Origin of the sequence: Marivita sp. (assembly GCF_022763305.1) — a bacterium.
Taxonomy (GTDB): Bacteria; Pseudomonadota; Alphaproteobacteria; order Rhodobacterales; family Rhodobacteraceae; genus Marivita.
Genome location: NZ_JALEGT010000079.1, coordinates 1 through 112,011, shown reverse-complemented (window position 1 = coordinate 112,011; position 112,011 = coordinate 1). Strand labels below are relative to the sequence as shown.

The window sequence follows — 112,011 nt, the reverse complement described above, 5'->3', positions numbered from 1 at the left end:
CGCGTATCGCCGCACCGGCGCGCCGAAATGCCCGCCCGTCTTGGACACATCCCGCGCGAGGCTGATATAGCGCACCCCGTCCGGTGTTTCCGCCAATTGGCGCAGGAACCGCCCCGGTGTCTCGAAGGCGCGATGTACGTTCCACAAGGGACAAGCCCCGCCGAAGCGGGCGAATTGCAGCCGCGTGGCGGAATGACGCTTGGTGATCGTGCCCGCCTGATCGACGCGGACAAAAAAGAACGGGATGCCCTTGGCTCCGGGCCGTTGCAGCGTCGAGAGGCGATGCGCGACCTGTTCGATGGACGCCCCGAAGCGCCGCGCCATCAGTTCAAGATCGTGCCGCGTGTCATGGGCCGCCTGCAGGAATTGGCCATAGGGCATCACGGCAGCCCCGGCAAAGTAGTTCGCCAGCCCCAGCCTTGCGATGTCCCGTGCCGCGTCAGATTGAAACCGCCCCAGATCGAGCGTCGCATCCAGCAGCTTGCCATGCCGCGTCAGCGCGAGTTGCAGCATCATCTGGAAAGTCTGTGTCTCGGGGGCCGCCAATGACGAGAGCGTGAGTTCCTGCCGAAGCTCATCAAAGCGGCGCAGGTCGGGCACGTTGGCAAAGCGCACCTGCAGGCCTTCGTTTTCCAACCCGCGAATGGCGGCGCGCACGCGGTCGGTGCCTGTCAGCTTGGTGGCCACGTGTTCGGCGGCCTTGTCCACTGCGTCGATGTAGTTGTCGCAGTAATGGAAGAAGTCGCGCACCTCTTCCCAGGGCGAGGGTTGCAGCTGCGCGCCTTCGCGGCCCAAAGCCTCGTCCAGCGAGGCAAGACGCTCATGGGTCTGCCGATAGGCGCGGTGCAGTTCCAGAAAGGCCCGCGCCAAGCCTGGCGCGTTCGATGCCGTCAGGCGCAGATCGGCAATCGGCGGTGCGGCGTCCGCAAAGATCGGATCGGCGAGCGCTTCGCGCATGTCCGAGATCATGCGTTCCGCATCGCCCTGGCCCAGCTCGGTGACATCGACGCCGAATTCCTGCGCCAGTGCCAGCACGACTGTCGTCGATAGCGGGCGCTTGTTGTTCTCCATCTGGTTCAGATAGGGCAGGGAAAGACCCAGCTTGGCAGCGAAATCGCGCTGGGTGATGCCGAGGCGCGTGCGGATCTCGCGCAGTTTGGCCCCGGCATAGAGTTTCTGGGTGGGCATGCCGTCCTCGGGTTTGCAGCTTTGCAGCCTGTCAGGGCCGAGTTTGCAAATTCACCCTGCGCTGTCCAGCCCTGCAAGGCGCTGCGCCCGCCAGATCACCATGCGGATCGCCACGACGGCGCAGAGGGCTGTGACCAGCATGATCCAGAGCAGGGGCCAGGGACCCGCGCCTGGGACAAGCAGCGCCCCCGCCAGCGCCGACAGCCCCGCGCCACCGCCCAGCATGATCGCGCCGCCCAGACCGGACGCGGTGCCGGCCAGATGCGGGCGTACCGACAGCATGCCCGCCGTGGCGTTGGGAATGGTCATGCCATTGCCAAGGCCCACGAAGGTCATGAAGCCGAAGAACGTCCACTCGGATCCAAGGCCGAGCCAGAAGACCAGCATCGACAGGGTGATCCCGAGGCAGTTGATCAGCGTGCCGAGGAACACCATCCGGTTCACCCCGATCCGCGCCGAGAAGCGGCCAGACACGAAATTGCCGAGGAAATAGCCGATGGCCGGTGCGCCGAAGAAGAATCCGAGGATGGCGGGGGACATGCCGAACACCTCGGTGCCGACATACGGCGCGCCGCCGAGATAGGCAAAGAAGGCACCCGACGACATCCCCGAGGCGATTGCATAGCCCCAGAAGCGCGGGCTTGCGAGCAATTCGGGATATTGGGCGAATTGCTGGCCCAGGCTGAGCCCGCTGACGGTGGCGGTCTCGCCCAGATCGCTCCAGGTGAGCCAGAACAGGCCGACGCCAAGGATGAAGAGCAGCCAGAAATTGGCCTGCCAGCCGAAATACTGATCGAGCACGCCCCCGAAGGCGGGGCCGATCATCGGCACCACGGCCATGCCCATCGTCACGTATCCGATCATCGACGCCGCCTGGTCCTGCGGGACGCAATCGCGCACCACGGCGCGGCTGAGCACCATCGCGGTCACGATGACGGCCTGTGCCATGCGGAAGCCAAGGAAGGTGTAGATGTCGGGCGCGAAGATGCAGCCCAGAGTGGCGATGCAGAACCCGCCGATTCCCCACAGGATCACCGGGCGCCTGCCCAGCTTGTCCGAGATCGGGCCGATCAGGATTTGCAGGATCGCGTTCACGCCAAGGTAGACCGCGACCGACAGTTGCATCAGCCAGTATTCGGTCTGGAAATAGGCCGTCATGTTGGGCAACGACGGCAGGAAGATGTTCATCACCAATGCCGACAGACCTGCGAGCAGGATCAGTGTGACAATATGCGGCGGTGTGGAGCGGTCGAGAAATCGAACCTTTGAGGCGTAACTCATGCTGTATCGCTACGCCTGAGAGTGCAGATTGTCCATATTGCACGGCGTAACGATACAATTTGCAAGTTTGCAGTTTGCATCTTGCCGTCTTTTCATAGTTTGCAAATTTGCTCATTTACGCTTGAGGCCTTGCCGCGCCGCAGTATGTTCGCCGCAAAGCGACAAAGGGACGGTCCATGAAAGATATTCTGCAGGAACTGGAAACGCGCCGCGCCGATGCCCGTCTGGGTGGGGGACAGGCGCGCATCGACGCGCAGCACGCGCGGGGCAAGCTCACGGCGCGCGAGCGGGTCGAGCTGCTGCTCGACGAGGGCAGCTTTGAAGAATATGACATGTTCGTCACGCATCGTTGCACCGACTTCGGCATGCAGAAGAACAAGCCGGCTGGCGATGGCGTGGTCACCGGCTGGGGCACGATCAATGGCCGCATGGTCTATGTGTTCTCTCAGGACTTCACCGTTCTGGGCGGCTCGGTCTCGGCCACCCACGCGATGAAGATCTGCAAGATCATGGATATGGCAATGCAGAACGGCGCGCCGGTGATCGGGATCAACGACTCGGGTGGGGCGCGCATCCAGGAAGGTGTGGACAGCCTTGCGGGCTATGGCGAGGTGTTCCAGCGCAACATCATGGCATCGGGCGTGGTGCCGCAGATCAGCGTGATCATGGGGCCCTGCGCGGGTGGCGCGGTCTACAGCCCCGCGATGACCGACTTCATCTTCATGGTGAAGGACAGCTCGTACATGTTCGTCACCGGTCCCGACGTGGTCAAGACCGTGACCAACGAGCATGTGACCGCCGAGGAGCTGGGCGGAGCCACAACGCATACGCGCAAGTCGTCCGTTGCCGATGGCGCGTTCGAGAACGATGTAGAGGCGCTGGCCGAAGTGCGGCGTCTGGTGGATTTCCTGCCGCTCAACAACCGCCAGCCCAGCCCGACGCGGCCGTTCTTCGATGATGTCGACCGGGTGGAGGAATCGCTCGACACGCTGGTGCCGGAAAACGCCAACACGCCCTATGACATGAAAGAGCTGATCCTCAAGATCGCGGACGAGGGCGATTTCTACGAGATTCAGGAAGACTTCGCCAAGAACATCATCACCGGGTTCATCCGGCTCGAAGGGCAGACCGTGGGTGTGGTGGCCAACCAGCCGATGGTGCTGGCCGGAGTTCTGGACATCGACTCGGCCCGCAAGGCCGCGCGGTTCGTGCGGTTCTGTGACTGCTTCGGGATTCCGATCCTGACGCTGGTGGACGTGCCGGGCTTCCTGCCGGGGACGTCGCAGGAGTATAACGGCGTGATCAAGCACGGCGCGAAGCTGCTCTTTGCCTATGGCGAGGCGACAGTGCCGAAGGTGACGGTCATCACCCGCAAGAGCTATGGTGGTGCCTATGTGGTCATGGCCTCCAAGCATCTGCGCGCGGATGTGAACTATGCCTGGCCGACTTCGGAGATCGCCGTGATGGGCGCCAAAGGCGCGACAGAGATCATCCACCGTGCCGATGCGGGCAATGCCGAGAAGATCGCAGCACACACCAAGGAATACGAGGACCGCTTTGCCAATCCGTTCGTGGCGGCAGAGCGCGGCTTCATCGACGAGGTGATCCAGCCGCGCAGCACGCGCAAGCGGGTCGCCCGGGCGTTCGCCGCGCTGCGGTCGAAGCAGCAGTCGATGCCGTGGAAGAAGCACGACAACATTCCGCTGTAAGAGGGATGCCGGGCGGAAGCCCGGCCGACGAGTTAGGCAGTCATGGCACGTAACGGCTGGCACATTCTGCGCGACGAGACCGGGCTGACCTTGGCCCGGCACCTTCCTGCGCGTTTTGACGTGTCGGTCTCGGCGGAGCTGCCCTTGTGTGATGCCGGGCGTCTGGCGCGGCAGGTTCGGCAGGATGTCTGGCGCGCCTTGCAGCGGGTGCGGGGCTTTTCGCCCGTGGTGCGTGTGGAGCGACTGGAGCATGTGATGCGCGTCACGGCCGGTGGTCGCTTGGCGGAGCGCCGGTCAGCAGCTTCGGTGTCCGATCGTTTGGACGACGTCCTGACGGATCCGAAATTGCGGTCGCGCTGGCTGTCATGGGCGCGGAGGGGGCGGCAGGCATGAGGGCGCTGGTATGTCTGACTGCAGGTTGTCTGCTTGCACACAGCGCGTGCGCCGAAGACCTGTCGGTGCCCTCGGGCCAGCCGGTGACGTTCCACGAGATGCTCTGGGACCGGCCGGGCGGCGGGCTGATCTACCGCTTTCGCTTCGTTGCGCCCGAGATCGGGCAGGACGGCCGGGAATACGAGGATGTGGAGGTCGACATGCAGTACCTGTGCGAAACCTTTGCCCTGCCGCGTCTTGCGGAAACCGGGCCGCAGCCCAGTCAGATCGTGATTTCCTTCAGTCAGGAAGAGACCGAATTCGGCATCGCGAATGAAGACGTCATCCAGTTTTTCGAGGCGTATCGCGTCGAGAACGAGACCTGCATCTTGGAGTTTTTCTGATGCGTCCACAATATGTTGCGACACGTCGTTCAGACGATACGGGGTTTGAGTCTTTTGCGTCACAGCACCGCGATGTTGGCGGCTGTGGATATCTTTCATCCGGGGTTTCAGGGTATTCTGAGGCGGACTGCACCCAAGCAGTCGCTACCTCGAACCGAGGACAGGCAGGACCAGCAGGTCCTGTTGGGTCCTTTGAACCTGACAGGAGAACTAGATGTCAAAGAGCATCAAGCTTCTTGCCGCAGTCGGTCTTTTTGCTGTTCTGTCCGCGTGCGGACACAAGCAGGCCGAAGAAGAGTTTGTGGTTATCGACCCTGAGCCGATCAGCCACGAACCTGTGTACACAGGCAAGTACAAGTAACCTAGAAACGGGGCGGGCAGAGGCGTCCGCCCCCTTTTCCCGGATGCTGAGCGGGGGTGTCCCATGCTGAAGCATCGCGGCTTCCCGGGCCGTCTTCCGGGCACTGATTTCCAGTTCACCATCCGCCGCCCGAATCCCAAGGGGGTGACGCCGCTGATCAAGCGCGAGCGCTATCGCGACCGCAAGGCGGTGGATCGCAAGGCCGACACGGCCTTCATGGCAGCACTCTGGGCGCATTTTGGCGATGAGCCGTTCGAGCGGGGCAATCTTGATGCGGGACGGCTGAGCTGGCTCTTCGGGCGCGAGGTGCTGCCCTATGACGACCCGTTCGATCCCGAAAGCTACGAGGCGCTTCTGATTATCAACGAGTCGGTGGCGAGGGCTTCGTTCCCGGAAGCCTTTGACGAGCCCGAGGAGTGGGCGTGATGTTGCTTACCGAAGGTCAATTTGCGCGGGAAAAGGCCGATACCTTGGGTTGTATCGCATTTCCGATTGACGCGTTTAAGGGTTGTGGCACTCTGGGCGTGTTCCTAGTGACATGGCGTTGGCAGATTGCGCCATTTGTTCACCGTTACCCTTCCCCTGTCGGGCTCCTTGGTCATACCCCATGCCAAGGGCCCGACTTTTTGCTTTTCGGATCAGCGTGTTACAGTGACGGGCAAGGATCTGCCCAAAATCGGCATCCGCGCAGGAAGCGCTGGAACCCTGTCGCGATCCGGGGTGTTACTCCTCCAAGGGCAAAGACCTGCAAAGGAGCAGACACATGGATTTCCACTCGATCACACCCGCAAAGATTTTCGGCGTTGTCGCGCTGCTGGGCCTGTCGGCCTGCGGTGACACGCTTGGGGAACAGGCGCTTCTGGGCGGTGCCGCAGGTGGCGGAACGGCCGTTGCAACCGGGGGCGACCCGGTCACCGGTGCGGCCGTCGGCGCTGCGGCCAACGTCGCCTATTGCCAGACCTATCCGGAACGCTGCTGAACGATCGGCACGTCCCGATCACTCACGGAATGCGACCGTCGTGGCCTTGCGCTGCGGCGGTCTTTTTCATGCCATCGCTGCGGGATGCGTCCCCGGCCAAGAAACGACTGACGGAAAGGGACAGACATGTTCGACAAGATCCTGATTGCCAACCGGGGCGAGATCGCCTGCCGGGTGATCAAGACCGCCCGCAAGATGGGCATCAAGACGGTGGCGATCTATTCGGACGCCGACAAGAATGCGCTGCATGTCGAGATGGCGGACGAGGCGGTTCATATCGGTCCGCCGCCCGCGAACCAGTCCTACATCGTCATCGACAAGGTGATGGACGCGATCCGGCAGACCGGCGCGCAGGCGGTGCATCCGGGCTACGGCTTCCTGTCGGAAAACCCCAAATTCGCCGAGGCTCTGGAAGCGGCGGGCGTCGCGTTCATCGGACCGCCGAAAGGGGCGATCGAGGCGATGGGGGACAAGATCACCTCCAAGAAGATCGCGCAGGAAGCCGGGGTCTCCACGGTGCCGGGCTATATGGGCCTGATCGCGGACGCGGACGAGGCGGTGAAGATCTCGAACGAGATCGGCTATCCGGTGATGATCAAGGCCTCCGCCGGCGGCGGCGGCAAGGGCATGCGCATCGCGTGGAACGACACCGAGGCGCGCGAGGGCTTCCAGTCGTCCAAGAACGAGGCCGCCAACAGCTTTGGGGATGACCGGATCTTCATCGAGAAATTCGTCACTCAGCCGCGCCACATCGAGATCCAGGTGCTCTGCGACGCGCATGGCAACGGGATCTACCTGAACGAGCGCGAATGTTCGATCCAGCGCCGCAACCAGAAGGTCGTGGAAGAGGCGCCGTCGCCCTTCCTTGATGAGGCCACCCGCAAGGCGATGGGCGACCAGTCGGTCGCTTTGGCCAAGGCGGTGGGCTATACCAGCGCGGGCACGGTGGAATTCATCGTCGATGGCGACAAGAATTTCTACTTCCTCGAAATGAACACCCGCCTTCAGGTGGAACACCCGGTCACCGAACTGATTACGGGCGTCGATCTGGTGGAGCAGATGATCCGCGTCGCCAATGGCGAGCCGCTGACGATCACGCAGGACGACGTCAAGATCAATGGCTGGGCCATCGAGAACCGGCTCTATGCCGAAGACCCCTATCGCGGCTTCCTGCCGTCGATTGGCCGTCTGACCCGCTACCGCCCGCCAGTGGAAGGCGCATTGGGCAATGGCGTCGTGCGCAACGACACCGGTGTGTTCGAAGGCGGCGAGATCAGCATGTATTACGACCCGATGATCGCCAAGCTCTGTACCTGGGCGCCGACGCGCGGCGAAGCCATCGAGGTGATGCGCCACGCATTGGACAGTTTCGAAGTCGAAGGGATCGGACACAACCTGCCGTTCCTGAGCGCGGTGATGGATCATCCGAAATTCATCTCGGGTGACATGACGACGGCGTTCATCGCCGAGGAATATCCCGACGGGTTCGAAGGTGTGACCCTGGGGGAAGACGCGCTGCGCAACATCGCGGCGGCCTGCGCGGCGATGAACCGGGTCGCGGAGATCCGGCGCGCGCGCATCTCCGGGACGCTCGACAACCATGAACGCCATGTCGGCGAACTGTGGAACGTGTCGTTGCAGGGGGTCGATTTCGACATGACCATCGCGGCGGATCACGGTGGATCGACCGTTCGCTTTGCCGATGGGGCCGAGGTTCGGGTGAGCGGCGACTGGACGCCGGGCGACCAGCTGGCCCGCATGACGGTCAATGACCAGCCGCTGGTGATGAAGGTCGGCAAGGTGTCGGGCGGGTTCCGCATCCGCTCGCGCGGGGCCGAGCTCAAGGTCCATGTCCGCACCCCGCGTCAGGCAGAACTCGCCCGGCTCATGCCCGAGAAGGTCGCGCCCGACACATCGAAGATGCTGCTCTGCCCGATGCCCGGTCTGATCGTGAAGATCGACGTGGCCGAAGGCGACGAGGTGCAGGAAGGTCAGGCGCTCTGCACCGTCGAGGCGATGAAGATGGAAAACATCCTGCGCGCCGAGCGCAAGGGCGTGGTGTCCAAGATCAACGCGGCGGCGGGCGACAGCCTCGCCGTGGACGATGTCATCATGGAGTTCGAATAAGGCCGTGACTGCAGCTGCGCGCATATCCGGCCTTGACCCGGTGTGGACTGACCGCACCGGGTGGGAAAGGGCCTATCCGCGCGGCAAACCTTCGGTGCGTTCCTGGATCTCCTGCTGGCGTGTGGGCATCTTGTCGATGGCGCGGCTGATTTCACGGACGTCCCAGGGCAGGGGCTTGCGGTGTTTGACGCCGCCATCCTTGTCGATGATGGCCAGCATGAACCCGCGCGGCCGGAGGGCGGTGCGGGCCGGGGTTCGTTCCGCTGGGTTGGTGTCGGTGATGATCACCACATCCCGCAGATCGAGCGCGTGCAGATCGCTGGTCAGGTACTGCATCTGCTGCACGTATCGCGGATCGGCGGGGCTGTCGGCAAAGACCACGACGGGGCGCTTGATCCAGAGAAATTCCTCAAGCGTCACGGTTTCGGCGGACCGGATCATGTCGACGGACAGGTCGTCGACGGTTGCACCGGACTCCTGCGCCTGTCCCGCAATCGGGGCGGACAGCATGAGAGATGCAAGCACTGCGGATAAGACTTTGTTCATACCCGAAAACATAGGGCGCGCTCTGCACAATGCGAAGGCACGAAGCGCGTCCACACGCAAAAAAGTGACCGCGCTCCTGCGGCACGGCTCTCGACCCATTCCACAATCGCACCCGTGCACATGCGGCAGGGTGCGAATGACGACAAGAGGAACAGACAGAAGATGACGTCCAAGACAGACACATGGCGCGCGCTGGCCGAAAAGGAACTGCGCGGGAAATCGGTCGACTCGCTGACCTGGAAGACGCTCGAAGGGATCGAGGTTCAGCCGCTTTATACCGAGGACGACATCAAGGACCTGCCGCATCTGGGCACGCTGCCGGGTGAAGCGCCGTTCACGCGCGGGGTGAAGGCCACGATGTATGCGGGCCGTCCCTGGACGATCCGACAGTATGCGGGGTTCTCGACCGCCGAGGAATCGAACGCGTTTTATCGCAAGAACCTGGCGGCCGGTCAGCAGGGTGTGTCGGTGGCGTTCGATCTGGCCACGCACCGAGGCTATGACAGCGATCACGAGCGGGTTGTCGGCGATGTCGGCAAGGCCGGTGTGGCCATCGACTCTGTCGAGGACATGAAGATCCTCTTCGATGGTATCCCCCTGGATCAGGTGTCGGTGTCGATGACAATGAACGGCGCGGTCATTCCGATCCTCGCCAATTTCATCGTGGCGGGCGAGGAGCAGGGCGTGGACCGCGCGCTGCTTTCGGGGACCATCCAGAACGACATCCTCAAGGAGTTCATGGTCCGCAACACCTATGTCTACCCGCCCGAGCCGTCGATGCGGATCATCGCGGACATTATCGAATACACCTCGAACGAGATGCCCAAGTTCAACTCGATCTCGATTTCCGGTTACCACATGCAGGAGGCGGGCGCGAACCTTGTGCAGGAGCTGGCCTATACGCTGGCGGACGGCAAGGAATACGTGCAGACCGCGATGGCGCGGGGCATGGATGTGGACAAGTTCGCAGGCCGGCTGTCGTTCTTCTTTGCCATTGGCAAGAACTTCTTTATGGAGGCGGCTAAGCTGCGCGCGGCGCGCCTGCTCTGGCACCGGATCATGACCGATCTGGGCGCAAAGAACGACCGCTCCAAGATGCTGCGAACCCATTGCCAGACCTCGGGTGTGTCACTGGCGGAACAGGATCCCTATAACAACGTGATCCGCACCGCCTATGAGGCGATGAGCGCGGTTCTGGGCGGCACCCAATCGCTGCACACCAATGCGTTGGACGAGGCGATTGCTCTGCCGACCGAGTTTTCGGCGCGGATCGCGCGGAACACGCAGTTGATCCTGCAGGAAGAAACCGGCGTGACCAAGGTGGTCGACCCGCTGGCGGGATCTTACTACGTCGAAAAGCTGACCCATGATCTGGCCGAAGCCGCGTGGACCCTGATCGAAGAGGTCGACGAAATGGGCGGCATGACCAAGGCCGTGGCATCGGGCATGCCCAAGCTGCGGATCGAGGAAACGGCGGCGCAGCGGCAGGCGGACATCGACCGGGGCACCGATGTGATCGTGGGTGTGAACAAGTACCGGCTCGCCAAGGAAGATGCGCTCGACATTCTGGATGTGGACAACGTCAAGGTGCGGCAGAGCCAGATCGCCCGGCTGGAGAGCATCCGCAGCACCCGCGATCAGGCGGCCTGCGACGCGGCGCTGGCCGAGCTTGAGAAACGTGCGGCCGAAGGCGGCAATCTGTTGGAAGCGGCGGTCGAGGCTTCCCGCGCCCGCGCCACGGTAGGAGAGATCAGCATGGCGATGGAAAAGGTGTTCGGCCGTCACCGGGCCGAGGCGAAGACATTGGCGGGCGTCTATGGCGCGGCCTATGAGGGCGACGAAGGCTTTGCCGCCATCCAGCGCTCGGTCGAGGCCTTTGCCGAGGACGAAGGCCGTCGTCCACGGATGCTCGTGGTCAAGATGGGGCAGGACGGGCATGACCGGGGCGCAAAGGTGATCGCGACCGCGTTCGCAGACATCGGTTTCGACGTCGATGTGGGGCCATTGTTCCAGACCCCGGCCGAGGCGGCGCAGGACGCCATCGACAACGATGTGCATGTGATCGGTATTTCCTCGCAAGCCGCCGGACACAAGACTTTGGCGCCGCAGTTGGTGCAAGAGCTGAAGGCGCAGGGTGCGGGGGACATTCTGGTCATCTGTGGTGGGGTCATCCCGCAGCAGGATTACCAGTTCCTCTATGACGCCGGGGTCAAGGCGATCTTCGGTCCGGGCACCAACATTCCGGAGGCGGCGCAGGACATCCTGCGGCTGATCCGCGAGGCGCGCGGCTGACATCCGGGCAGGCGGACGCGGGACCGCGTCCGCTGTTTTCCGTTGACGGAAAACCCGCCGCATGTGTCAATGTCGGCATGAAATTCGAACTGGATCATATCGCGGTTGCGGGTGAAACGCTGGAGGAGGCGGTGCGCCACAGCGAAGAGGCGCTGGGGGTGACGCTCTCGCCCGGCGGTCAGCACGCGCATTATGCCACGCACAACCGGGTGTTGGGGCTGGAGAACGACCTCTATTTCGAGGCCATCGCCCCTGATCCGTCCCAGCCCAAACCGGACTATCCCCGGTGGTTCGGGCTCGACGACTTCGACGGACCGGCGCAGCTCGACAAATGGATCCTGCGCTGTGACGACATCGAGGCGGCGCAGCGGATGTTTCCCGAGGCCGGAGAGCCGGTGCATCTGTCTCGCGGAGACCTGAGCTGGACCATGCTCGTGCCGCCGGATGGCCGGCTGCCCTTTGGAGGCCAGTTCCCGGCGATCATCCAGTGGCATACGGAAACGCCACCGGGCGTGTCCCTGCCCAGTGCCGGATTGCGGCTCGAGGCGCTGACGATCTGCGGGCCGGATGTCAAAGAGCTGCAGAACCGGCTTGCCCCGGTGTTCGACAATGACCGGGTGCTCTACCAGACCATGTCGGATCGCATGATGCAGGCGGTGTTCCTGACCGCAGGTGGGCGGCGCATCCTGACATGATCATCCGGCCTGCGCGCGCCGCGGATGCCGAGGCGCTGGTGATGATCCTCAACGATGTGATCGACACAACGACCATCACCTTCACGTCGCAGCGCAAGACGGTCGAGGACGTGCGCGACGATATTCTCGCCAAGGGCGACGCCTTTCTGGTGGTCGAGATTGATGGCATCGCTGCCGGATATGCGAGCTATTTTCCGTTCCGCTCCGGTCCCGGCTATGCGCGCACCAAGGAACACTCCATTGCGCTTGCCGGACCTGCGCGTGGCCGGGGCGCCGGTCGGGCGCTGATGCAGGCGCTGGAGGAGGTGGCGCGGGCAGAGGGCGTGCATTCGCTCTTTGCGGGTGTCAGCGGGGAGAACCCGGCGGGTCTGGCCTTTCATGCACGGCTTGGCTTTGTCGAGGTTGCCCGCCTGCCGGAGGTCGGATTCAAGTTCGGGCGCTGGCTTGACCTTGTGCTGATGCAGAAAATGCTGTGATGCCGCACTGACAGTTTCGCGCTTTTCGCGTAGACTGCGAACATGTCGATCTGGTCGCGCATAGCCGATGCCCTGTCGGCCCTTGCCTCGGGCGAGGGTCTGACGGAGGTGTTCGACCGGTTGCGCACGCCACCGGAAAAGACCGTCGCCTTCACCATCGCCGTGATCGCGCTTTCGGCCAAGATGGCCAAGGCGGATGGGCTTGTCACACGCGACGAGGTGATGGCCTTTCGCGAGGTGTTCCACATCCCGCGCGAGGACGAAGCCGGGGCGGCCCGCGTGTTCAATCTGGCCCGTCAGGACGTGGCCGGATTCGAGGAGTACGCCAAGCGTATTCGTGCGATGTTCGGTCAGGATCAGGGTACGCTCTGCGACCTGATGGAGGGGCTGTTTCACATCGCCATGGCGGACGGATCCTATCATCCGGGCGAAGAGGCGTTCCTGCTGCGCGTTGCCGAAATCTTCGAATTGCCCGAAACGTCATTCCGTCGCCTGAAGTCGCGGTTCGTGCCGGATGCCGCGCCCGATCCCTATGACGTTCTGGGCGTCGATCCGGACATGCCGCTTGACGAAATCCGCGCCGCCTGGCGGCAGTTGGTGCGGGACAGCCATCCTGACCGCATGATCGCACGGGGCGTGCCGGAAGAGGCGGTGAAGCTGTCGGAACGGCGGCTCATCGACATCAACCGGGCCTGGGAAGAGATCGCGGCGCGCGAACACGCATGATGCGTGGCGTTTGACAGCGGCATGCGGCTGGCCACCTACAACGTGGAATGGTTCGACGCGCTCTTCGATGATGCGGGGCAGTTGGTTGCGGACGGGTCCTGGTCGGCGCGTCATGATGTGACCAAGGCCATGCAGACCGAGGCTCTGGGCATTGTCTTTACCGCGCTTGATGCGGATCTGGTCATGGTGATCGAAGCCCCGGACACAAGCCGTCACCGCGATACCGTGCGGGCTTTGGAAAGCTTTGCCGCCGCATTTGATCTGCGGGCGCGCAAGGCGGTGATGGGGTTTGCCAATGACACCCAGCAGGAAATCGCGGTGATGTACGATCCTGACGTGGTGACGGCCCGGCATGACCCAAGAGGTCATGCCCCGGTGCCGGGCGCGCCGCCTTCGGAGGGGGCTCCTCGGTTCGATGGCACCTTCCGCATCGACCTCGACATCGACGCGACCGAGGACAAGGTGGCGTTCTCGAAGCCGCCGCTCGAGATTGCGCTGACCCTGCGTGCCAATGGGCAGGAGATCCGTCTGATCGGCGCGCATCTGAAATCCAAGGCACCGCACGGGGCCAGAAGCCGGGACGAGGTGATGCGCCTGTCCATCGCCAACCGGCGCAAGCAACTGGCGCAGGCGATCTGGCTGCGCGCGCGGGTGATGGAACACCTGGCCGCCGGAGAACCCCTGATTGTCATGGGGGATCTGAACGATGGTCCCGGTCTGGATGAGTACGAACATCTGTTCGGTCGCAGTTCGGTCGAGATCATCCTCGGGGAGGGCGATCATGCGCTCTACGATCCGCACGCGTCAAAGGCGCTGTTGCGGCGGATCGGTCCTCAACCGACGACCGCGCGCTTCTACATTCCGCAGGAGGACCGCTATTTGCAGGCGCTGCTGGATTACGTGATGGTCTCGGGCGATCTGCGTCCCAAGGCCCGGCGCTGGCGCATCTGGCATCCGTTCGATGATCCGGTGTGCTGGACCACGCCCGAGCTGCGCGAGGCGTTGCTCGTGGCGTCTGATCATTTCCCGGTTACGGTGGATTTCGATCTCTGAGGTGCAATCGCTTACGAGAGCGCCTATATTCCCTGTCATGATACGCAGGACCACATGTGCACTGGCTGTTTCTCTCATGCCGTTCGGCGCGATGGCGCAGGACGACGAAGGCACGAGCCTGATGGAGGAAGGCGCCAAGCTTTTCTTCCGAGGGCTCATGCAGGAGATGGAGCCTGCGCTGCGGGAGCTTGAAGGGCTGGCCGACGAGATCGAACCGGCCCTGCGCAGTTTTGCCGAAGAGATGGGTCCAGCGCTTCGCGACCTGATGGAGCAGGTGGAGGACTGGTCGGCTTATGAGCCGCCTGTCGTATTGCCGAACGGGGATATCCTGCTCCGGCGCAAGCCGGATATGCCGCCGCTCGACACGCTCCCGCCGCCTGAAGACGGCGAGATCGATCTGTAGGTCTTATTCGGCTGGTTGGGCGTAGGCGGACTGGCGCGACGGTTTGAGCGCCGCGTTGGTCAGCACCGCACCCGCCGCGATCGACAGGATCGCCAGAAGCGCCGCGATGGACAGGGTGGGCACACCGGCGAGACCCGCACCCACGGTGCAGCCCCCGGCCAGAACGCCGCCCACACCCATCAGAACGGCACCAGACGCGTAGCGACCGGTTTCGGCGGGGGTAGAAAAGCTTTGCCACTGGAAGCTGCCGAAGAGGAGCGAGGCCACGAGTGCGCCCAGAACCGTGCCGCCGATCAGCCCGACCCCGAAATTCGCCGGGATCGAGGTGGAGGCCACGGTCCAGAAGAGCGTGTCGGCATAGGGCGCGGTGAAGGACAGGCTTTCCAGCGCGACCGGGTCGAAATCATCGTAGAGCACGAAGCCGGTGCCGACCCAGCCCAGCGGGACAAGGGCGCCCAGAGCGGCGGCAAGGATCAATGTGCCCGCGCGGTTCCCCGAGCGCAGCGCGACGGCCAGCGCAGCCAGTGCCAGCAGGGCCGACCAGACCAGACCACCGCCCGGCAATTGGGACAGCGACACCGTTTCGCCCAGCGACAGGGTGACGGAACCGAGCGTTGTCCGGACGGGCGCCAGCACGCCCTTGAGCGTGGCATGGGCGGTGATAGCGAAGACCAGCAGAACGAACACGGCGCGCAGGTTGCCGGTCGCCGACAGTACCGTCAGGCGCGAGGCGCAGCCCCGGGTCAGAACCATGCCCGCGCCGAACGCCAGACCACCGAGAACGATGGCGAGGATTGGAAGGTCGGCGGCCATGAACCTGTGGTCGTCAAAGCTGATCAGTCCGGAGAATACAGCTGCCTGGGTGCCGAGGATCGCAACCGCCAGAGCAGTCAGCCAGACGCCCATCGCCTGCTTGCGGTCATCGCCGACAAGGCTCCGACGGAAGCAGAATTTCGTGCGTTCCGCCAGCAGGCCGAATGCGGCTCCGAGGATCAGAGCAAAGCCGACCGCCACTTGCGGCGCGGTCATGTTTTCAAAACCAAGGGATTCGAACATCGGGGCCTCCTTCGGAACTCCAAATGGCCAGATGGAGGGAAACTTTCCCTCTGACAAGGGGGCGATCAGGACAAATTGGCGATGAGAAGGGGAAGGGGTTGCGCTTTTGTCAGTACAACCGGAACGCCGTCCCGATTTTTCGGGAAAAACCGGGGCCGACGTTCAGATCGGGCGATGCGCTGTGCGCCGTTCGGTCTTATTTCCTGTCAGCGCCCACGGATGCGCGGATCCAACGCGTCGCGCAGACCATCGCCCAGATAGTTCACGCTCAGAACGGTGAGCGAGATCGCAATGCCGGGCAGGTAGACGCGTTCCGGGAACTGCTGCATCCGCTGCACGGCATCCGCCAGCATCTTGCCCCATGTGGGGAAGTCGGACGGGAAGCCGACGCCAAGGAAGCTGAGCGCGCTTTCGGTGATGATGGCCGTGGCCAGACCCAGCGTGGCCGAGACCATGATGGGGGACAGCACGTTGGGCAGCAGATGGCGTTGCACGATGCGGAACGGTGTCGTTCCGATGGAGCGTGCGGCCAGAATGAACTCGCGTTCCTTGAGAGCAAGGATGTCGCCACGCACGATCCGCGCGGTGGGCATCCAGCTTGTGATCGCGATGATGCCCACGATCAGAACGAACATGCCGCCTTCCGGCCCGAAGGCCTCGCGCAGGGGCTGGCGGAAGAGCGTCACGGCCACCAGCAGCAGCGGCAGGATCGGCAGCGACAGGAACAGGTCGGTGAGGCGCATGAGCAGCCCGTCTGCCTTGCGCACGAAGCCGGCCAGAACGCCCACGGCAGTGCCGATCAACAGGCTGAGCACCATCGCGGCCCAGCCGACGGCCATCGAGGTGCGGCCGCCCTGAATGATTTGGGCAAGCTGGTCGCGGCCCAGTTGGTCGGTCCCGAAGGGGCGGTTCCAGGCCACCTTGGCCGTCCCGTCCCAGAGCGCGGTCCAGATCGGCCGGAGGTCCTTGTTGCGGATGTCGAGCTTTTGCGCATCGACCTGCCAGATATAGGGGCCCAGCAGCACGGCGAGCGTGATGAAGAGCAGGAAGCCCCCGCCGAACATGGCGCCCTTGTGTTTGCGGAACTGGTCCCAGACGTCCTTCCACTGGCTGCGCGGCGGCTCGAGCGGGCCTTTGTCGGCCAGCGCTTCGATTGGGGTCGGTGTGGCTTGCACGGGCTCAGTCATAGCGGATCCTCGGGTCGAGAAGGCCGTAGAGGATATCGGCAATCAGGTTGAAGAGTACGATCAGCACGGCAAAGATGAAGGTCAGCGTCATCACCATCGGCAGGTCATTGGCGAAAAGCGCGGTGATCAGAAGCTGGCCGATGCCGTTCACCTTGAACACGTTTTCGGTGATGATCGCGCCCCCGAAGATCGACGGCACGTTGAGTGCGATCACGGTGATGACCGGGATCATCGAGTTGCGCAGCACGTGCACGGTGACGACGACCGCCTCGCTCAGCCCCTTGGCGCGGGCCGTGCGCACGTAGTCCTGATTGAGGTTGTCGAGCATCGAGGCGCGCATGTAGCGGCTGATCTGCGCGGTGGTCTGCAGCGCCAGCACCATCACCGGCAGGATCATCTGCTGCAGCTGGAATTTGAAGCTGGCCCAGTCGTTGACCACATGGGTCGTGTCATAGATCGACGGGAACCATCCGAGCTGGACCGAGAAGATCACGATCAGCAGCGGACCGGTGAAGAAGGGCGGGATCGAGAAGCCGATCATCGTGATGAACGTGCCGGACTGGTCGAAGACGGAATACTGCCGGTAGGCGGAATAGATGCCGATCGGCAGGGCGATCAGGATGCCCACCACATAGGCCATGCCCACCACCCAGAGGGTCTGCGGGATACGCTGGATCACGATGTCCATGACCGGGCTGCGGGTCTGCCAGGAGATCACGCGCAGTTCACCCTGATAGAGCTGGGTGTCCGGCAGCCAGCCCAGCAGGGCGCTGGAATTGGTCATGTAGTCGATGAAGACCTTGGGTTCGATCCAGAACACCTGGACCAGCCATTTCCAGTATTGCACCAGAGGCGGTTCCCCGACCCCCAGAGCCTGGCGCATCTTTTCCTTCACCTCGGCGGGGACGGTGAGGGGGACCTGCGCCATCGGGTCGCCGGGGGCGAGCTGGAGCAGCATGAAAATGACAAAACTGATGAACAGAAGCGTCGGAACGGCAAGGACAAGTCGTCGGACGGCGAAGGTCAGCATCGTGTGGCGCCTCGGGTCATGAGTCTCTTATGGGGAACGAAGAACAGGATGGGCCGTCAGACCCATCCTGCCTGTACACGATCAGCGATCAGTTGGACTTGATGCGGTACCAGTCCGCAACGTTCCACAATTCGCTGTCCCACACGTTCAGGACGACACCGCCGAGGGTGTTGGCATGCGCCGACAGACGGCCACGGTGGACCAGCGGGATCATCCCGCCATTGTCGGTCATCATCGCGCTGAGCTCACGGCCGATGCGCTGGCGCTCGGCCATGTCGGCGGTCTTGGTCAGCTCGGCATGGAGTGCGTCATACTCTTCCATGCAGAAGCGGCTGATGTTCTCGCCCTGCCACTGGGTTTCCGGGCGCGGCGCGTTTGCGCAGAGACCGTTGCCCAGATAGGCCTGCGGGTCGGTGCCGTTGAAGGTGTTGGCGTACATCTGCACGTCCGCATAGAACTTCTGGAACGTGTCGGGCGAACCCGCGTCGCCGCCGAAGAATACGGACGAATCGACATTGCGCAGTTCGACTTCGAAGCCGATCTGTTCCCACCATTCCTTGATCAGTGCCTGGAAGTCCTGACGGACGGCGTTGGTCGAGGTCTGATAGAGGATCGAGAGCGGCACCCCGTTGTGCTCGCGCACGCCATCGCCATCGCTGTCGACAATCCCGGCCTCATCCAGAAGCGCTTTTGCGCCGTCGATGTCCTGCACGTCACAGCCTTCGAATGTCGAGGCGAAAGCTTCGGGTGCCGGAACCCAGGAACAGCCGACCTTGCCGGCCTGTCCGTAGCCGATTTCCACCAGCAGCGGACGGTCGATGGCCATGGACATCGCCTTGTAGACCGCCGGTTCCTGGAGGAACGGGTGCGGATGCATCGCGGTCGAACGTTCACCTTCGGGCAGGTCCGGGCTCGGGTCGGTCTGGTTGACCATGATGCGCTCGAGCAGCGGGCCGAAGCCGGCCACGGGCACGCCTTTGCCGCCGGCTTCCATCTGCGCGATCACGTCGGGTGCAAGCTGGAGGTTCCAGGCGTAGTCGAATTCGCCGGTTTCCATGACGGCCTGACCCGCCGCGCGGGCATCGCCGCCACCCTTGAAGGTCACGCTGGCAAAGGCGGGCTTGGCCGGGTCGCGGTAATTCGGGTTGGCCGACATGGTGATCACGTCGTTCGGCTTGAATTCATCGACCACGAACGGGCCGGTGCCGATCGGGTTGAAGTTCTGTTCGGTGCAGGTCGATGCGGCGGCACCCAGGCAGCTTTCGAACTGCGCCTTCTGCAGGATCGGGCTTTCGCCGCCGACGAACGGACCATAGGGGTTCGGCGTCGGGCCTTCGAAAGTCACGATCACGGTCAGATCATCGGGGGTCTCGACGCTGCTGACGCCGTTGAATTTGGTCTGCTGCGCGCAGCCACCTTCGGGGTGGGTGCAGTATTCATGTGTGAAGGCCACATCCGCCGAAGTGAAAGGCGTGCCGTCGGACCAGAGCAGGCCGGGGGTGATTTTCCAGGTGATCGAGGTGAGGTCTTCGCTCACGCCGCCATTGGCCACGGTCGGGATTTCCTCGACCAGCCAGGGCACCAGTTCACCCTTTTCATTGTAGCGTGCCAGCGGCTCGATGATCATCGACGCCGATTCCACGTCTTTGGTGCCGCCCGACAGGAACGGGTTCAGGATTGAGGGCGCTTGCCAGTAGATGATCTTGACTTCGCCATCGGCGCCACGCTCGGCAAACGCGGCAGGCGCAATCGCAACGGCGGCAGCGGCCCCCAAAAGCAGGGATTTGAGTCTCATTTGTCTCTCCTTGTTGGACACAGTTCATTCCGTGTCGTTTTCATTGGTGGGATGCGCCTGCCGCCTGTCGGTGCTGATTTTCGGAGCAAATGCGCCGGAAACCGCGTCGAAACGCGCAGGTTCGTCCCCCTGTCTGCGCATCGAAACAGCTTTTGAGCAAAATGCAAGTCCCGTGGGAGCGATAACAGGGGCGACGTAGAGACATCGTTTGACTCTGGCCCCGCGTCGGTTAGCGTTTGGGCAAAGACACAAAAAGGACTGCGCCCATGCTGGATGGCAGCATCGCCAAAATCGAAAATCTTCGCGTCGAATTCCAGACGAAGTCGGGAACCGTGGTTGGCGTGGAAGATGTGTCCTTCGAGATCAATCCCGGCGAGACGGTCTGCGTCGTGGGCGAATCCGGGTCGGGCAAATCGGTGTCGTCGCTGTCGCTCATGCGGTTGATCGAATTCGGCGGGGGTGACATCGCGGGTGGGCGGCTGCTGTTTGACCGCAAGGATGCGGGTCAGGTCGACCTGTCGGACACCGATCAGGACCTCATGCGCACGATCCGGGGCAACGAGATCGGCATGATCTTTCAGGAGCCGATGACGGCGCTCAACCCGGTGTTCACCGTCGGCCGTCAGTTGACCGAAGGACTGCGCCTGCACAAGGGCATGAGCCGAGCGCAGGCCGAGGCACGCGCGCTCGAACTGATGCGGCAGGTCCGCATTCCGGAACCCGAGCGGCGGCTCAAGCAGTATCCGCACGAGCTTTCGGGCGGCATGCGGCAGCGCGTGGTGATCGCCATGGCGCTGGCCTGCGAACCCCGCCTGCTGATCGCGGATGAACCGACTACGGCGCTGGACGTGACGATTCAGGCCGAGATCCTCGCGCTGATGGACCGGCTCAAGCGGGAAACCGGCACGGCGGTTATGTTCATCACCCATGACATGGCCGTGGTGGCACAGATGGCCGACCGCGTGGTCGTGATGTTCCGCGGCAACAAGGTCGAGGAAGGCACGGTCGAAGAGATCTTCGAGAACCCGCAGCATCCCTACACGCAGGCGCTTCTGGCGGCGGTGCCCAAGCTGGGTGAGATGAAGGGCACGGACCTGCCGCGCCCGATGCGCCTTCTGGGGCGGGACGGCTCAGAAGTGCCACCGATCACCGGGTCCGATGACGTGCTGCTCGAGGTCAAGCACCTGACGACGCGATTTGCGGTCAAGGGCGGGTTCTTCCGTCGCACGGTGGCGAATGTGCACGCTGTGGAAGACCTGTCTTTCACCGTGAACAAGGGCCAGACGCTGAGCCTTGTCGGGGAGTCGGGCTGTGGCAAATCCACCGCCGGGCGGTCAATCCTGCGTCTGGTCGAGCCGATGAAAGGCAGTATCTTTCTCGATGGCAAGGACATCATGGCGCTGAGCCAGTCCCAGCTGCGCGAGGCGCGGCGGGACATGCAGATGGTGTTCCAGGACCCGTTCGCCTCGCTCAATCCGCAGATGCAGCTGGCGGATCAGGTGTCCGAGCCGATGCGCAATTTCGGCATCGGTTCGAGGGCAGAGATGCAGAAGAAGGTGGAAACGCTGTTCGACCGGGTGGAGCTGCCGCGCAGCTTCATGCAGCGCTATCCGCATGAATTGTCCGGTGGTCAGCGTCAGCGGATCGCGATTGCCCGCGCCCTGGCTCTGAACCCCAAGCTGATCGTGGCGGACGAGGCGGTGTCGGCGCTCGACGTGTCGGTGCAGGCGCAGGTGCTGAACCTGATGCTGGAGCTGCAGGCGGAGCTTGGGATTTCCTTCCTTTTCATCAGTCATGACATGGCCGTTGTCGAGCGGGTGAGTCACTATGTCGGCGTGATGTATCTGGGCCGTATCGTGGAGCTGGGCCCGCGCCGTGCGGTGTTCGAGAACCCGCAGCACCCCTACACGCAGGCACTCATGAAGGCGGTTCCGATCGCCGACCCGCGTCAGCGCAAATCCGAGAAGGATCTGAACTTCAAGCCGATCCCATCGCCGATCCATGGTTTGGATTACAAACCCGAGCCGTCGATCTACCGCGAGGTGGAACCGGGTCACAAGGTGCTGATCACCGACAGCGGGTACTGATCGCCGCGCGGGATGCGGCTGGAAAGCGTGGATGATGCGTGTTTTCAAATGGTGTGTGCGCGGTCTGATCGCGGTGTTCGCGTTGCTGACGCTGGTGGCCTGCGCGCTGCACGTCACGCAAAGCGACGATGCGGAGGGGGTGGCACCCCCCGACGGCGACGCATTGCGTATCGCATCCTACAACGTGCATTACATCTGGCTCGACCGCGAAACCGGGCCATGGTCGGTGGGCGACTGGGACCGGCGGAAAGAGCCGTTGAACAAGGCGTTCAGGGCGTTGCAGGCGGATGTTGTGGCATTTCAGGAGATGGAAAGCTTCCAGCGCGGCGATGACGGGTCGGTCAACCTCGCTCGGGACTATCTGATCGGTCAGAACCCCGGCTATGGCGTTGCCGCAACGGGGGATTGGCGGACATTTCCGACGACGCAGCCGATCTTCTACCTTAAGGATCGGTTGCAACCTGTTGATCAGGGTTGGTTTTTCTTTTCTGACACGCCGGACGTGATCTACTCGCGCACCTTCAATGGCTCTTATCCGGCCTTTGCGTCATGGGCGCAGTTCGAGGACCGCGGCACGGGGCAGAGGTTCCGTGTGGTGAACGTACATTTCGAGTATTCCAGCCGGTCGAACCGGCTTTTGTCGGCCGCGCTGGTGCGGGACCGGCTGAGGCCCTGGGTCGAGGCGGGCGAGACCGTGTTCCTTGTCGGAGACCTCAACGCGTTGCATGGCGCACAGACGATGCGGATCCTCGAAGAGACGGGCGTGGTCTTCGACCGCACTCCCGGCGCGACCTATCACCTCAACCGGGGAATCCATGTGCTTGGCGCGATTGATCATCTGAGCCGCACCCCTGACGTGCGATTGCAGACCGGGCCGGAGGTCTTGCAACGTCGATTTGACGGCGAATGGCCGTCGGACCATCATCCGGTCTACGCCGACTACCTGCTCCCCTGATCCGCAAAGTGAGATTATGCCCAATCGTCTGACCCCGCGCGCCATTCTTGACCAATTGGTAAAATTTCCCACCGTCAGCCGCGACACCAATCTGCCGCTCATCGACTGGGTCGAGGCATATCTGGCCGAGCACGGTGTCCAAAGCCATCGGCATGTCAAATCCGACGACCCCTCCAAAGCGGCGCTTTTTGCGCATGTGGGGCCGGAGGTTGCGGGTGGGGTGGTGCTGTCCGGTCACACCGACGTGGTGCCGACCGACGGCCAGCCCTGGAGCACCGATCCCTTCACCGTGACCGAGAAAAACGGCAAGCTTTACGGGCGCGGTTGCACCGACATGAAAGGCTTTGACGCGCTGGCCATCTGGGCGCTGGTCGAGGCGCAACATCGGGGTGTGCAGCGTCCATTGCAGATCGCGCTCAGCTATGACGAAGAGATCGGCTGCACCGGCGCGCCTGCTCTGATCGAGGCGATGCAGGGCGTGGTGCCCACGGCGGACACGGTGATCGTGGGCGAGCCGACGATGATGAAGGCGGTCACCGGGCACAAAGGCGGCAACACGTTCTGGGTGCATGTGCATGGGTTCGAGGTCCATTCCTCGATCCTGCATACAGGTGTGAGCGCGATCATGTATGGGGCCAAGCTAATCGAGTGGGCCAACCGCATGAACGCGGAAAGCGCCGCTGCGGAACCGAGGCCGATCGCGGCGCAGTTCGATCCGCCCTACACCAATGTGCATGTCGGTCAGATCAAAGGCGGCACGGCGCATAACATCACCGCCAAGGATTGCGAGTTTGGTCTGGGATTCCGCGTGGTGCCGGGCGAAACGCTCGATCAGTGGGAGGCCAGGCTGCGCGAGGCGGCGGCCGAGATCGAGGCGGAAATGAAGGCGGTGCGGCCTGAGGCGTGGATCGAGATCACGCCCGCGTTTTCCCTGCCGCCCTTCAAGCCCGAAGATGGCGGCGCTGCGGAAACGCTGGTGCGGCAACTGACCGGGGACAACGGGACGAAATACGTCTCCTACGGCACCGAGGCGAGCCATTTCCAAAGCGCGGGTTATTCCGTGGTGGTTTGCGGCCCCGGTGACATTGCGGTGGCGCATCAGCCGGACGAATACATCACCGTCGCACAGTTCAACGAAGGACACGCGTTCATGGAGCGTTTGCTGGGGCATCTGTCAGCATGATGCCCTTTCCCATTTCCGAAGCGACCCCTGTCGCCTTTCCCGGCCCGCCGCCTTCAGAGACCGATGTGGTTGTCATTGGTGGCGGCGTCATCGGCGTCTGCACGGCGCTTTACCTTGCCCGCAAGGGGCGGCGGGTGGTGCTGGTTGAAAAGGGGCGCATCGCGGGCGAGCAATCCTCGCGCAACTGGGGCTGGATCCGGCAGCAGGGCCGTGACCCGGACGAATTGCCGATCATGGTCGAGGCAAACCGCCTTTGGAGGGAACTGGCCAGCCAGACCAATGTCGACCTCGGTCTCAAACGGTCGGGTGTGACCTATCTGGCCGAGAGTGAGAAAGAGCTTCAGGGCTACGCCGACTGGCTGCCCTATGCGACGGCACAAGGGGTGGATACGATTCTGCTGGATCGTACGGCGCTCAAGGCGCGGTTTCCGGAACTGGCCGAGGGAGGCTTTGTCGGGGCGATCACAACTCCGTCCGACATGCGGGCCGAGCCTTGGGTCGCGGTGCCGGCGCTGGCCGGGATCGCGGTGCGCGAGGGCGCTGTGATCGTCGAGGCCTGCGCCGCGCGCAAGCTGGACATCGCGGCGGGGCGCATCACCGGCGTGTTCACCGAGGCCGGGCGGATCGCCTGTTCGGATGTGGTGGTCGCGGGGGGCGCGTGGTCTTCGCTGTTCCTGCGGGCACATGGCGTGTCGATCCCGCAACTGTCGGTGCGAGCCAGCGTGGGCGCGACCGAACCCGTGCACCTGCCGCATCAGGGGGCGGCGGCAGGTGGCAAGTTCGCCTTCCGCACGCGGGCGGATGGCGGGGCGTCCTTGGCGGCGGGGGGATTTCACGAGCTGTTTGTCGGGCCGGATGCGTTCCGCGCCTTACCGAAGTTCCGGGCGCAGTTGATGGCCGATCCGTTCGGCACGCGGTTTCTGCCAGCGGCCCCCAAGGGCTATCCCGATGCCTGGAGCACCAAACGCCAGTGGGAGGGGGACGAGGTGTCGCCCTTCGAGGGCATCCGCGTGCTCAACCCCAAACCCCATGCCGGCAAGCTGCGCAAGGTGGCGGATGAGGTGGCAAAGCTGTTCCCCGAGGTGGGGCCGATCCGCTATCGCGCGATGTGGGCGGGCATGATCGACACCATGCCGGACGTGGTGCCGGTGGTGGACCGGGTGGATGCGATCCCCGGTCTGACCATCGGCACGGGCATGAGCGGGCACGGGTTCGGCATCGGTCCGGGGATGGGCCGGGTGTTGGCCGATCTGGTCTGCGGCGATGCGCCGGGACACGACCTGCGGCGGTTCCGTCTGTCGCGGTTCACTGACGGCAGCGTGATGGAGCTGGGTCCGGCGCTATAAGACGCTTGTCCTTGATGTTAGCGTCGGTCAGTGTGCCGCAACACAAGGGAGAGCGCATATGCCGGTCAAGAACAGCATCGCCGAAAACGCGGGCGACATCACCCAGTGGCGGCGGTATCTGCACCAGCATCCCGAACTGATGTACGACGTTCACGAGACGGCGGCGTTTGTCGTGGACAAGCTGCGCAGTTTTGGCGTGGACGAGATCACCACCGGCATCGGGCGCACCGGGGTTGTGGCGATGATCAGGGGGCAGGCGGATACAAAAGGCCGGGTCATTGGGTTGCGCGCCGATATGGACGCGCTGCCGATCACCGAGGCCTCGGGTGTCGACTATGCCAGCACCGTGCCCGGAAAGATGCACGCCTGCGGCCATGACGGGCACACGGCGATCCTGCTCGGGGCGGCGCAGTACCTGACCGAGACCCGCAATTTCGACGGCACCGTCGTGCTGATCTTCCAGCCTGCTGAAGAGGGCGGGGCAGGCGGGCGCGCGATGGTCGAGGACGGTCTGATGGACCGCTGGAACATTCAGGAGGTCTACGGTCTGCACAATGCGCCCCGCATCCCGGTGGGCCATTTCGCCATCCGGCCCGGGCCTCTGCTGGCGTCTTCGGACGAGTTCGAGATTCGCGTGACCGGGCGGGGTGGCCATGCGGCAGCCCCGCATGAGGCGGTGGATACGACGCTGGTGGCGGCGCAGATCGTCGTGGCGCTGCAATCGGTGGTGTCGCGCAACGTCAACCCGGTGCGGCCTGCGGTGGTGACCGTGGGCACGTTCCAGACCGACAGCCATGCCTCGAACGTGATCGCCCATACCGTGCGCATGGAGGGCACGGTGCGCACTCTGGCGCAGGAGGTTCGGGGACAGGCGGAGGCACGGATTCGCGCGCTTTGCGAAAGCACGGCCTCGGCCTATGGCGCAAAGGCCGAGGTGATCTGGACGCCGGGCTATCCGGTGACGGTGAACCATCCCGAACAGACCGCCTACGCAGTCGAGGCGGCGCGGGCGGTGACGGATCACGTGGATGACGACACCGATCCGATCCTGCCCGCCGAGGACTTTTCCTACATGCTTGAAGCCAGACCCGGAGCCTATATGTTCCTCGGCAATGGCGACACCGAGATGTGCCATCATCCGGCCTATGTCTTTTCCGATGACGCGATTCCCATGGGATGCAGCTGGTTCGCGGAGCTGGTCGAACGCCGGATGCCGCTCTCGGTCTGACACTCGATGAAAGGAGGCAGTTCATGCCCGTGAAGAACCGATTTGCCGAATTGCAGGACGAAATCACCGCGTGGCGGCGTGACTTGCACGAGAACCCCGAGATCCTCTTCGAGACGCACCGCACCAGTGCCTTGGTGGCGGAACGGCTCAAGGAGTTCGGCTGCGACGAGATCGTCACCGGTATCGGCCGCACCGGCGTGGTGGGTGTCATCAAGGGCAAGACCGACACATCCGGCAAGGTCATCGGCCTGCGGGCTGACATGGACGCGCTGCCGATCCACGAACAGACGGGGCTGGACTACAAGTCCAAGACCGATGGCGCGATGCATGCCTGTGGGCACGATGGACATACGGCGATGCTGCTCGGGGCGGCCAAGTACCTGTCCGAGACGCGCAATTTCGATGGCACCGTTGTGGTGATCTTTCAGCCCGCCGAAGAAGGCGGCGGCGGGGGCCGCGAGATGTGCGAGGACGGCATGATGGAGCGTTGGGGCATTCAGGAGGTCTACGGCATGCACAACTGGCCGGGCCGTCCGGTGGGCAGCTTTGCCATCCGTCCCGGCGCGTTCTTTGCCGCGACCGACCAGTTCGACATCACCTTCGAGGGCAGGGGCGGTCATGCCGCGAAACCGCATGAGACCGTAGACTCGACCGTGATGGCGGCGCAGGCGGTGCTGGCGTTGCAGACCATCGCAAGCCGCAACGCCGATCCGATTGATCAGGTTGTGGTGTCAGTCACCTCGTTCGAGACCTCGTCCAAGGCGTTCAACGTGATCCCGCAGCGGGTGCATCTGAAGGGCACCGTGCGGACCATGTCGTCCGAGATGCGCGACCTTGCGGAAACCCGTATCAAGGACATCTGCGCGGGCATCGCGGCCACGTTTGGCGGGTCGGTCGAGGTGAAATACCACCGTGGTTATCCGGTGATGGTGAACCACGAGGACCAGACCGAGTTCGCCGCCGAAGTGGCCAAGGCGGTCTCGGGTGGCTGTGACGAGGCCCCGCTGGTCATGGGCGGCGAGGATTTCGCCTTCATGCTCGAGGAATGCCCCGGCGCCTATATCCTTGTCGGCAACGGCGACAGCGCGGCGGTGCATCACCCGGAGTACAACTTCAACGACGAAGCGATCCCGGCAGGCTGTTCCTGGTGGGCCGAGATCGTCGAACGGCGCATGCCTGCGGCTTAAGTCTTGGCGTCAGTGGGATCGGAACGGCGGGCTGTCATGGTCCGCCGTTTGTTTTCTCCGTGTGTGGCGGGGATGGATTTCTACGCGGACCCGCCCGATCCGCCGTTTTGCAAACTTTCTTGATCGCCACCGCGTCAACACCAAAGCATGTTCTGCGCAAAGTTTAGAAATCCTTGAGAAGTCGCGTCGTTTCCGGGTCGAGGAACCCTGCAACGGTCGCTTCTGTTTCCAGTTGAAGCGCTTGGTGCAGCCCGCCGGCCATTGCCTGATTCAGCACACGTTTCATTGCCCGGGTGGAGAGCGTTGGAAGCGACGCCAGTTTCGTTGCAACCGCTTCTGCTTCGACCAGCAGTTCATCATCCGGCACCACCTTCCAGGCGACGCCGATCTCGTGCAGTTCAGCGGCAGAATAACGCTGCCCGAGGAAGAGCATCTCGCGTGCTTTCACCGGGCCGACAATCGCGGGCAAGATCGAGGTCACCGCACCCGTCACGAAGAGGTTGAGCGAAACCTCGGGAAAAAAACCCTTGGCGCTTTCCGCCCAGATCGGAAAATCGCAATTGATTGCCCATTCGAAACCACCGCCGACGGCCCAGCCATTGATCGCGCCGACCACCGGTTTTGCCCCCATGACGATGGCAACGGTCGCGCGCTGGATCGCGTCGACGACGGCACGGGCGTCTTCTTCGGTCTCAGGGTGCACATGCTCGTGCCTGTCATCCCCCGCACAGAACGCGCGCCCTTCACCGGTCAAGATTATGGCCCGCGTTCCGGGGTCGCGATTGGCGTCGTCGAACGCGACCGAGATCTCGTCGATCAGGCGTCGGTTCATCGCGTTCATGGCATGCGGCCGGTTCAGGGAAATCGTCCTGACACCATCGGCCGTCACGTCCGAGCGGATGGTGTCATAGGTAAAGCTCGTCATTCATAGCTCCTGATCACACGTTTCGTTTTGCCTTCGGTGCGCGGGAATGTTCCATGAGGGACGATCTTCACCTTGATGGTCGCTCCCAGCTTTTGCTTGAAGCGCTCTTCCATACGCCGGGATAGCGTGCCGTCATCCTGTCTGCCTGCGGCCAGCTCGGCGTGCACGGGCAACACGTCATAAGGGGGCGGCGCGTTCAGAACGATCCGGTAGTCGCCCGACATTTCGTCAAAGCTTGTCACGATGGCGGCCACCATGGTGGGAAACATGTTCAGCCCCCGCACGACCACCATGTCGTCCGACCGACCGACCACTCTGAACCGGAACCCGGCGCAACCGCAGGCACAGGTGTCCGTGTTCTCAACTCGGATGATGTCACCCGTCCGGAACCGAACCAGCGGCTGGCATTCACGACTGAGATGGGTCAGCACCAGCTCTCCCTCAGTGCCGGCCACAGCCTGCTTTGGTGTGCCGTTGTCTGGATCGATCAGTTCCACATGCAGCACATCATGAGCCACGAAATGCAGTGCGGTGTCGTGTGCGCATTCGGACGCGAAATTGCAAAACACATCCGAAACGCCGTAATTCGCGTTGCGCGGCTGCATCCCCCAGGTGTCGCTCAGGCGTTTGCGGAAGGCCGGATCGTCGATGCCGGGCTCGCCCCCGAACAGGCCCAGCTTCAGCCCGAGATCACGGGGGGAGAGATGCGGGAATTTCTGGGTGATCACCTGTTCCAGAACGGCGGGATAGGAGGGCGTGCAGGAAATCGCCGTGATCCCGGTTTCCAATATCGTATTGATCAGCAACTCGGTCGACCCGACGCCGAACGGAACGACGGTTGCGCCTGTGCGCTCCAGCGTGAGGTGGTCGGTGAGCCCGCCCATCCACATCTGATAATTCAGGCAGTGGACGACCATCGTGCCTGCTTTCAAGCCTGCCAGTGATTGCGCGCGCCCACCGACGATTTCGGTGATGTTGCAATCCTGCGCGCTCATGGCGAGGTTCATCGCCTGACCGGTGGTTCCCGATGTCCGGTGCAGCCGGCTGACCTTTTCGGGTGCTGCTGCGAGGTAGTCACCAAAAGGGGGCGACGCAGGCTGCGACAGTCGCAGCCCCGCCTTGTCCGAGAACGGCAATTTGGCGATGTCCTCGAGCCGTGTGGGCGGTTTCTGCCCATCCCAAAGCCTTTGGTAAAACGCCGAGTTTTCGGCGACATAGGCGCTTTGCCGTTCCCAGGCGCGCTGTCGGTGTTCGGCGATGTCATCCAGTGGCAGCATGTGCCCGTCGCGCAGCAAGCTCATTCCTGCATGCCTTTCATCCAGAGTGTTGTAAGGGTCGAAATCACAGCGTCAGGATCCTGCGAGATCGCGGCAATCCACGGGTCCTCGGTCACAAAGAGGGCGGTCAAATACTGATCGACCATGCCGCCAAGCGCATAAGCCCGGCGCATCAGTTCGTCTTCGGTGGACTGTCCGATCTTGTTCTGCCTTTTCAGGGCGCGGACGACGGTTTTCGCCCAGTCGTTGTTGAGACGCTGGAATGCAGCCCGCGCCTCGGGGAAGGCGTCGATGCCCATGACGAGGCATTTCATCAACCCGGCATTCGCCTGGAACAGGGTGTAATAGGCCGCCGTTGTATCCCGGACGGGGTCCTCGCCCTGGCGCGCGGCCGACCGCATCCGGATTTGAACGTAGTCGACAAAGAGGCCAAGGACCTCTGACAGGAGTGTGTTCAGATTTTCAAAGTAGACGTAGAATGTCCCGTGTGCGACGCCTGCCGCCTTGCACAGCCCCGAAACTGTGAGGCGATCAAATGGCTCCGAAGCAAGACGCCGCGCGCAGGTGACCATCAAGTCCGTGCGAGTGCGCTCTCCCTTGCGTAGGTTTTCACGATCGCCAGCCAGCCAATCGCAAAACGCACTCTGACCGCCTTGGTGGCCCACAGGGAGAGTTGAAAGACTGTTCATTCTCTTGTTGGTCTCCGGACGACGACATGACGCGCTGAGCACGTCTCAAGGATTGGCCGGTCGACACGTGCCGAGACGATGGGTCTGTTTGCGCCAAGACGTTTGCGACGCTCTGCAACTCAGCAACCTGTCGACCGAAATCAGGTTGCCTAAAAAATGAAACTGATGTCAATTTTATTTTTGTCTCGATTTTGAAATGTGCTGTCAGGCTAAATCGGACTAGACTCTGACAGGACAGAAGGCGACGGCTTCTGGCTCGGCGCCGATCTGGTGGAACCCAGCAGCCTTGGGCTTATGGCAGCGATTGCGTTTTCCGCGAGTGTTTCTTCGATTGGGCGGTCACGGAAGAGCGGGCCTTGCGACCCGCTGATTTGATCAGTCCTCGTACCCGCGTTTGTAGCGGGTTTTCGTGCTCATCGCCTCTTTTACAACCCGGCCAAAGGATTTCTGACGGGCGCGGGCGGCGGCGATGGTTTCCGAATTGTATTGATCCTCGCGCCGCAGTTTCTGCCAGCGGTCCAGCCGGTCAGGGTCGAGCGTGCCATCGGCCAAGGCGGCCTTGACCGCGCAGCCGGGTTCCGTGTCATGCGCGCAGTTGGTGAACTTGCACTGGGCGGCGAGGGTTTCGATGTCGTCGAAGAGCTCCTCCAGACCGTCGCTGGTGCCTGAAAGCTGCAACTCGCGCATCCCCGGCGTGTCGATCAGCCAGCCACCGGCCAGCGTGGGGCGCAGGGCGCGGTGCGTGGTGGTGTGGCGGCCCTTGGCGTCGTCCTCGCGGATGCCTTGGGTCGCTTCTTTCTCGCCGGTGAGCGCGTTGCGCAGGGTGGTTTTGCCGACACCTGACGACCCAAGGAGGGCCAGGGTTTGCGCGGTGCTGCACCATGCGTTGAGGCGCGCCACATCTTCGGGGTCCTTGGCGTTGACGGTGATGGCGGTGACCAGCGGGGACAGGCGTTCGGCCTGCCGTTTGAAGCTGTCGGGGTCATCGCAGAGATCGGCCTTGGTCAGGATCACCAGCGGCAGCGCGTTCGAGGCCAGCGCCAGCGCCAGATAGCGTTCCAGCCGCGCGACGTTGAAATCGGCGTTGCACGAGGTGACAAGGCCCACGGTGTCGACATTGGCCGCGATGCGCTGTGCGCCCACGGCGTGACCCGCCGCGCGGCGGTGCAGGTCGGTGACGGGGTCGAGCCGGCGGAGCGCGCTGGTGCCGTCGGTCAGCACCCAGTCGCCCACGGCATAGGCCCCGGCGCTGTCGGTGGGGATGAGCCTCAGATCGCCCGCCTCGGAGAGCGCGATGAGCTGGCTGCGATGCACCTCGGAGATGCGGGCGGGGGTGAGGGACGCGTCGTCTTCGGTAAGCTGACGCGCGAAACGGTCCGACCATCCGAGGTCGGTCAGGGTATATGTGGTCAAGGGAGTCGTCCTGTCGCTGAGAAACCTGCCCCGATGGGGCGTTCAAAGGGTCCGGGTGCGGCGATCAGCCGGACACCCGCAGGGTGCGCACAATCTCCATCATGTCCTCCTGCATCTCAGCTTCGGTTGATGGGCAGTATAGGCGGCGGATGCGCGGGGGCCAAGCGGCATCTGGTCATTCGCGCAAACCGTTGCTAAGCGGACGCATGACCATGCCATCTCATGCCACTGTCGCCTGTATCAAATGGGGCACGCTGTTCGGGCCGGATTATGTGAACCGGCTTTATTCCGGCGTGCGGCGCAACCTGTCCTGCCCGGTGCGATTTCTGTGCATGACGGAACATGCCGAGGGGCTGCATCCCGACATCGAGGTTCTCGATCTGCCGGTCGAGCCGTTCGCCGAGCCGATGGCGGCGGCTTTGAAGGTGGCGAACCGGCAGGGGGCGATGCGCAAGGTGTCGCTGTTCAAGCCGGGACTGATCCCCGATCTGGACGGGCCGGTTCTGGGGTTCGATCTGGATGTGGTGATCACCGGGTCGCTGGATGATCTGCTGACCGTGGCTCCGGGGCATGTGGTGATGCGCCATGACTGGACCGAGGCGCGCAAGGGGCGGCCTACAGGGCACGGGTCGGTGTTTCGGTATGATCCGGCGGTGCACGGGTTTCTGTATAACGACTTGGCGGCGGATGCCTATCGCGAGGTCGAGATCGCGCGGGGGTCGGAGCAGCGCTATACCTCGCACAAGGCAATGGAGAACGAGGTTTTCACCTATATTCCAGGGAATTGGGTGGTGAGCTTCAAGTATGACTGCAACCCGTTTCCGGGCAATTACCTGCATCCCGCGCGCTTGCCTGAGGACGCGCGGGTGGTGTGTTTTCACGGGCGACCCAAGATGCCCGAGGCGGTGGCGGGGTATCGCGGATCGCTGATCCGCTATGCCAAGCCGACGCGGTGGTTGCAGGAACATTGGATCGACCGGGCGAAGGCGGATCTGGGGGATCGCTGGGGATAGGCGGACGATGCGTCGACGCATCGTTTGTTTCCGTTGACGGAAACAGCGGCTTGGTGACCGTGGGTGGGGGGCACCGCGTCGACGCGGTGCATGTTTCCGTTGACGGAAACAGGGCGCTGCCGGATCGGGTTCACGGCGTAACGCGTCGACGCGGTGCATGTTTCCGTTGACGGAAACACGGTCTCGGGCGGCGGTTTTCAGTGCAGGATGCGTTGACGCATCCATCGTTTCCGTTGACGGAAACGGGCGGGCGGACATCAGGCAAAGCGGCAAGAATGCCCCGCCATACGGGTGGAGTCTTGCGGGCGCTGGCGCGAACGGGGTAAGAGCGGGCAAGAGCATTCGAGGGAAGGGCAACACCATGCGTCGAGTAGTTGTGACGGGCTTGGGATTGGTGACACCGTTGGCGGACGGGGTCGAGGCGAGTTGGTCGCGCATTCTGGACGGGCAGTCCGGGGCGGGCACGATCACCAAGTTCGACGCAAGCCATCTGGCCACGACCTATGCCTGCGAAGTGCCTTATGGCGATGGCTCGGACGGGACGTTCAACCCCGACGCCTATCTTGAGAAAAAAGAACAGCGCAAGGTCGACGAGTTCATCCTCTTCGGCATGGCGGCGGCACAACAGGCGGTGACGGATGCGGGCTGGATGCCCGAGGACGAGGAAAGCCGGTTGCGCACGGGCGTCATGATCGGCTCGGGGATCGGTGGTCTGAACTCCATCGCCGAAACCGCGCTCTTGATCCGCGACAAGGGCCCGCGCCGGGTGTCGCCGTTCTTTATTCCGGGCGCGCTGATCAACCTGATTTCGGGCAATGTGTCGATCAAGTACGGCTTCAAGGGGCCGAACCATGCGGTTGTGACGGCCTGTTCGACCGGTGCGCACGCGATCGGGGATGCGGCGCGGTTGATCATGTTCGGGGATGCGGACGTGATGGTGGCCGGTGGGGCCGAGGCTGCGATTTCCGAGATCGGGATTGCCGGGTTCAACGCCTGCAAGGCGCTGTCGACCAAGCGTGGCGATGATCCCAAGGCAGCGAGCCGTCCTTACGATGCGGACCGCGATGGGTTTGTCATGGGCGAAGGCGCGGGCATTGTGGTGCTTGAGGAATACGAGCACGCCAAGGCGCGCGGGGCGAAGATCTATGCCGAGGTCTGCGGGTATGGCCTGTCGGGCGATGCCTATCACATTACGGCCCCCTCCGAAGACGGTGAAGGTGGCGAGCGGTCGATGCGCGCGGCTCTGAAACATGCTGGGCTGGAGCCTGCGGATATCGACTACATCAATGCGCATGGCACCTCGACCATGGCGGATGTGATCGAACTGGCCGCGGTCGAGCGGATGATGGGCGATGCGGCAGGCAAAGTGACGATGTCGTCAACCAAGTCGGCCACGGGACACCTTTTAGGGGCAGCGGGTGCGATCGAGGCGATTTTCTCGATCCTTGCGATCCGCGATCAGGTGGCGCCGCCGACCTTGAACCTTGATACCCCTGCGGTCGACACGGCTGTGGATCTGGCACCCAAGGTCAAGCGCGAGCGCGAGATCCGCTATGCGCTGTCCAACTCATTTGGCTTCGGCGGCACCAATGCCAGCGTCATCTTCGGAAAGGTGGATCGCTAAACCATGTGGCGTCACATCGCGTCCAATGCGCTGACCTTTCTGGTCGTGCTCGTCTTCCTGCTGGGCGGCGTCCTTCTGTGGGCGCAGAACGAATATGCGTCCGAAGGCCCGTTGGAACAGGCGATCTGCGTGCAGGTGGATCGGGGCAGCAACTTCCGGGCCGTGTCCGAAGACTTGGCGGCGGATGGCGCGGTGTCGAGCGCGGCCCTGTTGCGGATCGGGGCGGACTATGCCGGCAAGACCCAGCAACTGAAGGCGGGATCGTTCCTTGTGCCGGAAGGTGCATCCATGGAGCAGATCGTCGACATCGTCACGCGTGGGGGGGCCAGCACCTGTGGCACGGAGGTTGTCTACCGGGTGAGCATCGCACGGGCGACCGTGCAGGTGCGCGAGCTTGATCCGGCGACGGGCCGGTTTGTCGAGATTGCCGAATTCAACCCGGCGGAGGATGCCGTTCCGGAGGACTACACGCGGGTGAAGGCGGAACCGGACACGCGGTATCGTGTGGCGCTGGCGGAAGGTGTGACCAGTTGGCAGATCGTGCAGGAACTCAACCAGATCGATGTGCTGGAGGGGGAGATTGCCGATATTCCGGCCGAGGGGTCTTTGGCTCCGGACAGCTACGAGATCATGCCGGGCACCGACCGGACGGAGCTTTTGGCGCGAATGGAGTCGGCGCAGGAGCGCATCCTGGCCGAGGCCTGGGCGAACCGGCAGGATGGGTTGCCCTATGAAAGCCCGGAGGAGGCGCTGATCATGGCGTCGATCATCGAGAAGGAAACCGGCACGCCAGACGAGCGGTTTCTCGTGGCCAGCGTGTTCGTCAACCGCCTCGAGCAGGGCATGCGGCTTCAGACCGACCCGACGGTGATCTATGGCATCACGCGCGGGCAGGGTGTGTTGGGCCGTGGCATCCGGCAGAGCGAATTGCGGGCGGAGACGCCGTGGAACACCTATGTGATCGACGGTTTGCCGCCGACGCCCATTGCCAATCCGGGACGCGCGGCTATCGAGGCGGCGCTCAATCCGGACGATACGGATTACATCTTCTTCGTGGCCAAGACGCTGGATCCTACGGATGGGCACAATTTCGCGGTGACGCTGGCCGAGCACAACGCCAATGTGGCGGCCTACAGGGCGCTTGAAGCGCAGCGGGAGAATTGAGCCCGCGCCGCTCTGACCCGACGGAGGCGGTATGAGCCCTGTCGAGTTGCTGCTGATCGGAGCGGTTGTCTTTGTCGTGGCCGGGTCCGTGAAGGGGTTGGTTGGCATCGGGTTGCCCACGGCGGCGATCAGTATGCTGACCATGGTGATCGACCCACGGACGGCCATTGCGCTGGGGCTGGTGCCGATTGTCGTGTCGAATGCGTGGCAGGTCTGGACAATGGGAGACATCCGGGGCGCGTTCGCGCGCTACTGGCTTTTTGCCGCGGCGTTGGGGGGCAGCGTCTTTGTTACGGTGATCCTGTCGGCCGAGGTCTCTGACCGCGTGATCTTCCTTGCCTTGGGCATATCCATCGTGTCCTTTGCCGTGCTGAACCTGCGGTTCACCATGCCGCGGCTGCCGGACCGGTTCGACAAGATCGGGCAACTGGGCTTTGGCACGGCCGGGGGGATTCTGGGCGGGTTGTCCGGGGTCTGGGTGGCCCCGGTCATCATGTACATGAGCGCGCGGCAGGTGCCGAAGGACGAGTTCGTTCGGGCGGTAGGGCTGCTCTTGTTCATCGGCGGGGTGCCCTTTGCGCTGGCCTATGTGCAGCAAGGCTTTCTGACGCCGGAGCTGGGCGTTCTCTCGCTTGTTCTGGTGATGCCGACGCTGCTGGGTTTCACGCTTGGCGCCAAGCTGCGGTCGCGGTTTTCGAACGAAGGCTTCCGCAAGCTTGTGCTTTACGTGTTCCTGATTCTCGGGCTGAACCTGCTGCGGCGGGGGATTTTCTGAGCCGCCCGCCTTGTGGTTAAGAAAACCTGAATCACTTCAATTTGTGAACCACTCATGGGTTTGGTGCCTCGAGGTGCGGACCCTTGCGCATGTCTTAAGGCTCCGCACGGCGCGTTAGGCACTTCTTACCTGTTCAAGGGTCTTTTGCTTCGTGCCTGCTAGGCATCAACAGGTCGCGAGATGTTCCGGGATCTGCCGGTGCGTCGATGGACGGAGATCCATTCAGCACAGGAGGCAGGGATCGCATGGTACTGATCACTGCAGAAGAGACGGGCGGCGCGCTTGAAGCCGAGCGCGACGCCATTGCGCAGGAGTTGCGGACCATCCGGGAGATGGTGGCGCGTCTGCGCATGAAGGTGGAGGCCGGTGAAACGGGGACCGCGACCGAAGCGGCCAAGACGCTGGCCGATCTGCGGGCCTGGCTGAAACACGCCAAGGAAACGGAGGTTCAGATTGAAAGACATCGCCGAGAACATGCCGCCATCGAAGGAGCCTACGGGCTCGACCTCGACGCGGCGCGGGTTGCGGTCAGGTGCCGACTTGATCGCCTCCGCGCCTGTTGCCGAGAAGGAAGCGTTTCTGACCAGCCTTGAGGAGGTGCCCGGAGCGCTGTTGGCGCTGCCGTATCTGTTCGACTTCTGGGCCCATCCGCATCAGCTGCCTCCCAAGGGCAATTGGCGCGCCTGGGTGATCCTTGGCGGGCGCGGCGCGGGCAAGACCCGCGCCGGGGCCGAATGGGTGCGCTCCGAGGTGGAAGGCGCGCGTCCACGGGACACAGGCCGGGCGCGCCGCGTGGCCCTTGTGGGCGAAACGCTCGATCAGGTGCGGGAAGTGATGATCTTTGGGGACAGCGGGATCATGGCCTGTTCGCCGCCGGATCGACGACCGGACTGGCTGGCCACGCGGTGGGTGCTGCGATGGCCGAACGGGGCCGAAGCGGTTGCGTGTTCTGCCCATGATCCGGACTCGCTGCGGGGTCCGCAATTCGACGCCGCGTGGGTGGACGAGTTGGCGAAATGGAAACGGGCGCAGGAGGCGTGGGACATGTTGCAGTTCACGCTGCGGCTGGGAAAGCATCCCCGCATGTGTGTCACGACGACACCGCGGAACCTGAAGCTGCTGCGCAATCTGCTTGCGGCGCCGTCCACCGCTGTGACGCGGGCACCGACAGAGGCGAACCGGGCGTATCTTGCGTCGTCCTTTCTTGACGAAGTGCGGGCGCGCTATGCGGGCACGCGGCTGGGACGGCAGGAGCTGGACGGGGATTTGCTGGAGCAGGCGGACGGGGCTCTCTGGACGATGGAGGCGCTGGAGCACGCACGCTGTTCGATCCTGCCGCGCTTTGATCGCGTAGTGGTGGCGGTCGATCCGTCCGCTTCGAGCGGTAAGGGGTCGGATGCCTGCGGTATCGTCGTGGCGGGTGTCGTGAGCGCCGGGCCTCCGCAGGATTGGCGGGCGGTCGTGCTTGAAGATTGCACCTTACAAGGCGTGTCGCCGCTGGTCTGGGCGCGGCGCGCGATCACCGCGATGGAACGCTGGGGGGCGCAGGCGCTGGTGGCCGAGGTCAATCAGGGGGGTGACATGGTCGAGGCCGTGTTGCGGCAGGTCGATCCACTGGTGCCGGTTGTGCGGGTGCATGCGTCGAAGTCCAAGAGCGCGCGGGCGGAGCCGGTGGCTGCGCTCTACGAGCAGGGGCGGGTGACGCATCATGGGGTGTTCGACGCGCTGGAGGACGAGATGTGCCAGATGACGCGGCTGGGCTATCAGGGGGCCGGGTCTCCGGACCGGCTGGATGCGCTGGTCTGGGCCTTGACCGATCTTGTGATCGCGCGGGCGGCAGAGTGGCGTGTGCCGCGGGTGCGGACGCTGCAACGGTGAGCGCACGCAATGGTTTCCAGCCGTTAACCTTTGATCGGTAGGGTGGATTTCATCGACGGGCGCAGGTGGCACCGCGCCTCGGATTTTTTGGACGGACCGGTGATCTGGGAGCGGAGCGGGGCGCTGGCCCGGGCTGTGGAGAAAGACGCCGTGTCTGGCGCGGCCGGGGACCAGCGGGGTCGGGTCTCCGGCGGGTGGCCGGTCGGGACGGTTCGAGAGACCGTTCCGGCCGTGCCGGAACTGAAACGGGATTTGCGAGGAGCGTGGCAGCATGGTGTGGAACATCTTTCGACGAGAGCGAAAGGACGCGGCGCGGCCAGAGGCGAAGGCCAGCGCCACCGGACCGGTCGTGGCCTGGCAGAACATGGGCCGCGTGGCCTGGTCGGCGCGGGATACCGGCAGTCTGACGCGGACGGGATTTACCGGAAACCCGGTGGGGTTTCGGGCGGTCAAGCTGATTGCGGAGGCGGGCGCTGCGGTGCCTTTGGTCTTGCAGGACGCCAGCCAGCGGTACGAGATGCATCCGGTGTTGGAGCTGTTGCGCCGTCCGAACCCGGCGCAGGGACAGGCGGAGCTGTTCGAGGCATTCTACGGGCAGTTGCTCTTGTCCGGGGACGGGTATTTCGAGGCTGTGGGTGCGGGCGGTGTGCCCGGCGAGCTGCATGTGCTGCGGTCTGACCGGATGAAGCTGGTGCCGGGATCGGATGGTTGGCCTGTGGCCTATGACTATGGGGTCGGTGGCAAGTCGCATCGGTTCGAAATGAGCGAGGACGCGCCGCCGATCTGCCATGTGAAGGCGTTTCACCCGCAGGACGATCACTACGGGCTGAGCCCGATGGTGGCGGCGGCTCAGGCGCTCGACGTGCACAATGCGGCGTCGCGATGGTCCAAGGGATTGTTGGACAATGCCGCACGGCCCTCGGGGGCAATCGTCTATCGCGGTACGGACGGCATGCCGGGCATGGGGTCCGAGCAATATGACCGGCTGGTCGAGGAGATCGAGAGCCACCATATGGGTGCGCGCAATGCTGGCCGGCCGATGCTGCTGGAGGGTGGTCTGGACTGGAAACCAATGGGGTTTTCGCCCTCGGACATGGAGTTTCAGAAAACCAAGGAAGCGGCGGCGCGGGAGATTGCCGTGGCGTTCGGGGTTCCGCCGATGCTGCTTGGGATTCCCGGTGAGGCGACATTCGCCAATTATGCCGAGGCGCATCGGGCGTTCTACCGGCTGACGGTGCTGCCGCTGGTGTCCCGGGTGACAGCGGCCTTGTCGGCCTGGCTGTCCGAGCATGCGGGGCAGGCGGTGGTGCTGAAACCCGATCTGGATCAGGTGCCCGCGTTGGCGGCGGAACGCGATGCGCAATGGGCGCGGGTGTCGCGGGCGGAGTTTTTGACGGCGGCGGAGAAGCGCGCGCTGCTGGGTTTGCCGGTGCTGGCCGATGGGTGAGGCGCGCGGGGGATACGAGCCGTTCGATTGTGCGCCTGCGCTGCGGCTGGAGGCACATGAACGGCTGACATTGTTGCGCTTCGAAGGGATCTCGGGGCGGCTGGACCGGATCGAGGCACTGATCGAGCGGTTGGAGCGGCGGGTGTGGCTGGCGGTCTATGGCGTGGCGGCGGCGGTGCTGGCGGATGTGTTCCTGAAGTTCGTTCAGGTGACGCCATGAGGGAGATTGGGATGGATCTGGAGTGGAAGTTCTGCCGGTTCGATGCGGATGTGACCGTGACGGATGGCTGTGTGATCGAAGGCTATGCATCGCGTTTCTGGCAGTGCGATCAGGGGAATGATATCGTGGTATCAGGGGCTTATGCGGCGTCGTTGAAGCGGTTGGCCGAGAGTGGGCGTGCCGTCAAGATGCTGTGGCAGCACGATCCGGCGCAGCCCATCGGCATCTGGGATGAGGTGCGCGAGGATGGCACGGGGCTTTATGTGAAGGGCCGGTTGCTGGACAGCGTCGCACGGGGTCGGGAGGCGGCGGCATTGGTGGCGGCGGGGGCGATTGACGGGCTGTCGATCGGCTATCGCACCAAGGCGGCGACCAAGGACAAGCAGGGCCGCAGGGTTCTGACGGAACTGGAGCTGTGGGAGGTGTCGCTGGTGACCTTCCCGATGCTGCCCAGTGCGCGGGTGGCGGCCAAGGGGGAGACCCCTGTGGAGGCCGATCTGCGCGAGATGGTGCGCCTGATCGAAGAGGCGCGCCGGACATTGGTGGACGGCTAGGGCCACCCTTCGGAAATGGGAAAAACGGGATGAGTGAGACCGGGACAATGTTGCGGCACGGGGAAGATGTGTCTCCGTTCACGCAGGTGGGGGCCGCCTTGGCTGGTCTGGTGGGCGACATTCGCCGCCAGCGGGATGACTTCGGGAAAAAGCTTCAGGAACAGGAAGAGCGAATGACAAAGATCGAGACAAAGACAGGGTTTGCCGGGCGACCGGCTCTGGCGGGCGGTATGCGCAGCGATGACCTGCATTATCAGGCGTTCGACGCCTATCTGCGCACGGGCGATGATGACGGGCTGCGCGGGTTGGAGATGGATGTGAAATCCATGTCCTCGGCGGTCAACAGCGATGGCGGGTTTCTGATCGACCCGGTGACGTCGGACACCATTCAGGGCGTGCTGAAGAGCAGCGCGTCGCTTCGGGCGGTGGCCACGGTCGTGCATGTCGAGGCGTCGAGCTATGACGTGCTGATCGACCAGGGCAATGCGGGTGCAGGCTGGGCGGACGAGGTTGCCTCGCGGTCGGAAACCGGAACGCCAACCATCGACCGCATTTCAATCAAGCTGCACGAACTGAGTGCGATGCCGAAGGCAAGCCAGCGGTTGCTGGACGACACGGCCTTTGACATCGAGACGTGGCTGGCGGGCAAGATTGCGGACACGTTCTCTCGGGCGGAGGCGGGTGCGTTCATCACCGGGGATGGCAATGACAAACCCAAGGGATTTCTGACTCACCCGGCGGTCGACAACGCGATCTGGAGCTGGACCAATATCGGGTACGTTCCAACAGGTGTGGATGGGTCTATCGGCAATGGCGATGCGCTGATCGAACTGGTCTATGCGCTGGGGGCGGAATACCGCGCCAATGCGAGTTTCGTGATGAACTCCAAGACGGCGGGCACCCTGCGCAAGCTCAAGGATGCGGATGGGCGCCACCTGTGGTCGGACGGGTTCACCAGCGGAGAGCCTGCGCGTCTGCTGGGCTATCCGGTGCTGATTGCCGAAGACATGCCGGACATTGCGACAGGGGCGGATGCGATTGCCTTTGGCGACTTCCGCGCGGGCTACACGATTGCGGAACGTCCCGATCTGCGCGTGCTGCGCGATCCGTTCAGCGCCAAGCCGCATGTGCTGTTTTACGCGACAAAGCGGGTGGGCGGCGATGTGAGCGATTTCGCGGCCATCAAGCTGCTGCGCTTCGCTGTCGCCTGATCGGTGATGGCGGACATGGGGAGGGCGGTGCGGGCCGTCTTCCTCATGGGGCGCGCGCCGGAGTGCCGGCGTTGTCTAGCCGCTCCCTCCGTCCGAGCAGCGGCCGCGGCGCGCGTCCGACAACTGACTGGCCTCTGAGCACGGGACAGGGTTTGCGGAGAAGACAAGATGTATTTGATTGAAGAGAGCCAGATCCCCGAGGCGGCCCTGCCGGTGGCGCGGTTGCGGGACCATCTGCGGATGGGCAGCGGGTTTGTCGAGGACGGGCTGCAGGATGGCCTGCTGGGCGGGTTTCTGCGGGCGGCGATGGCGGCGGTCGAGGCGCGGACGGGCAAGGCGCTGTTGGTGCGGGATTTTCTGTGCAGTCTGCACCGTTGGCGGGATGTCACTGGCCAGGCGATCCCGATTGCGCCGGTCCGCGCGGTCACGCAGGTGACCCTTGTCGATGTTTTTGGCGCAGGCGCGGTGGTTGATGTCTCGCGTTATGCGCTCTTGCCGGACGGGGAGGCCCCCAGGCTGGTGCCGGTCGGGGCGTGTCTGCCGTCCATTCCCGAACATGGGAGCGCGGAGATCCGGTTCCGGGCGGGGATCGCCGAAGCCTTTGGCGATCTGCCGGCCGATCTGGCACAGGCGGTGATGCTGCTGGCGGCGCATTACTACGAATACCGCGACGAGACCGCGCTGGGACAGGGGTGCATGCCGTTCGGAGTGACGAGCCTGATTGCGCGCTATCGCCCGGTGCGGTTGGGGTTTGGTGCATGAGCGGGCCGAGGCTGACATCGAAGCTGGTGCTGGAGCGGCTGGACGCGGTGCCCGATGGCGCGGGCGGGATGCATGAAAGCTGGGTCGTGCTGGGCGTGCTCTGGGGTGAGGTGAAGCCCCGGTCCGGGCGGGAAAGTGTCGGTGAGGCCGGGCAGGTGTCGGTAACCGGGTTTCGGGTTCTGGTGCGGGGAGCGCCGCAGGGCCAGTCCGTGCGGCCGTTGCCGGAGCAGCGGTTTCGGGATGCGTCGCGGGTGTTTCGGATCAATTCGGTGACCGAGGCCGATCCCGGAGGGCGGTTCCTGGTCTGCCTCTGCGACGAGGAGGTGGCGACATGAGCTATGCGGTGGCGGCGGCGTTGCAGGGGGCTGTGTATCAGCGCTTGCAGAGTGACGCGGGGCTTTCGGTGCTGGTGGGTGACCGGGTCTATGACGCAGTGCCGAAAGGGCGGTTGCCGGACCTCTATGTGGCGCTTGGCCCGGAGAAGGCGGTGGATGCCAGTGACAAGACAGGGCGCGGGGCGTGGCACGAGTTTGTGGTCTCGGTGATCTCGGACGATGCGGGGTTTCAGGCCGCCAAGGAGGTGTCTGCGGCGGTGTGTGACGCGCTGATCGACGCCGAGTTGGTGTTGGACCGGGGCCGGTTGGTGGCGCTGACCTTCAAGCGGGCGGTGGCGCAGCGCGAAAAGGCGGGACGGCGCAGGATCGATCTGACCTTCCGGGCGCGGGTCGAGGACGACGCCTGAGGGCGTTTCGGATTTCCAGAGAATTTCCAGACAGGGAGTGTGGGCGATGGGTGCTCAGAACGGGAAAGACCTCTTGATCAAGGTCGATGTGGATGGCAGCGGCACGTTTGAGACGCTGGCAGGACTGCGGGCGACGCGGATCAGTTTCAATGCGGAAGCGGTGGATGTGACCTCGCTTGAGAGCGAGGGCGGGTGGCGCGAATTGCTGGCCGGTGCGGGCGTGCGGAGCGTCGTGATCTCGGGTGCGGGGGTGTTCAAGGATGCCAGCACGGATGAACGGGCGCGGCAGATTTTCTTCGACAGCCAGACGCCTGCGTTTCAGGTGATCATCCCCGATTTCGGCGTGGTGCAGGCACCGTTTCAGGTGACCGGACTGGAATATGCCGGTTCGCATAATGGCGAGGCGACATATGAGTTGTCGCTGGCGTCAGCCGGCGTTGTGGCGTTCACGGCGGCGGCGTGAGCATGGCGAACCCCTGGCGCGGAGAGGTGTCGTTGGTGATCGACGGCGAGCCGCATGTTCTGCGGCTGACGCTGGGGGCGCTGGCGGAACTGGAAGCGGGGATGGGCGCGGACACGCTGGTCGATCTCGTGGCACGCTTCGAGGGCGGGGGCTGTTCGAGCCGGGATGTGCTGGCGCTGATCGTCGCCGGGCTGCGCGGCGGGGGCTGGCGCGGGACTGCGGCGGATTTGCTGGCGGCGGAGATCGAGGGCGGGCCGCTGGCGGCGGCGCGGGTGGCGGCGGAGCTGTTGGCGCGGGCGTTCACGCCGGTGGGCGAGGCGTGAGCCGGTTCGACTGGCCGGCCTTGCTGTGTGCGGGGGTGCGCGGGTTGGGGCTGCGCCCAGCGGAGTTCTGGGCGCTGACACCAGCGGAGTTGCATCTGCTGCTGGGGGGCGGGGATGCGCCACTGGGGCGGCGCGGGCTGGAGACGCTGATGGCAGCTTATCCGGACACACGGGGGGAACGGGATGATTGAGTTGGACGGGATCGACGGCTTCGAGGCGCAGGTGAGTGCTTTGGAAGAGGCGCTTGCGGGGGCGTCGAGCATGGCGGGTGGCTTTCAGGCCGAGATGGCGAAGGTACGGGAGTCCCTTTCAGAGACTGGCAAAGGCGCGGCCAAGCTGGAAGGTGCGCTGAACAGCGGATTGAGCCGGGCGATTGATGGGATTGTGTTTGACGGGATGAAGCTGTCGGATGCGCTGGGCACGATTGCGCAGTCGATGATCGGGGCAAGTTACCGCGCGGCGGTCAACCCGGTGAAGGAACATCTGAGCGGGATGGTGATGAAGGGGATCAGCAACCTGTTGCCGTTTGCCGATGGGGCGTCGTTTTCGCAGGGCCGGGTGATGCCCTTTGCGGATGGTGGCGTGGTGCATGGGCCGACGACATTTCCGATGCGGGGCGGTGTCGGTTTGATGGGTGAGGCTGGGCCGGAGGCGATCCTGCCGCTTGCGCGCGGGGCCGATGGCAAGCTGGGTGTGCGCGCGGGCGGTGGTGGGCGTGCAGTCAACGTGGTGATGAACATCTCGACCCCGGATGTGCAGGGGTTCCGGCGGTCGCAAAGCCAGATCGCGGCGCAGATGGGCCGGGTGCTGGGCTCGGGTCAGCGGAACCTGTGAGGAGGGCTTGCGATGCAGTTTCATGAGGTGCGGTTTCCGACGGCGCTGAGCTTTGGCTCGATCGGGGGGCCGGAGCGGCGGACGGATGTGGTGACGCTGGCGAGTGGGTTCGAGGAGCGGAACACGCCGTGGGCGCACTCGTGGAGGCGGTACGACGCGGGGATCGGGCTGCGGTCGATGGACGACATCGACACGCTGATCGCGTTCTTCGAAGCACGGCGCGGGCAGATGTACGGGTTTCGCTGGAAGGACTGGGCGGACTTCAAATCGTGCAAGCCATCGGCGCAGGTCTCGGCTACGGATCAGGTGATCGGGACCGGGGATGGCGTGGCGACCGAGTTTGCTTTGCGCAAGGCATATGCGTCGGGAGATGCGGTTTACGCGCGACCGGTGGCGAAGCCTGTCGTCGGGACGGTGCTGGTGGCGTTGGACGGGGCGGCGCAGGTCGAGGGGGCGGATTTCTCGGTCGATGTGGTGACAGGGGTTGTGTCGTTTGTAGCTGCGCCCTCGACGGGTGTCTTGGTGACGGCCGGGTTCGAGTTCGACGTTCCGGTGCGGTTCGACACGGATCGTATCCAGACCTCGGCTGCGACATTCCAGGCGGGTGAGGTGCCGGACGTGCCGGTGGTGGAGCTGCGGGTATGAGCGGGGCGGAGGCGCTTGCGGTGCATCTGGGGACGGGTGTCACCACGGTTGCGCGGGCCTGGGAGGTGCGGCGCAGGGATGGGCGGCGGTTCGGGTTCACGGATCATGATCTGGACCTGAGCTTCGACGGTCTGATGTTCCGCGCCGACACCGGCATGAGCGCGGCGGCGGTGCAGCAGGGCACAGGGCTGTCGGTGGACAACAGCGAGGCGATTGGCGCGCTGTCGGATGCCAGTGTGACCGAGGTGGACATCGCGGCAGGGCGTTTTGACGGGGCCGAAGTGACGGCGTGGCTGGTCAACTGGGCGGAAGTGTCGGCTCGCAAGGTGCTGTTTCGCGGATCGCTGGGTGAGATCACACGGAGCGGTGGTGCGTTCACGGCGGAATTGCGGGGGCTGACGGAGTGGCTCAACCGGCCTGTGGGGCGGGTGTACCAGGCGCCGTGTCTGGCGGTGCTGGGGGATGCGGCCTGTGGGTTGGATACCGAGACGGCGGGGTTTTGGGCTGAGGCGGTTATCCGGTCCGTGACGTCCAAGGGCGGATTGGCTCTGTCCGGGGCAAGCGGGTCTGCGGCGCAGTGGTTTCAGCGGGGTCGGTTGACAGTGCTGGACGGCGCGGCTGCAGGGCTTTGGGCGGTGATCAAGCGTGATGTGCTTTACGAGGACGGCGCGCGCGAGGTCGATCTGTGGGAGCCTTTGCGGGCGGCTGTCGCCGTTGGAGATCGGGTCAAACTGATCGCGGGCTGCGACAAGCGGTTCGAGACCTGTCGGGTGAAGTTCGACAATGTGATCAACTTTCAGGGCTTTCCGGACATTCCGCAGGAGGAGTGGGTGATGATCCATCCAACAGCAACGCGGTCACGCGGTGGCGGGAGCTTGCGGTGAGGAGCGAGGCTGTCGTCGCCGAGGCGCGGCGCTGGATCGGGACGCCTTATGTGCATCAGGCGAGTGTGCGCGGGGCTGGCACGGATTGTCTGGGCCTGCTGCGGGGCGTTTGGCGGGGGCTTTATGGGTGTGAGCCCTGTGCTCTGCCTGCCTACACGCCCGACTGGTCGGAGCCGCAGGGGGATGAGGTGCTGTGGCGGGGGCTTTCGCGGTTGCTGCGCGGCAAAGCGATTGAGGATGAAGCACCCGGCGATGTGATCTTGTTCCGGATGCGGGACCGTGGTGTGGCGAAACATCTGGGGCTTCAGACACGGATCGGGGCCGAGGCGCGGTTCCTCCATGCCTATTCGGGGCATGCGGTGGTGGAAACGGCGCTGAGCGCGCCCTGGCAGCGGCGCATCGTGGCGCGGTTTGCGTTCCCCGACATTCAGGAAGGATAGACGATGGCGACACTGGTACTTTCGGCGGCGGGCGCTGCGCTGGGCAGCAGCCTTGGCGGGTCGGTGCTTGGGCTGTCGATGTCGGCGGTGGGCCGGTTCGCCGGGGCCACCCTGGGACGGGCCATCGACCAGCGGGTGCTGGGGGGAGGTGCGCGGAGCATTGAGACCGGGCGGCTGGACCGGTTGCGGCTGAGCACGGCGGGCGAGGGACAGCCGATCCCGCAGATCTTTGGCCGGATGCGGGTGGGCGGGCACATCATCTGGGCGACGCAGTTCAAGGAACACGTGTCGAAATCCGGGGGTGGCAAGGGGCTGTCCGCGCAGCCGACGATCAAGGAATACAGCTATTCGGTGAGCCTTGCCGTGGCCTTGTGCGAGGGCGAGATCACCAGCGTGAACCGCGTCTGGGCGGATGGGGCCGAGGTGTCGGTGCCTGATCTGAACATGGTGGTCTATCCGGGGTCGCGTGACCAGTTGCCGGACCCGAAGATGGAGGCGGTCGAGGGCGTGGGGGCTGTGCCGGCCTATCGAGGCACGGCCTATGTCGTGTTCGAGGATCTGGACCTGAGCCGGTTCGGCAACCGGGTGCCTCAGTTCTCGTTCGAGGTGACGCGGCCCGTGCAGGACGATCCGGAGGACGTTCCTTTTGCGATCCGGGCGGTGGCGATGATCCCCGGAACGGGGGAGTATTCGCTGGCCACCGAGGCCGTGTCGCTGGATGCGGGCGCGGGCAAGTCCAATGTGGTCAATGTGAACAGCCCGTCTGATCGGCCGGATTTCGTCACATCGCTCAAGCATTTGCAGGACGAGGTGCCGGATTGCGGGGCGGTGTCGCTGGTGGTGAGCTGGTTCGGCAGTGACCTGCGCTGCGGCGCGTGCGTGATCCAGCCAAAGGTCGAGCAGACCGAGGCGGACAGTGCGGAGATGCCCTGGCAGGTGAGTGGGCTGGCGCGCGCCGATGCCGGGCTGGTGCCTGTCGAGGACGGGCGTCCGGTCTATGGCGGCACGCCGTGCGATGCGTCAGTCGTTCAGGCGATCCGGGACATGACCGCCAAGGGGCTGCAGGTGCTCTATTATCCGTTCATCCTGATGGAGCAGATGCCGGGGAACGGTTTGCCGAACCCGTGGACCGGGGAGGGAGAGCAGCCCAAGCTGCCGTGGCGCGGGCGGATTACGGCAAGTGTGGCGCCGGGGCAGGTGGGGGACCTGACAGGAACCAGTGCGATGGACGCCGAGGTGGCGGCGTTCTTTGGCGGTGCTCAGCTTGGCGATTTTGTCGTTGATGAGGATGTCATCTTTTATGCGCCGGGTGGTCTGATGCCCGGCGACGACCCTGAGGAAGAGGTGCCGCAGGATTGGGGCTATCGGCGGTTCATCCTGCATCAGGCGCATCTCTGTGCCGTTGCAGGCGGTGTGACCGCGTTCTGTATCGGGTCCGAGATGCGGAGCCTGACGCAGTTGCGCGGGGCGACGGGATTTCCTGCGGTCGAGGCGTTGCGGGTGCTGGCGGCAGACTGCCGGGCGATCCTCGGGCCGGGGGTGAAGATCGGCTACGCGGCGGATTGGTCGGAATATTTCGGCGCACATCCGCAGGATGGCAGCGGGGATCTCTATTTCCATCTCGATCCGCTTTGGGCCGATCCGAATATCGATTTCATCGGGATCGACAATTACATGCCGCTCTCGGATTGGCGGGATGGCGAGGATCACGCGGATGCCGCCTGGGGGGCGGTGCATGATCTTGACTACCTCAAGGCCAATGTGGCCGGGGGGGAGGGGTATGATTGGTACTACCCGTCGCAGGAGGCACGGGACCTGCAGCAGCGCGCGCCGATCACCGATGGGGCTTATGGCGAGCCGTGGGTCTGGCGTTACAAGGACATCCGCGCCTGGTGGTCGCAGCCGCATCACAACCGGGTGGGCGGCGTGCGGCAGGCTGTGCCGACGGCGTGGGTGCCGGAAAGCAAGCCGATCTGGTTCACCGAGATCGGCTGTGCAGCGGTCAACAAGGCAACGAATGAGCCGAACAAGTTTCTCGACCCGAAAAGTTCGGAAAGCACGTTGCCCGCCTATTCGAACGGGCTGCGGGATGAGTTGATCCAGCACCAGTATCTGCGCGCAATGCTGAGCTATTGGGGCGATCCGGCGAACAATCCGGTGTCGGGTGTCTATTCCGAGCCGATGATCGACATGGGGCGGGTGTTTGTCTGGGCCTGGGACGCGCGGCCCTATCCGTGGTTTCCGAACACCGACGAGATGTGGTCGGACGGGCCGAATTACCGACGCGGGCATTGGATCAACGGGCGTGTGTCGGGGCGGACATTGGCGTCGGTTGTGGCCGAGATTTGCGAACGCTCCGGGTTGCGGGACTATGACGTGAGCGCATTATACGGTTTTGTGCGCGGCTATCTTGCACCGGATGTATCGGATGCGCGGCGGGTGTTGCAGCCGCTTATGCTGGCCTACGGGTTCGATGCGATCGAGCGGGACGGTGTGGTGGTGTTCCGCAATCGCGATGGGGCGCGGGCGGTGTCCCTTGGGGTCAACCAGCTTGCCGCGCATGGCGATCTTGGGTCCGAAGTGGTGCAGAGCCGGAGCTCCGAGGCGGAAATGTCGGGGCGCGTTCGGTTGAACTTTGTCGAGGCGGATGGGGATTACCGCAACATCGCGGAGGAATCGGTGCTGCCTGACGAAGGGACACATGCTGTGGCCGAAAGCGAGGTGCCGCTTCTGCTGACGCGACCTGAAGGGCGGCAGGCGGTGGAACGCTGGCTGAGCGAGGCACGGGTGTCGCGCGATGCGGTGCGCTTTGCCCTGCCGTTGTCACAACATGCGCTGGGCGCAGGGGATGTGCTGAGGCTGCCGGCCGAGGCGGGCGACATGACCGTGCGCATCGACCGGGTGGAGCAGACGACCCATCAGTTGATTGATGCGGTGCGGATCGCGCCCGAGGTGTATCATCCGGCGGATTTCCCGGATGATCCGACGCCATCCCGGCGGTATGTGAGCTCTGGGCCGGTCCTGCCGCTGTTCCTTGATCTTCCGCTGATCACCGGCGATGAGGTGCCCCATGCGCCGCATCTGGCGGTGACGGCGGAGCCGTGGCCGGGGGATGTGGCGGTCTATGATGCGGCCCAGGATGCGGGCTATGCGCTGAACGGGCTTGTCGGAGTGGCGTCGACCGTCGGTGTCACCTTGACGCCCGTGCCACGTGCGCCGTCCGGACTGATCGACCATGCCACCGCAATCGAGGTGGCGTTGACCTCGGGCAGTCTGTCCTCGGTCAGCGACGCGGGGCTGTTGGCGGGGGCGAACCTTGCGGCGCTCGGGACCGGTGATCCGGCCGCATGGGAGCTGGTCCAGTTCCGGACGGCGGATTTGGCGGCACCCGGTGTCTGGCGGCTGTCGGGTCTGCTGCGGGGGCAGTTCGGGTCGGATGCTGCGATGCCGGATGTCCTGCCGAGTGGTGCGTATTTCGTGCTGCTCGACGGCACCCCGCGCCAGATTGCGGTGGCGGGATCGCAGCGCGGGTTGGTGCGGCATTACCGGATCGGGCCGGCGGACAAGGCCTATGATCATGCCGCGTATCGGCACGCGGTTCATGCCTTTGCCGGGATCGGGTTGCGGCCCTTGCGGCCTGTACATCTCAGGGCACAGCGTGTCGGCGAAGACGTGACGGTGTCGTGGGTGCGCCGGGGGCGGATCGCTGCGGATGGCTGGGATCTGCCGGAGATTCCGTTGGGAGAAGATCGTGAAGCCTATGGTTTGCGGGTTCTGTCCGGTGGGACGGTGCTGCGGCAGGTCGAGCTTGGGGCACCGAATTGGACTTATACGCGCGGGATGCAGTTGGCCGACGGGGTTGCGGGCCCGGTCGAGATCGAGGTCGCCCAGCTTTCGGACCGGTTTGGGCCGGGTCCGGGCGCACGGGTCGGGATCAGCCTGTGAGACCGGTGATCTACAACGATGTCCTGGCCGCCGTTTCGGTGGTGGCAGGACACCCGCCGGAGTGCCGGGCAACTGTGGCCACGGCATTGATCCGTGAGGCTGATCTGGCCGACGCGTACCGGCAGGCGCAGGGTGCCGCACATCCGGTTTTCGGGGATGGTAGCCTTGTGACAGCGGCGTTGCGTCACGGGCGCAGAGGACCGGTGTCGTTTCAGTGCCCCTGCGGGCTGGCGGCGTGGATTGCCGTTCTCGAGGCTCTTGCGGCGCGGGCTGCCCGGAGGTCTGATCAGGACCGGATATGTGCCTGCGGCGGGCCGTGCGGTCATTCCATCCCGTGAACGCTGTCATAACAGCTTTGCGTTTTTGATCTTTGATCCTATCTGCTACACTCTGCAGGTCAAAGGAGAGATCGCATGGCTGAAACACGCGCAAAACTCGCGGCAGTGGACCCGGTTTGGGCCCGTATCGTCAAGGAAGCGGACGAGGCGGTGGCCAAGGAACCGCTGCTAGGCGGCATGATTCACTATTCGGTGCTGCACCATCCCAGCCTCGAGCGGGCGCTGAGCTACCGGATTTCGCTCAAACTGGCGAATGGAGAGATGACCGAGCAGATCCTGCGCGAGATCTGTGACGAGGCCTTTGCCTCGGATCCGAGCCTTGCGATGGCGGCCCGCGCAGACATCGTGGCGGTCTACGAGCGCGATCCGGCCTGCCATCGGTTCCTGCAGCCGCTGCTGTATTTCAAGGGATTTCAGGCGATCCAGTGTTACCGCGTGGGCAACTGGCTCTGGCGGCAAGGGCGGACGGATCTGGCCTATTTTGTCCAGATGCGCTGTTCCGAGGCGTTTGGCGTCGACATCCACCCGGCGGCGAAGATCGGGCAGGGGATCATGATCGACCACGCCCATTCCATCGTGATCGGGGAAACGGCAGTTGTCGGCGACAACGTGTCGATGCTGCATTCCGTGACGCTGGGCGGCACCGGCAAGGAAGAGGAAGACCGTCATCCGAAGATCGGCGATGGTGTGCTGATCGGGGCCGGGGCCAAGGTGCTGGGCAATATCAAGGTGGGCAATTGCTCGCGCGTGGCGGCGGGATCGGTGGTGCTGGAAGAGGTGCCGCCCTGCAAGACCGTGGCGGGTGTGCCCGCGCGGATCGTGGGTGAGGCCGGGTGTTCGCAGCCTGCGATCAGCATGGATCAGATTTTGCGCTCCGGCGCGTAATGTTGGTTGGCGATGCGGTGACGCATCGCCTGTTTCCGGTGGCGGAAACAGGGGGGCGCTGCCCCCGTCGCCCCTTGGGCGACTCCCCCGAAGTATTTTTGAACCAGTGAAGACCGGGTCAGGCCAGCATGGCCATCGGGTTTTCCAGATTGTCGACAATGGCTTGCAGGAGTTCCGCGCCAAGAGCGCCGTCGATCACGCGGTGATCCACTGACAGCGTCATGGACATGACCGTTGCGACTTTGACGGTGCCGTCTTCGCCAACCACCGGTTTTTTCAGACCTGCCCCAACCGCAAGGATTGCGCCATGGGGTGGGTTGATGACGGCGTCGAAGTTTTCAATTCCGAACATGCCGAGGTTCGAGATGGCAAAGCTGCCGCCCTGGTATTCGTGCGGGGCCAGCTTGCGGTCGCGGGCGCGGGTGGCCAGATCCTTCATCTCGGCAGAGAGGGCGGACAGGGATTTCTGGTGTGCGTCTTTCAGGACGGGCGTGAAGAGACCGCCTTCGATGGCGACGGCCACGGCCACATCCGATGGCTCCAATTGCAGGATGCGGTCACCGGCCCAGACGGCATTGGCTGCGGGCACCTGTTGCAGGGCCAGCGCGCAGGCCTTGATGATGAAATCGTTGACGCTGAGTTTGACGCCGCGCTTTTCGAGCTGGGCGTTGAGTTGGGCGCGGAAGGCCATCAGCGGATCGAGGGTGACGGACCGGCGCAGGTAGAAATGCGGGATGGTCTGTTTGGCCTCGGTCAGTCGTGCGGCGATGGTCTTGCGCATGCCGTCGAGCGGCAGCTCGGTATAGGCGCGGCCTTCGTACATCTTCGCAATCGCGCTGGCGTCGACCGGTTTGGCAGCCGGAGCAGATGCGGCAGGGGCTGCGGCTGGGGCCGGGGCGGCGGCGGGTTGTGCGGTGGCACCCTCGACGTCGGCTTTGACGATGCGTCCGCGTGGGCCGGAGCCGGTGATCTGGCTCAGGTCGAGGCCCTTTTCGGAGGCGATGCGGCGCGCGAGGGGCGAGGCGAAGATACGGTCACCGCTTTTGGCCGGCGCGGGGGGCGCGGCAGTGGGGGTGGAGGCGGCGGCGGCTTCGGCGGGTTTGGGTGGGGCCGTTTGCGGGGCGGTCTCAGGGGCTGCGCCCAGATGGTCGGCGCTTTCGCCGTCTTCGAGCAGCATCGCGATGGGGGTGTTGACCTTCACGTCCGCAGTACCTTCGGCCACGAGGATCTTGCCGATCACACCTTCGTCCACGGCTTCAAATTCCATTGTCGCCTTGTCGGTCTCGATCTCGGCGATCACGTCGCCCGAGGACACCGTGTCGCCTTCCTTGACCAGCCATTTCGCCAGCGTGCCGTCCTCCATCGTGGGCGACAGGGCGGGCATGAGGATTTCGATTGGCATGTCAGGTCTCCTCGATCAGGGTGATGAGGTCGTAGGGGTCTTTGGGCGTTTTCCCGGCTTTTAGCGCGGCGACGGCCTTGGTGATCTGGCGCTTGTGTGCGCCGATCCATTCATAGGCCGATTGATGCGAGGGGCGGGCCTCGTTCGGGAATCTGTCCATCAAGCATTCCGGAACCAAAGCCGCGCCTTCGGGTGTAACCACGTGATAGGCCTCGCGGGCGACGTCGCGGGTTCGGACGGTCAGGTCACCACTCATCGGTAGCAGACCTTTTTCGCCGCTTCGATCACTTCGGCCGTGGTCACCAGCGCGTGTTTTTCGAGGTTTGCGGCATAGGGCATGGGCACGTCCTTGCCGGTCAGGTTCAGCACCGGCGCGTCGAGATAATCAAACGCGCGTTCCATGATGACGGCGGACAGGTGGTTGCCGATGGCCCCGACGGGAAAGCCTTCTTCGACCGTGATGCAGCGGTTGGTTTTCTGCACGCTTGCGATCACCGTGTCATAGTCGATGGGGCGCAGGGTGCGCAGGTCGATCACCTCGGCCTCGATGCCGTCTTCGGCAAGCTTTTCAGCAGCTTCCAGCGCGTAAGTCATGCCGATGCCGAAGCTCACGATGGTCACATCCGAGCCTTCTCGCCAGATGCGGGCCTTGCCGAAGGGGACGGTGTAATCCTCGATCTCGGGGACCTCGAAACTTTTGCCATAAAGGATTTCGTTTTCGAGGAAGATCACCGGGTTCGGGTCGCGGATCGCGGTTTTCAGAAGGCCTTTGGCATCGGATGCCGAATAGGGCATCACCACCTTGAGGCCGGGAATGTGCGCGTACCAAGCGGCGTAGTCCTGCGAGTGTTGGGCTCCCACGCGGGCGGCAGCCCCGTTCGGGCCGCGGAAGACCATTGGGGCCCCCATCTGGCCACCGGACATGTAGAGCGTCTTGGCGGCGGAATTGATAATCTGATCAATCGCTTGCATGGCGAAGTTGAACGTCATGAACTCGACGATCGGGCGCAGCCCGCCAAAGGCGGCACCGACGGCGATGCCGGCAAAGCCGTGTTCGGTGATCGGCGTGTCCATCACCCGGCGTGCGCCGAATTCGTCCAGAAGCCCTTGGCTGATCTTGTATGCCCCTTGGTATTCACCGACCTCTTCACCCATGAGGAACACGTCCTCGTCGCGGCGCATTTCTTCGGCCATGGCGTCGCGGAGTGCTTCGCGGACAGTGGTCTGCTTGGTCTTGGTGCCCTCGGGCCACTGCGCTTCGGCCTTGGCCACCATCTTGACCGGCTCGGGATGCGACATGCCGGCGGCGGGCTGGTCTTCGGAGCTTTGCGCTTTGTCGGCCGGGGCAAGTGCCTGTGCCGGAGCTGTAGGCGCTGCGTCCTCGACGCTTTCGCCCGCTTCGACAAGCACCGCGATGGGGGTGTTGACCCTCACGCCTTCGGTGCCTTCGGGGATCAGGATCTTGCCGACAATGCCTTCGTCCACGGCTTCGAATTCCATCGTCGCCTTGTCGGTCTCGATCTCGGCCATGATGTCACCTGCCGAAACGGTGTCGCCTTCCTTGACCAGCCACTTGGCCAGCGTGCCTTCTTCCATGGTGGGCGAGAGGGCGGGCATGAGAACTTCGGTCGCCATTATTGATCCCTCAATTCAAGTCGCGCTTCGATCCGTTCGAGGCGGTCGTAGATTTCCGCAATCCGTCCATCCTGCAGCGCGTCGTCCGAGATGATGGTTCCGAGCATGGACTTGTGGGACCGCAATTCGCTTTGGATGTCGCGTTGGCCGCGATCCAGTTTGCCAAGTTTGTCCTGAATCGATTTGAGATGTTCGAGGATGAGTTCGTTGGTGACGTCCGCCATCACACGGCCTCCTCTGCGTAGATGTCCGTCCACAGTTCATCGAGGCTCGGTTCCGGGCTTTCGCGGGCGAAATCGGCGCTGGCGTTGACAATGGCCTTGATCTCTTTGTCGATGGCCTTGAGGTCGTCTTCGGTCGCGTGGCCGCCCTGCAGCAGCATCTCGCGCACATGTTCGATGGCGTCGCGTTCCTCGCGCATTTTCTGCACCTCTTCGCGGGTGCGGTACTTGGCGGGGTCCGACATGGAATGGCCGCGATAGCGGTAGGTCTTGACCTCTAGGATGTAGGGACCTTTGCCGGATCGGCAGTGTTTGACCGCCTTGTCGCCTGCCGCCTTGACCGCCAGCACGTCCATCCCGTCGACGGCTTCGCCGGGGATGCCGAAGGCGGCGCCTCGGGTGTGCAGATCAGGGGTCGAGGTTGACCGGCGCTGTGCGGTGCCCATGGCGTATTGGTTGTTCTCGATGACAAAAATCACCGGCAACTGCCAGAGCGCGGCCATGTTGAACGTCTCGTAGACCTGGCCCTGGTTGGCTGCGCCATCGCCGAAATAGGTGAAGGTCACGCGGTCGGTGCCCTTGTACTTGTCCGCGAAAGCCAGACCCGCGCCCAAGGGAACCTGCGCGCCGACGATGCCATGGCCGCCGTAGAAATGTTTCTCTTTCGAGAACATGTGCATGGAGCCGCCCTTGCCCTTGGAATAGCCGCCCTCGCGGCCCGTCAGTTCGGCCATGACGCCGTTCGGGTCCATGCCGCAGGCCAGCATGTGACCGTGATCGCGGTAGGAGGTGATGCGCTTGTCGCCTTCGCTGGCCGCCGCTTCCAGCCCGACGACCACGGCTTCCTGCCCGATATAGAGGTGACAGAACCCGCCGATCAGGCCCATGCCGTACAACTGGCCGGCCTTTTCCTCGAACCGGCGGATCAGCAGCATGTCGCGGTAATAGGCCGTGAGTTCCTCTGCCGAGACATTCGGCAGGCTCGTGGCCTTGGCCGATGGTTTGCGTGCCGCCATGGGCGCCTCCCTGCAAGAAGTTTAGCGTTAAACTTTTTCCGGAAGCCTACGATCAACGGTCTGCGGAAGGCAAGAGGCGATCTTGGCGTCGCCTCGACGGTTTGACGACCGATTCGCAGCTTTTCGGAATCGTGGCGGATATTTGGCAAGACAATTGCACACAACCCATACGCACTGTTCATCGCAGTCGCACAATCACGGCCAAAATGAGGCAGCCGAAATGAAAACTAAAGACATTGGGGCGAGAATAAGGCTGAATTGTGCTTACAGCTCATTTGGATGTCGCATTTATGCCTGAAATCGCTGCCTACGGTTTTATGGGATCAGAAGCCTCTCAGGGCTTGTTCGGTGCGAACGTGCTTGCCACGCGCTCGAGCCTTGAACAGGGGGGCGACTATGATCGCCTGATCGAAGAATTGGGTGTCGGCTCCTTCCGCTATCCGGGCGGGTCGTTGACCGAACGCTATTTCGACATCACCAACCCCAATGCCAGCATCGTGTCCGACCGGGACACCGGAGAATTGCGCGAGTTCATCCCGCTGAACGAGGCGCTGGACTATGCGTCGGACGAGGGGCTGTCGGTCACGATCGTGATTCCGACCCGCAATCTCTTGTCCGAGACTGCGGATGCCAATGGTGATCGCTTCGCCGCCATCGACGAAGCGGCGCTGCGCGGCTTTGTCCGCGATGTCGTGACCGGCGTGCACGGAGATGCCGATATCGAAGCGTTCGAACTTGGCAATGAATACTGGGGCAGCGGGCAGATGTCCTCTGTCGAATACGGCCGCCTTGCAAGCGAGATGGCCGTCATCGTCAATGATGAACTCAGCCTGCAGGGTTCGGATGCCGAAATCATCGTGCAATCCGGGACAAATTTCGATTTTGCCCGCCTGTCCGACGACTATGGCGCGGACATGTCCAGCGCGGATATCCTGGCTGACCTGAACGCCACCTATGACCTCAACCTGGGTGCGGACAGCATCTACAGTTCGGGCGAGATCAACTGGACCCATGTCGCCAACGAGATGATCCTGTCCGAGTTCGACACCGAAGCTGAACGCAGCGCGGTCGATCAGGTCGCGGTGCATGTCTATTCGCGCGGCCAGGTAAACGAAAGCCAGCGCACGTTCTTCCTCAACAGCACCGACGAGACATGGGGCGAACAGATCCCCGATGCGCAGATTGCCGTCACCGAATGGAACACGGCAGGCAACTCGGACAGTCTGGACCGGTCGACCGATTTTGGACTGTTCCAGTCGCATGAAATGATCAACATCATGGAAGAGTTCCTGCGCTACGATGTCGAGCAGGCGCATGTCTGGCCGCTGATCCAGAACACACCGAACACGCTCAGCGTCGATGATGGTACGGCGACGCTCACACCCGGTGGCGCGATGTTCAATATGATGCAGGAGGCGATGCCGGGCAAAGTGGCCATCGACCTTACCCCCGAAGCTGGTGCGGACACGGAAGTACAGGAAGACGGGATTTCGCTGCATGGGTTCTGGGAACCGGACGAGCTATTGTTCTATATCGCCGCGACCGGCGAAGAGGGTGCAGACACGGAAGTCGATTTCTCGGCACTGGTGAGCGATGCAGGACGGGTGGAAATCTCCATCCTTGGCGTTGCAGATGGCTCCCCGATCGGCGCGAACAGCTCGGATGCCGTGGTCGAACAGATCGATCCGGCACTTCTGATGGAGGGCACGAACCTGTCGGTCCAGATGGATCAGGGCGAGATCATGCAGGTCCGGATGTTCGGCTTCACACCGTCGCAAGACTTTCAGGACGTGATTTCCGAGGAATCGCCCGAAGACCTGCCTGATCCGATGATCGACGATTTTTCCGATGTGTCGGCGCCCACCGAAGCGGCTGCCGCCCCGGAGGCCATCAACTTCCCGACCGTTGCGGCTACCGCCGGCGAGGAGGAGCGGATCGCTTTGGAATTCGAAGAGGCACAGGCTGCGGAAGATGACGATGCGGCGAATGATGACGATGCCGGCGGCGTCACGGATCTGATGATGTTCCTGCCGTTCCTCGGCATTCTCGCGGCGTTCATGTAAGACGGCTCTGACCCGCATGGTGCGGGCAGGGCACCCCTGAACTTAGCGAACGACGATTTCGTCGGTGCGGATCAGGCCAAGCATGTCGCGGGCGCGCTCGTCCAGCAGATCAAGATCAAGATAGGTGTCCGACAGACGGCGCGTCAGGTTCTCCATGCGCGCCAGTTCGATCTGAAGTTCGGCAAGCTCGGCTTCGAGCGTCCGGGTTTCGACCTCGATTTCAGCGCGACGGAACACGCCGTAATCGCCCTGCACGGCTGCAAAAATGAAATAGGCGCCCACACAGAAAGAGCCTGCGAAATACACAAGCCCACCCAGGGCCGGTCGTGTGCGGTGTTGCGTCATCATCTGCCTCAGATCACGCCTCTTTCCGGGCGCGTGCATCGACAATTGCACAGGGGATTTCCTGTGAAAATCCCCTGCTATCTTTTTTCCACAAATATCCGCAGGAAGCCGCGCAGCTGTTGCTTTCCGGACTCGCCCTCCGGCGCGGATCAGCCCAGAGCGGCGACACCCGGCAGGGTCTTGCCTTCCATCCATTCAAGGAAGGCACCGCCCGCGGTCGAGATGTAGGTAAAGCTTTCCGACGCATCCGCCTTGTTGAGCGCCGCCACCGTATCGCCGCCGCCTGCAACCGAGATCAGCTTGCCCGCCCGGCTGAGACCCGCCGCGTAAGCGGCTGCGGCATTGGTGGCCGCGTCGAAGGGCGGGATCTCGAACGCGCCCAGCGGGCCGTTCCAGATCAGCGTTTTTGCGCGGTCGAAGGCCTGGCAGATATGCGCCACGCTGTCGGGGCCCGCGTCGAGGATCATCGCATCCGCCGGGCAGTCTTCGGTCTTGACCGTCTGAGCCTCGGCCCCCGCCTTGAACTCGCGCGCCACAACCACGTCACGCGGCAAGAGCAGTTCGCAGCCCGTGGTGGTGGCCTTTTCGGCGATGGCGCGGGCTGTGTCGGCCAGATCGTGTTCGCAGAGCGACTTGCCCACATCCACGCCCTGTGCCGCAAGGAAGGTGTTGGCCATGCCGCCGCCGATCACGAGGATGTCCACCTTTTCGATCAGGTTCGACAGAAGGTCGAGCTTGGTCGACACTTTTGCGCCGCCAACCACGGCAACGACAGGGCGTTCCGGGTTGCTGAGTGCTGCCTCGAGCGCGCGGAGTTCCGCTTCCATCAGACGACCGGCACAGGACGGCAGAAGATGCGCCACGCCGGTGGTTGACGCATGGGCGCGGTGCGCGGCCGAGAAAGCATCGTTGCAAAAGACGTCACCAAGCGAGGCGAGGAATTCCGCCATCTTGGGATCGTTCGCCTCTTCCATCGGGGTGAAGCGGGTGTTTTCCACGAGCACCACCGCATCGGCGGACAGGGCGTCGATCTGGTCGCGCGAGGGTTGCTCCATGAACGTCACGCTGCGCCCCAACGCCTCTTCCAGCGCAGGCTGCACAAGACGCAGGCTCATCTCCGGGTTCGGCTTGCCCTTGGGGCGGCCGAAATGTGCGAGCAGGATGGGCGTGCCGCCCTTCGACAGGATGTCGGTGATGGTGGGCACGATCCGTGTGATCCGGGTGGCATCCGTCACCACGCCATTTTCCAGCGGCACATTGATGTCGACCCGTGTCAGCACGCGCTTGCCAGCAAGGTCCATGTCGTCGAGCGTTTTCCAGGCCATCTGCCCCTCCTGATCACTGTGCCCCCGTGATGGCGTTGTGAGCGCCCGAGGTCAATGCGGTCCTTGGCAATCCCAAACCCGCGCTTTAAGTCTTGCCGCAACTTGTCATCTGAAGGAGCACGGCATGGCCGAGATCAAAGACCCCGAAAACACCATCCTGATCGAATTGAAGGACGGCACCGTCACCATCGAACTGCTGCCCGATGTGGCCCCCAAACATGCCGAGCGCATGAAAGAGCTGGCGCGGTCGGGTCAGTATGACAACGTGTGTTTTCACCGGGTGATCGACGGATTCATGGCGCAGACCGGCGATGTGGAACACGGTGACATGGAAGACGGCTTCAACCTGCGCCGCGCGGGCACAGGTGGGTCGGACCTGCCGGACCTGCCGGCGGAATTCTCCAAGCTGCCGCATGACCGGGGCACGCTGGGCGCGGCGCGGTCGCAGAACCCGAATTCGGCCAATTCGCAGTTCTTCATCAACTTCAAGGACAACCATTTCCTGAACGGTCAGTACACGGTCTATGGCCGCGTGATTTCCGGCATGGAGCATGTGGACGCCATCACCCGAGGTGAGCCGCCTGCAAACCCCGACCGGATGATCTCCGTAAAGGTGGCCGCAGATGCGTAAGCTGGCGATTGCCTTTTCCCTGCTGGCGTCACCGGCGCTGGCAACCGGCCTTCAGATCAATATCGAAGGCGAGGCCAATGGCACTGTTGTGATCGACCTCTTCGAGGACGTGGCCCCGCAGCACGTCGCGCAGATCACCGCTCTGGCGGAAGAGGGCGCCTATGACGGCGTTGTCTTTCACCGGGTGATTGACGGCTTCATGGCTCAGACCGGCGATGTCGAATTCGGCAAGATCGACGGGGGCGACATGCGGATGGCCGGTCGTGGCGGCTCCAGTCGCCCGGATCTGCCGGCCGAGTTTTCGGACCTGCCGTTTGACCGTGGTGTCGTGGGTATGGCGCGGTCGCAGAACCCGAACTCGGCCAATTCGCAGTTCTTCATCATGTTTCAGGAAGGCTATTTCCTGAACGGTCAGTACACGGTGGTCGGCACCGTGACCGAAGGCATGGATGTGGTCGACACGATCAAGCGCGGTGAAGGCCGCAACGGCGAAGTCATGGGCCGTCCGGATGTGATGAGCACGGTCACGGTCACCGAATGATTTGAGTGTGCGTGGCCCTGCGGGGCCACGCGCAGGCTTTGCTGCTGCCGCCATGTGGCGGCACCGGCGATTGGCGCAGTTTGCAAAGTCACGCCTCTGACAGGTGGGTTTGCAAATCTGCAAAGGCGTATTTGCATATTTGTTAAAAGAAGAAGCAGAAGATCGCGCCTCGTCACGGTTGCGTGTGATGGGCTGTGCAGAATGATCTCTTTCCGCCACGGTACTCAAGGCTCGGGGAGGGTTGTGATGCGTCGCTGGTTTCTGTCGTTGTTTCTGTCAATGAGTTTGGCGACATCCGCTGTGGCCAGCCCCGAGTTCTGGCGCCACGAATGGCCGGACACGAATTTCGAAACCACCTCTGTGACCAACTGGGTGGAAATCCTGTCTGGCGGGCCGCCCAAGGATGGGATTCCTGCACTGGACAACCCGTCTTTCGTGCGTGCCTCGGGCAAGACCGGGATCGACCCGACCGAGCCGGTCATCGCTTTGGAGATGGGCGGACAGGCGCGGGCCTATCCGATCCGCTATCTCACCTGGCATGAGATCGTGAATGACGTTGTGGGCGGCGTGCCCGTGGCGGTGACCTTCTGTCCGCTGTGCAATTCCGCGCTGACCTTTGACCGGCGGGTGCAGGGCCGGGTTCTGTCCTTCGGCGTGTCGGGCAAGCTGCGCCATTCGGACATGATCATGTATGACCGAGAGACCCAGAGCTGGTGGCAGCAGGCGATTGGCGAGGCCATTGTCGGTGATCTGACCGGGGCCGAGTTGAAGACCCTGCCAAGCTGGATGGAAAGCTGGGCCGAGTTTGTGGCGCGGCATCCCGATGGGCTTGTGATGGCCGAACCGGGCTACAACCGCGATTACGGTCGCAATCCCTATGAGGGATACGACAGCTCCGGGCGGCCGTTTCTCTATTCCGGCGAATTGCCGCCGCACGGCATCGACGCCTTGGCGCGCGTGGTGCGGGTGGGCGACCGGGCCTGGCCTATGGAGCGTCTTGCCCGCGAGGGCGAGCTGCGCGAGGCGGGTGTGGTCATCTCGTGGCGGGCGGGGCAGGCCTCGGCCCTCGACACCGCGCGCATCGGTGCGGGGCGCGATGTTGGGTCGATCCGGGTGCGCGACGGGCAGGGCCGCGACCTGCCCCATGACGTGATGTTCGCCTTCGCATACCACGCCTTCTGGCCGGACGGGCAGTGGATGTTGGGGAATTAGACCGGCGCGCAGGACGCCGGTCTGGACTCAGCCGAGTTTGACCAGCGCGTGCCGCTTCTTGCCCGCGCTGAGCTTGATCGGGTTGGCCAGTGCGCTGGCATCGATCATCAGACCCGCATCGGTGAGCGGGGCATCGTCGATCTTGGCCCCGTTTTCCGCGATCAGGCGTTTGGCTTCCTTGCCGGTTTTGGCAAGGCCCGAGCGCACGATCAGTTGCACGATCGAAATGCCGTCGCCGATTTCCTCGGAGGTGAGCGCCACGGTGGGAAGATCGTCCCCGATGCCGCCCTTTTCGAACACTTCCCGCGCGGTTGCCTCGGCCGCAGCCGCCGCGTCAGCCCCGTGGCACAGGCTCGTCACTTCGTTGGCGAGGATGATCTTGGCGTCGTTGATCTCGGACCCCGCAAGCGCACCCAGACGGTCACATTCCTCGACCGGCAGCTCGGTATAGAGCTTGAGGAACCGGCCCACGTCGGCGTCGGTGGTGTTGCGCCAGAACTGCCAGAACTCGTAGGGGCTCAGCATGTCGGCATTGAGCCACATCGCGCCACCCTGGCTTTTGCCCATCTTCTTGCCATCGCTGGTGGTCAGCAACGGCGAGGTGAGGCCGTAGATCTCGTGATCCAGCACGCGGCGGGTCAGGTCGATCCCGTTGACGATATTGCCCCACTGGTCCGAACCGCCCATCTGCAGAAGACAGCCATAGCGGCGGTTCAGTTCGAGGAAGTCGTAGGCCTGCAGGATCATGTAGTTGAATTCGAGGAAGGACAGAGATTGTTCGCGATCCAGCCGCGACTTCACGCTCTCGAACGACAGCATCCGGTTCACGCTGAAATGCCGCCCGATGTCCCGCAGGAATTCGAGATAGTTCAGCCCGTCCAGCCATTCGGCATTGTTGAGCATGATCGCGTCCGTCGGCCCGTCGCCATAGTCCAGGTACTTGGCGAAGACCTGCTTCATGCCCTCAATATTGTCGTCGATCTGTTCCGGCGTCAGCAGCGGGCGCTCGTCCGCGCGGAAGCTGGGATCGCCCACCTTGGTGGTGCCGCCGCCCATCAGCGTGATCGGCTTGTGCCCGGTCTTCTGCAACCAGCGCAGCATCATGATGTTGAGCAGATGCCCCACATGCAACGACTTTGCCGTTGCGTCATAGCCGATATAGGTCGGCACCACCCCGTTGATCAGCGCCTCGTCAAGGCCCTGATAATCGGTGCAGTCGGCCAGAAAGCCACGCTCCATCATGACGCGCATGAAGTCCGATTTGGGATGGTAGGTCATGGGGTTGCCTCGTTATAGAATGATGCGGGCAGCTATACGCAGGGCAGGGCAAAAGGTGAAGGGCAAGTTGGCAGAACCGATCTGGGCTTTGGGCGCGATGTCGGGCACGTCTCTGGACGGGGTCGATGCGGCGCTGGTGCGGACGGATGGGGTGACGATTTCCGAGTTCGGCGCGTCGGGCTACCGCGCCTATACCGAGGCCGAGCAGGCGATGCTGCGCGCGGCGCTTGGCAAATGGCCGGGGGATGATCTGGACAGCGCGACGGCTGTTGTCTTGCAGGCGCATATCGAGGCCTTGAGCGGGTTCGAGGCGGATGTGGTCGGGTTTCACGGTCAGACACTGGCGCATGACCCGAAAGGGCGCGGCACGCACCAACTGGGCGATGGCGCGGCCTTGGCGCAGGCGCTGGGGCGGACGGTTGTCTGGGATTTCCGGTCGAACGACGTGGAACTGGGCGGCGAAGGCGCGCCGCTTGCCCCCTTTTTTCACTGGGCCTGCGCGAAATGGATCGGGGCGGACGCGCCCTTGGCCTTCCTCAACCTGGGCGGTGTGGGTAACCTGACCTGGGTTGATCCCACGCCATCCGTGCCCGAAGCAGAGGGCGCGCTGCTTGCCTTCGACACCGGTCCCGCCAATGCGCCTATCAATGACCTGATGATGGAACGGCGCGGCCTCGCCTATGACAAGGGGGGCGCGCTGGCGGCACAGGGGCAGGTCGTGGACGGTGCGCTGGAGCTGTTCCTCGAGGAAGGGTACTTCCGCAAGATGCCGCCGAAGTCTCTGGACCGGAATGATTTTTCCCTGATGCTTGATCTTGTGCGCGAGCTTGGCGACGCCGATGCGGCGGCCACGATGACCGCGATGGCGGCGGCTGCCGTGATGCAAGGGATGGAGCATTGTCCTCTGCCGCCCGAGCGTCTTTTGGTGACCGGCGGCGGACGGCACAATCCGGTGATGATGGCGATGCTGGCCTCGGCTCTGGATTGCCCGGTCGCGCCGGTCGAGGCGGTTGGGCTCGATGGCGACATGCTGGAGGCGCAGGCCTTTGCCTATCTCGCGGTGCGCGTGATGCGCGGTTTGCCGACCTCGGCACCCGGCACGACAGGGGTGCGCGCCCCGGTCGGCGGGGGTCAGATTTCGCGGGTTTGATTAAAAGTGCATGCCTGCGGCACGCAGGTTTTGCGCGTCGCGCCTTTGGCGCGCCACGCGGTTGGGGCTCTGCCCCAAACCCCGAGGTATTTTCAGCCCAAAGAAACCAATTGTTAACCTCGACGCACTATCAGAGCAGTACGGTACAGGCGGAGGCGCCGATGACCGTGCCCGAAGAAGCCTTTGGCTTACGCCAAATCGCTTCGTCACCCGTCACGGTTTTTCCGTGGCGGGTCTTTCTGGTTTGTGGTTTCTTTGGGCTGAAAATACCTCGGGGAGCGCGAGGGGCTGGCCCCTCGCTTTCACCGCATCAGCCGCCGGTATGGCTCATATGGCGCGAGACGCGGCCATCCACGGTCTGCCGCGAATAGTCGAAATCGTGGCCCTTGGGTTTGAGCGAAATCGCGTTGCGGATCGCCTCTTCCAGCGGTGCGTCACTGTGCGGATGGTTGCGCAGCGCCGCGCGCAGATCGGCGTTGTCTTCCTGACCGAGGCACATGAACAGCTCGCCCGTGCAGGTCAGACGGACGCGGTTGCAGCTTTCGCAGAAATTATGGGTGAGCGGCGTAATGAAACCGATCTTTTGGCCGGTTTCCTCGATCCGGACATAGCGGGCGGGGCCGCCGGTGCGTTCGGGAAGGTCGGTCAGTGTGTATTCCTTGCGCAACTCGTCGCGCAGATCGCTGAGTTTCCAGTACTGGCCGAGACGGTCTTCGTTGCCGATGTCGCCCATCGGCATCACCTCGATGAAGGTGAGGTCCATGTCGCGGCTCTTGCACCATTCGGTCAGGGTGAACAGCTCGTCCTCGTTGAAGCCCTTGAGCGCCACAGTGTTGATCTTGACCCGCATGCCTGCCTTCTGCGCGGCATCAATCCCCTTGATGACCTGCGGCAGACGGCCCCAACGGGTGATGTCGGCGAATTTCTTGTCGTCCAGCGTGTCGAGCGAGATGTTGATGCGGCGCACGCCAGCAGAATAGAGGTCATCCGCGAACCGGTCGAGCTGAGAGCCGTTGGTCGTCAGCGTCAGTTCCTTCAGCGTGCCCGCATCGAGATGGCGGGTCATCGCTCGGAAAAATGTCATGATGTCCCGGCGCACCAGCGGTTCCCCGCCGGTGATGCGCAGCTTTTCCACACCCAGACGGATGAAGGTCGAACACATGCGGTCGAGCTCTTCGAGCGTCAGAAGTTCCTTCTTGGGCAGGAAGGTCATGTTTTCGGACATGCAATAGACGCAGCGGAAATCGCAGCGGTCGGTGACGGAGACGCGCAGATAGGTGATCGCGCGCTGGAAAGGGTCAATCAGCGGTGTCATGCTTGGGAGCCTAGCGTTTCGGTCCGGACTGGGCAAGTATGGTGGCGCAGGCAATCACAAGACGAAGGTCGGAGGCGTGTATGCGGAAATTGGTTGGACTTCTAAGCCTTTGCACGGCTCTTGCCGGCTGCGGCGCTTTGGGCCTGCCGCCATTGGCGGTGCCTGGCTCCGGCGATGGGCAGACACGTCCTCAGGCGCGTCCCGAAGGCGCCGAAATCGCGGTACGGCGGCCTCCGTCGGATGCGAGCACCGTGGATGAGTTCGACACGACCACAGCCGAAGAGCGGGCCGCTGCCGTCGCGCCGTCCCAGCCGCAGGGCGAACGCGCGCTTGGCTCCACCGTCGTGTCGCTGGGAGACCCGTCAAAGCCGGGATTCTGGCTGGAGACGGCGCTGGTATCGGCCCCGGCGCAGGGCCGGGTGCTGTACGCGGCCAGTGGCGAATCCGTGCAGGTCGACCTGATTCCGATCGGATCGGGAGGCAGCCGTTTGTCGCTTCCTGCCATGCGTCTGCTGGTGGTGCCGCTGACCGATCTGGCAGAGGTTCAGGTGTTCTCAGGCGGGTAAATGCCGCGCCGCTTCTTTCCGGGCAAACGCCTTCATCATGCTGCCGTGGTCGGCCAGAAAAGCGCGGGTCCGTTCGGGATCGTGCTTCGACAGATCGCGCAGCCACCACGCCACCGCTTTCTGGATGAACCAGTCCGGGTCTGACACGTAACCGGCGGCCCAGCCGAGGATGCGGTCGCGAGCGGTCTCCTCGTCGGGGCTTGGGTGGTTCTGCTTGGTCCAGGGCAGGGTGATCACCAGGGCCGCGCGGCGGGTCCACATGTGGTCGCTGGTCGTCCAGCCTTCGACCGTGTCGAGCCGCGACGGGTCGGCCATCAGACGGCGCTGCCCGGCCATGCAGGCGTGATCGGCGATGGCCCAGCTGTCGAAATCGGGAACCCAGCTTTGGATCAGCTGCCATGCCTCGGCGTCGGATGGTTTGATGCGGGCTTGGGTCAGCAGTTTTGCAGCCGCAACACGCGCTTCGAAAATATTGGTCCGCCAGAGCCCATCCGCGAGCGCGAGCCGAGTTTCGAGGTCGAGCGTCTGACGCCACGCGCGGACAAGCGCATCGGTGTCGGGATTGGCGACGCCGAGATACGGGCGGTCGATCTTGTGATAGGCGGCCATCTCTTCGGCGCGCCCGGGTTCGGCTTTGCCGCGCAACTGCTCCAGCGCGTCCTCCAGCGTCATTCGACAGTCACGGATTTTGCGAGATTGCGGGGCTGATCCACATCCGTGCCCTTTGCGATGGCGGCGTGATAAGCAATCAGCTGGGCAGGCAGAGCATAGAGCAAAGGTGACAGGACGGGATCGACGGCAGGAAGGACGACGCTGCGCCAGACATCGGCCCCCGCAGCTTCGGCCCCGGCGGCATCAGTGATCAGGCACACTTTGCCGCCCCGTGCCATGACCTCCTGCATGTTCGAGACCGTCTTTTCGAATAGCGAGTCGCGCGGCGCCATGACGATCACCGGCACGGTCTTGTCGATCAGTGCGATGGGGCCATGCTTGAGTTCGCCCGATGCATAAGCTTCGGCGTGTATATAGCTGATTTCCTTAAGTTTAAGCGCGCCTTCAAGCGCGAGAGGATACATCAGTCCGCGCCCAAGAAAGAGCACGTCGCGCGCCTCGGCGATCTTGTGGGCAGCGTCAGCCATCGTGGCGTCTCGGTCCAGCGCCACGTTGAACACCCCCGGAAGCGCCCGTAGCTGGGCCAGCTTCTCGGCCAGTTGGTCTTGTGTCATCACCCCCCGTGTGACCGCCGCATGCAGCGCCAGCAAGAGCAAGGTGTTGAGCTGGCAGGTGAAGGCCTTGGTCGAGGCGACACCCACTTCGACACCGGCATGGATCGGCAGCGCCACATCGCTTTCGCGCGCGATGGAGCTTTCGGCGACATTGACGACCGACATGATGCTGTCGGCGCGGCCCTTGCAATAGCGCAGCGCGGCGAGCGTATCGGCGGTCTCGCCGGATTGGGACACGAAAAGCGCCACGGTGCGCGGCGTGATCGGCGGTTCGCGGTAGCGGAATTCAGAGGCGATGTCGACTTCGACCGGCAGATGCGCGAGCTGTTCGAACCAGTATTTCGCGGTCAGACAGGCGTAGAAGGCGGTGCCGCAGGCCACCATGGTCAAACGGTCGATCTTTGCGAAATCGGGCAGGCTGTCTGGCAGAATGATGGTGTTGCCATCGAGATAGGCGCGCAGGGCATCGGCGAGAACGGTGGGCTGTTCCGCGATCTCCTTGGCCATGAAATGCTTGTAGCCCGCCTTGTCGACACGGGTGGCATCAGTGTTGATGGTGCGGCTTTCCCGGGTCACGCGGGCACCGCTTTCATCAAAGATATCAAGCGTCTGACGCGTGAGAACGGCGCAATCGCCCTCTTCGAGATAGGTGATCGTATCGGTCATGGGCGCAAGCGCGATGGCGTCCGATCCGACATACATTTCGCCCTCACCATGGCCGATAGCCAAGGGGCTTCCCTTGCGGGCGGCGACGATCAGGTCATCCTCGCCGTCAAAGAGAAAGGCCAGGGCAAAGGCCCCGTCCAGACGGGCCAGACAGGCGCGTGCGGCATCGACATGGGTCATGCCCTGCGTGACGTAGTGATGGGTGAGCAGGGCCACGGTTTCCGTGTCGGTGTCGGTCTGGGGTGTAATCTGGTGCTCGGCCAGTTCGGCGCGCAGCTCCTTGTAGTTCTCGATGATCCCGTTGTGGACCACGGCCACCGGCCCGGACTGATGCGGGTGGGCGTTCTTGGTGTTGGGTTCGCCGTGAGTTGCCCAGCGGGTATGGCCGATGCCGGATTTGCCGGGCAGGGGGTCATGCACCAGCAGGTCCGACAGGTTCACCAGCTTGCCGACAGCACGGCGGCGGTCGAGCTTGCCGTCATTGATGGTCGCGATCCCGGCGCTGTCATAACCGCGATATTCCAGTCGCTTGAGCGCCTCTACCAGAAGTGGAGCCGCTTCGTGTTGTCCCAGAACGCCGACAATCCCACACATACCCTAACCCTTTGCCTGTTTGGCTTTCTTGGCGCGCAGCATGCTGAAAAGCTTGCGCGCGAATCCCTGTTTGTTGGTCTGTTCCGTCCGAGCGATGGCCATCGCGCCGTCGGGCACGTCCTTGGTCACAACGGTTGCGGTGGCGGTCATCGCCTCTTTGCCCACGGTCACCGGGGCCACGAGCATCGTGTTCGACCCGATGAACGTGTCGCGTCCGATGGTGGTGCGGTGCTTCATCACGCCGTCATAATTGCAGGTGATGGTTCCCGCTCCGATATTGGTCCGCGCGCCCACGTCGGCATCGCCGATATAGGTCAGGTGATTGACCTTGGCGCCCTCGTCGATGCTGGCATTCTTGATCTCGACGAAATTGCCAATGTGCACATCTTCGGCCAGTTCGGCACCGGGGCGCAGGCGGGCGAAGGGGCCGACGATGGCCCCGCGGCTGACATGCGCGCCTTCGAGATGGCTGAAAGCCCGGATGCGCGCGCCGGACTCGACGGTCACGCCGGGGGCGAACACGACGTTGGGTTCGATCTCGGCGTCGCGGCCGATGATCGTGTCGAAGGACAGGAACACCGTGTCGGGGGCCTGCATCATGACCCCGTCCTCGATCAGTGCCCGGCGTCGCGCCTGCTGGAACAGCGCCTCCGCGGCGGCCAATTCGGCGCGGGAATTGATGCCAAGGGTTTCCGCCTCGTCGCATGTCACGGCGGTCGCCGAAAGACCGCGGGCATTGGCGATACCGACGATGTCGGGCAAGTAGTACTCGCCGGACGCATTGTCGTTGCCGACAGCCTCGATCAGCTCGAAAAGCGTTCCTGTATCGGCGCAGATCACGCCGGAATTACAGAGCGTTACGGCGCGTTCTTCTTCCGTCGCATCCTTGAATTCCACGATCCGTGCGAGCTTTGAGCCGTCCATGATCAGGCGGCCATAGCGCCCCGGATCGGCGGCTTCGAAGCCCAGCACGACAACGTCATGGGCCGCCCGTGCCGCGATCATCTGTTCGAGCGTTTCGGTGGTGATGAACGGCGTATCGCCGTAGAGCACGATGACATCGCCACGGAATCCGTCGAGCACCTCGCGTGCCTGGGCGACCGCGTGGGCGGTCCCCAGCTGCTCGTGCTGTCGGACGGCAATTGCATCCGGATCAAAGGCCTGCGCGGCAGCTTCAACCGTCTCGGCCCCATGGCCGGTCACGATCACGGTGCGGTCCGGCTCCAGCGCCGAGGCAGACAGCATCGCATGGTGCAGCAACGGCGCGCCACCGATCTTGTGCAGAACCTTGGGCAGGTCCGACTCCATCCGCGTGCCCTTGCCTGCAGCAAGAATGATCAAGGCTGTGCTCATCAGGTTTCTCTTTGTCTTTTGCCTGAAGCCCTTTTATCGGTCTGGTTGAACGCCGCAAGGCAGCAGATTTCACACATGGTTGCGACTTGTGACAGGAGAGACCCAGTGCGGACGGTGATTTTCGATCTTGATGGCACTCTGGCGGACACCAGCGGCGACCTTATCGCGGCGGCCAACCATTGTTTTGATCTGATGGGCTTTGCCACGCGGCTCGATCCCAAAGGAGATGCCGGAACCGCGTTGCGTGGGGGGCGGGCGATGCTGACGCTGGGGCTGGAACGCGAAGGGCAGATGTCTGCCGAACTGATCGACCGCTATTATCCCGTGCTCCTGTCGGCGTATGGCGATGCGATCGACACACATACGGTGCTCTATCCGGGCGCGATGGAGGCGGTCGAGGCGTTGAAATCAAACGGAGTTCGGGTGGGCATCTGCACCAACAAACCCGAAGCGCTGGCGCAGACCCTGATGACGCGGCTTGGAGTGCGAGATGCGTTCGCATCGCTGATCGGAGCGGACACGCTGCCGACGCGCAAGCCCGACGCTGCGCCCTATGTTGCCGCAGTCGAACAGGCGGGCGGCGTGGTGGCGCAAAGCTGCCTGATCGGGGATACCGTGACGGACCGTGACACGGCGCGGGCCGCGAAGGTGCCTTGTGTCCTTGTCGGTTTCGGTCCGTCGGGTGAAGACATGCTCGCTCTGGAGCCGGACGCGATCATCCAGCATTTCGATGAATTGCCGGACGTGGCGCTGCGGTTGCTTGCTTAATCCGATCCGTAGAGCGGCACCGTCGACATCGACACCTTTGCCGATCCATCGGTCAGTTCGGCCGCGTGGGCGATGTAGATCAGGGTCTGGTTCTTTTCATCGAAGATCCGCTTCACGCGCAGCGATTTCAGGATGATCGACCGCGAGGCGCGGAACACGTCTTCGCCATCCGCATCGCGGTCGATGTCGCCGATGGTGATCGGACCGGTCTGCCGGCACGAGATCGAAGCGTTCGACGGGTCCTCGAACCAGTTGCCCTTGCTCAGGCGGTCGAACAAACCGCGTTCGAAATAGGCGATGTGGCAGGTCACACCTGCCACATCCGGGTCCGCAATGGCTTCGATGATGATGTCATTGCCAACCCAGTCGACCCCGACTTCGCCCACTTGTTCGGCCTTGGCGGGTGTCAGTGCGCACAGGGCCAACAGGCAGGCGATGGCGAAACGTGTCATGGGGTATCCTCAAAAATGAATGATGCCATAGGTGCCGGTATCGGGTTGTGCATCGGTCACGTTCGCCTTGATGGTTTCATAAAGATATTTGGCGGTGCCGTCGGTGGCCCAGATCTCGGCTTCGCGTGGAGTGTATTTCATCAGCCGGACCGAGTCATCCTCGCGCCCGTCCGCGAACCACGCTGCCGCCATCGGCGACCAGAGTTCATCCAGTTTCTCGTCATCTGGCGCGGCAGAGAGTCGACCTTTGATGGTGCCATACATATGGCCGCCCGAATCGCAGACATAGATTTCTGCGTTCTCGCCCTTGGTTGCGGCCTTGAAGCTGTCGTGATCGGCCGAGGTGATGAACCAGATCGCGCCGTCCTCTTGCCGGGGCAGCGGTGACATGGGCACCGGTGTGCCATCGGCCGCATCGAGCAATACGACGTGGATTTTGCTCATATTGTTCCAGAATGTGTCGGTGAGTGGCGTGGTCATTGGGATGTCCTTTCGCTGTCTCTGCGGTTCGGGCACCCAACGTCCGATCCAACTGACGGTTCCTTGCGCTTGACCTGGAGCGCGAGTTTCCCGTAGGATTTGAACAAGTGTTCAATAAATCCGCTTGGGGAGAGGCGAATGTTCAACGCGACCATGCAGTTCGATCTTGGGGAAGACGTCAATTCCCTGCGCGAGATGGTGCATCGCTGGGCACAGGAGCGGGTCAAGCCGATGGCGGCCGAGATCGACCGCTCCAACGCCTTTCCGGCCGAGCTGTGGACCGAGATGGGTGAGCTTGGCCTTCTGGGCATCACCGTGGACGAAGAATACGGCGGTGCGGGGATGGGGTATCTTGCGCATACCGTCGCCGTGGAGGAGGTGGCCCGCGCGTCAGCCTCGGTGTCGCTGTCTTATGGCGCGCATTCCAATCTTTGCGTGAACCAGATCAAGCTGAACGGAAATCCTGACCAAAAGGTAAAATATCTGCCCAAGCTGGTGTCCGGTGAGCATGTCGGCGCATTGGCGATGTCTGAACCCGGTGCCGGGTCGGACGTGGTGTCGATGCAGCTACGCGCGGAAAAGCGCAACGATCACTACCGCCTGAACGGCAGCAAGTACTGGATCACCAACGGGCCGGATGCGGACACGCTGGTGGTCTATGCCAAGACCGATCCCGATGCCGGCTCCAAAGGGATCACGGCCTTCCTCATCGAGAAGACGATGAAGGGGTTCAGCACCTCACCGCATTTCGACAAGCTGGGCATGCGCGGGTCCAACACGGCGGAACTGGTGTTCGAGGATGTCGAGGTGCCCTTCGAGAACGTGCTGGGCGAGGAAGGCAAGGGCGTGCGCGTTCTGATGTCAGGCCTTGATTACGAGCGTGTGGTGCTTGCAGGTATCGGCCTTGGCATCATGGCCGCCTGTCTGGACGAGATCATGCCCTACATGGCCGAGCGCAAGCAGTTCGGCCAGCCCATTGGCAGTTTCCAACTGATGCAGGGCAAGATGGCGGATATGTACACGGCGATGAATTCGGCCCGCGCCTATGTCTACGAAGTGGCCAAGGCCTGCGACCGGGGGGATGTGACCCGGCAGGATGCCGCTGCCTGCTGTCTTTATGCCAGCGAACAGGCCATGGTGCAGGCGCATCAGGCGGTGCAGGCGATGGGGGGCGCGGGCTTCCTGTCCGACGCACCAGTGAGCCGCATCTTCCGCGACGCGAAGCTGATGGAGATCGGGGCGGGCACGTCCGAGATCCGGCGCATGCTGGTCGGGCGCGAGATGATGGCGGCGATGGGCTAGGGCGGTTATGCGCTGGATTTGGTTTATTCCTTTAAGCGCCTTAGTGCTCTGGACAGCATGGTTGGGGATCAGGTGGGGAATTATCGCCGCATCTATAACGGAGTCGGATGTGATCGACGCCTATGCTCAGCGGTATCTGGAGGACCGCGCCCGCGATGGCAGTAGAGTCGGAGCTTCACTTTCGGATTGCGTTGCGTATCCTGGGGAAGAGAAGGGAACTTGGCTTGTGATCAGCTGTGGGCCGAGTCCGTATGATGCTTCTCTTCACTACGAATACTACGTCGATCGGCTAGGGCAGCTTCGCTATTCTGGCGGACCGTATCAATGGGGTGCTACACCACCAAGTCGACAAGTGCCTGAAATCTGATGCTCAAGCCTGCTCCATACGAAGACTTACGCAAGGGATTCGACTGGGACCTGCCCGCGTCGTTGAACATGGCGCATCAGGTCTGCGACGGCTGGGCGGCGACCGATCCCGACCGCGTGGCGATCCTCGAAGTCACGCCGGAGCGCGTGCGTCGGATCAGCTATGGCGATCTGTGGTATCGCTCGCGGCAGGTCGAGGTCGCGCTGATCGAACGCGGGGTGATGAAGGGCGACCGGGTCGGCGTGCTGCTGTCACAATCGCCGCTTTGTGCCGCCGCGCATATCGCGGCATGGCGGTTGGGCGCGATTTCCGTGCCGCTGTTCAAGCTCTTCCGCACCGATGCGCTGAAGTCGCGGATCGAGGATGCGGGTTTGGGTGTTGTCGTGACCGACCTTGAAGGGGTGGTGCAACTGACAGGTCTTGGGGTGGCCACCGTGACCCGCAGCGATCTGGGGGCTTCATCCGGCACCCGCGCGATTGTCGACACCGGCCCCGAGGATGCGGCGGTGCTGATCTACACCAGCGGCACCACGGGATCGCCCAAGGGGGCGCTGCACGGGCATCGCATGCTGACCGGCCATCTGCCGGGGGTCGAGATGAGTCATGATTTCCTTGGGCAGGAGGGCGACGTGATCTGGACGCCCGCCGACTGGGCGTGGATCGGGGGCCTCTTCGACGTGCTGATGCCGGGGCTGGCCCTTGGGGTGCCTGTGGTGGCTGCGCGGATGCCGAAGTTTTCGGTCGATGAATGCCTGAGGATTTGCGCGGAAGGCTCTGTCCGCAATGCGTTTTTCCCGCCGACTGCCCTGCGGATGCTCAAGGCAGCGGATGCAAGGATCGCGGGCCTGCGCTCGGTCGCCAGCGGGGGTGAGCCGCTTGGGGCCGAGATGCTGTCTTGGGGCCGCGAGGCATTTGGCGTGACGATCAACGAATTCTACGGCCAGACCGAATGCAACATGATCGTGTCCTCCTGCGGCGCGTCCTTTGATGCGGTGCCGGGCTCCATGGGACGCGCCGTGCCGGGCCATCAGGTGGCGGTGATCGGGCCGGATGGTTTGCCCTGCGAGGGAGAGGGCGACATCGCCGTCCGGCGCGGATCGGCGTCGATGATGCTGGAATACTGGCGCAAGCCCAAGGCCACGGCCGAGAAGTTCCGCGGCGACTGGATGGTCACGGGGGATCGCGGCATCAAGGACGGCGACACGATCACCTTTCTGGGGCGCGAGGATGACGTGATCACCTCTGCAGGGTATCGCATCGGTCCAGCGGAGATCGAGGATTGCCTTCTGACCCATCCTGCAGTGGCGACCTGTGGTGTGGTGGGCAAACCCGACGCGCTGCGGACCGAGATCGTCAAGGCCTATGTCGTGCTTAAAGACGGTGCCGAGGTCTCGGGCGAAGAGCTGCAGGTCTGGGTGAAAGAACGCCTCGCAAGCTATTCATATCCCAGAGAAATCACATTTCTTGACGAATTGCCGATGACCGTAACGGGCAAGGTGATCCGAAAAGAGCTGAAGGCGCGGGCCGCACAGGAGAGCCAGACATGAGACACGCACTGATCCTTTCCGTCCTGCTGTCCCTGCCGCAGGCGGGTACGGCGCAGGAGCTTTCGGTCGATCCGCAGATCGTGCGCGACTGTTTCGAGAATACCGAGATCGGTGCGCTTTATCCCTCCTGTCTGGGGCAAGCGTCGGGGCTGTGTCAGGAGCAACCCGGCGGGTCGACCACCATCGGGATCGCGTCCTGCATTCAGGCGGAAACCGCCGAATGGGATGTCATCCTGAACGAGGAATACAAGTGGACCCAGATGGCGAATGAAACCGCCGACGAACAGGGGTTGTCGCAGGTGATGGACCGCTCGGACGCGCTGCGTGACGCGCAACGGGCCTGGATCGCCTTTCGTGACGCCGATTGCGCGGCGCGCTACGCGATGTGGCAGGACGGGACGATCCGCACCATCGTCGGCGCGAATTGCCACCTGACGATGACGGCGCAGCGCACCATCGAGCTGCGCGACATGCGGGGGCAATAGGATGAAACTTCGGTCACAGGCGATTGCGTCGTCGGAACAGTTCAAGGCGAACATCGCGGCGCATGAAGAGGCGCTGCGCGTTGTGCGCGAGGCGGCGGAGCTGGCGGCTGCGGGTGGCGGGGAAAAGGCGCGGCAACGGCATGTCTCGCGCGGCAAGATGCTGCCTCGGGACCGGGTGGCAAACCTGCTTGATCCCGGCTCGCCCTTTCTGGAGGTGGGCGGCACGGCAGCGCATGGCCTTTACGGAGGGGCAGCACCTTGTGCCGGGGTGATCGCCGGTGTGGGCCGGGTGATGGGCCGCCAGGTCATGGTGGTCTGCAACGACGCCACCGTGAAGGGCGGCACCTATTACCCGATGACGGTCAAGAAACACCTCCGCGCGCAAGAGATTGCGGAAGAGAACCATCTTCCCTGTATCTATCTGGTCGATAGCGGTGGGGCGAACCTGCCAAATCAGGATGAGGTCTTCCCCGACCGCGACCATTTCGGGCGCATCTTCTACAATCAGGCGCGGATGAGCGCCAAGGGGATTGCGCAGATCGCTGTCGTGATGGGGTCCTGTACGGCAGGCGGCGCGTATGTGCCCGCGATGTCGGATGTGACGATCATCGTCAAAGAGCAGGGGACGATCTTCCTTGCCGGTCCGCCTCTGGTCAAGGCGGCGACGGGTGAGGTTGTCACCGCCGAGGATCTGGGCGGCGGTGACGTGCACACGCGGCTGTCCGGTGTGGCGGATTATCTGGCCGAGGATGATGGGCATGCGTTGGCGCTGGCAAGGCGGGCGGTGGGATCGCTCGGGAGTGCTGGGCTGAAGCCCGGCCTACGGCAGGCGGCGGAAGACCCGGCATACGATCCGGACGAGATTTTCGGCGTCGTGCCGGGTGACCTGCGCACGCCGTATGACATCCGCGAGGTGATCGCGCGGGTGGTGGACGGGTCCTATTTCGACGAGTTCAAACCGCGCTTTGGTGAGACATTGGTGACCGGCTTTGCCCATGTCGATGGCTGGCCGGTCGGCATCATCGCCAACAACGGTGTGCTCTTTTCCGAGGCCGCACAGAAAGGCGCGCATTTCGTCGAGCTTTGTTCGCAGCGCAAGATCCCGCTGGTGTTCCTGCAGAACATCACCGGCTTCATGGTGGGACGGAAATACGAGAACGAGGGCATTGCGCGGCATGGGGCGAAGATGGTGACGGCAGTGGCCTGTACCTCGGTGCCGAAGATCACGATGCTGGTCGGCGGCTCTTTCGGGGCAGGCAATTATGGCATGTCGGGCCGGGCCTATCAGCCACGGTTCCTCTGGACCTGGCCGAACTCGCGTATCAGTGTGATGGGTGGAGAACAGGCGGCGGGGGTGCTGGCGACGGTGAAACGCGACGCCATCGAACGCGGAGGCGGGACATGGTCGGCCGAGGAAGAAGCGGACTTCAAGCGCCCGACCATCGAGATGTTCGAAGAGCAGTCGCACCCGCTCTATGCCTCGGCGCGGCTCTGGGATGACGGGATCGTGGACCCCCGCAAGACCCGCGCCGTGCTGTCGCTGTCGCTGGAGGCGGCGTTGAACGCGCCCATCGAGGATACGCGGTTTGGCGTGTTCCGCATGTAGTTGGGGGGCCAGCCCCCCAAACCTCAGGTCACATTGGGGGCCAGCCCCCAAACCCCCGGAGTTTACGGGCAAGATGAAAAGAAGCGGTGGTGCGCGATGTTTGACACGATCCTGATAGCCAACCGGGGCGAGATTGCCTGCCGGGTGATCGACACCTGCCGCCGTCTGGGCGTGCGCACCGTTGCGGTGCATTCCGATGTGGACGCGCAGGCGCGCCATGTGGAGATGGCGGATGTCGCGGTGTCGCTGGGCGGCGCGTCGCCTGCAGAAAGCTACTTGCGTGGCGATGCGATCATCGCAGCGGCACAGGCGACGGGCGCGCAGGCGATCCATCCGGGGTACGGGTTTCTGTCCGAGAATCCGGATTTCGTCGACGCCGTTGAGGCGGCGGGGCTGGTGTTCATAGGGCCATCGGCCAAGGCGATCCGCGCGATGGGGCTCAAAGATGCGGCCAAGGCGCTGATGGCGGAGGCAGGTGTGCCCGTGGTGCCGGGCTATCAGGGTGACGACCAGTCGCCGGAATTGCTGGCGGCGGAATCTGAGAAGATCGGCTATCCGGTGCTGATCAAGGCCGTGGCTGGCGGTGGCGGCAAAGGGATGCGGCTGGTGGAGGCGCCTATGGGATTTGCCGATGCGCTGGCCTCGGCGCAGTCTGAGGCGAGGACGGCGTTCGGCAATCCGCATGTGCTGATCGAGAAATACATCACCAGCCCGCGCCATATCGAGGTGCAGGTGTTCGGAGATGGAACCAAGGCGGTGCATCTCTTCGAGCGGGATTGCTCGCTTCAGCGGCGGCACCAGAAGGTGATCGAGGAAGCGCCTGCGCCGGGCATGACACCCGAGATGCGCGAGGCGATGGGGCAGGCAGCGGTGCGGGCGGCAGAGGCCATCGGCTACAAGGGGGCAGGGACGGTCGAGTTCATCGTGGATGGCTCGGACGGGCTGCGCCCTGACGGGTTCTGGTTCATGGAGATGAACACGCGGCTGCAGGTGGAACACCCGGTGACCGAAGCCATCACCGGGGTCGATCTGGTGGAGTGGCAGTTGCGGGTGGCGGCGGGGGAACCGTTGCCGGTTGCGCAGGCGGATCTTTCGATCACCGGGCACAGTTTCGAAGCGCGCCTCTATGCCGAGGATGTGCCTGCAGGGTTCCTGCCGGCCACGGGGCGGCTGGCGCATCTGTCCTTTCCGGAGGGTGCCCGCGCGGATACCGGGGTACGGACGGGCGACGTGATCAGCCCGCATTATGACCCGATGATCGCCAAGGTGATCGTGCATGGATCAACGCGCGAGATCGCTCTGCGCAAGCTGCGGCGGGCGCTTGCGGACACGCAGGTGGCCGGCACCGTGACGAACCTTGCCTTTCTTGGCGCACTGGCACGGCACGAGGGGTTTTCGCGCGGCGCGGTGGATACCGGGCTCATCGGGCGGGATCTTGACGCGCTGGTGGCGATGCCCGCGCCGGACTTGGCGGCGATCGTGCAGGCGGGTCTGGCGCTTCTGGGGCTTGACCGGTCACCGGGAGCGCTTGACGGGTTTGCGCTCTGGACGCCACTGGCTCAGGATGTCACGCTGTCGGTCAATGATGAGGCCGTGACCTGCAAGGTCGTCACCCGCGGACCGGGCGAGATCGACGTGAAAGTGAACGGCACCTTGGTGCAGGCCCGCCACGGAGCGAATGGCTGGCGCTTTGACGGTCAGCCCGCGCGGCCCGTTTTTGTCGAGGCGGGCGTCGCCACGGTGTTCGGCGCGCCAACGCTGGTGGTCCTTCGGGTCGATCCGTTGGATGTCGAGGCCGGTGCAGGGGCCTCGGGCGATCTGGTGGAGGCACCGATGCCGGGGCTGGTGCGGCAGGTCTTCGTGTCGGTTGGGGATCATGTCAGCCGGGGCGACCGGCTGGCGATCCTTGAGGCGATGAAGATGGAACACAGTCTGCTCGCCGCTCGCGATGGCGTCGTGGCCGAGGTGATGGCCGAGGCCGGGTCACAGGTCGAGGCAGGCGCGGTTCTGATCCGGCTGGAAGAGGAGGCGACATGATCCGATTGCATCATTGCCCACAGACCCGTTCGATGCGGACGCTCTGGTTGCTGTATGAACTGGAGGTCGATTTCGAGGTGGTTCTGCACGCCTTCGACAAGTCGTTGCGCGATCCGGAATACCTGACGCTGTCGCCGGCGGGGCGTGTGCCCGCGCTGGAGATTGACGGTGAGCGCATGTTCGAGACGGGGGCCATCACCGAATACCTGTGCGAGCGGTTCCCGGAGGCCAATATGGGGCGCGGGCCGAATGATCCGGACCGGATGGCCTGGCTTGTCTGGGTGCATTTTGCAGAGACCATCAGCCAGCATGCGGCGGCGCTGACGCAGCAGCACATTATGCTCTACGACGACACGATGCGCTCGCCGGTTGTGATGAAGCTCGAGGCGGCGCGGCTGGGCAAATGTTACGATGCGCTTGAGGCGCGGCTGTCCACACCGGTCGAGAACCGCGACTACCTGTTGACCAGCGGGTTTTCGGCGGCGGATGTGTCGGTCGGGCAGGCCGTCTACATGGCACGGTACTTTGCAAAGCTCGACAGACATCCTGCGGTGGCGGACTGGTACGCGCGCATCACCGAGCGGCCGGAGTTTCTCAAGTCGTTGCCGGACCCTGATGGCGCTCGGTTGTTCCAGAAGGACTTCTACCCGGCTTGGGAGGTGACCGGCTGATGCCCGTGCGCGCGTATCCTGGAAAAGAAAACGCAGGAGGTGGGGGCCTTGACTGAGAAGGTCGAGATTTTCGAGGTTGGCCCGCGTGATGGGCTGCAGAACGAGGCGCGGCCAATCCCGGTTGGGGAGAAGGTCGCGCTGGTCGATTGCCTGAGCCGTGCCGGGTTCCGACGGATCGAATGTGCCAGTTTCGTCAGTCCGAAATGGGTGCCGCAGATGGCCGGCTCTGCAGAGGTGCTGGTCGGGATCACGCGTGTGCCGGGTGTGTCCTATGCGGCGCTGACGCCGAACATGCGCGGGTTCGAGGATGCGATGGCGGCGGGGGCTGATGAGGTGGCGATCTTCGGGTCGGCCTCGGAAGGGTTTTCCAGGGCCAATATCAATGCGACCATCGCCGAAAGTCTGGAGCGGTTTGCCCCCGTGGCCGAAGCCGCACAGGCGCGGGGTGTTCCGGTGCGGGGCTATGTGTCCTGCGTTGTAGAGTGCCCTTACGACGGGCCAGTGGCCCCGGCGGCGGTGGCGCGCGTGGTGGCGGCGCTGCGGGACATGGGGTGTTACGAGGTGTCCTTGGGGGACACGATCGGACGGGCGACGCCTGAAGGGATCGTTTCGATGCTGAATGCTGTGCTGGACGAGATGCCGGCGGCGCGTTTGGCAGGGCATTACCACGACACGGGCGGTCTGGCCTGTGACAATATCGAAGCCTCACTGGAGCTTGGTCTTCGGGTCTTCGATGCGGCGGTCGGTGGTCTGGGCGGCTGTCCCTATGCGCCGGGCGCTGCGGGGAACGTTGCGACCGAAGCGGTGGCGGCGCGCGTTGCGGCGCTAGGGTATGCGCACGGGCTCGACATGGACGTGGTGGCCGAGGCTGCCGATATGGCGCGGAGGATGCGGGGATGAGCTTGATCCGGGTGGAGATCGACGCGCGGGGGGTGGCGACGCTGACGCTGGCGCGGGAAGAGAAGCACAATGCGCTGTCGGCAGAGATGATGACGGAGTTGGAGCAGGCGGCGCGGGATCTGGCGGCGAACGCGGCGGTGCGGGTTGTCGTGCTGGCGGCAGAAGGCAAGACGTTTTGTGCCGGGGGGGATCTGGCTTGGATGCGGGCGCAGTTCGATATGGATGCCGATACGCGCCGGGTGGAAAGCCGCCGGATCGCGACGGTGCTGGGGGCACTTTATGAATTGCCTCAACCGCTTATCGGTCGTGTGCAGGGAAATGCGTTGGGCGGCGGCGTGGGCCTTGTGTCGGTCTGCGACGTGGCAATCGGGGTTGCGGGCGCCAAGCTGGGGTTCACGGAAACGCGGCTGGGGCTGATCCCTGCCAATATCGGGCCCTACGTGCTGGCGCGGATGGGGGCGACGCGGGCGTCCGAGGTCTTCATGTCGGCGCGGGTGTTCGACGCGGATGAAGCCGTACGGTTGAACCTGCTGAGCCGTACGGTTGATCCGTACGGTCTTGATGAGGCCATCGACTCCGAGGTTCTGCCCTACCTGTCCTGTGCGCCCGGAGCGGTGGCCGAGGCCAAGGCGCTGATGCGCGATCTGGCCGGGCGGGTCACGCCGCAGCAGGTCGACATGGCCATCGACGCGCTGGCGCGGCGCTGGCAGTCGGACGAGGCGCGCGAAGGGGTGGGGGCGTTTTTCGACAAGCGCGCCCCGAGCTGGCAGTGACGGTCCAGATCGCACATCTTTATGCGACCGCCATGCTGGCAATTGCGTTCTTTCAGGTGGCCCTGATCCTTGGCGCGCCTCTGGGGCGCTACACGCAGGGTGGTCAGCACGAGGGGGCGCTGCCGCTGTCGGGCCGGATCATCGCGGCGGTGTCGATCCCGGTGCTTCTGTTTCAGGGATTGGCGATCCTGTCGGCGGCGGGCTTCCCGGGTCTGGGCTGGCCGCGCTGGACGGGATGGGTTGCGCTGGCCGTGACGGTTGTCAGCACGGTTCTGAACTGGATCACGCCGTCCAAACCGGAACGCGCGGTCTGGGGGCCGGTCATGCTGGTCCTGTCGGCGATGGCTCTGGTGGTGATGACGGCCTGACGCGGGGCGCAGATCGCGCAGATGTGACGTGAATTCATGCGCGAACCGCCCATTTTCTGCGCACCGTCCTGTTGACCTTGCCCCTACTGGAAGCCCCAATCAGCCTCAAAATCAATGACTTCATGGGAAGAGCACGATATGACGACTTACTCTCGCAGAGCGTTTTTGGCCGGCGCAGCGGCGGCATTCACCTTGCCGAAAGGTGCGATCGCGCAGACTGCGCCGCGTATGCATGTGTTCAAGGACCCCAACTGCGGATGCTGCTCGGCCTGGATCGCGATTCTGGAACAGGATGGGTTCCGGATCACCACCGAAGCCCGCACCAGCGCGGCACTGGTCGAGGAAAAGGTCAGGCGGGGGATTCCCGCCAGCATGGCATCCTGCCACACGGCAGATATGGACGGCTACGTGATCGAAGGCCATGTTCCGGCGGCGGATATTCGCAAGCTTCTGGCGGAGCGTCCGGATGCCATCGGCTTGGCGGTTCCCGGAATGCCCTATGGATCGCCGGGTATGGGGCCTGAGCACCAGCGAGAAGCCTATGACGTGCACCTCATCCGCCGCGATGGCACAACAGAGGTGTTTACCCGCTACAAAGCAGCAGCGTGATCCGGGCTGATCCAATTCACTCATCGAAAGGAGTGCGGATGACCCGCATCATCTTACCCGTCGTGGTCGCCTCGCTGTCTCTTGCGACCTGGGCCGCAGCACATTCAGGGGTCAAGAACCCGGAGGTTCTGAAACGTATGGAGGCGATGAAGGCCACGCAGGACAACACGAAAGTGTTGGGCGCCATGGCGAAGGGCGAACGGGCGTTCGACGCAGCGACAGCACGTGCGGCAGCGTCGGAAATTGCCCGGCTTGCGGCCGAAACGCCTGCATTGTTCAAGGCCGAGGAAACCGATGCGACGTCGGAAGCCTTGCCGGCGATCTGGGATAGGTTTGACGACTTCACGGAAAAGTCGCGTGCGCTGGAAAAGGCTGCCCGTGCGATGTCGGCCGGTCTTGAGACGAAAGCCGATCTGCGTGAGGGTCTTGGGCACATCGGCGCGGCCTGCAAAGCCTGCCACGAGTCATATCGAAAATAGATTTGCGCCGCATCGCGTGATGTCCCTGCACTGATGATGTGCAGATGCCGCGACGCAACCGCGCGGCGCATGACCGGCGGGCGATCCGACGGATTGCCGCATCTGCCTAAAAACAGGCGAAAATCGCGATGATCCGCCTGTTTTCTCGAAGATAATCGTTGCCGCGAAGATGGCTCCGTGCGGTTGACCCCCGGCAGAGACGGGAGTAGATCAGCCTCAAGTCAACCTCGCCACTTGACGGCGCGTCTTGGTGCGCGATGGGAAAAGGAGCCTCGTCTTGGAAGACATGCTGCGGGAATACCTGCCAATCCTCGTATTTTTGGCCATTGCCATCGGATTGGGCCTTGTCCTGATCCTGGCGGCCGTGATCGTCGCGGTGCGCAACCCGGACCCCGAAAAGGTGTCGGCCTATGAGTGCGGGTTCAACGCGTTCGATGATGCCCGGATGAAGTTCGATGTGCGCTTCTATCTTGTGTCGATCCTGTTCATCATCTTCGACCTCGAGATTGCATTCCTGTTCCCCTGGGCCGTCGCGTTCCAGGACATCAGCATGACGGGATTCTGGTCGATGATGGTCTTCCTTGGCGTGCTGACCATCGGCTTTGCCTATGAATGGAAGAAGGGAGCGCTCGAATGGGAGTGATGACCGGAGCCAATACTGCGGGCGCGGACAAGGAACATGCAACGCAGGCGCTGAATGCAGAGCTTGCGGACAAGGGGTTCCTGCTGACCTCGACCGAGGACATCATCAACTGGGCGCGCACCGGATCGCTGCACTGGATGACGTTCGGTCTGGCCTGCTGTGCGGTCGAGATGATGCACACCTCGATGCCGCGCTACGACCTTGAGCGGTTCGGCACAGCACCGCGCGCGTCGCCGCGCCAGTCGGACCTGATGATCGTGGCGGGCACGCTGACCAACAAGATGGCGCCGGCGCTGCGCAAGGTTTACGACCAGATGCCCGAGCCGCGCTACGTGATCTCGATGGGGTCCTGCGCCAATGGGGGCGGGTACTATCACTACAGCTATTCCGTCGTGCGGGGCTGTGACCGGATCGTGCCGGTCGATGTTTACGTGCCGGGCTGCCCGCCGACAGCCGAAGCGCTGCTTTATGGCATCATGGCGCTGCAACGGAAGATCCGCCGGACAGGGACGATTGTACGATGAGTGACGCCCTTAATGAACTTGGCCAGCATATCGAGCTGAAGCGCGCGGATTGCGTGATCGCGTGGGATGTGACCCATGGCGAATTGAATGTCGATGTCGCGCCGTCGAACATCGCGGGGTTCGTCGAATTTCTGAAAACCGACAACACGTGCAAATTCTCGTCCTTGGTGGACATCACGGCAGTGGATTACCCGGATCGCCCCAAGCGGTTCGATGTGGTCTACCATTTCCTGTCGATGTATCAGAACCACCGTATCCGCCTGCGGGTGAGCATCCGCGAAGACGAGATGGTGCCGTCGATCACCAGCGTACACCCCAGTGCCAACTGGTTCGAGCGCGAGGTGTTCGACATGTTCGGCATCCTCTTCTCGGGGCATCCGGACCTGCGCCGTATCCTCACCGATTACGGCTTCCGGGGCTATCCGCTGCGCAAGGATTTCCCGACCACGGGCTATACCGAGGTGCGCTACGACGAAGAGAAGAAGCGCGTGGTCTATGAGCCCGTGAGCCTGGTTCAGGAATACCGGCAGTTCGATTTCATGTCCCCCTGGGAAGGCGCGCAATATGTGCTGCCGGGGGATGAAAAGCAGGACGCCAAAGCATGATGGGCGGCGGTGGCGGTCTTCTCTGGTTTGTGGTGATCGGCGTGTTGATCGTCGTGCCCTTCTGGAAACTGCTGCCTCGCTACGGGCTGCCCAGCTGGGCAGCGCTTTTGACAATTTTCCCTCTGGTCGCCTTGGTCTTTCTCTGGATCATGGCGTTCAAGGACAACGGTGACGGAGGACGGTCATGATGGACGGGTCCAAATTCGACGATGGCAGCATCGACGCGGTTTCTGGCGAACAGAAAATCCGCAACTTCAACATCAACTTCGGCCCGCAACACCCTGCGGCACACGGCGTTTTGCGTCTGGTGCTGGAACTGGACGGCGAGATCGTGGAGCGCTGCGATCCGCATATCGGCCTGCTGCACCGTGGGACCGAGAAGCTGATGGAAAGCCGCACCTACCTGCAGAACCTGCCGTATTTCGATCGCCTCGACTACGTGGCGCCGATGAACCAGGAACATGCATGGTGTCTGGCGATCGAAAAGCTGACCGGCGTGGAAGTCCCGCGTCGGGCCTCTCTGATCCGGGTGCTCTATTCCGAGATCGGGCGTATTCTGAACCATCTTCTGAACGTCACGACGCAGGCGATGGATGTGGGCGCGCTGACGCCGCCGCTCTGGGGCTTTGAAGAGCGCGAAAAGCTGATGGTTTTCTACGAGCGGGCCTGCGGGGCGCGTCTGCACGCAGCGTATTTCCGCCCCGGTGGTGTGCATCAGGACCTGCCGGCCGATCTGATCGACGACATCGACGCCTGGGCCGATGATTTCCCGCGCGTGCTGGCGGATATTGACGGGCTGCTCACCGAGAACCGCATCTTCAAGCAGCGCAACGCGGACATCGGCGTTGTGACCGAAGAGGAAATCCTCGACTGGGGGTTCTCGGGTGTGATGGTGCGCGGTTCCGGCCTTGCCTGGGATTTGCGCCGGGCGCAGCCTTATGAGTGCTACGACGAGTTCGACTTCCAGATCCCCGTCGGCAAGAACGGCGACTGCTATGACCGCTACCTTGTCCGCATGGAAGAGATGCGCCAGTCGCTGCGGATCATCAAGCAGGCCATCGAAAAGCTGCGCGCGCCGGAAGGGCAGGGCGACATCCTTGCCCGTGGCAAGGTCACACCGCCGAAACGGTCCGAGATGAAGACCTCGATGGAAGCGCTGATTCATCACTTCAAGCTCTATACCGAAGGTTTCCGCGTCCCCGAAGGTGAGGTCTACGCCGCCGTCGAAGCGCCGAAGGGTGAGTTCGGCGTCTATCTCGTGGCCGATGGCAGCAACAAACCCTACCGCGCCAAGCTGCGCGCGCCAGGCTATCTGCACCTGCAGGCGATGGACCATGTCGCCAGCGGACACCAGTTGGCGGACGTTGCGGCGATCATCGGGACGATGGATGTGGTGTTTGGAGAGATCGACCGATGAGCGTGCGTGTTTTCGCCCCCCTGACGGGCCTTGGCCTGCTGGCCGCCTGTGCAATGCCGCCGGAGGGCGTGACGCCTGTTGACCTCGCGGCCTTTGACGAAGCTGTCGCGTCCATCGGGTGCGACCTCGTGGGTGAGAGCGATTATCTTCCGGTCGAACTTCAGACCGGACTGACTCGTGAGCAGGTGATCCAGACCGCTGCGTTCCGCGTGGCCTCGGAAGAGGCCGTGAAACTCGAGAATGGTGGCGTCCGCCTGATCACCGGAGCCTGCGCACCGCAATGATGCGCGCGCCCGTCATAGCTGCACTGGCATCCGCCGGGTGTTCTGTTCTGGCGTATGAGCCCGGCCAATCGGAGTATGCATTCTCCTCCGACCTGGCCGCGCGCGGTTTTGAGCCGTTCGGGACGGGCGGCAGTGGCAATACGCTTTACGGCATGACCGATGGCTCTGACATCTATCTGTGCTTTCTTTTCGACACGCCCGAGGATCAGGCCACGCGCCAGACGGCGCTCCTGGCAGAACTGGCTGGTGAGGCCAGCAGCCGCACCATACCGAACATTCCCGTTGTCTGCGTGATGACGCAATAGGACCCGACATGCTACGACGCCTTCATTCCGAACAACCCGCAAGCTTTGCCTTCACCCCCGCTAATCAAGCCTGGGCAGACGCGCAGATCACCAAGTATCCCGAAGGCCGTCAGGCCAGCGCGATCATTCCGCTCTTGTGGCGCGCGCAGGAACAGGAAGGCTGGTTGACCCGTCCGGCGATCGAGGCGGTCGCGGACATGCTGGGCATGGCCTATATGCGGGCGCTTGAAGTGGCGTCGTTCTACTTCATGTTCCAGCTGCAACCCGTTGGATCCGTTGCGCATATTCAGGTGTGTGGCACCACGTCCTGCATGATCTGCGGGGCAGAGGATCTGATTGCGGTCTGCAAGGAAAAGATTGCACCCAAGGCGCATATGCTGTCGGCGGATGGCAAGCTGAGCTGGGAAGAGGTGGAATGCCTTGGGGCCTGTGCCAACGCGCCGATGGCCCAGATCGGCAAGGATTACTACGAAGATCTGACCGCCGCCCGCTTTGGCGAGATCATCGACGAGCTGGTCGCAGGCAAGGTGCCGGTGCCCGGCCCGCAGAACGGGCGCTATGCCGCCGAGCCGAAATCCGGCCTGACGAGCCTGACCGACCACGAAAGCGGACGGCATCAGTACAACGCGTCGGTGCAACTGGCGACTGATATCGGCGATACGGTGAAGCGCATTGATGGCACCGAGGTGCCTCTTGTCGCGCCGTGGCAGGGCAAGGCGGCGAACACCGCCCAGCCGCCCAAGCCGGGCAAGGACGCCATGATGCCACCGGCTGGACCGGATGGGGCACAGGGTGGTCGCGCGAAAGGCGAAGCGCCTGCGCCGCGTGATGTGGGCGACGCGTCGGACAAGCGCTCGGAGGCGCCGGGCGAAGCGCCTGAGGTCGAAGCGAAAGCCAAGCCGCCAGTGGATGCACCCGATACTCTTGGCGGTTCGGCGGCCTCTGGTGCCGAAGCGGCACCCGGTCTGAAACCTGCCACTCTCGATGCTCCGAAAGACGGCAAGGGCGACGATCTCAAGCGGATCAAGGGGATCGGCCCGAAACTGGCCGAACTTTGCAACCGTCTGGGCTTTTACCATTTCGACCAGATTGCAAGCTGGACTGCCGAGGAAGTGTCTTGGGTCGATCAGAACCTCGAGGGGTTCAAAGGCCGTGTATCGCGCGATAATTGGGTCCAACAGGCCAAGACACTTGCCTCAGGCGGCGAGACAGAGTTTTCTGCACGTGTCAAGAAAGGTGATGTTTACGACAAGTAACATCTGAACACGGACAGGGAGAGTACGAATGCAACAACAGAAATCCGGCATTGGTTGCCAGCTGGGGTCATGGGCCCTGGCCGCGGGGGTGGGGCTTCTTGTCTTCATCTTGCTGCTCGTCATCGGAGGCTGGGGTCTGATCGGGGCCCTGTTCATGGCAGGTGTTGCATTCCTCGTTCTGGGGCTGGCCTTCAGCTGGATCTTCTGCCGCGAGCTTCCCCCCGCACGGGGACCCGGCAATATCGACGCATCCGGTGCGCGCGTGACCTCGGCACCGGCGCCCAAGGCGTCGCCGCCCAAGGCGACATCTCCGAATGCGCCGCCGGTTTCGGTGCCGCCCGCACCCACCGCCGATGAAAGAACGAGCCCGGCCAAGGCCGCACCCGTGGCTTCCGCCGCTCCGGCAAGCACGTCTGCTGCCGCGCAACCGGCACCGGCTGCCGCCTCGGAGGCGCGCCCCGACGTGCAAACAGCGACCGCCAAGGCCGACGCCGAGGCCGGCGCCAAGGTCAAACCGACCACCCGCCTTGCCGGTCAGGAAGACCTCGCGTCGCGCAAGGGCGAGTGGAAATATGGTGCCGACAGCAAGCCTGCGACCCCGGATTACGACGGTGACGGCAAGCAGGAAGGCAGCGAGGAAGGCACCAAACCCGCAACCCTGACAGCCGCCCGTGAAGGTGGGCCGGACAATCTCAAGGAAATCAAGGGTGTCGGGCCGAAGCTGGAACAGCTTCTGCACTCCATGGGGTTCTACCATTTCGACCAGATCGCGAACTGGACTGCGGATGAGGTGGCGTGGGTCAATGCCAATCTCGAAGGGTTCAAGGGCCGTGTGACCCGCGACAACTGGGTCGAACAAGCAAAAATTCTCGCCTCCGGCGGGGAAACCGAGTTCTCAAAACGAGTGGACAAGGGCGACGTTTACTAACGGAGATCGGAACCTGAGATGGATCGCGACGCAGAGCTGAAACGGCGAGGGCAAAGAACCTCTATTTTCATCGCAGGCGTCGCGGTCTTCTGGTTCCTGATCATCAAAATCGGTGAGGAGGATGAGTGGTCACAACGCACTCGCGCTCTCTTCGATCTTGTCGTTCTTGCCGGGTTTGGCGTGGGAATTTGGAAATCAATTCAAATTTGGCGTGCGCGCCAAGCGGACAAGGAATGAACGATGCTGACCGATCAGGACCGGATCTTTACCAATATCTACGGGATGCATGACCGGACCCTCAAGGGCGCGCAGGCGCGCGGCCACTGGGATGGGACGGCCAAGCTGATCGAAAAAGGGCGTGACTGGATCATCGACGAGATGAAAGCCTCGGGCCTGCGCGGTCGGGGCGGGGCGGGCTTTCCGACCGGTCTCAAATGGTCCTTCATGCCCAAGGAAAGCGACGGGCGGCCCAGCTATCTGGTTGTGAACGCCGACGAATCCGAGCCGGGCACCTGCAAGGACCGCGAGATCATGCGCCACGATCCGCACACGCTGATCGAAGGATGTCTGATCGCGTCCTTCGCGATGCAGGCCCATGCGTGCTACATCTACATCCGCGGCGAATATATCCGCGAGAAAGAGGCGCTGCAGAACGCCATCGACGAGGCCTATGACGCGGGCCTTCTGGGCAAGAACGCCGCCGGGTCGGGCTGGGATTTCGACCTCTACCTGCATCACGGCGCGGGGGCCTATATCTGCGGCGAGGAAACAGCGCTTTTGGAAAGCCTCGAGGGCAAAAAGGGCATGCCGCGCATGAAACCGCCCTTCCCGGCGGGGGCTGGCCTTTACGGGTGCCCGACCACGGTGAACAACGTGGAATCCATCGCCGTGGTGCCGACGATCCTGCGGCGCGGCGGGCAATGGTTTTCGAGCTTTGGCCGTCAGAACAACGCGGGCACCAAGCTGTTTGCGATCTCGGGCCATGTGAACAACCCGTGTGTGGTCGAAGAGGCGATGTCGATCTCGTTCGAAGAACTGATCGAAAAGCATTGCGGCGGCATCCGCGGTGGTTGGGACAACCTGAAGGCGGTGATCCCCGGTGGCTCCTCCGTGCCCTGTGTGCGTGGCGAAAAGATGAAGGACGCCATCATGGATTTCGACTACCTGCGCGGTGAGCTGGGCTCTGGCCTTGGCACGGCGGCGGTGATCGTGATGGATCAGTCGACCGACATCATCAAGGCGATCTGGCGGCTGTCGAAGTTCTACAAGCATGAAAGCTGCGGCCAGTGCACGCCCTGCCGTGAAGGCACTGGCTGGATGATGCGCGTGATGGACCGTCTGGTGCGGGGCGAGGCCGAGGTCGAGGAAATCGACATGCTGTTCGACGTGACCAAGCAGGTCGAAGGCCATACGATCTGTGCGCTTGGCGACGCGGCGGCCTGGCCGATCCAGGGTCTGATCAAGAACTTCCGCGACGAGATCGAGGACCGCATCAAGGCGCAGAAGACCGGTCGGATCAGCGCGGTTGCGGCGGAGTAAGGGAAAAGCCGTTTCGAAACGGTTTTCCCTCGCGGTATCGAAACCGCGCTGCAAGGCCAATCATATGGCCGTTTCAAAAGGCGCAGCGATGCGCCTTTTTCCGTCTCGGGGCTTGCGCGCGCGTCCTGTCTAAGCGCATGGTGCAGCCAGAAATTTTCGAAGGGTGACGTCATGAAACCAGCTTGGATCTGTGCATCGGTCCTGTGTCTGCTTGCCGCCTGCGGTGAAAGCGAATTGGACACCGTCACCTTCGAAGGTGCGCGTTTTGCCGGTGATCTTCGGTCCGAGCGCGGCGACCGGGCGGCATTCGTGGCCTTGGGCGGACCGGCGTCGGTCAGCCTCGAGGGGGCCAAGCAGGCGGCCGCCTACCAGGTGGTGCAGCATTGCATCGCCTATCTCGGGAGTTCGGATGTTGCCTGGGTCAACGGCCCTGACGTGGCGGATGACAAGCTTGTGGTACAGGACAATCGCGTGGTTCTGACCGGGCGCTGTATCGAGCCATAAAGCGCCGGAATTCCAATCATTTGCGGTCTGATATTGAATAGCCGCCCCGCACGACCCCATATAATGAGCAGACAAGACCGGGTGATCCGATGCGACTTTTGACGGCCATACTGATCGTGACGCTTTCCGTGGGAGGGGCGGCTTCGGCGAAGCCCCCGCTGCGCGAGGTGGCGGAAATCGACAATGCGTTGATGCATGTCGCCATTGCCGATGCGATCCGCAAATCCTGTGATGGCATCAATGCCCGCCTGATCCGCGCCTATTCCGAGCTGAACCGACTCAAGTCGATCGCCCGCGACAAGGGCTATACCGATGATGAGGTCGAGGCTTACGTGACCTCGAAATCCGAAAAGGCGCGGATGAAGGACAAGGCCGAACAGTTCCTGCAGGAAAACGGTGTGCGTTCCGACGATATTCCGGCGCTGTGCCGCTTTGGACAGGAGCAGATTCAGGCGCAGACCGAGATCGGTCAATTGCTCAGATAAGCCTCTGACAGCGCAGGCTCCGCAGCATTTTGTGCAGGTGCAGAAAAATGCACCCCGCGTCGATATTTCACCCGATCTTTTTGCCTGAACATCTGGCCTAATCCGATAACCCGCGTTAGAAGGCGGGCGACGTCAGCCGATCGCCGGTTTGCCACGGCATCGACTGCGCCAGCCAAATGGGAACAAAGGGCTCGGGCATGTCTGACTTGCGCAAGATCATCATTGATGGGGACGAGATCGAGGTGGATGGGGCCATGACCCTGATCCAGGCCTGCGAACAGGCCGGGATCGAGGTGCCGCGCTTCTGCTACCACGAGCGTCTGTCCATCGCAGGCAACTGCCGGATGTGTCTTGTCGAAGTGGTCGGTGGCCCGCCCAAGCCCGCCGCAAGCTGTGCGATGCAGGTCCGCGATCTGCGCCCCGGGCCGGAAGGTCAGCCGCCGGTGGTCAAGACCAACAGCCCGATGGTGAAAAAGGCTCGCGAAGGGGTGATGGAGTTTCTGCTCATCAACCACCCGCTGGATTGCCCGATCTGCGACCAGGGCGGCGAATGCGACCTTCAGGATCAGGCCATGGCCTACGGCGTCGATTTCAGCCGCTTCCGCGAGCCCAAGCGCGCGGTCGAGGATCTGGACCTGGGTCCGCTCGTCGAAACCCATATGACCCGCTGCATTTCCTGCACCCGTTGCGTGCGTTTCACGACCGAGGTCGCAGGCATCACCCAGATGGGTCAGACCGGTCGCGGCGAGGATGCCGAGATCACCAGCTATCTGGGCGAAACGCTCAATTCCAACATGCAGGGCAATATCATCGACCTCTGCCCGGTGGGGGCGTTGGTCTCGAAGCCCTATGCCTTCACCGCCCGTCCGTGGGAGCTGACCAAGACCGAATCCATCGACGTGATGGATGCGCTTGGCTCGAACATCCGCGTCGATACAAAGGGCCGGGAAGTGATGCGCTTCCTGCCGCGCAACCATGACGGCGTGAACGAAGAATGGATTTCCGACAAGACGCGCTTTGTCTGGGACGGTCTGCGTCGTCAGCGTCTGGACAAGCCTTATGTGCGCGAGAACGGCAAGCTGCGCCCGGCCTCGTGGCCCGAGGCGCTGACCAAGGCCGCCGAGGCAATGAAAGGCAAGAAGGTTGCTGGGCTTGTTGGCGATCTGGCCCCAACCGAGGCTGCTTATGCGCTGAAAGCCCTGATCGAGGGGCAGGGCGGCAACGTCGAATGCCGCACCGATGGGGCAAAGCTGCCAGCGGGCAACCGGTCGGGTTACGTCGGTACCGCCGCCATCGAAGACATCGACAGCGCCAAGATGATCCTGCTGATCGGCACCAACCCGCGCGACGAAGCGCCGGTGCTGAACGCGCGCATCCGCAAGGCCTGGGCTGCTGGCGCGAAGGTCGCGCTGATCGGGGAACCGGTCGATCTGACCTATGACTACATCCACCTTGGCACGGGCCGCGACGCGCTGGCCAAGCTGGCCGAGATGGACCATTCCGACAAACATGGCGTGCCGGGTGTGATGATCATCGGGCAGGGCGCGTTGCGCGAGGCCGATGGCGCGGCTGTGCTGGGCACCGCGATGGCGACCGCCGAGGCGGGTCAGTCGAAATTCATGGTTCTGCACACCGCGGCTGGCCGTGTGGGCGCGATGGATGTGGGCTGCACTACCGAAGGCGGGCTTGAGACAGCCATCGACGGGGCCGAGGTGATCTATAACCTTGGCGCTGACGAGGTGGACATCGCGGCCGGGCCGTTTGTGATCTATCAGGGCAGCCACGGGGATCGTGGTGCGCACCGTGCCGACATCATCCTGCCTTCTGCTGCCTATACGGAAGAGCAGGGTCTCTTCGTCAACACTGAAGGCCGTCCGCAACTGGCGCTGCGGGCCGGGTTTGCTCCGGGTGAGGCCAAGGAAAACTGGGCGATCCTGCGGGCGCTGTCGGCGGAACTGGGCGCGACGCTGCCCTTCGACAGCCTTGCGCAGCTGCGTCAGGCGCTGGTCAAGGACGTGCCGCATCTGGCGATGATCGATCAGGTGCCCGAGAACGACTGGCAGGCCGAGCCTGCGGGCAAGCTGGGCGATGCGGATTTCCGCAATGCCCTTCAGGATTTCTACCTGACCAACCCGATTGCACGGGCCAGCACCCTGATGGCCGAGCTTTCGGCGGGCGTGAAAGCCCGCAAGGACACCAAGATCGCGGCGGAGTGAGGCTGATGCGCCATCTGGCGGTCATAACACCCGTCGCCTTCGCGATGGTGGGTGGCTTGTCGGGCTGCGATGCGGCGCAGCCCGCCGCGCAGCGCTTTGCGCCCGAGTATGAGGGCGTCGCAACCACCCTGCTTGACGGAGATCTGGTGCAGTTCGACGTGGCAATGCGCGGGGCGCGCGGGCCGGCGGATGTCGAGGATTATGCCGAATGTGCGGCGGCGCAATACGCGCTGATCCGGGGATACGGGTTTGCGCGGCATTTGCGCACAAATGTATACGAAGAGGCTGGCCTCTGGCGAGGAGATGCGGTTTACACCATCTCGCCGGCGCTGCCCCGTGGGTTGCGGACGATCGACGCCGAAGTCGTGACCGCCTCCTGCGTTGAAAACGGAATACCGATGGTTTGAGGACGTGATGGCTGACTTCTTTACCACCCCCCTTGGGATCGGCGTGATCATCGTCGCACAGTGTCTTGCGGTGCTGGGCTTCGTGATGGTGAGCCTTCTCTTCCTCGTCTATGGCGACCGGAAAATCTGGGCTGCCGTCCAGATGCGGCGCGGACCGAACGTCGTAGGGGCTTACGGCCTGCTGCAGACCGTGGCCGACGCGTTGAAATACGTCGTGAAAGAGGTTGTCGTGCCTGCGGGGGCCGACAAGCCAGTCTTCATGCTGGCGCCGATGACCAGCTTCGTGCTGGCGATGATCGCCTGGGCGGTGATCCCGTTCAACGACACCTGGGTGCTGTCGGACATCAACGTCGCGATCCTTTATGTCTTCGCCGTCTCCTCGCTTGAGGTCTACGGCGTGATCATGGGCGGATGGGCGTCGAACTCGAAATACCCGTTCCTTGGCTCGCTGCGCTCTGCCGCGCAGATGATTTCCTATGAAGTGTCGCTGGGTTTGATCATCATCGGCATCATCATCTCCACGGGGTCGATGAACTTCGGCGACATCGTGCGCGCGCAGGACGGGGATTACGGGTTCTTCTCGTGGTACTGGCTGCCGCATTTTCCGATGGTGTTCCTGTTCTTCATCAGTGCCCTGGCTGAAACCAACCGCCCGCCGTTCGACCTTCCCGAAGCGGAATCGGAACTCGTGGCGGGCTATCAGGTGGAATACTCCTCTACGCCGTTCCTGCTGTTCATGGCAGGGGAATACATCGCGATCTTCCTGATGTGCGCGCTGACCTCGCTGCTGTTCTTCGGCGGCTGGCTGTCGCCGATCCCGGGTATCCCGGACGGGGCGCTGTGGATGGTGGGCAAAATGGCGTTCTTCTTCTTCATGTTCGCGATGGTGAAGGCGATCACGCCCCGCTACCGCTATGACCAATTGATGCGTCTTGGGTGGAAAGTGTTCCTGCCGTTCAGCCTTGTGTGGGTTGTGTTCGTGGCCTTCGCGGCGAAATTCGACTGGTTCTGGGGCGCGTTTGCGCGCTGGGTATAAGGAGAACTGAGATGACGCAGATCGACTACGGACGCGCCGCCAAGTATTTCCTTCTGCAGGATTTCTGGGTCGGCATGAAGCTGGGCCTCAAGTATTTTTTCGCCCCCAAGGCGACGATCAACTACCCGCACGAAAAAGGGCCGCTCAGCCCGCGCTTCCGGGGTGAACACGCGTTGCGCCGTTACCCGAACGGCGAAGAGCGTTGCATCGCCTGCAAACTCTGCGAGGCGATCTGCCCTGCACAGGCGATCACCATCGACGCGGAACCCCGCGACGACGGCTCGCGCCGCACGACGCGCTATGACATCGATATGACGAAGTGCATCTATTGCGGCTTCTGCCAGGAGGCATGCCCGGTGGATGCGATTGTCGAAGGTCCGAACTTCGAGTTCTCGACCGAGACCCGGGAAGAACTCTACTACGACAAGGCCCAGCTGCTCGACAATGGCGAGCGCTGGGAAGCCGAGATCGCGCGCAACCTCGAACTGGATGCGCCGTACCGATGAGCGATCAGAAAACCCCTTTCGAGTTGATGATGCAGCAGGCGCAGGAGATGGCGCGTGCCTTCAACCCTGCGCTCACATCGTTTGATCCCAAGGGGTTCGAGAAGATGTGGCCAACCATGCCGAAGGACGCCATGGAAATGTGGTTCGGCAAGGGCATCAGCAAGGAAGGGCTGGACGCCAAGACGCGTCTGCTTCTGACGATTGCGGGCATGACGATGCAGGGCGCACAGGCGGAAACGCCGTTCCGCATGACCGTGCGCCACGCCACTGAGGCCGGTGCCACGAAAGACGAAATTGCCGAGACCATCGCCCAGATGTCGATGTTCGCCGGTATCCCCGCCATGACCCGCGCGATGGAACTCGCCCGCGAGGTGATGGAAGACGACAAAAAGGATGACGAGACATGAGTGTCTTTGCCTTCTATCTCTTTGCCCTCAGCACGATTGCGGGCGGGCTGTTCACCGTGATCAGCCGCAACCCCGTGCATTCGGTGCTGTGGCTGATCCTTGCCTTCCTGTCCTCGGCCGGGCTCTTCGTGCTTTTGGGGGCGGAGTTCGTGGCGATGCTTCTGGTCATCGTCTACGTAGGCGCGGTTGCCGTGCTCTTCCTCTTCGTGGTGATGATGCTCGACGTGGATTTCGTGGAACTGAAGGCCGAGATGGCGCGCTACATGCCGCTGGCACTGCTGATCGGCGTGGTGATCCTGATGCAATTCGCACTGGCCTTCGGCGCGTGGGAATCGAACGCCGCCGCCGAAGGGCTGCGCGCGCAGGTGACGCCGGTGGATCGGCACAACACCGAAGCGCTGGGGATGATCCTCTATGATCAGTATTTCCTGCTGTTCCAGCTTGCAGGCCTGATCCTGCTGGTCGCCATGATCGGCGCGATCGTGCTGACGCTGCGCCACCGCTCGGACGTGAAACGCCAAAACGTGCTGGCGCAGATGTACCGCGATCCGGCCAAGGCGATGGAACTGAAGGACGTGAAGCCCGGACAGGGACTTTAAAGATACGCTGCCCCGATCCGGTTGGGGCGCACTGACAAAGAAAACGACGGGGCGCACCCCGGAGGGACGTGATGATAGGACTTGAGCATTACCTGACAGTGGCAGCGGTGCTGTTCGTGATCGGGATTTTCGGGCTGTTCCTGAACCGCAAGAACGTGATCATCCTGCTGATGAGCATCGAACTGATGCTGTTGGCGGTGAACATCAACCTTGTCGCGTTCTCGAGCTTCCTGGGCGATCTGGTGGGGCAGGTGTTCACCCTGTTCGTCCTGACGGTCGCCGCGGCCGAAGCGGCCATCGGCCTTGCCATCCTCGTCTGTTTCTTCCGCAACCGTGGCTCCATCGCGGTTGAAGACGTCAACGTGATGAAGGGCTGACGATCATGGAAACGCTTATCCTGTTTTCCCCGCTGGTCGGTGCCATTCTGTGTGGCTTTGGCTGGAAGTTCATCGGTGAGACCGCCGCGCAATGGGTGGCCACGGGCCTTCTGTTCTTTGCCTTTGTTCTGTCGTGGATCGTCTTCCTGACCCATGATGGCGTCACCGAGACCATCAACATCCTGCGCTGGATCGAATCCGGCACGCTCAGCACCGAATGGGCGATCCGTCTGGACCGTCTGACGGCCACCATGCTGATCGTGGTGACCACGGTGTCGGCGCTCGTGCACCTGTATTCCTTCGGCTACATGGACCACGATCCACAGTGGAAAGAAGGCGAAAGCTACAAGCCGCGCTTCTTTGCCTACCTGTCGTTCTTCACCTTCGCCATGCTTATGCTGGTCACATCGGACAACCTTGTTCAGATGTTCTTTGGCTGGGAAGGCGTGGGCGTCGCGTCCTACCTTCTGATCGGCTTCTACTATCGCAAGCCGTCGGCCAATGCCGCAGCCATCAAGGCGTTTGTGGTCAACCGGGTCGGCGACTTCGGCTTTGCGCTCGGCATCTTCGCGCTGTTCTTCCTTGTCGACAGCATTCGCTTTGACGACATCTTTGCAGCCGCGCCGACGCTGGCCGAGACACAGTTGACCTTCCTCTGGACCGAATGGAACGCGGCCAACCTGATCGCCTTCCTGCTCTTCATCGGCGCGATGGGGAAATCGGCGCAGCTTCTCCTGCACACCTGGCTGCCGGACGCGATGGAAGGCCCGACCCCGGTGTCGGCCCTGATCCATGCGGCAACCATGGTGACGGCAGGCGTTTACCTTGTCTGCCGCATGTCGCCGCTGATGGAATTCGCGCCCGAAGCGCAGTCCTTCATCGTCTTCCTTGGCGCGACCACCGCATTCTTCGCGGCCACGGTCGGCCTCGTGCAGAACGACATCAAGCGCGTGATCGCCTATTCGACCTGTTCGCAGCTGGGCTACATGTTCGTGGCGGCAGGCGTCGGCGTCTACTCGGTGGCGATGTTCCACCTGTTCACACACGCGTTCTTCAAGGCGATGCTGTTCCTTGGTGCCGGTTCAGTCATCCACGCGATGCATCACGAGCAGGACATGCGGAACTATGGCGGCCTGCGCAAGAAGATCCCCTATACCTTTGGCGCGATGATGATCGGCACGCTGGCGATCACCGGTGTCGGTATTCCGCTGACGGGCTGGATCGGCTTTGCAGGCTTCGCCTCCAAGGATGCCGTGATCGAAAGCGCCTATGCCGCGGGTCCGATGGGCTATGCCTTCTGGATGCTGGTCATCGCGGCGCTGTTCACCAGCTTCTACAGCTGGCGTCTGATGTTCCTGACCTTCTACGGCAAGCCGCGCGGCGACAAGCACACGCATGAGCACGCGCATGAAAGCCCGATGGTCATGCTCATTCCGCTTGGCGTGCTGAGCCTCGGTGCGGTGTTTGCCGGTGCCATCTGGTACAACAGCTTCTTCGGTCATACCGACAGCGTCGCCAAGTTCTTTGGCGTGCCCTATGCCGAGGCGGGGGAACACTCTGCCGAAGGTGACGGCCACGGTGAGACGGCGGCGGCTGACGCGGGTCATGGCGAAGAGGCCAAGGGTGGCGAACATCACTATGTCTTCGCCGGTCAGCCGGGCGAGGGGGCTATCTATGTCGGTCCCGACAACGACATCCTGAACGAGGCGCATGAAGTGCCGAAATGGGTCAAGGTGAGTCCGTTCATCGCAATGCTGCTGGGGCTGGGGACCGCGTACTGGTTCTACATCGTGAACCCGAAGCTGCCCAAGCGTCTGGCCGAAAGCCAGCGTCCGCTGTACCTCTTCCTGCTGAACAAGTGGTATTTCGACGAGATTTACGACTTCCTCTTCGTGCAACCGGCCAAAGGTCTGGGCCGTCTGTTGTGGAAGCGGGGCGATGGCAATGTCATCGACGGCTCGATCAACGGCGTGGCCATGGGGTTCATCCCGATGCTGACGCGCCTCGCCGGTAAGGCACAGTCCGGATACATCTTCACATATGCCTTCTTCATGGTGATCGGCATCGCGGCCCTTGTCACATGGATGACGCTGAGCGGAGGAGCACACTGATGGATAACCTTCTTTCCATTGTCACGTTCCTGCCCGCGCTGGCAGCGCTGATCCTCTTGGTCTTCCTGCGGGGCGACGATGAGGCGGCGAACCGGAACGCCAAATGGCTGGCGCTGATCGCGACCTCGGCCACCTTCCTGATCTCGCTCTTCATTCTGGCGCAGTTCGATCCCGAGAATACGGGCTTCCAGATGGTCGAGCAGGGCGAATGGCTGCTGGGCCTGCAGTACAAGATGGGTGTGGACGGAATCTCGGTTCTGTTCGTGATGCTGACCACCTTCATGATGCCGCTGGTGATTGCGGCAAGCTGGGATGTGAGTCACCGCGTCAAGGAATACATGATCGCGTTCCTGCTCTTGGAAACGCTGATGCTGGGCGTGTTCATGGCGCTCGATCTGGTGCTGTTCTATCTGTTCTTCGAGGCAGGCCTGATCCCGATGTTCCTGATCATCGGCATCTGGGGCGGCAAGAACCGCATCTATGCGTCGTTCAAGTTCTTTCTCTACACCTTCCTCGGCTCGGTGCTGATGCTGGTGGCGATGGTGGCGATGTTCGCCGATGCGGGCACGACAGATATCGAGCAGTTGCTGGTGCACCAGTTCGGGTCCGAGACGTTCAGCATTCTGGGTGTCCAGATCGTGGGTGGTTTGCAGACGCTGCTGTTCCTCGCCTTCTTCGCCTCTTTCGCTGTGAAGATGCCGATGTGGCCGGTGCACACATGGCTGCCCGACGCGCACGTTCAGGCGCCGACGGCGGGGTCGGTTGTTCTGGCGGCCATCCTGCTGAAGATGGGTGGCTACGGCTTCCTGCGGTTCAGCCTGCCGATGTTCCCGGTGGGGGCCGACGTGCTGACGCCGCTGGTGCTGTGGATGTCGGCCATCGCCATTGTCTACACCTCGCTGGTGGCGCTGGTGCAGGAAGACATGAAAAAACTTATTGCCTATTCGTCGGTCGCCCATATGGGCTACGTGACCATGGGGATTTTCGCGGGCAACCAGCAGGGGATCGACGGCGCGATTTTCCAGATGATCAGCCACGGCTTCATCTCGGGCGCGCTCTTCCTGTGTGTCGGCGTGATCTACGACCGGATGCACACACGGGACATCGACGCCTATGGCGGTCTGGTGAACCGGATGCCGGCCTATGCGCTGATCTTCATGCTCTTCACCATGGCCAATGTCGGCCTGCCGGGTACTTCGGGCTTTATCGGGGAATTCCTGACGCTGATGGGCATCTTCCAGGTCAACACATGGATCGCGGCCGTTGCCACATCCGGTGTGATCCTGTCGGCGGCCTATGCGCTCTGGCTCTATCGCCGGGTCGTCATGGGCGACCTGATCAAGGAAAGCCTCAAGACCATCACCGACATGACGCGCCGCGAGCGGGCGATCTTCGCGCCGCTGGTGATCGCGACGATCCTCTTCGGCGTGTACCCGGCCCCGATCCTCGACACGATCGGGCCGTCGGTGGAGGCGCTTGTATCCAACTACCAAACGGCACTTGCCGCGGCGGAAACCGCCACGCAAGTCGCCGTGAACCATTAAGGGGGCGAGGCTATGCTCTCGGCTGATCTGGGTATCATCCTTCCGGAAATCATCCTCGCGATCTACGCGATGCTGGCCCTGCTGGGTGCGGTCTACACCGTCAAGGACGGGGCTGCGTCGCTGCTGGTCTGGGTGACAAGCGGTCTCTTCCTCGCCATCGCAGTGTGGATCGGGCTGACAGGGGCAGGGACCAATGTCGCCTTCAACGGCATGTTCGTCGATGACGGGTTCGCGCGGTTCGCGAAGATAGTGATCCTCGTCTCGGCTGCCGCCGTGCTGCTGATGTCCGAAGCTTACATGACCCGTCGCGGGCTTCTGCGGTTCGAATATCCGCTTCTGATCGCGCTGGCGGTTGTCGGCATGATGATGATGGTCTCCGCCGGCGACCTGATGGCGCTTTACATGGGCCTCGAATTGCAATCGCTGGCGCTTTATGTGGTGGCGTCCTTGCGCCGTGACAGCCTGAAATCGACCGAGGCGGGCCTCAAGTATTTTGTGCTGGGCGCGCTGTCGTCTGGTCTGCTGCTTTACGGTGCGTCGCTGGTTTACGGCTATTCCGGCACCACGCTGTTTTCGGGCATCATCCAGACGGCGGTCCATGGCGACCTGTCGCTGGGCCTCCTCTTCGGTCTGGTGTTCCTGATCTCCGGCCTCGCGTTCAAGGTCTCGGCCGTGCCGTTCCACATGTGGACGCCAGACGTCTATGAAGGCTCGCCCACGCCGGTGACCGCGTTCTTCGCCACAGCACCGAAAGTGGCGGCGATGGGCCTTTTCGCCCGCGTGATGCACGACGCCTTTGGTGCTGCCGTCAGCGACTGGAGCCAGGTGATCGCGCTTCTGTCCGTACTGTCGATGTTCCTTGGCGCCATCGCCGCCATCGGCCAGACCGACATCAAGCGCCTGATGGCGTTCTCGTCCATCGCGCATATGGGCTATGCCCTGATGGGTCTGGCGGCTGGTACGGCCTTCGGCGTGCAGGCGATGCTGATCTACATGGCGATCTACGTGACGATGAACGTGGGCACCTTCGCCTTCATCCTGTCGATGAGCCGGGATGGCCAGCCGGTGTCGAACATCGCGTCGCTCAACATGTATTCCAAGCGTGAGCCGGGCAAGGCGCTGGCGATGCTGGTGCTGCTCTTTAGCCTTGCCGGTGTGCCGCCGCTGGTGGGCTTCTTCGGCAAGCTTTACGTGCTGCGCGCCGCTTATGAAGCGGGTCTGGCGTGGCTGGCGATTGCCGGTGTGATCGCGTCGGTGATCGGGGCGTTCTACTACCTGCGGATCGTGTTCTACATGTATTTCGGGCAGGAGCGGGATGACGCGCTCGACAAGAGCGGATCGCCGGTGCTCTGGGGCATGCTGATGGCCAGCGCCGTGATCATGGTGGTTGGCGTGGTCAACCTCTTCGGGATCGAAGGAGCGGCTGCGGCGGCTGCGGCGACCCTTGTCAACTGAGCTTTTGGCACCGTTGAAACATCGTGACGCGCCAATGGCGCGTCGCTTTGTTTTTTGCGCCCCGCTGCGCGGGTCACGATGCCTCCGGCGGGAGTTTATCCGGCAAGATGAAGGAGCGGGTTGTCTTGTCTGACTGGCCGTTGGGATATGGGCGACAGGTTCTGGCCGAGGTGGACAGCACCATGGCCGAGGCCGCGCGGCAGGCGACCGGGTTGGCGGGGCCTACGTGGATCTGTGCGCTGCGCCAGACGGCGGCCCGCGGGCGGCGCGGGCGGGCCTGGGTGAACCCCGAAGGAAATTTCGCGGCCACATTGGTCTTGCCCACATCCGATGCGCCGGAGAAGCGGGCGCTGCGCAGTTTCGTGGCGGCGCTGGCGCTCTTCGATGCGCTTGTCGCGGTGTCGGGGCGCGTCGAGGGGCTGACGCTCAAATGGCCGAACGATGTGCTGCTGACCGGCGGCAAGGTGGCGGGTATCCTGCTGGAGAGCATCGGCGCGCATCTGGCGATCGGCATCGGTGTGAACCTCATTGCGGCGCCCGCCTCTTCCGAGGTGGAAGAGCGCGCCGTGCCTCCGGTCTCGGTTCTTTCGGCGCTTGGGGTCGAGATAGCCCCTGACGCCTTTCTCGACGTGCTTGCTGCGGCCTATGCCCGGCACGAGGCGCAGTTCATGACCTATGGCTTTGCCCCGATCCGCGAGGCCTGGCTGGCGCGCGCCGCGCGGTTGGGCGAGGGGATCACAGCCCGCATGGGCGACCGCGAGGTGACGGGCACCTTCGAGACAGTGGACGCCGACGGGCGGATCGTCCTAAACACCGCATCAGGCCGACAGGCGATTGCGGCGGCGGATATTTTCTTTTGAGGGGCAGGGCCATGCTTCTGTGTATCGACTGCGGAAATACCAACACCGTGTTTTCCATCTGGGACGGGGAGCGGTTTCTCTGCACGCTGCGCACCTCGACCCATCATGGGCGAACGGCGGATGCCTATTTCACATGGTTCTCGACCCTCATCGGGCACTACAGGATCGAGCCGAACATCACCGATGTGATCATCTCGTCGACGGTGCCGCGCGTGGTGTGGAACCTGCGGGTGTTCTCGGACCGGTTCTTCGGTGTGCGGCCGCTGGTGGTGGGCAAGCCGGAATGCCTGCTGCCGCACCCGCCGCGTGTGGATGTCGGCACAGGAGTAGGACCGGACCGTCTGGCCAATGCCGCAGGCGCCTATGACCGTCATGGCGGCGATTGCGTGGTGGTCGATTTCGGTACGGCAACGAATTTCGACGTGGTGGCCGAGGACGGCGCCTATGTCGGCGGTGTAATCGCACCGGGGGTGAACCTGAGCCTTGAGGCGCTGCACCAGGGGGCGGCGGCGCTGCCGCATGTGGACATCTCGCAGCCGGAGCGGGTGATCGGCACCAATACGGTGGCCTGTATCCAGTCGGGTGTGTTCTGGGGCTATGTCGGGCTCATTCAGGGGATCACCGACCGGATCAAGGCGGAATACGGCAAACCGATGAAGGTCATCGGCACCGGAGGCCTCGCGCCCTTGTTCGCACAGGGTGAGCTGCTATTTGACACGATTGAGGATGACCTGACCATGCATGGTCTGACGGTCATACACACATATAACAAAGAAAACGGATAACACATGAGCGGTGAACGGATCATCTATCTGCCCCTGGGCGGGGCGGGCGAAATCGGCATGAATGCCTATGTCTATGGCTATGGCACGCCGGGCGAGGAGCGCCTGATCCTTGTGGATCTCGGTGTGACCTTTCCGGACATGGACAGCACGCCAGGTGTCGATCTGATCCTGCCGGACATCACGTGGCTCAAGGAACGGCGCAACCGGCTTGAGGCGATCTTCATCACCCATGCGCATGAGGACCATGTCGGCGCCGTTGGCCATTTCTGGGAAGAGCTGGGTGCGCCGATCTATGCGCGCGCTTTCACCGCTCACATTGCGCGCCTCAAGATGGAGGATGCAGGGCAGTCGCCGGAAACCGTGCGCACCGTATCCGCCTGGCCCGAAACCGTCGAGGCCGGGCCGTTCAGGGTGGGGTTCGTGCCGATTTCGCATTCGATCCCCGAAAGCTCGGGTCTGGTCATCGACACGCCGCAGGGGCGATTGGTGCATTCGGGCGACTTCAAGATCGACGAAACCCCCGTGGTGGGCGAGGCCTTTGACCATGCGCTGTGGGAAGAGATCGGCAAGCCGGGTGTGAAGGCGCTGGTCTGCGATTCCACAAACGTGTTTTCCGGGCATGAAGGCCGGTCGGAGGCGACGGTGGGTCCGGAAATCGAAACCCTGCTGCGCGATGCGACGGGCATGGTGGTGGCCACGACCTTTGCCTCGAACGTGGCACGGGTGAAGACGCTGGCCGAAGCGGCGGTGCGCGGCGGACGGTCGGTCTGCCTCCTGGGCCGGGCCATGCGGCGGATGATCGAGGCGTCGATCAAGACCGGCGTGTTGGCGGATTTCCCGACCGTGGTCAGCCCGGAGGAAGCGACGCAGATCCCGCGTGAGAACCTGATGCTGATCGTCACCGGATCACAGGGCGAGCGGCGCGCCGCGTCCGCGCAACTGGCGCGGGGCAAGTATCAGGGGCTGAGCATGGATGAGGGAGACATGTTTCTCTTCTCGTCCAAGACCATTCCGGGCAATGAGCGCGGCGTGATCCAGATCATGAACGCGTTTTCCGAACAAGGCGTCGATGTGGTGGATGACAGTTCGGGCAAATATCACGTGTCCGGCCATGCCAACCGTCCCGACCTCGAAACCATGCACAAGCTCGTCAATCCGCAGCTTGTGGTGCCGATGCACGGTGAACATCGCCACTTGCGCGAGCATGTGAAGGTGGCCGGAGCCGGTGGTCGTAAAGGTGTCCTGGCGGTCAACGGCATGATGATGGACCTCAGCGGCAACGAGCCGACCGTGGCCGAGTATGTCGAAACGGGCCGCACCTATCTCGATGGATCGGTCAAGATCGGCGCGCTGGACGGCATCGTGCGTGACCGGATCCGCATGGCGCTGAACGGGCATGTCATCGTGACCGTGATCCTCGACGAGGACGACGAGTTGCTGGGCGAGCCATGGTGCGAGATCATGGGGCTGCCCGAGATGGGGCGCAACAACGCGCCGCTGGTCGATGCGCTGGAGGAAGACCTGTCGCAATTCATGGGCCGCGCCGGGGAGAAGACGCTGATCGACGATGACAAGCTCGAAGAAGGGCTGCGCCGGATTGCGCGTCAGACGACGCAGAACGAGATCGGCAAGAAACCCGAAGTCACCGTCGTGATCAGCAGGCTTGCATGACGCGCGGTGTTGTCTTTGACCTCGATGGCACGCTGATCGACAGTCTGCCGGACATCGCGGCGGCGGCGAACGCGCTCTTGGCGGATCATGGGCTGGCGGCGTTGCCGCAAAGCCAGATTGGCGGTTTTGTTGGGATGGGAGAGCGGGTTTTCCTCGACCGGCTGATTGCCGCGACAGCGCTGGATGTGGCGCAGTACGATACGCTGATGGGGCAGTTCATCGCGCATTACAAGGCCAGCACCGGGCTGACGACCGTGTTTCCGGGGGCCTTGGATGCGGTGAAGGCGCTCAAGGCGGATGGCTACAGGCTGGGCATCTGCACCAACAAACCGGGCGTGCCTTTGGCGGCGGTTCTGGATGCGCTGGACCTGTCCAGATGGTTCGATGTGATCATCGCGGGAGACACATTGCCGGTGCGCAAACCCGACCCCGCGCCGTTGCATCTGGCGTTTGAACGTATGGGCGTAACGATGGGCGTCTATGTCGGAGACAGCGATGTGGATGCGGAAACGGCGCAAAGGGCAGGGGTGCCGTTTGCGTTTTTCACCGAGGGCATCCGCACGAAACCGGTTGAGGACATCCCGCATGACCGGGCGTTCGACCGGTTCGAGGACCTTCCGGCCATCTGTTCAGAGATTATTCAGCCGATATAGGCGGGCGATGCGTCGACGCATCGCCGCGTTTCCGTCAACAGAAACGCGCGCCGTGATCAGCTGGCGCGGCGTTGGTCAAAGCTGAGCGCGATGAAGCTGGGCAGGTGATCGCCCATGCCCACGACATTGCTGTCCCGGCCACCGCGATCATTCCGCCCGCCACGATCATTGCGACGGTTGCGCGACCGATCCTGTTCGGGCTTGGCGTCGTCCTCGCGCTTGGTAGCCTTGGGAGCGTCGTCCTGCACCGTGTCCTGCGCCTCGACCACGGTCTCCTGCGGTTTGTCGCCGGATTTCGAACGGCCACGGCCACCCCGCGACCGACGGGACTTGCTGTCCTTCTTCTCCTCGGACGCTTCGGACGCCTGATCGGGTTCGACCTGGCCCAGAGGGTTCTCGACGCGCGGGATCTCTTTCTGGATCAGCTTTTCGATCGCGTCGAAGTTCTTTTCGTCCTTCGGCCCGCAAATCATCATCGCCTTGCCCTTGCGCCCGGCGCGGCCGGTGCGGCCGATGCGGTGCACGTAGTCTTCGGCATGGCTGGGGACGTCGAAGTTGAACACATGGCTCACCGCCGGCACATCAAGCCCGCGCGCGGCCACATCCGAGGCCACGAGGAAGCGCAAGGTGCCTTCGCGGAACCCGTCCAGCGTCTTCATCCGCTGCGACTGGTCCAGATCGCCGTGGATCGGGGCCGCGTCCAGACCGTATTTCTTGAGTGACTTCGCAACGATGTCGACATCCGACTTGCGGTTGCAGAAGATGATCGCGTTCGAGCAGGCATCACCCTCCAACTCGATCAGCTTGCGCAGAAGCGCCCGCTTTTCGGTGCCTTCACGGTCGCGTCGCGAGGCTTTGAACATCACCACGCCCTGCGTGATGGTCTCGGACGCGGTGGCCTGACGGGCCACTTCGATCCGCGCCGGAGCCGACAGGAAGGTGTTGGTGATGCGCTCGATCTCGGGCGCCATTGTGGCCGAGAAGAACAGCGTCTGACGGGTGAAGGGCGTCAGCGAGAAGATGCGTTCGATGTCGGGAATGAACCCCATGTCGAGCATACGGTCGGCTTCGTCGACCACCATCACCTGAACGCCGGTCAGCAAAAGTTTGCCGCGCTCGAAATGATCCAGAAGGCGGCCCGGTGTGGCGATCAGAACGTCCACGCCCTTGTCGATCAGCAGGTCCTGCTCCTTGAAGCTGACGCCGCCGATCAGCAGCGCCTTGGTCAGCTTTACGTGCTTGGCGTAGATGTCGAAGTTTTCGGCCACCTGTGCGGCCAGTTCCCGTGTCGGGCAGAGCACAAGGCTGCGCGGCATACGCGCGCGGGCGCGGCCCCGGGCCAGAAGCGTGATCATCGGAAGGGTGAAACTGGCTGTCTTGCCGGTGCCAGTTTGCGCGATGCCAAGCACGTCGCGCCCTTCCAAAGCGGGGGGAATGGCGCCTGCCTGAATAGGGGTGGGCGTGTCGTATCCCGCCTCTTCAATAGCTTTCAGGACTTTCGGGTTGAGGTTCAACTCAGAAAATTTTGTCATGTGTATCCGTTGTTCACGGACTGACGGCGCCCGTGCGTCTGTTGCGATCCGGCCCGTATGGCCCTGTAGTTATCCACAGTCACGATCCGCCCGCGTATCTACTCCCGGAATGCGGCGGGGTCAATGATGCGCCGTCCGACTGCGCGGATGTGCCGTAACCCAAGGGGTTTTGGTGGCGATGTGGCAACAATTCCGGGGATCGCGGCTCAGTGTTTCTGCACAGGAGCGGCGTCAGGCGGTCAGGGCCCGGCCAAAGACCCGGACCACTGCCGCGTCAGGGTCGAAGTCGGGCGTCAGCAAGAGCCCGTATTCGTCAAGGCGCGCGCGCAGATCGGGGCTGTCCTCGCACATTTCGGTAAAGAAGTGGCGCAGACCCTCTTCGCCTTCCTCGTCGCGGAGGTATTGCAGCAGATGCCCGATGTTCTTGAGCGCGTCATCGGATTTCACGCGATAGGACCCGCGCGTCTGGCGGAAGTCGAGCTTGGCGAGGAACCTGTCCCAGTCCGGGGCATGCAGGTGGCCGATCACCGCACCGTCAAGCGGCAGCGTGTTCAGCACGTCCTCGCCCTTGAGGCGCAGGCGGTGGATTGCCAGACGCACATCGCCCAAACCCGTCCGTGCAAACACCTTGCCCGCCAGATGGCTCAGAAAGCCGCCGCGCACATAGCTGCCGAAGATGGGGTAGATCCGGGTCACCGCGTCGGGCGGTACGCCATCGGCGGTTGTGCGCAGCTTGAAATGCCGGGGCATGTCGCCGGCGACCGGAGACGCCAGTGCCTCGGCCGGGTAAAGCCGGACACCGGCCATGCTGTCGGGTACGGATTTGAGCAGCGTCGAAAGCTTCCTGGCGCTCAGGATGAACTCATCGGTGTCGATATGGCCCAGCCAATGCACCACGTTCTGCGCCATGCGCAGGGCGCGCGAGGCATTGTAGGTCTGGCGCAGCTGATGCGCGTCGGGCCGCGCCTTGCCGGCGGCGCCCCAATACGCATCATCGCATAGCGTGAGCGTCACCTTGGGATGGCCCTTGAGCAGCGCCGCGATCTCCGGGTCGGGCGCATCGAGGAAAAGATAGATATGCCGCGCGCCGATCTCGAGGTGATGTGCCACGAACCGGGCCACCTCGATGAGTGGTGCATTGGTCGTGCAGACCACCCCCCAGGTCGGGGTCTTGGCCGGGACGGCCTGCACGGGAAGGATGACGCCGTGTTCCGCCTCGACCGCCGGGGTCTGCTCCAGACGCCGCCGCTTGCGCGCGCGCAGCCTGTGCAGTCGGCGGAACACCGTGCGCGGGTCGTCAATCAGGCGCTGCAGCACGTCCTGCGCCAGCGGCCGGATCACCGGATCGGCCTCGGCCTCGTCCCACAGTCGTCCGATGAGGTTGACGTCGAGCCCGCCATCGACCAGCGAAAACGCATTCATCTGCAGCGGCAGCGGACCGCTGGCGCGCCCGTCGAGCGTAAAGGGGCGGTCGGCCTCGCGCCCGGAATAGAGCCGTTCGCTCTCGTAGAGTTTCATCGCGCCGAACAAGGTTGACAGCGCAAGTCCGGTGCTGCGCTGCGCGGGCGTCTTGCCGTGATCACCGAAGGTGGTCAGGCTCGACACTTTCCAGCGCAGGTCCATCTCGCGCAGCAGCAGCTCGCCCTGTTCGGCCCAGAGCCGCAGGAACAGATCGGCGGTATGTGCCGGTTGGCTGCGTTTGCGCAGATGCGCGATCAGAAGACCATTGAGATGCAGAAGCGCGTTCTGTCCCTTGAGTTCGCTGGCGATGTCCCAGCTCTTGCGTGCATTGTCCGAAAGGGCGCGGGTGCTTTCATGTGGCACCACAACCTTTTGGGCCGCCAACGCATCCAGATCGCAATCGAGCGGCGGCAGCGTTTCGCCCTCGGCAAAGCTCAGGGGCGCGCGCCGTTCGTTCATGTGCTCAAGGATGCCTGCGATCCCGTTCGGGTAGGCCGGGTTCGGGCGCGGTTTGTCACTGCTCATGCGCGTAGAGTGCCGTTTCGAGGTGTCTGGATCAACGGAAAAGGCGTGTCGCCACACCTTGGATCACGCGCACGAACCGACGTGCGCCGACATGGTCTGCAAGGCATGTGCCAAGGCCCGTTTGAACGGGCCTCGGATCAGACCATCATCTCCTTGGTCGCCGACAGCGTCACGTCCGGATAGTCCCGCCCGATGCGGTCGATGTCCCATTGCAGGCGGGTCAGGTAGACCATGTCGCCATCATTGTCCTCGGCCATGTGCTGCTTGTTGGCGTTGACCAGCTTGTCGACCGCCGCCTTGTCGCCGTGAACCCAGCGGGCCGAGGTGAATTGCGATGCCTCAAAGCGCACCGGCAGGCCGTATTCCAGCTCGATCCGGCTGCCCAGAACCTCGAATTGCAGAGCTCCCACGACACCCACGATGAAGCCCGATCCGATCATCGGCTTGAAGACCTTGGCAGCCCCTTCTTCGGCGAATTGCATCAGCGCCTTTTCGAGGTGTTTCGCCTTGAGCGGGTCTCCCGCGCGGACCGTTTGCAAAAGCTCAGGCGCAAAGGAGGGAATGCCCGTCACCTTCAGCGCCTCGCCCTCGGTCAGCGTGTCGCCGATGCGCAACTGCCCGTGGTTCGGGATGCCGATGATGTCGCCGGCCCAGGCCTCTTCCGCCAGTTCGCGGTCGGAGGCGAGGAACAGCACCGGGTTGGTGATCGACATCGGCTTCTTCGACCGCACATGGGTGAGCTTCATGCCCCGGTTGAAATGCCCAGAGGCGAGGCGCACAAAGGCGACCCGGTCGCGATGCTTTGGGTCCATGTTCGCCTGAACTTTGAAGACAAAGCCAGAAACTTTTGATTCTTCGGGAAGAATTTGCCTTGGGGTTGCGCGTTGCGGCTGTGGCTGCGGCCCGTAGGTGCCGATGCCGTCCATCAATTCCTTGACCCCGAAAGAATTGATCGCCGACCCGAACCAGATCGGTGTCATATGTCCCTCAAGCACCGATTGAGGATTCAGCGCGGGCAGCAGTTCGCGCGCCATCTCGACCTCTTCGCGCAGCTTGTCCAGCAGAGCGGCGGGCACATGTTCAGCGAGCTTGGGATCGTCAAGTCCATTGATTTCAATGCTTTGCGCAACCTTGTTGCGGTCGGCGCGATCCATGAGTTCGAGCCGGTCGCGGATCATGTCGTAGCACCCGAGAAAATCGCGTCCGACCCCGATGGGCCAACTGGCCGGGGTCACGTCGATGGCAAGGTTCTCCTGGATCTCGTCGATGATGTCGAAGGTGTCGCGGCTTTCCCGGTCCATCTTGTTACAGAAGGTCAGGATCGGCAGGTCGCGCAGGCGGCATACCTCGAAAAGCTTTTGTGTCTGGCTTTCCACACCTTTGGCACCGTCGATCACCATCACCGCCGCATCCACGGCTGTCAGCGTGCGATAGGTGTCCTCGGAAAAGTCCGAGTGGCCGGGCGTATCCACAAGATTGAACCGGAAGCCCTTGAAATCAAAGGACATGGCCGAGGCCGAGACCGAAATGCCCCGGTCCTGTTCCATCTTCATGAAGTCCGATCGCGTGCGCCGCGCTTCGCCCTTGGCACGGACCTGTCCGGCCATCTGGATCGCACCTCCGTAGAGCAGGAATTTCTCGGTCAGCGTGGTCTTGCCCGCGTCCGGGTGCGAGATGATGGCAAAGGTGCGCCGCCGGGCGATTTCGGCGGGCAACTCGGGGCGATTGGAGACGAGATCAAGCATGGCCGCGCGTATAGGCGGGGCAGCGCGGCTTGTCTATAAGGCGCGTGCAGGCGCGCTTTGCGAGGGCAATCAGCCGATCAGGCGCAGGGTCGCACGGGCTGCCTGCGCCGGTGCGCAGAATGCGGGCGGGA

Annotated in this window: 115 protein-coding genes (1 of these 115 only partly in view); 87 read left to right on the top strand and 28 right to left on the bottom strand. The window is 63.2% G+C overall.

Features of this window, described 5'->3' with window-relative positions; genetic code table 11:
* Together MRY75_RS15305 and MRY75_RS15300 are read right to left on the bottom strand one after the other, a co-directional pair.
* Positions 1–1,188 carry the 5' portion of a short-chain fatty acyl-CoA regulator family protein gene (locus MRY75_RS15305; RefSeq protein ID WP_292308867.1) on the bottom strand. It extends 210 nt beyond the left edge of the window, so the window shows 1,188 of its 1,398 coding nt (coding positions 1–1,188); it begins with the start codon at positions 1,186–1,188; the stop codon falls past the left edge of the window.
* Positions 1,189–1,239: 51 nt separating this feature from the next.
* Positions 1,240–2,469, bottom strand: a complete 1,230-nt coding sequence (locus MRY75_RS15300; protein ID WP_292308866.1) for a multidrug effflux MFS transporter — start codon at positions 2,467–2,469, stop codon at positions 1,240–1,242.
* 176 nt (positions 2,470–2,645) lie between these two features.
* Between MRY75_RS15300 and MRY75_RS15295 the strand changes: the two genes are divergently transcribed.
* From MRY75_RS15295 to MRY75_RS15265, 7 genes are all read left to right on the top strand, one after another.
* The gene (locus tag MRY75_RS15295; protein WP_292308865.1) at positions 2,646–4,178 is read left to right on the top strand and encodes an acyl-CoA carboxylase subunit beta; all 1,533 of its coding nucleotides are present in this window, start codon (positions 2,646–2,648) and stop codon (positions 4,176–4,178) included.
* 42 nt (positions 4,179–4,220) lie between these two features.
* Entirely contained in the window at positions 4,221–4,571 is a 351-nt protein-coding gene (locus MRY75_RS15290; RefSeq protein ID WP_292308864.1) for a hypothetical protein, read from the top strand.
* Positions 4,568–4,954 (top strand): DUF6497 family protein, encoded by a 387-nt coding sequence (locus tag MRY75_RS15285; protein WP_292308863.1) that lies wholly within the window; start codon positions 4,568–4,570, stop codon positions 4,952–4,954. Before MRY75_RS15290 ends, MRY75_RS15285 begins: the two co-directional genes overlap by 4 nt.
* Before the next feature lie 214 nt (positions 4,955–5,168).
* Complete coding sequence (locus tag MRY75_RS15280) at positions 5,169–5,315, top strand: hypothetical protein (RefSeq protein WP_292308862.1); 147 nt, start codon at positions 5,169–5,171, stop codon at positions 5,313–5,315.
* A gap of 63 nt (positions 5,316–5,378) precedes the next feature.
* On the top strand, positions 5,379–5,741 hold the full coding sequence (locus MRY75_RS15275) for a hypothetical protein (protein WP_292308861.1): 363 nt from the start codon (positions 5,379–5,381) through the stop codon (positions 5,739–5,741).
* Positions 5,742–6,078: 337 nt separating this feature from the next.
* Positions 6,079–6,294, top strand: coding sequence for a hypothetical protein (locus MRY75_RS15270; RefSeq protein ID WP_292308860.1), 216 nt, complete (start codon positions 6,079–6,081; stop codon positions 6,292–6,294).
* A gap of 126 nt (positions 6,295–6,420) precedes the next feature.
* On the top strand, positions 6,421–8,421 hold the full coding sequence (locus MRY75_RS15265) for an acetyl/propionyl/methylcrotonyl-CoA carboxylase subunit alpha (protein ID WP_292308859.1): 2,001 nt from the start codon (positions 6,421–6,423) through the stop codon (positions 8,419–8,421).
* Between the two features lie 72 nt (positions 8,422–8,493).
* On the opposite strand, the gene MRY75_RS15260 is transcribed toward MRY75_RS15265, so the two are convergent.
* Positions 8,494–8,931, bottom strand: a complete 438-nt coding sequence (locus tag MRY75_RS15260; RefSeq protein ID WP_292308858.1) for a DUF4174 domain-containing protein — start codon at positions 8,929–8,931, stop codon at positions 8,494–8,496.
* A gap of 198 nt (positions 8,932–9,129) precedes the next feature.
* On the opposite strand from MRY75_RS15260, the gene scpA reads away from it, so the two are divergent.
* From scpA to MRY75_RS15230, 6 genes are all read left to right on the top strand, one after another.
* The gene (gene scpA / locus MRY75_RS15255) at positions 9,130–11,259 is read left to right on the top strand and encodes a methylmalonyl-CoA mutase (RefSeq protein WP_292308857.1); all 2,130 of its coding nucleotides are present in this window, start codon (positions 9,130–9,132) and stop codon (positions 11,257–11,259) included.
* Between the two features lie 77 nt (positions 11,260–11,336).
* On the top strand, positions 11,337–11,954 hold the full coding sequence (locus MRY75_RS15250) for a VOC family protein (protein ID WP_292308856.1): 618 nt from the start codon (positions 11,337–11,339) through the stop codon (positions 11,952–11,954).
* Complete coding sequence (locus tag MRY75_RS15245) at positions 11,951–12,430, top strand: GNAT family N-acetyltransferase (protein WP_292308855.1); 480 nt, start codon at positions 11,951–11,953, stop codon at positions 12,428–12,430. Before MRY75_RS15250 ends, MRY75_RS15245 begins: the two co-directional genes overlap by 4 nt.
* A 42-nt stretch (positions 12,431–12,472) precedes the next feature.
* Positions 12,473–13,156, top strand: a complete 684-nt coding sequence (locus MRY75_RS15240) for a molecular chaperone DjiA (RefSeq protein ID WP_292308854.1) — start codon at positions 12,473–12,475, stop codon at positions 13,154–13,156.
* A 21-nt stretch (positions 13,157–13,177) separates the two neighbouring features.
* Positions 13,178–14,209, top strand: a complete 1,032-nt coding sequence (locus MRY75_RS15235; RefSeq protein WP_292308853.1) for an endonuclease/exonuclease/phosphatase family protein — start codon at positions 13,178–13,180, stop codon at positions 14,207–14,209.
* 76 nt (positions 14,210–14,285) lie between these two features.
* Positions 14,286–14,612, top strand: a complete 327-nt coding sequence (locus MRY75_RS15230; protein ID WP_292308852.1) for a hypothetical protein — start codon at positions 14,286–14,288, stop codon at positions 14,610–14,612.
* A gap of 3 nt (positions 14,613–14,615) precedes the next feature.
* Here MRY75_RS15230 and MRY75_RS15225 read toward each other — a convergent pair whose 3' ends face one another.
* The 4 genes from MRY75_RS15225 to MRY75_RS15210 all read right to left on the bottom strand — a co-directional run bounded on the left by MRY75_RS15225 (position 14,616) and on the right by MRY75_RS15210 (position 19,680).
* Positions 14,616–15,668, bottom strand: a complete 1,053-nt coding sequence (locus MRY75_RS15225) for a YeeE/YedE family protein (RefSeq protein ID WP_292308851.1) — start codon at positions 15,666–15,668, stop codon at positions 14,616–14,618.
* Between the two features lie 206 nt (positions 15,669–15,874).
* Entirely contained in the window at positions 15,875–16,855 is a 981-nt protein-coding gene (locus MRY75_RS15220) for an ABC transporter permease (protein ID WP_292308850.1), read from the bottom strand.
* A complete protein-coding gene (locus MRY75_RS15215; RefSeq protein WP_292308849.1) occupies positions 16,848–17,885 on the bottom strand; it encodes an ABC transporter permease in 1,038 nt (345 codons plus the stop codon). Before MRY75_RS15215 ends, MRY75_RS15220 begins: the two co-directional genes overlap by 8 nt.
* An 88-nt stretch (positions 17,886–17,973) precedes the next feature.
* On the bottom strand, positions 17,974–19,680 hold the full coding sequence (locus MRY75_RS15210) for a peptide ABC transporter substrate-binding protein (protein ID WP_292308848.1): 1,707 nt from the start codon (positions 19,678–19,680) through the stop codon (positions 17,974–17,976).
* 266 nt (positions 19,681–19,946) lie between these two features.
* Between MRY75_RS15210 and MRY75_RS15205 the strand changes: the two genes are divergently transcribed.
* The 6 genes from MRY75_RS15205 to MRY75_RS15180 are packed head-to-tail and all read left to right on the top strand — an operon-like array spanning position 19,947 to position 27,666.
* The gene (locus MRY75_RS15205; protein ID WP_292308847.1) at positions 19,947–21,767 is read left to right on the top strand and encodes an ABC transporter ATP-binding protein; all 1,821 of its coding nucleotides are present in this window, start codon (positions 19,947–19,949) and stop codon (positions 21,765–21,767) included.
* 31 nt (positions 21,768–21,798) lie between these two features.
* The gene (locus tag MRY75_RS15200) at positions 21,799–22,722 is read left to right on the top strand and encodes an endonuclease/exonuclease/phosphatase family protein (protein ID WP_366934940.1); all 924 of its coding nucleotides are present in this window, start codon (positions 21,799–21,801) and stop codon (positions 22,720–22,722) included.
* A 16-nt stretch (positions 22,723–22,738) separates the two neighbouring features.
* Positions 22,739–23,905 carry an acetylornithine deacetylase gene (gene argE, locus MRY75_RS15195; RefSeq protein WP_292308846.1) on the top strand — a complete coding sequence of 389 codons (1,167 nt, stop codon included), beginning with the start codon at positions 22,739–22,741 and terminating at the stop codon, positions 23,903–23,905.
* A complete protein-coding gene (locus MRY75_RS15190; RefSeq protein ID WP_292308932.1) occupies positions 23,905–25,251 on the top strand; it encodes an FAD-dependent oxidoreductase in 1,347 nt (448 codons plus the stop codon). The genes argE and MRY75_RS15190 overlap by 1 nt, the downstream gene beginning before the upstream one ends.
* 58 nt (positions 25,252–25,309) lie before the next feature.
* Entirely contained in the window at positions 25,310–26,479 is a 1,170-nt protein-coding gene (locus MRY75_RS15185) for a M20 aminoacylase family protein (protein ID WP_292308845.1), read from the top strand.
* A 23-nt stretch (positions 26,480–26,502) separates the two neighbouring features.
* Positions 26,503–27,666, top strand: a complete 1,164-nt coding sequence (locus MRY75_RS15180; protein ID WP_292308844.1) for a M20 aminoacylase family protein — start codon at positions 26,503–26,505, stop codon at positions 27,664–27,666.
* Between the two features lie 163 nt (positions 27,667–27,829).
* Here MRY75_RS15180 and MRY75_RS15175 read toward each other — a convergent pair whose 3' ends face one another.
* The 4 genes from MRY75_RS15175 to rsgA all read right to left on the bottom strand — a co-directional run bounded on the left by MRY75_RS15175 (position 27,830) and on the right by rsgA (position 31,970).
* Positions 27,830–28,591 (bottom strand): enoyl-CoA hydratase/isomerase family protein, encoded by a 762-nt coding sequence (locus tag MRY75_RS15175; protein WP_292308843.1) that lies wholly within the window; start codon positions 28,589–28,591, stop codon positions 27,830–27,832.
* On the bottom strand, positions 28,588–29,892 hold the full coding sequence (locus MRY75_RS15170) for a phenylacetate--CoA ligase family protein (protein ID WP_292308842.1): 1,305 nt from the start codon (positions 29,890–29,892) through the stop codon (positions 28,588–28,590). Before MRY75_RS15170 ends, MRY75_RS15175 begins: the two co-directional genes overlap by 4 nt.
* Positions 29,889–30,440: a TetR/AcrR family transcriptional regulator gene (locus MRY75_RS15165; protein WP_292308931.1), complete on the bottom strand. Its 552-nt coding sequence runs from the start codon at positions 30,438–30,440 to the stop codon at positions 29,889–29,891. The genes MRY75_RS15170 and MRY75_RS15165 overlap by 4 nt, the downstream gene beginning before the upstream one ends.
* Positions 30,441–30,932: 492 nt before the next feature.
* Positions 30,933–31,970 carry a ribosome small subunit-dependent GTPase A gene (rsgA, locus tag MRY75_RS15160; protein WP_292308841.1) on the bottom strand — a complete coding sequence of 346 codons (1,038 nt, stop codon included), beginning with the start codon at positions 31,968–31,970 and terminating at the stop codon, positions 30,933–30,935.
* Between the two features lie 206 nt (positions 31,971–32,176).
* On the opposite strand from rsgA, the gene MRY75_RS15155 reads away from it, so the two are divergent.
* The 23 genes from MRY75_RS15155 to cysE all read left to right on the top strand — a co-directional run bounded on the left by MRY75_RS15155 (position 32,177) and on the right by cysE (position 52,117).
* Entirely contained in the window at positions 32,177–32,983 is an 807-nt protein-coding gene (locus MRY75_RS15155) for a glycosyl transferase (protein ID WP_292308840.1), read from the top strand.
* A gap of 361 nt (positions 32,984–33,344) precedes the next feature.
* Positions 33,345–34,607 carry a beta-ketoacyl-ACP synthase II gene (gene fabF, locus MRY75_RS15150; RefSeq protein ID WP_292308839.1) on the top strand — a complete coding sequence of 421 codons (1,263 nt, stop codon included), beginning with the start codon at positions 33,345–33,347 and terminating at the stop codon, positions 34,605–34,607.
* 3 nt (positions 34,608–34,610) lie between these two features.
* Positions 34,611–35,771 carry an endolytic transglycosylase MltG gene (gene mltG / locus MRY75_RS15145; RefSeq protein ID WP_292308838.1) on the top strand — a complete coding sequence of 387 codons (1,161 nt, stop codon included), beginning with the start codon at positions 34,611–34,613 and terminating at the stop codon, positions 35,769–35,771.
* Between the two features lie 31 nt (positions 35,772–35,802).
* Positions 35,803–36,546, top strand: a complete 744-nt coding sequence (locus tag MRY75_RS15140) for a sulfite exporter TauE/SafE family protein (RefSeq protein WP_292308837.1) — start codon at positions 35,803–35,805, stop codon at positions 36,544–36,546.
* Between the two features lie 245 nt (positions 36,547–36,791).
* A complete protein-coding gene (locus MRY75_RS15135) occupies positions 36,792–37,139 on the top strand; it encodes a hypothetical protein (RefSeq protein ID WP_292308836.1) in 348 nt (115 codons plus the stop codon).
* On the top strand, positions 37,021–38,424 hold the full coding sequence (locus tag MRY75_RS15130; RefSeq protein WP_292308835.1) for a terminase family protein: 1,404 nt from the start codon (positions 37,021–37,023) through the stop codon (positions 38,422–38,424). Before MRY75_RS15135 ends, MRY75_RS15130 begins: the two co-directional genes overlap by 119 nt.
* Before the next feature lie 271 nt (positions 38,425–38,695).
* Complete coding sequence (locus MRY75_RS15125) at positions 38,696–39,871, top strand: phage portal protein (RefSeq protein ID WP_292308834.1); 1,176 nt, start codon at positions 38,696–38,698, stop codon at positions 39,869–39,871.
* Positions 39,864–40,091, top strand: coding sequence for a hypothetical protein (locus tag MRY75_RS15120; RefSeq protein ID WP_292308833.1), 228 nt, complete (start codon positions 39,864–39,866; stop codon positions 40,089–40,091). The genes MRY75_RS15125 and MRY75_RS15120 overlap by 8 nt, the downstream gene beginning before the upstream one ends.
* 11 nt (positions 40,092–40,102) lie before the next feature.
* Entirely contained in the window at positions 40,103–40,645 is a 543-nt protein-coding gene (locus MRY75_RS15115; protein ID WP_292308930.1) for an HK97 family phage prohead protease, read from the top strand.
* Positions 40,646–40,674: 29 nt separating this feature from the next.
* Complete coding sequence (locus MRY75_RS15110; RefSeq protein ID WP_292308832.1) at positions 40,675–41,856, top strand: phage major capsid protein; 1,182 nt, start codon at positions 40,675–40,677, stop codon at positions 41,854–41,856.
* A gap of 168 nt (positions 41,857–42,024) precedes the next feature.
* Entirely contained in the window at positions 42,025–42,618 is a 594-nt protein-coding gene (locus tag MRY75_RS15105; RefSeq protein ID WP_292308831.1) for a head-tail connector protein, read from the top strand.
* Positions 42,615–42,953: a head-tail adaptor protein gene (locus MRY75_RS15100; protein WP_292308830.1), complete on the top strand. Its 339-nt coding sequence runs from the start codon at positions 42,615–42,617 to the stop codon at positions 42,951–42,953. The genes MRY75_RS15105 and MRY75_RS15100 overlap by 4 nt, the downstream gene beginning before the upstream one ends.
* Positions 42,950–43,360, top strand: coding sequence for a DUF3168 domain-containing protein (locus MRY75_RS15095; RefSeq protein ID WP_292308829.1), 411 nt, complete (start codon positions 42,950–42,952; stop codon positions 43,358–43,360). Before MRY75_RS15100 ends, MRY75_RS15095 begins: the two co-directional genes overlap by 4 nt.
* Positions 43,361–43,406: 46 nt before the next feature.
* Positions 43,407–43,823 (top strand): phage major tail protein, TP901-1 family, encoded by a 417-nt coding sequence (locus MRY75_RS15090; protein ID WP_292308828.1) that lies wholly within the window; start codon positions 43,407–43,409, stop codon positions 43,821–43,823.
* Positions 43,824–43,825: 2 nt separating this feature from the next.
* A complete protein-coding gene (locus MRY75_RS15085; protein WP_292308827.1) occupies positions 43,826–44,146 on the top strand; it encodes a gene transfer agent family protein in 321 nt (106 codons plus the stop codon).
* Positions 44,143–44,337 carry a rcc01693 family protein gene (locus MRY75_RS15080; RefSeq protein ID WP_292308826.1) on the top strand — a complete coding sequence of 65 codons (195 nt, stop codon included), beginning with the start codon at positions 44,143–44,145 and terminating at the stop codon, positions 44,335–44,337. The genes MRY75_RS15085 and MRY75_RS15080 overlap by 4 nt, the downstream gene beginning before the upstream one ends.
* Positions 44,330–44,980: a phage tail tape measure protein gene (locus MRY75_RS15075; protein WP_292308825.1), complete on the top strand. Its 651-nt coding sequence runs from the start codon at positions 44,330–44,332 to the stop codon at positions 44,978–44,980. Before MRY75_RS15080 ends, MRY75_RS15075 begins: the two co-directional genes overlap by 8 nt.
* A gap of 12 nt (positions 44,981–44,992) precedes the next feature.
* On the top strand, positions 44,993–45,625 hold the full coding sequence (locus tag MRY75_RS15070) for a DUF2460 domain-containing protein (protein WP_292308824.1): 633 nt from the start codon (positions 44,993–44,995) through the stop codon (positions 45,623–45,625).
* Complete coding sequence (locus tag MRY75_RS15065; protein WP_292308823.1) at positions 45,622–46,509, top strand: DUF2163 domain-containing protein; 888 nt, start codon at positions 45,622–45,624, stop codon at positions 46,507–46,509. Before MRY75_RS15070 ends, MRY75_RS15065 begins: the two co-directional genes overlap by 4 nt.
* On the top strand, positions 46,506–46,949 hold the full coding sequence (locus MRY75_RS15060; RefSeq protein ID WP_292308822.1) for an NlpC/P60 family protein: 444 nt from the start codon (positions 46,506–46,508) through the stop codon (positions 46,947–46,949). The genes MRY75_RS15065 and MRY75_RS15060 overlap by 4 nt, the downstream gene beginning before the upstream one ends.
* A 3-nt stretch (positions 46,950–46,952) precedes the next feature.
* Positions 46,953–50,894, top strand: a complete 3,942-nt coding sequence (locus tag MRY75_RS15055; RefSeq protein ID WP_292308821.1) for a glycoside hydrolase/phage tail family protein — start codon at positions 46,953–46,955, stop codon at positions 50,892–50,894.
* Positions 50,891–51,232, top strand: a complete 342-nt coding sequence (locus tag MRY75_RS15050; RefSeq protein WP_292308820.1) for a hypothetical protein — start codon at positions 50,891–50,893, stop codon at positions 51,230–51,232. Before MRY75_RS15055 ends, MRY75_RS15050 begins: the two co-directional genes overlap by 4 nt.
* A gap of 75 nt (positions 51,233–51,307) precedes the next feature.
* Positions 51,308–52,117 carry a serine O-acetyltransferase gene (gene cysE, locus MRY75_RS15045; protein ID WP_292308819.1) on the top strand — a complete coding sequence of 270 codons (810 nt, stop codon included), beginning with the start codon at positions 51,308–51,310 and terminating at the stop codon, positions 52,115–52,117.
* 118 nt (positions 52,118–52,235) lie between these two features.
* Here the strand turns inward: cysE and MRY75_RS15040 are convergent, their stop codons facing one another.
* The 5 genes from MRY75_RS15040 to pdhA are packed head-to-tail and all read right to left on the bottom strand — an operon-like array spanning position 52,236 to position 56,391.
* Positions 52,236–53,519, bottom strand: coding sequence for a pyruvate dehydrogenase complex dihydrolipoamide acetyltransferase (locus tag MRY75_RS15040; protein WP_292308818.1), 1,284 nt, complete (start codon positions 53,517–53,519; stop codon positions 52,236–52,238).
* Between the two features lies 1 nt (position 53,520).
* Positions 53,521–53,775, bottom strand: coding sequence for a hypothetical protein (locus tag MRY75_RS15035; RefSeq protein WP_292308817.1), 255 nt, complete (start codon positions 53,773–53,775; stop codon positions 53,521–53,523).
* Positions 53,772–55,154 (bottom strand): pyruvate dehydrogenase complex E1 component subunit beta, encoded by a 1,383-nt coding sequence (locus tag MRY75_RS15030; RefSeq protein WP_292308816.1) that lies wholly within the window; start codon positions 55,152–55,154, stop codon positions 53,772–53,774. The genes MRY75_RS15035 and MRY75_RS15030 overlap by 4 nt, the downstream gene beginning before the upstream one ends.
* A complete protein-coding gene (locus MRY75_RS15025) occupies positions 55,154–55,378 on the bottom strand; it encodes a hypothetical protein (protein WP_292308815.1) in 225 nt (74 codons plus the stop codon). The genes MRY75_RS15030 and MRY75_RS15025 overlap by 1 nt, the downstream gene beginning before the upstream one ends.
* Positions 55,378–56,391: a pyruvate dehydrogenase (acetyl-transferring) E1 component subunit alpha gene (gene pdhA / locus MRY75_RS15020; protein ID WP_292308814.1), complete on the bottom strand. Its 1,014-nt coding sequence runs from the start codon at positions 56,389–56,391 to the stop codon at positions 55,378–55,380. Before pdhA ends, MRY75_RS15025 begins: the two co-directional genes overlap by 1 nt.
* 317 nt (positions 56,392–56,708) lie before the next feature.
* Between pdhA and MRY75_RS15015 the strand changes: the two genes are divergently transcribed.
* Positions 56,709–58,454, top strand: coding sequence for a type I secretion protein (locus MRY75_RS15015; RefSeq protein WP_292308813.1), 1,746 nt, complete (start codon positions 56,709–56,711; stop codon positions 58,452–58,454).
* Between the two features lie 42 nt (positions 58,455–58,496).
* Here MRY75_RS15015 and MRY75_RS15010 read toward each other — a convergent pair whose 3' ends face one another.
* A complete protein-coding gene (locus MRY75_RS15010) occupies positions 58,497–58,799 on the bottom strand; it encodes a septum formation initiator family protein (RefSeq protein WP_292308812.1) in 303 nt (100 codons plus the stop codon).
* 149 nt (positions 58,800–58,948) lie between these two features.
* Positions 58,949–60,124: a phosphoglycerate kinase gene (locus MRY75_RS15005; protein ID WP_292308811.1), complete on the bottom strand. Its 1,176-nt coding sequence runs from the start codon at positions 60,122–60,124 to the stop codon at positions 58,949–58,951.
* A 124-nt stretch (positions 60,125–60,248) separates the two neighbouring features.
* On the opposite strand from MRY75_RS15005, the gene MRY75_RS15000 reads away from it, so the two are divergent.
* The 3 genes from MRY75_RS15000 to MRY75_RS14990 all read left to right on the top strand — a co-directional run bounded on the left by MRY75_RS15000 (position 60,249) and on the right by MRY75_RS14990 (position 62,508).
* Positions 60,249–60,755: a peptidylprolyl isomerase gene (locus MRY75_RS15000; RefSeq protein WP_292308810.1), complete on the top strand. Its 507-nt coding sequence runs from the start codon at positions 60,249–60,251 to the stop codon at positions 60,753–60,755.
* The gene (locus tag MRY75_RS14995; protein WP_292308809.1) at positions 60,748–61,296 is read left to right on the top strand and encodes a peptidylprolyl isomerase; all 549 of its coding nucleotides are present in this window, start codon (positions 60,748–60,750) and stop codon (positions 61,294–61,296) included. Before MRY75_RS15000 ends, MRY75_RS14995 begins: the two co-directional genes overlap by 8 nt.
* 246 nt (positions 61,297–61,542) lie before the next feature.
* Positions 61,543–62,508 (top strand): DUF3179 domain-containing protein, encoded by a 966-nt coding sequence (locus MRY75_RS14990; protein WP_292308808.1) that lies wholly within the window; start codon positions 61,543–61,545, stop codon positions 62,506–62,508.
* A 27-nt stretch (positions 62,509–62,535) separates the two neighbouring features.
* On the opposite strand, the gene tyrS is transcribed toward MRY75_RS14990, so the two are convergent.
* Positions 62,536–63,786 (bottom strand): tyrosine--tRNA ligase, encoded by a 1,251-nt coding sequence (gene tyrS / locus MRY75_RS14985; RefSeq protein ID WP_292308807.1) that lies wholly within the window; start codon positions 63,784–63,786, stop codon positions 62,536–62,538.
* 22 nt (positions 63,787–63,808) lie between these two features.
* Here tyrS and MRY75_RS14980 point away from each other — a divergent pair, with 22 nt between their 5' ends.
* Positions 63,809–64,936: an anhydro-N-acetylmuramic acid kinase gene (locus tag MRY75_RS14980; protein WP_292308806.1), complete on the top strand. Its 1,128-nt coding sequence runs from the start codon at positions 63,809–63,811 to the stop codon at positions 64,934–64,936.
* Positions 64,937–65,246: 310 nt separating this feature from the next.
* On the opposite strand, the gene moaA is transcribed toward MRY75_RS14980, so the two are convergent.
* Positions 65,247–66,251, bottom strand: coding sequence for a GTP 3',8-cyclase MoaA (gene moaA, locus MRY75_RS14975; RefSeq protein ID WP_292308805.1), 1,005 nt, complete (start codon positions 66,249–66,251; stop codon positions 65,247–65,249).
* Positions 66,252–66,331: 80 nt separating this feature from the next.
* Here moaA and MRY75_RS14970 point away from each other — a divergent pair, with 80 nt between their 5' ends.
* Positions 66,332–66,817 carry a hypothetical protein gene (locus MRY75_RS14970; RefSeq protein WP_292308804.1) on the top strand — a complete coding sequence of 162 codons (486 nt, stop codon included), beginning with the start codon at positions 66,332–66,334 and terminating at the stop codon, positions 66,815–66,817.
* On the opposite strand, the gene MRY75_RS14965 is transcribed toward MRY75_RS14970, so the two are convergent.
* From MRY75_RS14965 to glmU, 3 genes are read right to left on the bottom strand one after another with little or no spacing between them, the layout of a single operon-like run.
* Entirely contained in the window at positions 66,806–67,489 is a 684-nt protein-coding gene (locus MRY75_RS14965; RefSeq protein WP_292308803.1) for a DNA alkylation repair protein, read from the bottom strand. The two genes, MRY75_RS14970 and MRY75_RS14965, sit on opposite strands and share 12 nt — an antisense overlap.
* Positions 67,486–69,303 (bottom strand): glutamine--fructose-6-phosphate transaminase (isomerizing), encoded by a 1,818-nt coding sequence (glmS, locus tag MRY75_RS14960; RefSeq protein WP_292308802.1) that lies wholly within the window; start codon positions 69,301–69,303, stop codon positions 67,486–67,488. Before glmS ends, MRY75_RS14965 begins: the two co-directional genes overlap by 4 nt.
* Positions 69,304–69,306: 3 nt before the next feature.
* The gene (glmU, locus tag MRY75_RS14955; RefSeq protein ID WP_292308801.1) at positions 69,307–70,656 is read right to left on the bottom strand and encodes a bifunctional UDP-N-acetylglucosamine diphosphorylase/glucosamine-1-phosphate N-acetyltransferase GlmU; all 1,350 of its coding nucleotides are present in this window, start codon (positions 70,654–70,656) and stop codon (positions 69,307–69,309) included.
* A 105-nt stretch (positions 70,657–70,761) separates the two neighbouring features.
* Here glmU and MRY75_RS14950 point away from each other — a divergent pair, with 105 nt between their 5' ends.
* A complete protein-coding gene (locus MRY75_RS14950) occupies positions 70,762–71,424 on the top strand; it encodes an HAD-IA family hydrolase (RefSeq protein WP_292308800.1) in 663 nt (220 codons plus the stop codon).
* Here MRY75_RS14950 and MRY75_RS14945 read toward each other — a convergent pair.
* Entirely contained in the window at positions 71,421–71,876 is a 456-nt protein-coding gene (locus MRY75_RS14945) for a CreA family protein (RefSeq protein ID WP_292308799.1), read from the bottom strand. The two genes, MRY75_RS14950 and MRY75_RS14945, sit on opposite strands and share 4 nt — an antisense overlap.
* 9 nt (positions 71,877–71,885) lie before the next feature.
* Entirely contained in the window at positions 71,886–72,356 is a 471-nt protein-coding gene (locus tag MRY75_RS14940) for a pyridoxamine 5'-phosphate oxidase family protein (protein WP_292308798.1), read from the bottom strand.
* Positions 72,357–72,494: 138 nt separating this feature from the next.
* On the opposite strand from MRY75_RS14940, the gene MRY75_RS14935 reads away from it, so the two are divergent.
* The 38 genes from MRY75_RS14935 (at position 72,495) to gph (ending at position 106,617) form a co-directional block, all read left to right on the top strand.
* On the top strand, positions 72,495–73,658 hold the full coding sequence (locus MRY75_RS14935; RefSeq protein ID WP_292308797.1) for an isovaleryl-CoA dehydrogenase: 1,164 nt from the start codon (positions 72,495–72,497) through the stop codon (positions 73,656–73,658).
* Positions 73,659–74,024: 366 nt separating this feature from the next.
* Positions 74,025–75,572, top strand: a complete 1,548-nt coding sequence (locus MRY75_RS14930) for an AMP-binding protein (RefSeq protein ID WP_292308796.1) — start codon at positions 74,025–74,027, stop codon at positions 75,570–75,572.
* A complete protein-coding gene (locus MRY75_RS14925; RefSeq protein WP_292308795.1) occupies positions 75,569–76,057 on the top strand; it encodes a lysozyme inhibitor LprI family protein in 489 nt (162 codons plus the stop codon). Before MRY75_RS14930 ends, MRY75_RS14925 begins: the two co-directional genes overlap by 4 nt.
* 1 nt (position 76,058) lies before the next feature.
* Positions 76,059–77,663 carry a carboxyl transferase domain-containing protein gene (locus tag MRY75_RS14920; protein ID WP_292308794.1) on the top strand — a complete coding sequence of 535 codons (1,605 nt, stop codon included), beginning with the start codon at positions 76,059–76,061 and terminating at the stop codon, positions 77,661–77,663.
* A gap of 96 nt (positions 77,664–77,759) precedes the next feature.
* Positions 77,760–79,700, top strand: coding sequence for a biotin carboxylase N-terminal domain-containing protein (locus tag MRY75_RS14915; RefSeq protein ID WP_292308793.1), 1,941 nt, complete (start codon positions 77,760–77,762; stop codon positions 79,698–79,700).
* Complete coding sequence (locus tag MRY75_RS14910; protein WP_292308792.1) at positions 79,697–80,371, top strand: glutathione S-transferase family protein; 675 nt, start codon at positions 79,697–79,699, stop codon at positions 80,369–80,371. The genes MRY75_RS14915 and MRY75_RS14910 overlap by 4 nt, the downstream gene beginning before the upstream one ends.
* A gap of 48 nt (positions 80,372–80,419) precedes the next feature.
* Positions 80,420–81,271: a hydroxymethylglutaryl-CoA lyase gene (locus tag MRY75_RS14905; protein WP_292308791.1), complete on the top strand. Its 852-nt coding sequence runs from the start codon at positions 80,420–80,422 to the stop codon at positions 81,269–81,271.
* The gene (locus MRY75_RS14900; protein ID WP_292308790.1) at positions 81,268–82,044 is read left to right on the top strand and encodes a crotonase/enoyl-CoA hydratase family protein; all 777 of its coding nucleotides are present in this window, start codon (positions 81,268–81,270) and stop codon (positions 82,042–82,044) included. The genes MRY75_RS14905 and MRY75_RS14900 overlap by 4 nt, the downstream gene beginning before the upstream one ends.
* The gene (locus tag MRY75_RS14895; RefSeq protein ID WP_292308789.1) at positions 82,041–82,412 is read left to right on the top strand and encodes a hypothetical protein; all 372 of its coding nucleotides are present in this window, start codon (positions 82,041–82,043) and stop codon (positions 82,410–82,412) included. Before MRY75_RS14900 ends, MRY75_RS14895 begins: the two co-directional genes overlap by 4 nt.
* Positions 82,413–82,550: 138 nt before the next feature.
* Positions 82,551–83,021, top strand: coding sequence for a DUF411 domain-containing protein (locus MRY75_RS14890; protein ID WP_292308788.1), 471 nt, complete (start codon positions 82,551–82,553; stop codon positions 83,019–83,021).
* Between the two features lie 38 nt (positions 83,022–83,059).
* Positions 83,060–83,500, top strand: a complete 441-nt coding sequence (locus MRY75_RS14885) for a cytochrome c (protein WP_292308787.1) — start codon at positions 83,060–83,062, stop codon at positions 83,498–83,500.
* A 277-nt stretch (positions 83,501–83,777) separates the two neighbouring features.
* Positions 83,778–84,143, top strand: coding sequence for an NADH-quinone oxidoreductase subunit A (locus MRY75_RS14880; protein ID WP_292308786.1), 366 nt, complete (start codon positions 83,778–83,780; stop codon positions 84,141–84,143).
* The gene (locus MRY75_RS14875) at positions 84,143–84,667 is read left to right on the top strand and encodes an NADH-quinone oxidoreductase subunit B family protein (protein ID WP_292308929.1); all 525 of its coding nucleotides are present in this window, start codon (positions 84,143–84,145) and stop codon (positions 84,665–84,667) included. Before MRY75_RS14880 ends, MRY75_RS14875 begins: the two co-directional genes overlap by 1 nt.
* Positions 84,664–85,272, top strand: a complete 609-nt coding sequence (locus MRY75_RS14870; protein WP_292308785.1) for an NADH-quinone oxidoreductase subunit C — start codon at positions 84,664–84,666, stop codon at positions 85,270–85,272. The genes MRY75_RS14875 and MRY75_RS14870 overlap by 4 nt, the downstream gene beginning before the upstream one ends.
* Positions 85,269–85,460, top strand: a complete 192-nt coding sequence (locus MRY75_RS14865; protein ID WP_292308784.1) for a hypothetical protein — start codon at positions 85,269–85,271, stop codon at positions 85,458–85,460. The genes MRY75_RS14870 and MRY75_RS14865 overlap by 4 nt, the downstream gene beginning before the upstream one ends.
* Positions 85,460–86,689 carry an NADH-quinone oxidoreductase subunit D gene (locus MRY75_RS14860; protein ID WP_292308928.1) on the top strand — a complete coding sequence of 410 codons (1,230 nt, stop codon included), beginning with the start codon at positions 85,460–85,462 and terminating at the stop codon, positions 86,687–86,689. The genes MRY75_RS14865 and MRY75_RS14860 overlap by 1 nt, the downstream gene beginning before the upstream one ends.
* Positions 86,686–86,973: a hypothetical protein gene (locus tag MRY75_RS14855; RefSeq protein ID WP_292308783.1), complete on the top strand. Its 288-nt coding sequence runs from the start codon at positions 86,686–86,688 to the stop codon at positions 86,971–86,973. Before MRY75_RS14860 ends, MRY75_RS14855 begins: the two co-directional genes overlap by 4 nt.
* Positions 86,970–87,278 carry a hypothetical protein gene (locus MRY75_RS14850; RefSeq protein ID WP_292308782.1) on the top strand — a complete coding sequence of 103 codons (309 nt, stop codon included), beginning with the start codon at positions 86,970–86,972 and terminating at the stop codon, positions 87,276–87,278. The genes MRY75_RS14855 and MRY75_RS14850 overlap by 4 nt, the downstream gene beginning before the upstream one ends.
* 8 nt (positions 87,279–87,286) lie before the next feature.
* On the top strand, positions 87,287–88,534 hold the full coding sequence (locus MRY75_RS14845) for an NADH-quinone oxidoreductase subunit E (protein WP_292308781.1): 1,248 nt from the start codon (positions 87,287–87,289) through the stop codon (positions 88,532–88,534).
* A gap of 28 nt (positions 88,535–88,562) precedes the next feature.
* Positions 88,563–89,462: an endonuclease gene (locus MRY75_RS14840; RefSeq protein WP_292308780.1), complete on the top strand. Its 900-nt coding sequence runs from the start codon at positions 88,563–88,565 to the stop codon at positions 89,460–89,462.
* Positions 89,463–89,480: 18 nt separating this feature from the next.
* Positions 89,481–89,699, top strand: a complete 219-nt coding sequence (locus tag MRY75_RS14835; RefSeq protein ID WP_292308779.1) for a DUF5337 domain-containing protein — start codon at positions 89,481–89,483, stop codon at positions 89,697–89,699.
* A 3-nt stretch (positions 89,700–89,702) separates the two neighbouring features.
* A complete protein-coding gene (gene nuoF / locus MRY75_RS14830) occupies positions 89,703–91,001 on the top strand; it encodes an NADH-quinone oxidoreductase subunit NuoF (protein ID WP_292308778.1) in 1,299 nt (432 codons plus the stop codon).
* A 171-nt stretch (positions 91,002–91,172) separates the two neighbouring features.
* Positions 91,173–91,505, top strand: a complete 333-nt coding sequence (locus tag MRY75_RS14825; RefSeq protein WP_292308777.1) for a hypothetical protein — start codon at positions 91,173–91,175, stop codon at positions 91,503–91,505.
* Between the two features lie 89 nt (positions 91,506–91,594).
* Complete coding sequence (locus tag MRY75_RS14820) at positions 91,595–91,990, top strand: DUF5333 domain-containing protein (RefSeq protein ID WP_292308776.1); 396 nt, start codon at positions 91,595–91,597, stop codon at positions 91,988–91,990.
* Between the two features lie 197 nt (positions 91,991–92,187).
* Positions 92,188–94,206, top strand: coding sequence for an NADH-quinone oxidoreductase subunit NuoG (gene nuoG, locus MRY75_RS14815; protein WP_292308775.1), 2,019 nt, complete (start codon positions 92,188–92,190; stop codon positions 94,204–94,206).
* 44 nt (positions 94,207–94,250) lie between these two features.
* On the top strand, positions 94,251–94,613 hold the full coding sequence (locus tag MRY75_RS14810; RefSeq protein ID WP_292308927.1) for a hypothetical protein: 363 nt from the start codon (positions 94,251–94,253) through the stop codon (positions 94,611–94,613).
* A gap of 7 nt (positions 94,614–94,620) precedes the next feature.
* Positions 94,621–95,649, top strand: coding sequence for an NADH-quinone oxidoreductase subunit NuoH (gene nuoH, locus MRY75_RS14805; protein ID WP_292308774.1), 1,029 nt, complete (start codon positions 94,621–94,623; stop codon positions 95,647–95,649).
* Positions 95,650–95,660: 11 nt separating this feature from the next.
* Positions 95,661–96,155, top strand: a complete 495-nt coding sequence (gene nuoI, locus MRY75_RS14800) for an NADH-quinone oxidoreductase subunit NuoI (RefSeq protein ID WP_292308773.1) — start codon at positions 95,661–95,663, stop codon at positions 96,153–96,155.
* Positions 96,152–96,562 (top strand): carboxymuconolactone decarboxylase family protein, encoded by a 411-nt coding sequence (locus tag MRY75_RS14795; RefSeq protein WP_292265632.1) that lies wholly within the window; start codon positions 96,152–96,154, stop codon positions 96,560–96,562. Before nuoI ends, MRY75_RS14795 begins: the two co-directional genes overlap by 4 nt.
* Positions 96,559–97,161, top strand: a complete 603-nt coding sequence (locus MRY75_RS14790; RefSeq protein ID WP_292308772.1) for an NADH-quinone oxidoreductase subunit J — start codon at positions 96,559–96,561, stop codon at positions 97,159–97,161. The genes MRY75_RS14795 and MRY75_RS14790 overlap by 4 nt, the downstream gene beginning before the upstream one ends.
* Positions 97,162–97,232: 71 nt before the next feature.
* Complete coding sequence (nuoK, locus tag MRY75_RS14785) at positions 97,233–97,538, top strand: NADH-quinone oxidoreductase subunit NuoK (RefSeq protein WP_072777106.1); 306 nt, start codon at positions 97,233–97,235, stop codon at positions 97,536–97,538.
* 5 nt (positions 97,539–97,543) lie between these two features.
* Complete coding sequence (gene nuoL / locus MRY75_RS14780) at positions 97,544–99,649, top strand: NADH-quinone oxidoreductase subunit L (protein WP_292308771.1); 2,106 nt, start codon at positions 97,544–97,546, stop codon at positions 99,647–99,649.
* A complete protein-coding gene (locus tag MRY75_RS14775; RefSeq protein WP_292308770.1) occupies positions 99,649–101,193 on the top strand; it encodes an NADH-quinone oxidoreductase subunit M in 1,545 nt (514 codons plus the stop codon). Before nuoL ends, MRY75_RS14775 begins: the two co-directional genes overlap by 1 nt.
* A gap of 12 nt (positions 101,194–101,205) precedes the next feature.
* Complete coding sequence (gene nuoN / locus MRY75_RS14770) at positions 101,206–102,648, top strand: NADH-quinone oxidoreductase subunit NuoN (protein WP_292308769.1); 1,443 nt, start codon at positions 101,206–101,208, stop codon at positions 102,646–102,648.
* A gap of 125 nt (positions 102,649–102,773) precedes the next feature.
* A complete protein-coding gene (locus MRY75_RS14765) occupies positions 102,774–103,508 on the top strand; it encodes a biotin--[acetyl-CoA-carboxylase] ligase (RefSeq protein WP_292308768.1) in 735 nt (244 codons plus the stop codon).
* Between the two features lie 11 nt (positions 103,509–103,519).
* On the top strand, positions 103,520–104,293 hold the full coding sequence (locus tag MRY75_RS14760) for a type III pantothenate kinase (protein WP_292308767.1): 774 nt from the start codon (positions 103,520–103,522) through the stop codon (positions 104,291–104,293).
* Positions 104,294–104,296: 3 nt separating this feature from the next.
* Positions 104,297–105,964, top strand: coding sequence for a ribonuclease J (locus MRY75_RS14755; RefSeq protein WP_292308766.1), 1,668 nt, complete (start codon positions 104,297–104,299; stop codon positions 105,962–105,964).
* Positions 105,961–106,617 carry a phosphoglycolate phosphatase gene (gph, locus tag MRY75_RS14750; RefSeq protein WP_292308765.1) on the top strand — a complete coding sequence of 219 codons (657 nt, stop codon included), beginning with the start codon at positions 105,961–105,963 and terminating at the stop codon, positions 106,615–106,617. Before MRY75_RS14755 ends, gph begins: the two co-directional genes overlap by 4 nt.
* Before the next feature lie 56 nt (positions 106,618–106,673).
* Here gph and MRY75_RS14745 read toward each other — a convergent pair whose 3' ends face one another.
* From MRY75_RS14745 to MRY75_RS14735, 3 genes are all read right to left on the bottom strand, one after another.
* Complete coding sequence (locus MRY75_RS14745; protein WP_292308764.1) at positions 106,674–108,149, bottom strand: DEAD/DEAH box helicase; 1,476 nt, start codon at positions 108,147–108,149, stop codon at positions 106,674–106,676.
* Between the two features lie 231 nt (positions 108,150–108,380).
* Positions 108,381–110,135 carry a glycosyltransferase family 2 protein gene (locus MRY75_RS14740; RefSeq protein ID WP_292308763.1) on the bottom strand — a complete coding sequence of 585 codons (1,755 nt, stop codon included), beginning with the start codon at positions 110,133–110,135 and terminating at the stop codon, positions 108,381–108,383.
* A 137-nt stretch (positions 110,136–110,272) separates the two neighbouring features.
* On the bottom strand, positions 110,273–111,880 hold the full coding sequence (locus tag MRY75_RS14735) for a peptide chain release factor 3 (RefSeq protein ID WP_292308762.1): 1,608 nt from the start codon (positions 111,878–111,880) through the stop codon (positions 110,273–110,275).
* Positions 111,881–112,011: the final 131 nt, after the last annotated feature.

Bases quoted from the DNA above. Each gene is read 5' to 3' on its own strand.
- MRY75_RS15300 (WP_292308866.1), bottom strand. From the start codon at position 2,469: ATGAGTTACGCCTCAAAGGTTCGATTTCTCGACCGCTCCACACCGCCG.
- MRY75_RS15295 (WP_292308865.1), top strand. From the start codon at position 2,646: ATGAAAGATATTCTGCAGGAACTGGAAACGCGCCGCGCCGATGCCCGT.
- MRY75_RS15290 (WP_292308864.1), top strand. From the start codon at position 4,221: ATGGCACGTAACGGCTGGCACATTCTGCGCGACGAGACCGGGCTGACC.
- MRY75_RS15285 (WP_292308863.1), top strand. From the start codon at position 4,568: ATGAGGGCGCTGGTATGTCTGACTGCAGGTTGTCTGCTTGCACACAGC.
- MRY75_RS15280 (WP_292308862.1), top strand. From the start codon at position 5,169: ATGTCAAAGAGCATCAAGCTTCTTGCCGCAGTCGGTCTTTTTGCTGTT.
- MRY75_RS15275 (WP_292308861.1), top strand. From the start codon at position 5,379: ATGCTGAAGCATCGCGGCTTCCCGGGCCGTCTTCCGGGCACTGATTTC.
- MRY75_RS15270 (WP_292308860.1), top strand. From the start codon at position 6,079: ATGGATTTCCACTCGATCACACCCGCAAAGATTTTCGGCGTTGTCGCG.
- MRY75_RS15265 (WP_292308859.1), top strand. From the start codon at position 6,421: ATGTTCGACAAGATCCTGATTGCCAACCGGGGCGAGATCGCCTGCCGG.
- MRY75_RS15260 (WP_292308858.1), bottom strand. From the start codon at position 8,931: ATGCTGTCCGCCCCGATTGCGGGACAGGCGCAGGAGTCCGGTGCAACC.
- scpA (WP_292308857.1), top strand. From the start codon at position 9,130: ATGACGTCCAAGACAGACACATGGCGCGCGCTGGCCGAAAAGGAACTG.
- MRY75_RS15250 (WP_292308856.1), top strand. From the start codon at position 11,337: ATGAAATTCGAACTGGATCATATCGCGGTTGCGGGTGAAACGCTGGAG.
- MRY75_RS15245 (WP_292308855.1), top strand. From the start codon at position 11,951: ATGATCATCCGGCCTGCGCGCGCCGCGGATGCCGAGGCGCTGGTGATG.
- MRY75_RS15240 (WP_292308854.1), top strand. From the start codon at position 12,473: ATGTCGATCTGGTCGCGCATAGCCGATGCCCTGTCGGCCCTTGCCTCG.
- MRY75_RS15235 (WP_292308853.1), top strand. From the start codon at position 13,178: ATGCGGCTGGCCACCTACAACGTGGAATGGTTCGACGCGCTCTTCGAT.
- MRY75_RS15230 (WP_292308852.1), top strand. From the start codon at position 14,286: ATGCCGTTCGGCGCGATGGCGCAGGACGACGAAGGCACGAGCCTGATG.
- MRY75_RS15225 (WP_292308851.1), bottom strand. From the start codon at position 15,668: ATGTTCGAATCCCTTGGTTTTGAAAACATGACCGCGCCGCAAGTGGCG.
- MRY75_RS15220 (WP_292308850.1), bottom strand. From the start codon at position 16,855: ATGACTGAGCCCGTGCAAGCCACACCGACCCCAATCGAAGCGCTGGCC.
- MRY75_RS15215 (WP_292308849.1), bottom strand. From the start codon at position 17,885: ATGCTGACCTTCGCCGTCCGACGACTTGTCCTTGCCGTTCCGACGCTT.
- MRY75_RS15210 (WP_292308848.1), bottom strand. From the start codon at position 19,680: ATGAGACTCAAATCCCTGCTTTTGGGGGCCGCTGCCGCCGTTGCGATT.
- MRY75_RS15205 (WP_292308847.1), top strand. From the start codon at position 19,947: ATGCTGGATGGCAGCATCGCCAAAATCGAAAATCTTCGCGTCGAATTC.
- MRY75_RS15200 (WP_366934940.1), top strand. From the start codon at position 21,799: ATGATGCGTGTTTTCAAATGGTGTGTGCGCGGTCTGATCGCGGTGTTC.
- argE (WP_292308846.1), top strand. From the start codon at position 22,739: ATGCCCAATCGTCTGACCCCGCGCGCCATTCTTGACCAATTGGTAAAA.
- MRY75_RS15190 (WP_292308932.1), top strand. From the start codon at position 23,905: ATGCCCTTTCCCATTTCCGAAGCGACCCCTGTCGCCTTTCCCGGCCCG.
- MRY75_RS15185 (WP_292308845.1), top strand. From the start codon at position 25,310: ATGCCGGTCAAGAACAGCATCGCCGAAAACGCGGGCGACATCACCCAG.
- MRY75_RS15180 (WP_292308844.1), top strand. From the start codon at position 26,503: ATGCCCGTGAAGAACCGATTTGCCGAATTGCAGGACGAAATCACCGCG.
- MRY75_RS15175 (WP_292308843.1), bottom strand. From the start codon at position 28,591: ATGACGAGCTTTACCTATGACACCATCCGCTCGGACGTGACGGCCGAT.
- MRY75_RS15170 (WP_292308842.1), bottom strand. From the start codon at position 29,892: ATGAGCTTGCTGCGCGACGGGCACATGCTGCCACTGGATGACATCGCC.
- MRY75_RS15165 (WP_292308931.1), bottom strand. From the start codon at position 30,440: ATGGTCACCTGCGCGCGGCGTCTTGCTTCGGAGCCATTTGATCGCCTC.
- MRY75_RS15155 (WP_292308840.1), top strand. From the start codon at position 32,177: ATGACCATGCCATCTCATGCCACTGTCGCCTGTATCAAATGGGGCACG.
- fabF (WP_292308839.1), top strand. From the start codon at position 33,345: ATGCGTCGAGTAGTTGTGACGGGCTTGGGATTGGTGACACCGTTGGCG.
- mltG (WP_292308838.1), top strand. From the start codon at position 34,611: ATGTGGCGTCACATCGCGTCCAATGCGCTGACCTTTCTGGTCGTGCTC.
- MRY75_RS15140 (WP_292308837.1), top strand. From the start codon at position 35,803: ATGAGCCCTGTCGAGTTGCTGCTGATCGGAGCGGTTGTCTTTGTCGTG.
- MRY75_RS15135 (WP_292308836.1), top strand. From the start codon at position 36,792: ATGGTACTGATCACTGCAGAAGAGACGGGCGGCGCGCTTGAAGCCGAG.
- MRY75_RS15130 (WP_292308835.1), top strand. From the start codon at position 37,021: ATGCCGCCATCGAAGGAGCCTACGGGCTCGACCTCGACGCGGCGCGGG.
- MRY75_RS15125 (WP_292308834.1), top strand. From the start codon at position 38,696: ATGGTGTGGAACATCTTTCGACGAGAGCGAAAGGACGCGGCGCGGCCA.
- MRY75_RS15120 (WP_292308833.1), top strand. From the start codon at position 39,864: ATGGGTGAGGCGCGCGGGGGATACGAGCCGTTCGATTGTGCGCCTGCG.
- MRY75_RS15115 (WP_292308930.1), top strand. From the start codon at position 40,103: ATGGATCTGGAGTGGAAGTTCTGCCGGTTCGATGCGGATGTGACCGTG.
- MRY75_RS15110 (WP_292308832.1), top strand. From the start codon at position 40,675: ATGAGTGAGACCGGGACAATGTTGCGGCACGGGGAAGATGTGTCTCCG.
- MRY75_RS15105 (WP_292308831.1), top strand. From the start codon at position 42,025: ATGTATTTGATTGAAGAGAGCCAGATCCCCGAGGCGGCCCTGCCGGTG.
- MRY75_RS15100 (WP_292308830.1), top strand. From the start codon at position 42,615: ATGAGCGGGCCGAGGCTGACATCGAAGCTGGTGCTGGAGCGGCTGGAC.
- MRY75_RS15095 (WP_292308829.1), top strand. From the start codon at position 42,950: ATGAGCTATGCGGTGGCGGCGGCGTTGCAGGGGGCTGTGTATCAGCGC.
- MRY75_RS15090 (WP_292308828.1), top strand. From the start codon at position 43,407: ATGGGTGCTCAGAACGGGAAAGACCTCTTGATCAAGGTCGATGTGGAT.
- MRY75_RS15085 (WP_292308827.1), top strand. From the start codon at position 43,826: ATGGCGAACCCCTGGCGCGGAGAGGTGTCGTTGGTGATCGACGGCGAG.
- MRY75_RS15075 (WP_292308825.1), top strand. From the start codon at position 44,330: ATGATTGAGTTGGACGGGATCGACGGCTTCGAGGCGCAGGTGAGTGCT.
- MRY75_RS15070 (WP_292308824.1), top strand. From the start codon at position 44,993: ATGCAGTTTCATGAGGTGCGGTTTCCGACGGCGCTGAGCTTTGGCTCG.
- MRY75_RS15065 (WP_292308823.1), top strand. From the start codon at position 45,622: ATGAGCGGGGCGGAGGCGCTTGCGGTGCATCTGGGGACGGGTGTCACC.
- MRY75_RS15055 (WP_292308821.1), top strand. From the start codon at position 46,953: ATGGCGACACTGGTACTTTCGGCGGCGGGCGCTGCGCTGGGCAGCAGC.
- cysE (WP_292308819.1), top strand. From the start codon at position 51,308: ATGGCTGAAACACGCGCAAAACTCGCGGCAGTGGACCCGGTTTGGGCC.
- MRY75_RS15040 (WP_292308818.1), bottom strand. From the start codon at position 53,519: ATGCCAATCGAAATCCTCATGCCCGCCCTGTCGCCCACGATGGAGGAC.
- MRY75_RS15035 (WP_292308817.1), bottom strand. From the start codon at position 53,775: ATGAGTGGTGACCTGACCGTCCGAACCCGCGACGTCGCCCGCGAGGCC.
- MRY75_RS15030 (WP_292308816.1), bottom strand. From the start codon at position 55,154: ATGGCGACCGAAGTTCTCATGCCCGCCCTCTCGCCCACCATGGAAGAA.
- MRY75_RS15025 (WP_292308815.1), bottom strand. From the start codon at position 55,378: ATGGCGGACGTCACCAACGAACTCATCCTCGAACATCTCAAATCGATT.
- pdhA (WP_292308814.1), bottom strand. From the start codon at position 56,391: ATGGCGGCACGCAAACCATCGGCCAAGGCCACGAGCCTGCCGAATGTC.
- MRY75_RS15015 (WP_292308813.1), top strand. From the start codon at position 56,709: ATGGGATCAGAAGCCTCTCAGGGCTTGTTCGGTGCGAACGTGCTTGCC.
- MRY75_RS15010 (WP_292308812.1), bottom strand. From the start codon at position 58,799: ATGACGCAACACCGCACACGACCGGCCCTGGGTGGGCTTGTGTATTTC.
- MRY75_RS15005 (WP_292308811.1), bottom strand. From the start codon at position 60,124: ATGGCCTGGAAAACGCTCGACGACATGGACCTTGCTGGCAAGCGCGTG.
- MRY75_RS15000 (WP_292308810.1), top strand. From the start codon at position 60,249: ATGGCCGAGATCAAAGACCCCGAAAACACCATCCTGATCGAATTGAAG.
- MRY75_RS14995 (WP_292308809.1), top strand. From the start codon at position 60,748: ATGCGTAAGCTGGCGATTGCCTTTTCCCTGCTGGCGTCACCGGCGCTG.
- MRY75_RS14990 (WP_292308808.1), top strand. From the start codon at position 61,543: ATGCGTCGCTGGTTTCTGTCGTTGTTTCTGTCAATGAGTTTGGCGACA.
- tyrS (WP_292308807.1), bottom strand. From the start codon at position 63,786: ATGACCTACCATCCCAAATCGGACTTCATGCGCGTCATGATGGAGCGT.
- MRY75_RS14980 (WP_292308806.1), top strand. From the start codon at position 63,809: ATGCGGGCAGCTATACGCAGGGCAGGGCAAAAGGTGAAGGGCAAGTTG.
- moaA (WP_292308805.1), bottom strand. From the start codon at position 66,251: ATGACACCGCTGATTGACCCTTTCCAGCGCGCGATCACCTATCTGCGC.
- MRY75_RS14970 (WP_292308804.1), top strand. From the start codon at position 66,332: ATGCGGAAATTGGTTGGACTTCTAAGCCTTTGCACGGCTCTTGCCGGC.
- MRY75_RS14965 (WP_292308803.1), bottom strand. From the start codon at position 67,489: ATGACGCTGGAGGACGCGCTGGAGCAGTTGCGCGGCAAAGCCGAACCC.
- glmS (WP_292308802.1), bottom strand. From the start codon at position 69,303: ATGTGTGGGATTGTCGGCGTTCTGGGACAACACGAAGCGGCTCCACTT.
- glmU (WP_292308801.1), bottom strand. From the start codon at position 70,656: ATGAGCACAGCCTTGATCATTCTTGCTGCAGGCAAGGGCACGCGGATG.
- MRY75_RS14945 (WP_292308799.1), bottom strand. From the start codon at position 71,876: ATGACACGTTTCGCCATCGCCTGCCTGTTGGCCCTGTGCGCACTGACA.
- MRY75_RS14940 (WP_292308798.1), bottom strand. From the start codon at position 72,356: ATGACCACGCCACTCACCGACACATTCTGGAACAATATGAGCAAAATC.
- MRY75_RS14935 (WP_292308797.1), top strand. From the start codon at position 72,495: ATGTTCAACGCGACCATGCAGTTCGATCTTGGGGAAGACGTCAATTCC.
- MRY75_RS14930 (WP_292308796.1), top strand. From the start codon at position 74,025: ATGCTCAAGCCTGCTCCATACGAAGACTTACGCAAGGGATTCGACTGG.
- MRY75_RS14925 (WP_292308795.1), top strand. From the start codon at position 75,569: ATGAGACACGCACTGATCCTTTCCGTCCTGCTGTCCCTGCCGCAGGCG.
- MRY75_RS14920 (WP_292308794.1), top strand. From the start codon at position 76,059: ATGAAACTTCGGTCACAGGCGATTGCGTCGTCGGAACAGTTCAAGGCG.
- MRY75_RS14915 (WP_292308793.1), top strand. From the start codon at position 77,760: ATGTTTGACACGATCCTGATAGCCAACCGGGGCGAGATTGCCTGCCGG.
- MRY75_RS14910 (WP_292308792.1), top strand. From the start codon at position 79,697: ATGATCCGATTGCATCATTGCCCACAGACCCGTTCGATGCGGACGCTC.
- MRY75_RS14900 (WP_292308790.1), top strand. From the start codon at position 81,268: ATGAGCTTGATCCGGGTGGAGATCGACGCGCGGGGGGTGGCGACGCTG.
- MRY75_RS14890 (WP_292308788.1), top strand. From the start codon at position 82,551: ATGACGACTTACTCTCGCAGAGCGTTTTTGGCCGGCGCAGCGGCGGCA.
- MRY75_RS14885 (WP_292308787.1), top strand. From the start codon at position 83,060: ATGACCCGCATCATCTTACCCGTCGTGGTCGCCTCGCTGTCTCTTGCG.
- MRY75_RS14875 (WP_292308929.1), top strand. From the start codon at position 84,143: ATGACCGGAGCCAATACTGCGGGCGCGGACAAGGAACATGCAACGCAG.
- MRY75_RS14870 (WP_292308785.1), top strand. From the start codon at position 84,664: ATGAGTGACGCCCTTAATGAACTTGGCCAGCATATCGAGCTGAAGCGC.
- MRY75_RS14865 (WP_292308784.1), top strand. From the start codon at position 85,269: ATGATGGGCGGCGGTGGCGGTCTTCTCTGGTTTGTGGTGATCGGCGTG.
- MRY75_RS14860 (WP_292308928.1), top strand. From the start codon at position 85,460: ATGGACGGGTCCAAATTCGACGATGGCAGCATCGACGCGGTTTCTGGC.
- MRY75_RS14855 (WP_292308783.1), top strand. From the start codon at position 86,686: ATGAGCGTGCGTGTTTTCGCCCCCCTGACGGGCCTTGGCCTGCTGGCC.
- MRY75_RS14850 (WP_292308782.1), top strand. From the start codon at position 86,970: ATGATGCGCGCGCCCGTCATAGCTGCACTGGCATCCGCCGGGTGTTCT.
- MRY75_RS14845 (WP_292308781.1), top strand. From the start codon at position 87,287: ATGCTACGACGCCTTCATTCCGAACAACCCGCAAGCTTTGCCTTCACC.
- MRY75_RS14840 (WP_292308780.1), top strand. From the start codon at position 88,563: ATGCAACAACAGAAATCCGGCATTGGTTGCCAGCTGGGGTCATGGGCC.
- MRY75_RS14835 (WP_292308779.1), top strand. From the start codon at position 89,481: ATGGATCGCGACGCAGAGCTGAAACGGCGAGGGCAAAGAACCTCTATT.
- nuoF (WP_292308778.1), top strand. From the start codon at position 89,703: ATGCTGACCGATCAGGACCGGATCTTTACCAATATCTACGGGATGCAT.
- MRY75_RS14825 (WP_292308777.1), top strand. From the start codon at position 91,173: ATGAAACCAGCTTGGATCTGTGCATCGGTCCTGTGTCTGCTTGCCGCC.
- MRY75_RS14820 (WP_292308776.1), top strand. From the start codon at position 91,595: ATGCGACTTTTGACGGCCATACTGATCGTGACGCTTTCCGTGGGAGGG.
- nuoG (WP_292308775.1), top strand. From the start codon at position 92,188: ATGTCTGACTTGCGCAAGATCATCATTGATGGGGACGAGATCGAGGTG.
- MRY75_RS14810 (WP_292308927.1), top strand. From the start codon at position 94,251: ATGGTGGGTGGCTTGTCGGGCTGCGATGCGGCGCAGCCCGCCGCGCAG.
- nuoH (WP_292308774.1), top strand. From the start codon at position 94,621: ATGGCTGACTTCTTTACCACCCCCCTTGGGATCGGCGTGATCATCGTC.
- nuoI (WP_292308773.1), top strand. From the start codon at position 95,661: ATGACGCAGATCGACTACGGACGCGCCGCCAAGTATTTCCTTCTGCAG.
- MRY75_RS14795 (WP_292265632.1), top strand. From the start codon at position 96,152: ATGAGCGATCAGAAAACCCCTTTCGAGTTGATGATGCAGCAGGCGCAG.
- MRY75_RS14790 (WP_292308772.1), top strand. From the start codon at position 96,559: ATGAGTGTCTTTGCCTTCTATCTCTTTGCCCTCAGCACGATTGCGGGC.
- nuoK (WP_072777106.1), top strand. From the start codon at position 97,233: ATGATAGGACTTGAGCATTACCTGACAGTGGCAGCGGTGCTGTTCGTG.
- nuoL (WP_292308771.1), top strand. From the start codon at position 97,544: ATGGAAACGCTTATCCTGTTTTCCCCGCTGGTCGGTGCCATTCTGTGT.
- MRY75_RS14775 (WP_292308770.1), top strand. From the start codon at position 99,649: ATGGATAACCTTCTTTCCATTGTCACGTTCCTGCCCGCGCTGGCAGCG.
- nuoN (WP_292308769.1), top strand. From the start codon at position 101,206: ATGCTCTCGGCTGATCTGGGTATCATCCTTCCGGAAATCATCCTCGCG.
- MRY75_RS14760 (WP_292308767.1), top strand. From the start codon at position 103,520: ATGCTTCTGTGTATCGACTGCGGAAATACCAACACCGTGTTTTCCATC.
- MRY75_RS14755 (WP_292308766.1), top strand. From the start codon at position 104,297: ATGAGCGGTGAACGGATCATCTATCTGCCCCTGGGCGGGGCGGGCGAA.
- gph (WP_292308765.1), top strand. From the start codon at position 105,961: ATGACGCGCGGTGTTGTCTTTGACCTCGATGGCACGCTGATCGACAGT.
- MRY75_RS14745 (WP_292308764.1), bottom strand. From the start codon at position 108,149: ATGACAAAATTTTCTGAGTTGAACCTCAACCCGAAAGTCCTGAAAGCT.
- MRY75_RS14740 (WP_292308763.1), bottom strand. From the start codon at position 110,135: ATGAGCAGTGACAAACCGCGCCCGAACCCGGCCTACCCGAACGGGATC.
- MRY75_RS14735 (WP_292308762.1), bottom strand. From the start codon at position 111,880: ATGCTTGATCTCGTCTCCAATCGCCCCGAGTTGCCCGCCGAAATCGCC.